Raw genomic sequence first — 93355 nt, forward strand, 5'->3', positions numbered from 1 at the left:
AAAAGCGGCTGACCACGCAGGAGAAATACGCGTTGTCGTTTATGGCACAGGAACTGCCGCCGCTGCAGGAGGGGAATATTTCCCTGGCCGGCATTTCGCTTGTCCCGCACGATGACGGTGTTCAGGTGACGGCTTTCCTGCGCAACGGCACCAACCGGCCTCTGCGCCTGGGGGAGATGCCGCTGGTCGTGTTGTTTGGGGATCAGCAGTTGTTCACCCGACAGACGTTTGACCTGGGAGAGCTGGGCGAAATTCCGCCGTTCGCGGCCAGACCGTGGACGTTTGTGTTTAAGCGGGAGTACTTCCTGCAGGTAAACGTTTTGCTCACCAACTGGAAGATTGCGTTTGAGCTGGCACAGAAAAAATTGGTGCTGCCTCAGCAGTTGGAGCTGGAAGAGTCGTGGATCAAGGCGCTGACGGACGAGCAGAAACAGTCCCTGATCGAACTGGCCAAACGGCTGCCGCCGCTAAAGGAAGGGGAAGTCAACATTCAGAGTGTACAGCTTCGCCGGGCGGAGGATGGTGCACTGCACGCGATGCTTTTGATCCGCAATGGGTCGACGCAATCGCTGTCCATCGAAAAGCTGCCGCTCGCCCTTTACGACGCGGCAGGAGACAAGGTGGCGGAAGGGCTGTTTGAACTGGGGGGGTTGACCGTCAACGCCAATACCAGCAAACCGTGGATGTTTATCTACCCCAAAGAAAGTGTGTTGAAGGATGACGCGGACTTCTCTCGCTGGAAGGTAGGCGTGCCGCAGGGGTAAAGCGGGCGTTTAATCGCTTGCGGCCATTTGACCCCGCCTGCCGAAAAGTCTTATCATAGAGAGAAGCTTCATTTGTGCTGCGGTCAGGAGAGGAGGATGCAGATGTTTTCCTTTTTTAAGAATTGGTTGAACAAGGAGCAGGGAAAAACGCGCTCCATGGAAGAGTTGAAACAAGAGATTCAGGAAGATGCGGCTGTCGATTTTGCCGAACTGAGCGAACAGGAGGCGGAGGTTGAAGCAGGGGAGCCCGTGCCGGTTGCGGAGGCCGGGAACCAGAAAGTGCGGACGGACCTGTCCCTTCACCCGGCCTGGGAGCAGCAGTTGGACAACGAGAAAAAGTACACCCTCCGTTTTCTGCAGGCACAACTGCCGGATGTGCCGGCCGGAAGCATCAGCGTGACCGGATTCAGCCTGATTCCGAATCCGGAGGGCCTTACTGTGGCAATGTTTGTCCGCAATGGTCTGGATCAACCAGTGCGGTTTAAAGACATTACCCTGGCGATCTATCTGGATGACAAGCCGTTTGCTCGTCAGCGGGTTGACCTGAGCGGAATGGGATCGATCCCGCCGCGCAGCAGCCGTCCGTGGGAAGTATTCTTTCCGGAGGGCACGTACCTGCATGAGAATTTCAGATTCTCACGCTGGAAAGTGATGATGAAGGCGCAGGCCAACCCTTACGTCTGGCCCAAACATCTCGACCTTGACCCGCAGATGGAAGCACGCATGACCGAACGGCAAAAAGACCGCCTGGAGCTCTTGAGCCATTCGCTGCCGCCGATTGAAGCCGATACCGTTGAGGCTACCGGCTTTGACATCGGCTGGACGAAAAGGGGAGAGCTGGTGGTGGCTGTACTGTTCCGCAATGGCTTGCCGGTAGACTATCGCCCGGGTAAATTGACGATCACCGTATCCGACACGGAGGGCGATGTGGTCGCAACCGGGATCATCGACGGCAGCAGCATTCGGGTCCGTCCGCGGACAAGTCGACCGTGGCTGTTTGTCTTCCCGGAAAATGCGGTGAAAAAGAAAAACGCCAGCCTGAAACGATGGATGCTGGAGGTTACCTGACCGCCCCTGCATTTGTTACCTGTATCCGCTGGTCGGGAAATGAGGAGGTTTTGACATGAGTTGGTTGCTGGAAAACTGGTTTGGCTCCAAAGAGAGCCTGGAGCAAGTGCGCGAAGATGTGCACAATCACCTGCAAAAGGAGTCTTATCTGGGCGTGTCCGGGATCGACAATCCGGAGCAGTCGTCCAATCGCATCCCGTCCAAGGAAATGGTCTTGAACCTGCACGGCCCCTGGGGCGATAAGCTGGATGAGCAGGAAGCCGAGCTGATGCAGTACATTCACGACGAGCTGCCGCCCGTGGTGCGGGACGAAGTGGGGATCTTCCCGTTCTTTACTCAGGTGACGCAGGAAGGGTACCTGGTGCTTACCTTTATCCGCAATGCCACCAGCCGCAACATGCTGTTTCAACGGCTGCCGCTGAGACTGGTCACTCCGGATGGAAAAGTCGTCGCCCGCAAAACGTTCCATCTGCTGGAGTTTGGGCCGGTCGGCGACAAGTCGAGCCGTCCGTGTGAGTTCCTGTTCCCGTGGAGCGAGTTTGAGGAGCTGCCGGATAAGGAAGTGCCGCTCACACTGGAATACAAGAAACCTGAGAAAACAGCCGAGCACCCGGAAATGCTGGGCGGAGAGCTGACCGAAGAGGAGCAGCAGCAGTACCAGGACAAGGCAGCTGCTCTGCCGGTTGAAGATGACCTGGTGGACCTGCAGGTGCTGGACATTTTGGATGGAACCAACAACGGCCTGAAGGTGGTCGTGCTGTTCCGCAACGGGCTGAACAAGCGTCTGGAATTTACGGAAGTGCCGATTATCGTGCACGACAAGGCTGGAGATGCAGTGGCCCGCGTCCACTACACGCTGGAAAACCTGAAGGTGGAAGCCAAGGGCAGCCGGATGTGGGCGTTTGAAATCCCGGCAACGTCGATCAAGAAAGAAGGCGTGAAAGCCGCTGATTGCACCGCTTTCATCCCCAAAGCCAAGCAGCAGAAAAAAGGACAGGCTGCGCCTAAAACTTCGCAGCCGAATGGCTTATTGCAATAACGAAACGTTTCAGAACCACCCCCTTTTGCCGCAGTGGCAGAAGGGGGTATTGCTGTTTGGTTGGATGACGTTCCAGGTATTGGATCAACAGGGTTGCGTTTCATCTGTTTGTTCCGCTATGCTAGATAGATAGAAATGGTAGAAAGTACAGAGAAGGGCATGTGACCCGCCACTACCTGATTCCCTGTGTTTCGCCGTCATGGGAAAAACAGGGGAGGAAGGACTGTCATTTTCATGAGGAGAGTTATCATTTTGGGGCTTGTGGTCGCCATCGGATTGGCGGCGGTGATCGCGAATGTCAGAGCCGTGTCAGCGGCCGGAATCACGTCGGACCGGTACATCAACAACCAGACCCATCTCAAGCAGATCAAGGCGGACCAGGCGTGGAAAACGGTCAACAGCAACAATTCCATCATCATCGCCGTCCTGGATACAGGGGTGGATGCCAACCATCCCGATTTGAAAGGAAATGTACTGCCGGGGATCAATCTGGTGAATCCGGGAAAGTCTGCGCATGACGACAGCGCAAACGGACACGGCACGGCGGTGGCAGGGATTATCGCGGCCAAGGGGAACAACGGCATCGGGGTGTCCGGGGTGCTGTGGAACGCCCACATCCTGCCGATCAAGGTGCTGGACAAATACGGCCAGCAGGACAATATTGACGTCATCGCCAAGGGGATAAACATGGCGCTGGACCGGGGGGCCAAGGTGATCCTCATGTCGGTCAGCAGCATGTCGTACTCCAAAGCCTTGACGGAGGCGGTTCAGCGGGCGGAAGCGAGCGGAGCGGTGCTGGTGGCGGCCAGCGGCAACGAGAGCGACCGGGTCGCCTATCCGGCTGCGTATCCGACCGTGATCGCTGTCGGGGCGGTCAAAAGCAACAACCAACCGCTGAGCGAGTCCAATTCGGGGCCGGAGTTGAATCTGGTGGCTCCCGGCATGAACGTGTACACCACCAAGCCCGGAGGCAAATACGGTACGTTGAGCGGCACGTCGGCCGCTGCTCCCCAGGTAGCCGGGGCCGCAGCGCTGGTGCTGGCCCGCCGTCCCAACATGTCGCCGTTCGATGTACGACAACTTCTATACCAGACCGCCACGGATCTGGGCGAGCGCGGCTGGGACCGGCAGACGGGCTACGGCCTGCTCAATGTCGACCGGGCCGTCCGAAGCAACCCTTCGACGGATTTTCACGAGCCGAACAACAGCATGGGACAAGCCAGTCCGTTTCCCATCGAGTCGCAGATTCGCGGACGGCTCAACCAGTCCGACACGATTGACTGGTACAAGATGGATATTCCCTACGATGGCAAAGTGACGCTGAGGGGTTCTATATCCACTTCGATATCGTCCCCCATGGCCGCCACGTTCTATTCGGAAAATCGTACGCCTGTCACGTATTACATGGGCAACGGCGATACCCTGACGGTTCCGGCCAAGGCCGGACGCATGCTGATCAAACTGGAGCGAACCGGCGGGGTCAACGCGTTTACCTACGTGCTGACCAGCTCGTTTTCGATCAACCCGGACCGCTACGAGCGAAACAACAACATGGATACGGCGCGACCCCTGGTCGGAAATCAGATCAGCGTGACCGGCAATTTTCACGAGGAAGGCGATCAGGACTGGTTTTCCTACTACGTGCGTGAGTATGGCCGGCTGAACATTACGGTTACCCCTGACACCAAGCGAATGGATCTGAACATGCGCATCGGCAAACAGGGGCAGGGATGGGAAGAGTTCGACACCTGGGACCGGGACAACCCGGTCGAGCGGGCACAAAAAGATGTGTCGCCGGGCAAGTATTACATACGCATCAGCGAATACTGGGGCAATCAGGTAAACGGGGAGTACCGGCTGGATTTGTCCTTCACGCCGGTTCGCAAGGACGTCAATGAACCAAACGATACGTATCGCCAGGCCTCTCAACTGGCCAACGGCACATTGATGACCGGCACCTTGCCGACCCATACCGATTCAGATTGGTTCCAATTTACCGTGGATTCGGAATCCTACGTCAGCGTTCGTGCGCCGTTTGTCCCCGTGTCCAAGGGGATGCGCATCGAGATCTACGGGTCCCATACCTTTAACTATGCGCTGGCTGCTACCGATCAGGTGGCCCAGTTGTCCGATCAAGGCAAGGAAGTCATCGGATTAAAGCTCAAGCCTGGGAAGTACTACATCCGATTGAGCAGTACGGTCCCGTTCAAATACGATGCCTACCGCCTCACACTGCACAAGGAGAAGCTGGTGGACGGCTATCGGGACATTGCCGGTCACTGGGCTCGCGCCGAAATCGCCCGGCTGACTCGAAAAGGGGTCGTCAAGGGTTTTGACAATGCCACGTTTCAGCCGAATCAGCAGGTGACGCGGGCACAATTTGCCACCATGCTGATCCAAGCCATGCGGGCCAAAGGGCTGCCGGTGGGGGCGTATACGGGCCGCAATCCGTTTGGCGACCTGTCCAGCTCCCATTGGGCCTACCAGCCGCTTCTAATGGCGTATAAACTGGGGATTATGCAGGGGTACCCCAACCGGACGATCAAGCCGAACCAGCCCATCTCCCGGGCGGAGATGGCCCAGATGACCGCCCGCGCCCAGAACTTGCTTTTGACCAAGCACTCAAGGTCGTCATACCGTGACGTACCGATCAGCCACTGGGCGTCTCCGGCGATCGAGGCGCTCACCTCCAGAGGTTGGCTGAAGGGCTACGGGAATCTCTTCAAGCCGCAGGGACGCGCGACCCGAGCCGAAGTAGTCGTTCTGTTGGCCAGAGTCTACAAATTGTGATCAACAATTAAAGGAGAGGACATCGAGATGAACAAAGCGACAAAAGGATTGATTGCAGCTGCAGTTGTCGGCACGGCCATTTTTACTTCCCAAGCGATGGCTGACGGCGGAAGCGCCGGCGTGCCGGGTTCTGCAGACGACCCGGTCGTGACGAAAAGCTACGTCGATCAGCAGATTCAGCGAGCGCTGGGCAGCGCAGGCGGCGGGAACAGCGGATTGACCGTGGTGGAGCTGAATCCGGGCCAGACGCTGTACGGCTTTGAAGGGACGGAATTCATCGTCCGCACCGGACAGGTGCAAGCTGTCGCCGGCAACAATGGAGACGGTCTGACCGACATTACGCAGGGGGCGGATCTCCGTGCCGGTGCACCGGTTTCCCACAATCACCTGCTCCTGATCGCCCGCTCCGACAACCGCGGATTGCGGCTGGATCCGAACTACAGCGGCGTGGCCTACATCATGGTGCGCGGCAAATACGAAATCCGCTAAGTGCATATTGACACCGAAGAGAAAAACCAGTATTCTATTATGCGAATGGATACTCTTATCCAGAGTAGGCGGAGGGACTGGCCCTATGAAGCCCGGCAACCGACTTGAGCGGTGCTAACCAGCAGAACGGAAATCTGTTCTGGCCGATAAGAGGTAAGGAACGCATCAAAACAAGCACCTTTTCCTCAAACGGAAAAGGTTTTTTTTGCATGTGCCTTCGACTGATAAGAACCTGTTTCGGCCACCACACTATTTGTATGAGTCTAAAGGAGGTCGTACACATGGCATTGCAAAAAGGTCGTCGCCTGTTCACTTCTGAATCTGTCACCGAAGGTCATCCGGATAAGATTTGTGACCAAATTTCCGACGCCATTCTGGATGCGATCCTGGCAAAGGATCCGAACGCTCGCGTTGCTTGCGAAACGTCCGTAACCACCGGTCTCGTGCTCGTGGCGGGTGAAATTACCACCAACACCTATGTGGACATTCAAAAGCTGGTGCGCGACACGATCCGCGAAATCGGTTATGATCGCGCCAAATTTGGCTTCGACGCGGACACCTGCGGCGTCATCACTGCAATCGGCGAGCAGTCTGCCGACATCGCCCTGGGGGTTGACCAGGCCCTGGAAGCGCGCGAAGGCAAAATGACCGACGAGGAAATCGAAGCGATTGGCGCTGGCGACCAAGGGTTGATGTTTGGGTTTGCCTGCAACGAAACGCCTGAACTGATGCCGCTGCCGATCAGCATGGCGCACAAGCTGGCCCGTCGTCTGACCGAGGTGCGCAAAAACGGCACGCTCAGCTATCTGCGTCCGGACGGCAAAACCCAGGTGACTGTGGAATACGACGGCGACAAGCCGGTTCGCATCGACACCATTGTCATTTCCACCCAACACGCTCCGGAAGTGACGTTGGAACAAATCAAAAAAGACCTGATGGAACACGTCATTAAGCCAATCGTTCCTGCAGAACTGCTGGATGACGAGACCAAGTATTTCATCAACCCGACCGGCCGTTTCGTGATCGGCGGTCCGCAGGGCGACGCCGGCTTGACCGGACGCAAAATCATCGTGGATACTTACGGCGGCTACGCTCGTCACGGCGGCGGCGCGTTTTCCGGCAAAGACCCGACCAAGGTGGACCGTTCCGGTGCATACGCTGCTCGTTACGTAGCGAAGAACATCGTCGCAGCAGGCCTGGCGGACAAGTGCGAAGTGCAGGTAGCGTACGCCATTGGTGTGGCACAGCCTGTGTCCATCAGCGTGGATACGTTTGGCACCGGCAAGATCGCCGAGGAGGAGCTGGTGAAGCTCATCCGCAAGCACTTTGACCTGCGCCCGGCAGGTATCATCAAACAGCTTGACCTGCGTCGTCCGATCTACAAACAGACTGCGGCATACGGTCACTTTGGGCGTAATGACCTGAATGTGCCGTGGGAGAAGACAGACAAGGCAGAAGCGCTGAAACAGGACGCTGCCGGTCTGTTGAAATAACAACCGAGTAGGGAGAGCCTAGTGCACGCACTAGGCTTTTTTTCTTGGATAGGAATGGTAATCTGGTCATAAAGGAATCCGTTCTCTGGTGTCGAATCACTATGTAGGCTTAAGGAGGGATTTTGTTGCCGAAAAGGTGGCCCTTCTTCCTTTTCATTCTGGTGTCGTTCGGTCTGGTCGTGACTGCCGGACTGCTCGGGGGTGTGCATCTTCCAAATACCTACATGCCGAAAGTGCAACATTTTCCCCCGGTTCCTACGTCTATAAGCACAAGCGGGGATGATACTGCTGCAGCGCGGGAACGAACGGTAGAAAAAGAGGATGCCGTCGTACCCAGGCAATGGTATCGAAATCGGGTGGTGGTGCTGACTTACCACCATGTGTCGAATCAATCGAACCAACGCTATGTGATTGACCCGGACCAATTTGCCCGGCATATGGCGTTTTTGCGCGAGAATGACCTGCATCCGATTTCGTTGTCGGAGTTTTTGCGTTTTGTCGACACTGGCGTGCTGTCTACCGACAACGCCGTGCTGATTACGTTTGACGATGGATACGAGAGTTACTACACGCATGCGTTTCCCGTGCTGCGGCAGTACCAGTTTCCATCCGTCAATTTTGCTATTGCAGGTCGGCTGCGGGACACCGCGGAGCGCAAGCGAGAAAATATGACGACACCGTTGACTCGCCAACAGATAAACGAAATGCTCGTTTCCGGGCTGGTGGATATCGGCTCACACACATACAGTCTGCATGAACAAGCCGCCAGCAACGAATGGGGAGAATGGGGGCCCGAGACTGCTCCCGTTTACATGGAGGATCTGCAGCGCTTGGAAAACGAGCAGGAATACCGGAACCGATTGTACGTTGACTTTACCATGTCCCGTGTCGGCCTGAGCGATCTGGTGGGCCGACCGGTGGAAACCATATCCTTGCCGTTCGGCTTTTTTAATGACATCGTTCTGCAGACCGCCCAACAAGCAGGCTACCGTTACGTGTTCAACTCCAATCCGGGAGTGGTGACACCCGGCGTCAATCCGCTTAAGATCCCGCGTTTTGACGTCGGCTCGCGCGAGATGGATACTGCCCAACTCCACCAGCTGTTTACGAAAGCGAAAAACGGATTTGAAGGAGAGCAGGAATGAACCAGGCAATCAGCATCAGCATGTTGGATGGAGTAATTAAACGAACGATTGAGACGGTGGAGGCAAGCAAGGCGCAAATCTTTGAGATTTCCGAACATGCACGCCAGCAGGGTAACACGTTAAAGCTGGAATTGCATGAATTGCGACAAGAAATTTCCAAAGTGATTCAGAAGGTGGATGCGCTGGAGCTCGCCTACCGCAAGTCGCGCAACCGGCTGGTGCTGGTGAGCCGCAACTTCCACACCTATACGGAAGAAGACATCCGCATCGCGTACGAGGAAGCGAGCCGGATCCAGGTAGAGTTGTCCATATTTCGGGAACGGGAAAACAACCTGAAGCGCAGGCGCAATGATCTGGAGCGGCAGCTTCGCAACCTGGAGGAGACGATCGAGCGGGCAGAAAAGCTTGTCACGCAGATGGGCGTTGTGCTTGGATATCTGACTGGCGACTTGAGCAAGGTCGACGAAGCACTGGAGACGGCCAAACAGCATCAGATGATGGGATTGAAAATTATTCAGGCCCAAGAGGAAGAACGGAAGCGCGTCGCGCGTGAAATTCACGACGGTCCAGCCCAATCGATGGCAAACGTGGTGCTGCGCTCGGAAATTGTAGAGAAGATGCTGAAAAATGACCGCATTCTGGAAGCGCAGATGGAACTGCACGAACTGAAAGAAATGGTCCGCATGAGTTTGGCCGATGTGAGGCGGATCATTTTTGACTTGCGGCCAATGGCGCTGGACGATTTGGGGCTGGTGCCCACGCTGCAGAAATACATTCAAACTTACGAGGAGCGAACGCAGGTTACCGTCGACTTGGTTGTGTTTGGAGTAGAGCAGCCGCTCAAAAGCTCCGTCAAAGCCGCCATCTTCCGTCTGGTACAGGAATGCCTGAACAACGTGGAAAAGCATGCGGGGGCCAACAAGGTCCAGGTGAAACTGGAGTTTTTGGAGGATGCACTGGTTCTCGTTGTCAAAGATGACGGGATCGGCTTTGATGTAGACCAGCTCACAGCCAAAGGAGGGTCTTTTGGGCTGTTGGGCATGAAGGAGCGGGCGCAACTGCTCGAAGGTACGATGGAGCTGCAGTCGTCGCCTGGAGAAGGAACGAAAGTGATGTTTCAAATACCGGTTAAATATTGAGTGCGAAATCGTACATAGGGAGGATGAACATGGAGAAAAGGCAGCAAGAAATCCGGATTGTAATTGTGGACGATCACCAATTGTTCCGTGAAGGCGTCAAACGAATTTTGGAAATGGAGAGCGACTTTCGGGTAATCGGCGAAGGCTCCGACGGGGAAGAGGCGTATCGCCTCGCTGAGGAGCACAAGCCGGATGTGATCCTGATGGACATCAACATGCCCAATGTCAACGGTGTCTCCGCCGCGGAACACGTCATTTCCGTAAGCCCGGATACCCGTGTGATCATCCTGTCCATTCATGACGACGAAGGTTACGTGTACCGTACGCTGCGTTCCGGCGCGTCCGGCTATCTGTTGAAAGAGATGGGGACGAACGATCTGGTGGAAGCCGTTCGCGTGGTGGCCGGAGGCGGCGCATATATCCATCCGAAAGTAACAGGCAAGCTGATTGAAGAATTTCGCCGCTTAAGCGAACAGGAAGGAGTGGCGGAACGGACGTTTGCGGCAGAGGATTCGGAGCCGGTCGATCCGAAGGTGATCGAGTCGCTGACCCGCCGCGAGCGCGAGGTGCTGCAGCTGATGGCAGAAGGGAAAAGCAACCGGGCCATCGGGGAGTTTTTGTTTATCAGTGAGAAGACGGTGAAAAACCACGTCAGCAGCATTTTGCAAAAGCTGAGCGTGCAAGACAGGACACAGGCTGTAGTCATTTCCATTAAAAACGGCTGGGTGAAACTGTAAAGAGGGAAGGCGGCTGCACCATATACAAGCCATCTGGCATACCTTGATTGCAAGAGGAGGTATGACCGTGATGGAAGAGTTGGTGGTGTGGCTGTTGGCGGCATATGGCTGCTCCTCTCTGCTGGTGACACTTGCAAACCGCTGGATCAGCCGCATGGCAGTGCGAGCGGACCAATCATGCGTGCATTACCGGCTGCTGCTCGGCAACTCTGAGCAGGTGCTGGAATACGCAGTCCGGCGGCTGCATGCCCGTTCGTATTGGAGCGGTACACCGATTCGCATCTCGTATGTCGATTACGGATCGACTGATGATACATGTGGGATCACGGCTGTGTTGAAACGGGCCGGCTGCCTCTGCGCCGACGAGGAGGAAGAGGTGGCCGACGCCCCGGCCGTGATCGTAGACCTTCGCCATACAGACGAGTGGGAGCGCGTGATATAACGCGCTTTTTTCTTTTGTCGTGCTGCTTCACGGTCCCGAAATATTTGCAGACAGCTGCTGTCTTTTTGCACACTGGTCTTGCAGAGACAAGGGGGACGGAGGCGGTAGTGTGCGAGAGTACCTGCTCTATGTAAAAGTGGGCGACGAGGCGGCGCACGTGTATGTGACGCCGTGTTTTACGGTGGATCAGATGTATTGGCGGGAGCGGGACGGCTGCAGGCTCCACGTCATTGGCAAAAGCCCATCGCTGGCGCTGGCCTTTTACCTGAGAGGGATGCTGAACGCGCGACTGCAGGGTCGGGATGTCGGGGAAGAGGAGATTGCCGCCATGCGGGAATGGGCGCTGGCACACGTCAGGGAAACCAACGCCTTGTACGGCCGGGAAGCCGGGGACATGCAGCCGCTCAGGGGAGAGTGGTTTTCGATTGAGGTGACCGGGGAAGACACGGAGGATTCCGATGGCCGGCAAACTGATGAGCGAGCAGATGCCGAAGGAAAGGCTCCGCCAAGTCCTGGAGCATCTCTGTCCGCCGGTGCCCTTCCCGATCTGCGCGCAGACAGTGAGCGGCTGCATCTGCTCTTGCAGGGGCGCGCTTTGCTGTTGGAAGAGCTGGACGGCTTTCTGCATCGGCGCGGCTGGACGGGAAGTCTGCGCACGGAATGCTTGCAGTGGCTGGTACTCGACGGGAAAGCGGAGTGGCGGCCGGGCATTGAGCTGTTCGTGAGACGCGACATATGGCGCCGGCGTTTGGCGATGCGGTGCGGACGCTGCGGCAGCGAGCGGGGGATCGCGCTCACGCTCTGCCACTCCTGCGGGCAGGGCTGCGCATACTGCACGACATGTTTGGACATGGGCAAAAGCAAATGCTGCACGCCGTATCTCTGCGTTCCCGGCAGACGCACCCGCTTTCGCCAGGACGGCGCGGCGGCTGCTCTCCAGTGGGAGGGGCGGTATTCGCAGATGCAGGCGGCTGCGGCGGAACGGGCCAGACGCTTCGTAGCGGCCAGCAGACCGGGGCCCGCGGCGTTTTTGATGTGGGCGGTCTGCGGAGCGGGGAAAACCGAGCTGTTGTTTCCTGCCATCCGGGAGACGCTGGCGGATGGCGGACAGGTATTGATCGCCACGCCGCGCAAGGATGTGGTGCTGGAGTTGGCCCCCCGCCTGCAGCGCGTTTTCCCGGCAGCGCGCGTGATCGCCGTTCACGGGTCCAGCCGGGAAAAATGGGAGGACGCTGACATTACTGTTGCCACCACCCACCAGGTGATGCGCTACTATCAGCGCTTTCCCCTGGTCGTTTTGGATGAGGCAGACGCGTTTCCGTACCACAACAACCCTGTCTTGTACCGGGCAGTTTCCCGCGCCGTTCAGCCCGGCGGGAAAACTCTGTATTTGAGCGCCACGCCGCCCCGCTATCTGCGAAAGCGGCTGGTCCCATCCGCCTTTCGGTTCCCGACCCACTCCGCTACTCACGTGCTGCTGCCGGGGCGGTATCACGGATATCCCCTGCCGGTGCCCAGGGTGTGCACGGTAGCTGCCCTGGACAAGCGGATGCGGCTGGGGCGTGCTGTACCGCCGCTGCTCGATGGCGTCAAGGCTTCCCTCGCGGCCGGCCGTCAGGTGTTCGTCTTTGTCCCGCGGGTGGAGGACGTTCCCCGGGTCCTGCAGTATTTGCAGGCCCGGCTGCCGGATCACGCAAACGCGCTGGCGGGCGTCCATGCCGCCGATCCGGAGCGGGAGCAGAAGGTACGCCTCTTTCGGGACAGGCGTTTTGCGGTGATGGTGACCACTACCATTCTGGAACGGGGAGTCACCATTCCGCGCAGTGACGTGATTGTCGTCGGGGCGGATGCCCCCGTTTTTGACGAGGCTTCCCTCGTCCAGATTGCCGGACGCGTGGGCCGTTCCGCTGACGCGCCGGAGGGAACCATACTGTTTATCCAGTCTCATCGTTCCACCGCCCCCTATGCTGCCATCAGGCAGATTTGCAGGATGAACCGTTTGGCGGAGCGGCTGCGGGAAAAGGAGGCGCGTTCATGCTGCGAGAGCCGTGTGTAAGCTGCGGCGGCCGGGTGACCTCGCGGGAGGAGACAGTCCGGCGCTTGTCTCTGGCCATAGCGCGCAGCGGCCGCTACCCGGCGGTCTACCGGCTGCTGGACGGACTGGGTCTGTGTGCCGATTGTCTTCGGCTCCTGCCGATCGTGGGCGAGCAGATTTGCGTCCAGTGCGGACGGGACATGGGCGGCCCAACGCTTCCCCTGCTGTCAAATCAGCAGAAGTGCGGGGACTGCGCATCTGTCGAGGAAGAACCGTTGTCCGGCAACCGTGGGCTGCTGGTCTACAACGAGTGGGGAAAAGAGATGCTCAGCCGGTTCAAATACAGAGGAGACGAACGCATGGCCGGCTTGTTTGCCGCTTTGCTGGCGCTGGCCTTTTACCGCTACTACGGATCAATTCGATTCCGGTGTGCAGCCGCTGTTCCCCTCCATGACAACCGTTTGCGGGAGCGCGGCTTCAACCAGGTGGAGCTGATGGTGCGGGGGCTGAGCAACCACATTGGCGTAGATGCTGTCCCCCTGCTGGCGCGGACGAGGCATACCCCGAAACTGAGCAGGCAGGGCGGGCGTACCGCGCGGCAGGAGAGCATGCGGGGAGCGTTTGAGTGGGTGGGTCCTGTGTCCTGTCGCAGCCGCGAGATGGAGATCACTGCGGATGGCGGCGGATCAGGTGTCCGTGTACGCGGGGATGCGTCGTACTGGCGGCAAAGAGTTGGCCCGGCATTACTTGGGCGTCTGTTCAAGGCTTCCGACGCCATTCTGCTCGTGGACGATATTTACACCACCGGCACCACGCTGCGTGCCTGCGCAAAGACAATTAGGGATCAGGTGGGGCATGGCTGCCGCGTCTATTCACTGACGGTCTTTCGGTAGCATCGAGCCTGCCTGTTTGCGACTGCCATCAAGGGCATCGACTTTAAAGGAGAAGATTTTCGTTACGGTTTTTCATATGGTTTTTCCATGCACCGCGCAGCCGGCAGCTCCGTTTTATTAATTTAAGAGACGGCCAACCCTCTCCATGTTTTTATTCTCTTCATAGCCATCTTGGAAAAAATGCGCTATGATGGAAGTACAACGGGTTGAACATCAAGAGCAAGTACGGGGAGATCAAAGGAGTTGTGCTTATGTCACTGGGCAAACTGTCTAACTGCTCACGCTGCGGTACCCTGTTTGTGCAGGTCGTTCGCGATATTTGCCCTTCATGTCATCAGGTGATAGAAAAAGAATATGAACGGTGCGCCTCTTTTCTGCGCAAGCGGGAGAACCGGGGGGCGACGATCTATCAGCTCAGTGAAGCAACCGGAGTTTCCATTAAGCAGATTACCCGATTCATCAAAGAGAGACGAATTTCGATTGCCAACAACCCCAACATGGGCTATCCCTGCGATCGATGCGGGTTTTTGATTCGCAGCGGACAGTATTGTGCCGACTGCACCAAGCATCTGCAGCGGGACATCGTGCTGGATCTCGACGTCGAGCGGCGTCTGGAAGAAGAAAAGCGGGCTCGCTTGTTAGAAGCTACATATCGAAGAAAGCAGAATCGTGACGAATAGTTTTCGCGGAAAAAACTAATCGTTTGCCGGTATTTTGCCGATGATACTACTAAAGAAGTATCATCGGTTTTCTTGTTATGATGAGGATGTGGAGCGATCCTGCTCCCAGTCTTTTATGTCTGTTTGGATTGAGAGGATGGTTTTTCAGATGCGTATTCAGGAACCGAACCGCACGGGAATGATAAATGCCTACAATAAAACGGGGCAGACGCCGGTTGGCAAAGGGCGCAAGCTGTCCATGGGCAAGGATGAAGTGAACATTTCAGCGGAAGCCCTGGAGATGCTGAAGCAGGTGGAGGACCCCGACTCTCCCGCGCGACGGGAAAAGATACAGCGCTTGAAAAAACAGGTGGAGGACGGGACGTATCGCGTTCCCAGCGACAAGCTCGCCGACAAAATCCTGTCCTTCTGGCGCAAGCTGTAAGGGACGCGTATGACGACCTCGAGGGGAAAGCTGAGGTGTCCTCATGACGAAGTGGCATGAACTCTACGAACTGCTCGACAACTTGATTCAACTGCACAAGGCGCTGTATACGCTTGCCGTACAAAAAAAGGACGTGCTGATCAAGGGTGACGTCGACGAACTGGTGGCCATCACCAAGCAGGAACAGAAACTGATCCAGGCTGTCGGCAGCGCCGAGGAAGCCCGCCAGGCTGTGGCAGCTCACTTGTTTGCTTCCCTGGGTTTCACCCGGGACAACGGCACGCTTTCTGACCTGATCAAGCTGACGACCAGCGCGGAAGAGAAGATGCGTCTGACCACGTACCGCGATGAACTGATGCGGATTGTCTCTGAACTGCGGGATGCCAACGAGCTCAATCAGCAGTTGTTGGAACAGTCCCTTTCTTTTGTCAACATGACGCTCAACCTGATCACAGATGCGCCGGAGGATGACTTTATCTACGGAAATCCGACGGCGGAGGCGTTCCGCGGAAGCCATCGCAGTTTTTTCAATACCAAAGCGTAAAAGAGGTGCAATCATGCGTTCAACATTTCATGGGTTGGAAGTGAGCAAGCGCGGGCTTATTGCCCAGCAAGCGGCATTGAATACCACCGGCCACAACATCGCCAACGCCAATACGGAAGGCTACACCCGGCAGCGCGTTAATATGGTTGCGACTACTGGCATTCCGTATGTCGGCCTGAACATGAGCAGAGAGGCCGGCTTGTTGGGTACTGGTGTGATGGTGTCAGATATCCAGCGTCTGCGTGAGGATTTTCTCGATCTCCAGTTTCGAAACGAAAACAAAATCCTTGGCTATTGGGACGAAAGGGTTGATGCCCTAGCCAAAATAGAGGCGATTTTGCAGGAGCCTTCCGAGACGGGGTTGCAAAAGGTCATGGACCAGATGTGGCAGGCGTGGCAAGATCTGTCCAAAGACCCGATCAACCCGTCTACCCGTGCTGTCGTGCGGGAGCGGTCCATTGCGGTAGCCGAAACATTTGCCAATCTGTACAGGCAGCTTCAGCAAGTCCAGCAGGACATGGATCACGTCGTCGGTGTCAAAGCGCTTGAGGTCAATTCGCTGGCCCAGCAAATCGCCGCTGTTAATAAGATGATCAACGACGTCGTGCCGCACGGGTATGTGCCAAACGACCTGTATGACCAACGGGACGTGTTGATCGACAAGCTGTCCAAGCTGGTGCCGGTAAAAGTTAGCTATGTGGAAAACGGCATGGTGGACATTCAGGTGGACGGCCGGGACTTGGTAAACGGGTATACCTCGGTTCCGGTGGCAGCGGTGAGAAATCCGCAGACCGGTCTCAATGAATTTACCATTGGCGGGGTCAGCTTCAAACCGACATCTGGCGCAATCACTGCCATATTGGAATCGCGGGACGTGCTGATTCCCGGCACGATGGAGCGTCTCGATCTCCTCGCCATTAATCTGACCAGGGAAATCAACAATGTGCACAAGTTGGGATACAGCATCAACGACATTAACGCCGGTGGCGGTTCGTCCCAAATCCCGTTCTTTGTTGACAGGATAAGTGGCGGCACTGCGGATCCGACCGGAGCTGCCAACATCGCGATCAACCCTGCCATTTTGGCCAGTCTGGATGCCATCGCCGCAGCCAGACCGGAGCCGGACGGCAGCGTAGTGGCAGGCAATAACGAAAACGCCTTGGCCATCGCTCAGATCAAATTCAAGATCATCCCTGCAGGAGCAGGTCCCACTGACTTCAAAGAAGCGACAACACTGGACGATTATTACCGGTACACCATTGGCGAACTGGGCGTAAAAGGACAGGAAGCCATCCGCAATCAGAAAAACTCGGAAACCATTGTCAACATGGTGGCGGCACAACGCGAATCGGTGTCAGGCGTCTCCATCGACGAAGAGATGTCCAATCTGGTCAAGTACCAACACGCCTACAACGCCGCAGCGCGTTCCATCACAGCTGTTGACGAAATCTTGGACAGGATCATTAACGGCATGGGCCGAGTCGGTCTGTAACGTCGTTAGGGAGGGTAACACATGGCTGTTCGCGTAACGCAAAACATGCTTAACCGCAACATGCTGCGAAATCTGTACAATTCGATGGGCAACATGGATAAACTGCAGGAACAGTTGTCGTCGGGGAAAAAGGTCTCCAAACCTTCTGATGACCCGGTGATTGTGACGAGGGGAATGTTTTACCGCTCCTCGCTGATTGAAAACGACCAGTTCGCCAAAAATACGACGGAAGCGCTCAACTGGCTGGACGCCACAGACCAGGCACTGGATGAGGTGGGGAACGTGTACAAGCGCGTTCAGGAATTGGTGGTAGCCTCCGGCAACGGCACCTTGTCCAAGGACGACTTGAAAATGATGGCCATGGAAATCGCTGAACTGAAAAACCACCTGGGCAATATAGCCAACCAGACGGTGAACGGGCGGTATATTTTTGCCGGGACCGATTCCACCAGACCGCCTTACGATACTGCGTCAGGCCAGTTTACCAACACGAACAGCTCGCTGATTAGACTGGAAATCAGCGAGAATACGTATGTGCCGATCAACATCAACGCGCAGAATGTGTTTAACAATCCGACCGGGAACAACATTTTTACCCTGCTGGACAACATTGTCACGGAGTTGAACAATGGCAACGCTGCGACGGCATACAGTGACCAATTGAAACAGCAGGCCGATTTTGTCTTGACCGAGCGGGCTGCGCTGGGGGCACGAGTCAACCGGCTGGAACTGGTGGAAGACAGGCTGTCCAAAAGCGAGGTCTCCATTACCGGGTTGATGTCCAAAAACGAGGATGCGGACATCGCCGAAGTAATCACCCAACTGAAGGCACAGGAGAATGTTCACCGGGCCGCGCTGTCTGCCGGGGCGAGGATCATCCAGCCGTCTTTGGTTGATTTTCTGCGATAATACCAAGGGGTAGACGCACATGCCCATTGCTTCCTTGCGAATGGAGAGCACGATGGCGCGGATCGGAATCTCCGTTCAAAAACCCGTGCAGGAAATTCAGCAGCCGCATGCTGACCTCCAGCTTCGACAAAGGCCGGCCATCCTGCAGATCAGACAGGACCCCGGCGAGATCACGATCGACTCCAGCCGCGCCCGATACAGTCTCGGGCTGCGAACACCGCTGCAGTTCAGCGACGACAACGCCGCTTTCGGCAAACAGCAGTGGCTGGAGGCGATCGCCCGCATCAGTCAGGAGGGGGACCAACTGCGGGCGATCGAAAACCCGCAGGACCCCATCCCTGAACAGGCGGCTGACAGGTTCGGCATTACCCCCCACACCCTTGCCGACCCCGCTCTATCCCGACGAAGGGGTGGACATTGGGTTTCGTCATGGCATTACGTTGATCAATATCCAAAAACAAGGATTTGAGAACCATACCCAAATCCGACCACCCGTGTTAAAATACACGCCGGGAAAAGCGCAGATATACATGCAGCAGTACAATCGGCTGAAGATAGAAGTCGTCGGTCTGCAGGTTGATCGGTTGATGTGAAAAGGAGAAAGGCATATGACAACTGGCCGTAAGATGGAGATTGGAAAAGTATACTTTGAAGAAGGGGTGCCAGGTTTTTCGCACCTGCAATTTTTTCAGATCGTCCAGGAAGACTCCGAAATTCCCTTTCTCCAGCTCTTGTCCATGGAAGATGAGAAGGTAGGATTTTGGATCATTGATCCCTTTCTGTTTTTCGACAACTATGAATTTGAAGTAAAAGAGCCGATCAAGCAAGCGCTGCATATTACAGACCAATCTTCCGTAACCATCTTTACCATTGTTACTCCTCGTGAAAACGGAATCACCGTCAATCTAAAAGCTCCGATTGTCGTTAATCTGGATAATCGAATGGCCAAGCAAATGATACTGGATGAGGACTACGAGGTGCGCGCTCCTCTATCCAGAAGAGAAAATCCTCCGGGAGGTAGATAACTTATGTTGGTACTATCACGGAGGAAGAATGAGTCCATCATGATTGGTGACAGTATTGAGGTTACAGTCGTGTCTGTTGACGGTGATGTCGTCAGAATTGGAATAAAGGCGCCGCGAGACATAGACGTTCACAGGAAGGAAATCTATACTGCCATCCAGGAGGAGAACAAGGAAGCCTCGCACATAAAACATGATTTGTCAGCAATGGTAAGTTTGCTTGGAAAAACGGATAAAGATAAATATGAATAATTTAAAGAAGGAGAGGCTTTGCCCTTTATGAAAAGCCTCTCTTTTTTTGTTAATTTTTTATAAAAATCGCCATTCCGGCCAGGGAGTTTACGTCTAACGTCTTCAGAAGTTCCAAACAATAGTTTAGATATCCGTTATTATGTTCTATGACTCTGCCAATTGATTGGATGCAGGTGATGACGTGAGATTCATTAAAAGAGTCCCGATAGTGACCGGCGATTCCAATTAAATGCATTTTAATAATACCGTAATGAAGAATGAGCTTCACATAATCCTCCATGCACTTATCATTGGAACCAAGCGGGAACAGATTTTTAAAGATATAATTGACAAGATAGTTTTCAAGAATATATTCGTGTTGATCTATAAAAGGTTTGTAGTAAGTGTGATAAGCAGATTGATAGCGGCTGGCAACATCCTCCAATGGGGCATCATCAGAAAATCCGATACCGGAAAGAAAGTCAGCATGACATTGCAAGTACCTTTTATGGTGCAATCCTAAAAGCAAGCGAATGTCAATGATTTTTTTCAGAAATTTGATTTGCAGGGTGGGTTCAATTGGAATTTGGTTGAGGCTATCGATTAGACTCCCTTGTTCGATCAACGTATGATAATTGTCAACCAGAGTGGGAATGGCAGTGTGCTGCTGTTCTTCGACAAGGCGGTCGACATCCTTCAAGAAAATGCCCAATAATATAAGCCGGTTAGCCAAACTGTAGCGTCGCTGTTGGATGAGGTCGATCGAAAAGATACGTAAATTCCAGAAATAGCTAGAAAGATTATAGGCCTCATTGCCGACTTTTAGGACGCCATTTAAGGCCATTTTCTTGTCTGCGTCCTCTATTATTTCGTCGAATTCCATTTTTTCAGGGTTCAACAGGGCCAGCCGCGCCGCTTCAGGACAAGACAAGGTCAAGGACTTTTCAAGCGTGCTGTTTACAATATTGGTGACACGGGGATAGGAGCTGCAAACGTTTGATAAGTATTCTTCCCCGAGCTCTAGTTGAATCTGACAAAGGCTGTCTTTGGTTAGCATAGGGCAGGAGTGGTTGTTGTCGAGTTTAATATGGGCATAGTTTTTTTCAGTAGCATTTTTTCGAGTCCTTCTGATACTTTCATTCAGTAATGTTTTTACAGAGGCGTTTTTTACCTGCTTGTACTTCAGATAGGTTCGCTTGTCGATATCTACTCGCCACCCGACACAGCAGGTATCTTCACACTCAGAGCCAATGCATGAAAACTTCCGCAAGTATTGGGGGACAAGGGTAACGTTTTTGTGTTCCTTCATGGTGCAGGCCTCCTTCTTCATCCATATGTATTGTATCGGCTAAAATAAACAAACTGCTAAGTTCAAAGATATGAAGTACGAGGAAAACATTTTTTGAAAAAACCTCTAAATCTTTTGTCGAAGCTCGCCGATAACACTAGTGTAGGGGAAATGGGCAAGCGCGCGATTGCTTCAAATCCCGTCAATTTAGAGTCACATGGATGTGACTGTCACAATCAAGGAGGAAAAAGCAGATGATTATCAACCACAACCTGTCTGCAATGAACACCCATCGCCAACTGGGCATCAACACCGGCAACCTGGCAAAGAACGTAGAGAAGCTGTCTTCCGGCTACCGCATCAACCGCGCCGCTGACGACGCTGCCGGTCTTTCCATCTCCGAGCGCATGCGTTCCCAAATCCGCGGTATGGAGCAAGCTGCACGCAACGCGCAAGACGGTATCTCCCTGGTTCAAACTGCGGAAGGCGCGCTGCAAACGGTAAACAACATCCTGGTACGCATTAAAGAGCTGACTGTTCAAGCTGCTAACGGTACCTATGACCAAACTAACGATTTGGCTCGTATCAACGAGGAAATCGCTGAACTGGCAAAAGAAGTGGATAACATCAAGACCAACACCAAGTTCAACGGAATCACGCTCCTCGATGGTTCCCAAGACATCACCCTGCAAATCGGTATCGAATCTACTCAAACACTGACGCTGACATCGGCGAGCTTTAACATTTCTAACGTTGTAACTGCTGTTCAAGGATACACTTTTGCTGACCAAGATGCAGCAAACCAAAAACTTCAAGATATTGAAGACCAGATTAACAGTGTGAGCGCAGCTCGTTCTTATCTGGGTGCCAACCAAAACCGTCTGGAAAACACCATTAACAACCTGAACATCACTGCGGAAAACCTGCAAGCTGCTGAATCCCGTATCCGCGACCTGGATATGGCGAAAGAACAAATGGCGTTCACGAAGAACAACATTCTTACTCAAGCAGCTCAAGCCATGCTGGCGCAAGCCAACCAACTGCCGCAAGGCGTTCTGCAACTGCTGCGCTAATAGAATCAAAAAAAGAGAGCAAGTATTTCTTGCTCTCTTTTTTCCTAATTGACGAAAGGAACGGGAATATGAAGCTGTCAGCTTGTGTCATTGTGAAAAACGAAGAAAAATGCCTTTCCACATGCCTGGAAAGTGTGAAAAACGTTGCATCCGAAATGATCGTTGTCGATACCGGCTCGACAGACCGGACGGTGGAAATTGCCCGACAATGTGGTGCGTCTGTCTATCATTTTGAATGGATTGATGATTTTTCTGCTGCCCGGAATTTTGCACTTTCCAAGGCAACGGGCGATTGGATCATCTTTCTGGATGCAGACGAACAGCTTGCAGCGGAGAGTGCCCCCCAACTCCATCAGGTCATAAAACAAGCACAACGTGAACAATACGACTTGATTGCCGTTATGTTAACCAATTACGATTTGTCCAACAACCAGCCTATCAGTGCCTCCCCGCAAGTACGTCTTTTTCGCAATGATCCGGATATCCGCTATGTAGGTGCTATCCATGAGCGAGTGGTAAGTGATAAAGCCCCTTTGAACGTACTGTTTGCGACTGACCGTGTTGTCGTTTATCATAGCGGGTATTCTCGTTCTACAGTGGCGGAAAAAGAAAAAAGCAAGCGAAATCTTGCCCTGCTGTTTAAAGAATGGAATCAAAATCCGAAAAGCAGCGATCTGGCCTTTTATATATCGGAGTCATATCTAATTGATCACAAATTTGAAGAAGCATTGCAATTTGGCCAAAAAGTGCTGCAGTTTAAAAATGCAACGTTATTTGGCCTGTATGAAAGAAATTACGTCAATATGATTAACTGCATGATCGCATTGGATTATCCGATCGAAAAACAATTGAAACTTATTCAGGAAGCGATTCATGCCTACCCGAATTTTCCTGACTTTTATTTTTTCCTGGGAGATGTCTATCGGAGGCAGAACCGATTCCACGATGCTGTAGAAGCGTTTTCATCCGGTATGCAGCGATTGACGGACTCGGTCACATCACAATCCAGTGCCTACTTTACCAGCACCAAGGTATTGACCGTGATGGGACAACTTCTTTATGCCGTTAACGATTTGCCGGGATGCGTTGAATGTTTTGTTAAAGCTCTTCGCCTGGACAAATACAACTATCGGGCGCTGCTTGAATTGGTGCGCGTTTTTTCTATGCATGAAAATCCGGAGAATATTTCTCCTTTCCTGTCGAGGATATATGATTACGGCAATGTAAAAGATGTGCTGCTGCTTGTAAATGTTTCCCTTGAAGCCAACAATGGGGCTCTTGCCGATTATTACATGAATTTGGTAAGGGATGATCAGAGAGAACAACTATCCTCCCACATTGCCAAGCTGCACCTTTTACTAGGTCATTATTCGGATGCATTGGTTCTCTACCGTGAACGGTACAAAAAAGAAGGCGCGACTCATGATGCGGTTCATGCTATTGCGGCAGCACTGGCTGCAGGGAGTGAAGAGGCATTGCGTGACCTTTTTCCTTCCTTGCCGCAATCGTTGCAGGCTCTCTTATTAAAAGAGTCTGCATCCATCCAAAAAGATGACCTGGTTTTATTGATGGACATATTCGTCAGGCTGAATAAATGGGAGGAGCTGCTTGGATATGCTGACCTTATTGTAGAACAGGGCGTTTTGTTGAAAACGGCTGAGATTTGCTTTCAACAAGGGGCATTTGGATTCGCGTTTGAATTGTATCAATACTATCTGGAACAACATGGGGAAATCGACGTCCAGACGCTTTGCGCCATTCTGATCAAAATGGCGGATTGTGCCATGCGCCAACAGAATTGGGAACTGGCGCTCCAGCTATTGCAGGAGGCCGAATCCGCAAATCCCCGCGAGTATTGCGTTTATGAACGGCAAATTCAACTCTATGTGAAAATGCAGGAACGGGACCGACTGATGAACGTTATCCTCAAAGCGATGAATTATTTCCCCGAATCGTCTTACCTTCGATCTTTATCTGTTAACGTAATCAATCACTAATTGTACCGAATTTACGTCGGAGGTTGATGATCGATGGGTACCCTTAGTCTCACGATGATTGTTAAAAATGAAGAGAAGAACATAAAACGATGTCTGGACAGTGTGAAAGACTTGGTCGATGAAATGATCGTAGTCGATACTGGGTCAACCGATCAGACAAAGGAGATTGCGCTGCGATGTGGAGCCAAAGTATTTGATTACGCCTGGACGGATAGTTTCGCAGATGCGCGTAACTACGCCCTGCGGCAAGCTAGCAGTGATTGGATTCTAGTCCTTGATGCGGACGAATACATGGTGAACACCTCCCGCATGTTGATAGACAACTTTATCAACTCAAAAAAAGCAATCGGAAGAATTATGATTGTGAGTAAGTACGTGCATGAATCCGAAGTCCGTTATTTGCGGCAGTGGGCATCCCGCCTGTTCCCAAGAGGTGTATATTATCAGGGAAGAATCCATGAACAGATTGTATCAGAGTTACCCCACGTCCGAACGGGGATTGAGGTGCATCATGACGGATATTATCAAACAGACAAAACGGATCGAAACCTGCCCCTCTTATTGAAAGAGTTGGAAGAGAGGCCCTATGATCCGTATCTTTTACATCACATCGCCATTAACTACAAAAATAAAAAAAATTACCAAGCTGCAGATCGGTATTTTTCGCAGGCCTATCGGAAGTTAACCCGAGAGGAAGGGTTTTATCCCACACTGGTTGTTGATTACTTGTACAACACGATCGCGAATGGGAATCTGGAAGATGGCATGGAAATTATCATGAGAGAAAGGGAGCACCTTGAAAAATTCCCTGACTTTCACTTTGTGGCAGGCTTGTTTTTCTTGGAATATGTTCAAGAAGACATTCAAGGAAGGCTTGAGATGCTCGATTGGGTAGAACAGGCTTTTCTGACCTGTCTTGAACTGGGGGAATCTGAGCGCAGTGACAGTGTTGTGGGAGTGGGAAGTTATTTGGCTGCCTATAATTTGGCTGTCGTTTATGACATTTTCGGGATGACGGATAAGGCCAAACATTACTATCAAGAGGCAGCAAAACTAAATTATCAGCCAGCCATGACCCGCCTGAAATTATTAATGTAATTCAGGGCAGCTCCCTAAATGTATCTCAATTATTGCTGGAAAGGTGCCGATACATACAGTATAGGGATGTTTAGGGGGAATTAGTGATGGAGATTAGTTCCAAGGCTCAGATTAGCATACCTATCCAAAAAAGTGCGGATTTTCCCAATTCTGTGATTGCGGGAAGTCCATCTGTGGCCGAACGGACGCATACTGTATCCAAGGAACAGCTGGTAAAGGAAATCGAAAGCCTTAACAAATTTATCCAAACAACTAGTACCCACTTGAGATTTACCTTCCATGAGGAACTGAACGAGTATTTTGTTCAAATCGTTGATGACCAAACGAATGAAGTGATTCGTGAGGTTCCTCCGAAAAAAATTCTTGATATGGTTGCAAAGATGCACGAAATGATCGGTCTGTTAATTGATGAGAAACGATAGGAGGTTTTGTTATGATAAGTCCGATTCGCCTTGGGGGAATTGCATCAGGACTTGATACAGATAAGATCGTCAGAGACCTGATGAAAGTTGAGCGGGAGCCGCTCAACAGACTGAAACGTAAAAAACAGCTGGAAGAATGGAAACGCGACAGTTATCGAGAAATGAATGCACTTCTGCTTGAACTGCAGAAGTCGCTGGACAATCTGCGCTTCGCAAGTAATCTCAATAAGAAAAAAGCTGTTTCGAATAATGATGCAGCTGTGTCTGTGACAACGAAGGGAACCCCTTCTTTGAGCAGTTATACCATTAAGGTTACTCAGTTGGCACAGCCTGCTGTTCCTCCAAGTGCAGCACTGTCCGTCGATTCGTCCATTACAGATTCCAAGACACAAATTGGAAGCGACTTTTCTTTCTCCATTTCGACCAGCAAAGGATCTTCCGCCACAATTACGGTTTCGTCAACGGATACCATCGACAGTATTATTGCCAGAGTTAATCAGACCGGCACAGGGGTTAAGGCATCCTTTTTGAACAATAAACTGGTGTTTACGTCAAGTGACGGAAGTACATTCGATATAAACGTTTCAGGAGATGGCACCGTACTTGGAATGGGTCCAGATGGAACCACCACAAACTCGACGGCCGGGCAGCCTGGAACGCCGGGAATTGTGGAAATAAACGGAGTGACACATAGTATCACAAGCAATACCTTTACGTATGACGGTATGGAAATTAACCTCAAGCAGGTAACGACCGATCCAATCGTTATTAGTGTTCGTACAGATGAAGACGCCGTATTTTCGATTATCAAAAGTTTTGTCGACAAATACAATGAGGTCATTGAAAAGATAAACAATAAAATATCCGAGAAAAAATACAAAGGGTACGAGCCGTTGCTGGACGAAGAAAAGCAGGAGCTTCCTGAAAAAACAGCTGAAAAGTTGGAGAACATGGCCAAAAGCGGCATTCTCCTTCGAGACTCGATTCTGTCTAGTGGCCTTGATGCGATGCGGTTTGCTTTGTCTAACAAACTGGAGGGGGCAGACTCAGCGTTTGACACCTTGAGTGAGATTGGTATTACCGGTTCCCCCTATGGCAAATATGCGTACATGGAAAAAGGCAAATTGTACATTGATGAGACAAAGTTGCGGAAGGCAATCAGCGAAAATGGAGAGAAAGTAATTAACCTGTTTACCCAATACAGCAGCACGAAAAATTATAATGAAACCGGATTGGCTCAACGATTGTATGACGAGATTGGTAAGACTATCAAATTGTTGACAGACAAAGCGGGAAGTTCCACAAATCCGGTTGATGACAGTGTTATTGGACGCAGTATCGACAGCATTAACAGGGACATAAATCTATGGGAAGACCGTTTACAAAAGATTGAGGATCGGTATTGGAAGAGGTTCACTGCCATGGAAAGTGCTTTGGCCAAAATGCAATCACAAAGTACGTGGTTTATGAACTTGTTTGGCGGTCAACAGTAAGAGGGGGATGCCGATGTTGCATAATGCTGCACAGACCTATCAAACGAATCAAGTAACAACAGCAACTCCGGCTGAGTTGACGCTGATGCTGTATAATGGCGCACTCAGATTCTTAAAGCAAGCAAAGTCGGCACTGGAATCAAATGATTATGAGACAGCCAACAACAGTTGTATACGGGTACAAAATATTTTGTATGAGTTGATGGATACCCTGAATGATGCCTATCCGATTTCCGAACAGTTCCGTAAGATGTACGATTATATGCTGCGGCGTCTGATTGAGGCCAACGTGAAAAAGGATATTTCTGGACTCACCGAAGTTGAAGACTTTTTTCAGCAATTTCGGGATACATGGAAGGAAGCAATGATCCTGGCCAAACGTCAAGGGTAGGATGTGATCACAATGCCCGAGCAGATAGAGATGTTGGCTAGTCAGATCCTTCAGGTGACACGAGAGTTTCATGAGGACGTGTGCCAGGAAGAATCTGATGCCACATGGGACAATTTTTTGGAGCAACGACAAGTATTAATGACGTGCATTGATGAGGCCATTTCCCAGGGCGGCCAATTAAGCATGATAGCGCGTCAGTACTTGCAGGAAGCACATAGCCTTGATCAAACCATACGCCGTTTGATTATGGAGCAGAAAGAAACGGTTCAGCAAAAACTAAATGAACTTCAACAGCACAAGTCCGCCTTTGATAAATATAACTACACTTACGGAACTACAGCTTACGGCGCATTCTTTGATGTAAAAAAATGATGATAAGGTCAGCCAGTACAACATCTGGCTGTTATTTTTTTAAGAAGAGGTTTGGTAAGAGAGTAAATATTTCTGTCTAAAATTCCGATATTACTAATGGGGTATCGATAAATGAAAATTCCGATGAAAGCGAGTCTTTCTGTGGGAAAAGCAATGGCTTCCTAGCTGTTGTTTTTTCATATATTCAGAATTTAGGAGGGAAAATATGGGGATTGTTAAGAAGAGTGTCACTTTTATGTTGGCACTGCTTCTTGTTCTTGTCGGAACCCCGCTCAAGCCTCTTCATGCAGCTGTCAATGACTACATGTCGGTCAGCAAGAGCGTAAATCCGACGTCCATCTCCACAGAACAAGAAGCGGAAGTATCTCTTAGCATCAAAGGTACGCCACCGGTAAACGTGGTACAGCCGAACGATGTTATTTTGATTATTGACAAATCGGGAAGTATGAGACCCGAGTACAACAACGGTGAGGATAAGATTACCGCTGCAAAAGAAGCAGCAAAAGGGTTTATTGACCTGATGGATTTTTCCAAACATCGTGTGGGAGTTGTTGATTTTAGTTCAACGTCAACGATCGGATCATTTCCACTGACAACCAATGCAGCAGAAGCCAAGAGTTACATTGACAAAATCTATGCAGACGGTGGTACTGCAACCGGTGCTGCCATTGACAAGGCAATTGCTCTGCTCGAGAATCATCGACCAGAGGCTCAACCGGTTATCGTAATCATGACTGACGGTGATGCTACCGAGCCTCAGGGAAATGCTTACCAGTATGCTAAAGAACGAGCGCAGGTGGCCAAAGAAGCAGGAATTATTTTCTATACCATCGCGTTGTTGAAATCTACGGATAATCCTGATACCAGTGGGCCCAACCTGCTGCTGAAAGAAATGGCAACGACGGCCGCCCATCATCATTTTGTATTAGGTTCTCAAGGATTGGAAGAAATCTACGCGGCGATCGTAAAAGAAATTGGCCTGGCCTCCGCTTATGATGTGACCGTAACCGACGTTGTGGGACCTGATTTTGAAATTGTACCTGGGTCTTACGAAAATAACATACCTAAACCGGAAGTAACGGGTAATACGTTGGTGTGGAAGTTTGCTGAACTGAAAAACGATACACTGACGTTTACCTACAAAATCAGACCAAAGGATCCGGACAAGACAGGATTTTTACCTATCACGAAGACGGGAAATGCGATTATTACCTACAAAGACTATGCCGGAGCAAACCGCAGCAAATCAATTCCCAATGTCAATCTCAAGGTAACATATCCGGCTCCAATCGTCACCTCTATCGAACCAAGCTATGGACATCCAGATGGTGGAGAAACCGTTGTCATTAAGGGTGACAAATTCAGACCAAACGCCACGGTTAAATTTGGGGATTTCAACGCATCGAACGTAATAGTCATTAGTGCCAATGAGATTACAGCGGTAACACCTCCGGGTAAGCAAGGCAGCGTAGTGGTGAAAGTCACGAATCCGGATGGTCAATATGGCACCATTGGTTACAGTTACAAAACGGACCCGATTGTCACTTCGATTGACCCCAACAATGGTCCGTTGGCTGGCGGCAATACCATTTATTTTAACGGCAAATACTTCATGAATGGCATTACCGTGACCATTGGGGGGAAACCGGCACCTGTTACGGTCTTTACCTCCTCGACCTATTTCCGGGTTACCGTACCGGAAGGGGATGTACCGGGAGCTGTCGATGTTGTTCTAACGAATCCGGATGGAACGACTGTAACGGTACCCGGGGGATATACCTATAACGCTCCGCCGGTTGAGGAAATTTCCATTTCGTACATTTCGCCAACTACCGGCGAACTTAAAGGCGGCGAGTTGGTCTTTATACAAGGAAAGAAATTTGATCCGGCAGTCAAAGTCTATTTCGGTGAGAAAGAAGCAGCTATCCACACCTACTATTCTGCCGATCGCGTTGCTGTGATTGCACCAGCGGGTGATGCAGCCGGTGTGGTCGATGTAAAAGCTGTAAATCCTGACGGTAAAGCGGCAACGTTAGAAGATGCCTATACCTATAAACCGGCACCTGTTTTGCCCAAACCGGAAATCTCTTCGATTACGCCCAACAGCGGATTGCTGGCGGGAGGAAACAAGGCAGTAATTTCAGGCAAGAATTTTCAACCTAACGCCAACGTTTTCATTGGGCCTACTAAAGCAACTGTAACGTATCTGTCTAGTTCGCAAATTAACATTGACGTCCCGGCGGCGGCTGCTCCCGGAGAAGTCGATGTCAAAGTGGTAAATCCGGACAATCAAGAGGCTGTACTCCCCCTTGGTTACACGTATTTGGAACAACTTCCTCCTGAGCCGCCTGTCATTACAAATATTAACCCCGCAAGTGGTCCGCAAGCGGGGGGAACCGACGTATACATCGATGGGAAAAACTTTGAAAACGGGTTACAGGTATACTTTGGAGGACAGGAAGCAACTATTGTTCAACATTATTCAAAGACTCGTGTCCTGGTAAAGGCGCCTGCTTCCAATGTGGCCGGACCGGTGGATGTTAAGATTGTAAATCCGAATGGCGATGAGACGGTCAAGACAGAAGGATATACGTATATTGCGCCTCCGCCTCCTGCGCCACCAAGCATTACAAAAATATATCCGGCCAGTGGTCCAATGGAGGGAGGAACAGATGTTTATATTGATGGCAAGGAGTTTGCCAGCGGATTACAAGTGTACTTTGGCGGGATCGAAGCGCCAGTAACCCAGTATTATTCCAAAACGCGCATTTTGGTCAAAGCACCGGCTTCTTCAGTCGCAGGTCCCGTGGAAGTGAAGATCGTAAATCCAAGCGGTTTGGAAGCAGTAATAGAGGATGGGTATACCTATATTGCTCCACCTCCTCCTGCACCGCCAAGCATTACGAAAATCTATCCGACCAGTGGTCCAATTGCCGGTGGAACTGACGTTTACATCGACGGTAAAGAGTTTGCCAGCGGTCTGAAGGTGTACTTCGGTGATGTTGAAGCACCTGTCACCCAATACTATTCCAAGGTTCGGGTATTGGTAAAAGCCCCAGCTTCGTCAGTGGAAGGGCCAGTAGACGTAAAAATTGTGAATCCAGATTCTCAAGAAGGCGTTCTTCCTGGAGCATTTACGTATATTGCTCCCAAGCCAGAACCGGTAGAAATCACCAAAATTTCGCCTGATGTAGGACTAACCACAGGCGGCGAATTGGTATATATCGACGGTGTCAACTTCAAAAAGGGAGCCGAAGTCAAATTTGGAGACATTCCTGTTTCTCTTGATTACTACTACAGCAGTTCCAGGGTGAGAGTTAAAGCTCCGCCTTCCAACGGTTATGTAGGTCCTGTTGACATTACGCTTACCAACCCTGATGGGCAAACGTATACGTACCCGAATGGGTATACGTATCAGGTGCCAATTCCTGTGATTACGAAGATTTATCCCGCGAATGGTCCGATGGCTGGCGGCACGGAAGTATATATTGACGGGAAAAACTTCCATCCAGACATGACTCTGACTGTTAACGGAACACCGGTCAATATCGCTACGTATTACAACAGCACCCGTTTTCGCTTTATTACGCCGAGCAGCTCGGTATACGGTCCAGTAGACGTAGTAGTAACTACACCGGATGGACAAAGTGCAACAACTACTTTCACATACGATAAACCACCGGAGCCGCAACCTCCGAAAATTACCAAGATCTATCCGACGAGCGGACCCGTCGCTGGTGGAACGCTTGTATATATTGACGGAACCGATTTTGATCCGGGAATGAAAGTCTATTTCGGCGATGTAGAGGGGGAAATTAACCATTATTATCATTCGAAGCGGTTTATCGTCAAGTCACCCCCTGCAGCTGGACCCGGTATCGTCGATATAAAAATCGTCAATCCGGACGGTAGAGAAAGTAATACGATGCCATTTGAATACAAATAAAAATTTGATATGTGGATCATAAAAGGTTGGACCAAAGCCTTCCTGGGGGCTTTGGTCCTTTTTTGTATTAAATGCAATAGATGGGACTTACGATTCAGACTCACGTTCAAAAAAATGTAGAAAAAGATGTAAAGGTGGTAAGAAAGTAACAAATGATCGTTCCGATAATTATATATATCACCATTCTGGAAGGAGTGTAAAAATGAAGCAAATGCATGAATCATTTTCAAAAAGCATCTCGGTACTCCTTGTTCTAATTTTAGTTTTTCTTTTGTCGGGTGTAGGATCTTTTCAAGTACACGCGGCAGAGGCTCCCTCGATTACTAAAATTTCCCCAACCAGCGGAAAGCTTGAGGGGGGCGAAGTAATCTACATTGACGGAAAAGACTTTGTGCAAGGTTTGAAAGTATACATGGGAGGGAAAGAAGCCCAACTTCACACCTATTACGGGCCGAATCGATTAAAGGCGCTGGCGCCGCCGGGAGATGCACCGGGAACGGTCGACGTAAAAGTGGTGAACCCGGACGGAAAAGAAGCGGTGTTGGCCAATGCTTACACCTATCAGGCACCGCCAGAGATGATACCGGCGATCACCAAGATTACCCCGACGAGCGGGAAGCTTGAGGGTGGCGAAGTGATCTACATTGACGGAAAAGACTTTGTGCAAGGTTTGAAAGTATACATGGGAGGGAAAGAAGCCCATCTTCACACCTATTACGGGCCGAATCGATTAAAGGCGCTGGCGCCGCCGGGAGATGCTCCGGGAACCGTCGACGTAAAAGTAGTAAATCCGGACGGAAAAGAAGCGGTGTTGGCCAATGCTTACACCTATCAGGCACCGCCGGAGATGATACCGGCGATCACCAAGATTACGCCAACCAGCGGAAAGCTTGAGGGTGGCGAAGTGATCTACATTGACGGAAAAGACTTTGTGCAAGGTTTGAAAGTATACATGGGAGGGAAAGAAGCCCAACTTTACACTTATTATGGTCCGAACCGAGTAAAAGTACAGGCGCCGCCGGGAGATGCTCCAGGAACCGTCGACGTAAAAGTGGTGAATCCGGACGGAAAAGAAGCGGTGTTGGCCAACGCCTACACCTATCAGGCACCGCCAGAGATGATACCAGCGATCACTGCGATTACGCCAACCAGCGGGAAACTGCAAGGAGGCGAAGTGATCTACATTGACGGAAAAGACTTTGTGCAAGGTTTGAAGGTATACATGGGAGGGAAAGAAGCCCAACTTCACACCTATTACGGGCCGAATCGATTAAAGGCGCTGGCGCCACCGGGAGATGTTCCAGGAACCGTTGACGTAAAAGTAGTAAATCCGGACGGAAAAGAAGCGGTGTTGGCCAATGCTTACACCTATCAGGCACCGCCGGAGATGATACCGGCGATCACCAAGATTACCCCGACGAGCGGGAAGCTTGAGGGTGGCGAAGTGATCTACATTGACGGAAAAGACTTTGTGCAAGGTTTGAAAGTATACATGGGAGGGAAAGAAGCCCAACTTCACACCTATTACGGGCCGAATCGATTAAAGGCGCTGGCGCCGCCGGGAGATGCTCCAGGAACCGTCGACGTAAAAGTGGTGAATCCGGATGGAAAAGAAGCGGTGTTGGCCAATGCTTACACCTACCAGGCACCGCCGGAGATGATACCAGCGATCACTGCGATTACGCCAACCAGCGGGAAACTGCAAGGAGGCGAAGTAATTTACATTGACGGAAAAGACTTTGTGCAAGGTTTGAAGGTATACATGGGAGGGAAGGAAGCCCAACTTCACACCTATTACGGTCCGAATCGATTAAAGGCGCTGGCGCCGCCGGGAGATGCTCCAGGAACCGTCGACGTAAAAGTGGTGAACCCGGACGGAAAAGAAGCAACTTTAACCGCTGCCTATACCTATTTGGCCGATCCCGCCCCACAGTTGAAAAGTGTGACACCATCCAGTGGATTGTTGACAGAGGAAAAAGAGGTATATGTACTGGGAGCATATCTGCAGCCGGATGTCAAGGTATTCTTTGGAGACACCCAGGCAGATATTCTGGCTTACTATACGGACGGTTACGTAAAAGTAAAAGCTCCTGTGGCAAATACAGAGGGTACGGTTGATATCACGGTTGTCAACCCGGATGGGCAATCCCACACACTGAAATCGGCATTTACGTATCGCAGTACGCCGGATCCAAATGACCGCGTGGACACACTTACAGATGTAGGCAAGGTTCAAATCACCAACGTCGTTTCTAAAAGCGGGGGAGGCCCGATCAACTATGGATACGGAAACAAGTGGCGTGTGGACAATTCTGTGCCGGTAACGTTTGAAGGCACTGTTACTGATCACAGCGGAAATCCGTTGCCCCATGAAAAGATGACCTTCCGTTTCCTTGGCCATCTCAATGTGGAAGGCGTCAAACAGATGGAATTCATCACAGACGACAACGGGCGCTTCGCCTTTCAAATGATCTTGCCGCCTGCGATAGGGGAGCACGTCTACTATTTGCCGCTGGCAACACATTATTACGACATTGTAAATATTGAATTCTATGAGGGCATATACGACGCTTCCCAACCATTGTTGGCCAGAAAAATAGAAAATGTAAGTGATCGTGACGTTTATCACTTCAGTCTTTCGATATATAACCCATGGTAATAAAACCCTTGAGTGAAGTGACTAACGCAATGGTAGATGGAAAAGGCTGCTGACTGTTGATCAGCGGCCTTTTCCGTGTATACAAAAAACAAGCAGGCTGACCGACAGCCTGCCATGTCCCGGGTTAAACCCGTACGTCAAGCACTCTTCCCAGCGACGGATGCGGAGCTTGTGCCGCCTGCTGGATGGTTTGCTGGGTTTTGGCAAAGTCCTCCAACATTGTGGACGCCAACGCCTGGGCGGTGGACTGCACCTGTTTCGTCAGACTGATGGCTATGGCTTGCTTCAATTGGACCATGTTCACGATCGGTCACCTTCTTCCGTACAGGTTCATGGGACAAACATGGGGAACTATTTCAGGTATCGGCATTTTGCTTGCGTCGGATTAGAAAAAAAGCATCTCGCACGTACCCATCGCTTCACTATCATTCATCAACCACGGGCGATTAACCGATACACGTAACAGAACTACTTCAACGGGATGGTGACACCTCTTGTCGACAAAACATCGCTCGCTCCTGCTGGTGGGAGCAGTCTTGCTTATGTTTGTGCACGCGATCTACCTCAACGGCAGCGCAGCCGATCTGCTGAACATGACGGCGATTGAGCTGGTGGCGCTGGCCGTGCTGATCGCCTATGCGATCAAGCGCAGGCACCTGGAACTGCGCTCCTTGATCCGGCTTCTGATGCATGGCCGGGAGGGAAACGTGGAAGAGACGATCAAACGATTCTACTACTATGCCTTGGTGCAGAAGGAACGGGGGCATCTGGCGTTGGAAAAAGAACTGGAGAACGAGCAGGATGCGTTCGTCCGCCGCGGCAGCTTGCTGGCGATTGAAGGCGTGCCGGAGGATGAACTGCGCATGATACTGGAAAACGAGCTGAAAGGGGAACAGTATCGGTACCAGCAGGCGGCGGGCTTCTTCCGATTGATCAGTCTGCTGGCGCCGGGCATGGGACTGGTGGGAACGCTTGTGGGGATGACGGGGGTGCTGAAGACGCTTTCCGACTTTACCACGACCGGGTACAGTCTCAGCTCGGCGGTGGTGGCGACGCTGTACGGGGCGCTGCTGGCCAACCTGATTGCCTTGCCGTGCTACTACCGGCTGATGGACATCCACGACCAGGAGATGTTCGAAAAGCGGCTGTACATCGAAGGGTGCGTCGGGCTACAGCGGATGGAGACGCCGCGTCTGCTGTTTGAAAAACTGAATTCGTTCCTGCCCGGGGACCGCAAGCTGGTGCTGATCAAGCAGCCGGGCAGCGTCAGAGGAACGATCGAAAGGCAGGATCGCCATGCATGACGACCGGCTGTACGACGAAAAGGAACTGGAAAAGAGCTGGCTGATCAGCTACAGCGACTTGTTTACCCTGCTGTTTGTGATCGTCGTGATCATCGCGGCGGCCCACGCGGCCAAGATCAAGGTGCAGATGGACGAAGTGGAGCGGCAGCAGGCCAGCTTGAAACAGGTGCACGAAAGCCTCGACCTGCTGAATCTGCAAAAGCTGGAGCTGGAGCGGGAGATTCACCAACTGGAAGCCAGGCGGGAAGCGTTGGCAGCTGCAGTGGAGGGGAAGAGCGCGGAAGAGAGCCCTCCCCGCCCGGATGCGACGTCAGCGGCAGCCGATGCGGCCAAGCGTGACATGGAGCGCATCCGTACGCAGCTCGCCTCCGCGCTGCGGGGGAAGCAAGTCGATTTCACAGAGACCGGGGACGGGCTGCGAGTGCGCCTGCCGGAAACGAGCTTGTTCGGCCGCGGCTCCGCCGAGCTGAGGGACGAGGGAAGACAAATGGTGGACGTCGTGGCCCAAGTCTTGCGCCACTATTCGTACCGCGTCCGGATTGAAAGCTGCACGGACGATCTCCCTGTCGCCTCAAGCCCGTACCGCTCCGACTGGGAGCTGTCTTCGGCGCGGGCGCTTGCCGTGATGCGTGAACTGGTGGAGACCCACGATCTGCCGGCCTCCCGCTTTTCCGTGGCGGGGTGGGAGGAACTCGCCGCGCAGGTGGACACGACCGACACAGGGAACGGCTCTCGCAACCGCGGCGTGGATTTGCTCATCCTGGTCGAAAAGGAATAACAGTTCAAATTTTTCTGTCAATAAAAATGCTTTTTTCGGAAGGATTCCCGTATAGTCAGAGAGAACTATCTCTGACAGGAATCCTTTTTTCATTTTTCGGATTTCTTAAAAAACGAACCTCGTTTTTCCTGTCCCAGGCACCGAGGGCAGCAGGGACGCGGGGCGGGGGGAGTTATTCCCAGCTTGTGCACAACCGTCTGTGGATAATGTGGACAACTTTGTGGAGAACGCGAAGTGACCGTTATCTCGGTGTGGACAGCGCTGGGGAAAAACAAGGCAGAGAGATACAGACGAGGGGGTTATTCAAACATGAGACGCGGAAGCAAATGGTTGTTGTCGTTGATGCTGACGGTTGGGGTCGGTCTCTTGGTAACTGCCTGTGGTGCGGGTGACAAGCAGGCTGCAAGCGGTAGCAGTTCCTCGGGGGGCGGCGGTGCGTCGGAAAAAGTGTATGTGGTCGGTACCGACGCAGCGTATCCGCCGTTTCAAATGATGGAGGCGGACAAGATTAGCGGTCACGACATTGACGTGATGAATGCCATCGCGGAAGCCGCCGGATTCAAGATCGAATGGAAAAACACAGGATGGGACCCGCTCTTTGACGGACTGGACAGGGGGACCGTGGACATCGGGATTTCGTCGATCACGATTCGCGAAGACCGCAAACAAAAGTACGATTTTTCTGAACCCTATTTTGAAGCCAACCAGCTGATTCTCGTGCCGGAGAACTCTCCGGTTACCAAGCTGGCCGACCTGAAAGGCAAGAAGATCGGCGTGCAGGCGGCGACGACGGGCGAATTTGTCGTGCAAAAGGCGTTCGGAAACACCTATGAAGGGCTGAAAGGCTACGACGACATGCCGTCCGCGATCGACGACTTTTACAACGGACGGGTCGACGCCGTAGTGGGCGACGACGGCATGATCAAGTACTACGTCAAGAAATTCAAGGACAAGAAGTTCAAGATGATCAAGGACGATTCCTTTGAAAAAGAGTATTACGGCATCATTGTGAAAAAGGGCAATACAGAGCTGTTGAACAAGATCAACGAGGGCCTGAAAAAGATTAAGGAAAACGGAAAATTGCAGGAAATCTACAACCAGTACTTCGGTAACGAGTAAACAGCGCAACCGGCCGGGTACGTCGTCCACTGGCGTACCCGTTGCTGTTTCCATCCGGCGGAACGCATCATGTGAAAGGAGGAATCCCTCTGGATTGGAGTGTCATCTACGAGTACCGGGAGCTGTTTCTGCGCGGGATCGTGAACACCATCCTGCTCACCACCGTCGCGACGGTGGTCGGGACCTTGCTGGGACTGTTTCTCTGTCTGGGGAAGCTGTCGAAAAACAAGCTGCTGCGCATTCCCAGTGCGGTTTACGTGGAGGTGTTTCGCGGCACACCGATGCTGGTGCAGATCCTGTTGATCCACTTTGCCGTCATTCCTTCAATCTGGGAAGCCTTTTTCCGGGAGAAAGCAGCCCGGAAGCGATCTACTCCGGCTTTATCGCCCTGTCTCTGAACGCCGCCGCCTATATCGCGGAAATTTTCCGCGCGGGCATTCAGTCCATTGATCCGGGGCAGATGGAAGCGGCCCGTTCGCTCGGCATGACCAAGGGCATGGCAATGCGGCTGATCATCATTCCGCAAGCGTTTACCCGCATGCTGCCGGCGCTGGGCAACGAGTTTATCGCCCTGTTGAAGGATTCTTCGCTGACGGCGGTCATCGCCACCCCGGAGCTCAACTACGCGGCGATGAACGTGGCCAAAAACACTTTTGAGCGGTATCCCCCGTACCTGACAGAGGCGGCTGTGTACCTGGTGCTCACCCTGTTCCTGTCGCGGGTCGTCGTGAGGGGACTGGAGAAGAAATATTCCCCCAAATAAGGGGGAATTTGACTCTGGTCTCTCCGGGTGATATAGTCATTCACAAGGGATGGCCAATCCCAAGTTTTTACAACAGAAAGGGTTGTTTTATTCGATGCATGGCAAGGTAAAGTGGTTCAACGCAGAAAAGGGGTACGGATTTATTGAGCGGGAGGACGGCGGCGACGTATTCGTGCATTACACGGCGATCCAAGCTGACGGTTTCCGGACGCTGGAAGAAGGCGAATCCGTCGAGTTTGACATCGTTGACGGCGACCGCGGCCCGCAGGCGGCTAACGTTGTGAAGCGCTAATCGCCAATTGCAAACGCTTACCTGACGGGAAAGCGAATCCCCCTGGTTCAAGGACAGGGGGATTATTTATTGTTACGCGATAATGGACTGTATGTGCAGGGTGCGGTGCTGCCGCAGATCGAGATAGTCGTCGCCGCGGCGGACCAGCGGGCGCATCGGTTCGTCCTTCTTATTAGAAATTGTTGGAAGAAAACTTTGTCGGGGTTTGTCGTAATGTAAAAGATTTGTAAAGGTTTTTTGAAGCCGGCAGGGAGGATTTTATCGATGTGTACGGAATAAACATAGGTAAAGACGGAAGGAGGTTGGAACCATGAAATTTAATATTCGTGGAGAAAACATGGAAGTCACCGCAGCACTTCGTGAGTATGTGGTAAAGAAAGTCGGCCGTCTTGAAAAATACTTTGAAACTCCGCAGCCTGCTGAAGCGCAAGTCACCTTGAGGGTACTGCGGAACGAAGCCACCATCGAGGTAACCATTCCGCTGGGCGGAGTGATTATCCGGGCGGAAGAAACCCATGAAGACATGTACGCTGCCATCGACCTGGTGGCCGAAAAGCTGGAACGTCAAATCCGTAAACATAAAACCAAACTGATGCGTAAGCTGCGCGTTGATACCAATAATAAAGCCCTCCTTCGTGATAATGAATCCATCGCTGTCTTGACTGAGGACGAAGAAGATGACGTGGAGATCGACATCGTTCGCACCAAACGGTTTGATTTGAAACCGATGGATGCGTATGAAGCGGTCCTGCAAATGGATATGCTGGGTCACAACTTTTTCGTCTTTCAAAACAGTGAGACCAATAACGTCAACGTGGTGTACCGCCGCAACGACGGACGCTACGGGCTGATCGAGCCGAAATGACGAGACAAAAAATAAACTCCAAGGGGAGTTGCTTTCTTCTGGCAACTCCCCTTTACTTGTATCCACATGTTGTAATTTGATAAAATAGCTTTTTAGAGAACATAAATAGTAGAAATTCTTTTTTCGCTAGGAACGTGTGGGAGAAGACTCCCCTGCAGGGACCTGGAGATGGCTGCACAAGAAAGGTAGTTGGAAGTAGCTTTGCCATTAGGAAGGGGTGTCCTTATGTTAGGACTCGTAAAGAAGATATTTGGCGACAGCAACGAACGCGAAATCAAAAAGATGTTTAAACGCGTGGAAAAGATCAACGCGCTGGAACCGAGCATTTCGGCGTTGACCGACGAGCAACTGCGGGAGAAGACGACGGAGTTCAAAAACCGCCTGGCTCAAGGAGAGACGCTGGACGATATACTCAACGAAGCGTTTGCCGTGGTGCGTGAGGCCTCCAAGCGCGTTCTCGGCATGCGCCATTTTGACGTACAGTTGATCGGCGGTATGGTGCTGCAGGAAGGCCGCATCGCCGAGATGAAGACCGGTGAAGGGAAGACGCTCGTGGCGACGCTGGCGACGTACCTGAACGCGCTCCTGGGCAAGGGCGTGCACGTGGTTACCGTCAACGAATACCTGGCGGAGCGCGATGCGACCATCATGGGCAAGCTGTACAACTTCCTCGGTTTGTCCGTCGGTTTGAACAAGGCCGGGATGAGCGCCGAGGAAAAACGGGCCGCCTACAACTGCGACATCACGTACGGCACCAACAATGAATTCGGCTTTGACTACCTGCGTGACAACATGGTGCTCTACAAGGAACAAATGGTGCAGCGCCCTCTGTTCTTTGCCATCATCGACGAGGTGGACAGCATCCTCATCGACGAAGCGCGGACGCCGCTGATCATCTCCGGGGCGGCCAACCGTTCCACGGAGCTGTACTACATCTGTGCTCATTTTGTAAAGCGGCTGGAGCCGGAAAAGGACTTCACCGTTGATGAAAAGCTGAAAATCGTCACCCTGACCGACGAGGGTGTGGCCAAGGTGGAGCAGGCGTTCAACATCGAGAACCTGTACGACACCGCCCACATGACCCTGAACCACCATATCAACATTGCGCTCAAAGCGCAAGTCCTGTTCAAACGGGACGTGGATTACGTGGTGCAGGACGGCGAAGTGGTGATCGTCGACGAATTCACCGGCCGTCTGATGGTGGGCCGCCGCTACAGCGATGGTCTGCACCAGGCGATCGAGGCGAAGGAAGGACTGCGCGTCCAGAGCGAAAGCATGACGCTGGCGACGATCACGCTGCAAAACTACTTCCGGATGTACGAGAAGCTGTCCGGCATGACCGGTACGGCCAAGACAGAGGAAGAAGAGTTCAAGAAAATTTACGGTCTGGACGTCGTGGTAATTCCGACCAACAAGCCGGTCATCCGCAAAGACCTGCCCGACCTGATCTACAAAACGGAAGCGGCCAAGTACCGCGCCGTCGTCAACGACATCGTCGAGCGGCACAAGAAGGGGCAGCCCGTGCTTGTCGGGACCATCTCGATCGAAAACTCGGAGCGCCTTTCGCAAATGCTGAAGCAAAAAGGCGTGCCGCACAACGTCCTGAACGCCAAGCACCACGCTCGCGAGGCGGAGATCGTCGCCCGTGCCGGCCAGTACGGTGCTGTCACCATCGCCACCAACATGGCGGGCCGCGGTACCGACATCCAGTTGGGTGAAGGCGTGGCGGAGCTGGGCGGCCTGCACATCATCGGCACCGAGCGGCATGAGAGCCGTCGGATTGACAACCAGTTGCGCGGCCGTGCCGGTCGTCAGGGGGACCCGGGTTCCTCCCAGTTCTTCCTCTCCCTGCAGGATGAGCTGATGCGCCGCTTTGGTGCGGACAACATCATGAACATGATGGAACGCCTCGGCATGGAGGAAGACATGCCGATCGAGAGCCGTCTGGTGACGCGTGCCGTCGAGTCCGCCCAGAAACGGGTGGAGGGGGCCAACTTCGACGCGCGGAAAGTGGTGCTCCAGTACGACGACGTGATGAACCAGCAGCGCGCCGTCATCTACAAGCAGCGCCGCGAGATCCTGGAGCAGGACAATCTGGACGAAGTTGTGCTCAAGATGATTTACAGCGTCGTCGACCGCAACGTGGAGGCCTACTGCCCGCAGGAAGAGGTGCCCGAAGACTGGAACCTGCAAGGACTGGTTGAAGTGGCCAACAACACCTTCCTGCACAACGAGACGATTACTGTCTCCATGCTGAAGGGCAAAGAGGCCGAGGAAATTGCCGAGCTGTTGAAAGAAGAAGTGGCGAAGCAGTTTGAGAAGCGCAAAGCGGAAATCGGCGAGTTGATGAACGAGTTTGAGAAAGTGGTCGTGCTGCGTGCCGTGGACAGCAAGTGGATGGACCACATCGACGCGATGGAGCAGCTGCGTCAGGGCATTCACCTGCGCGCGTACGGCCAAAACGATCCGCTGCGCGAGTACCAGTTTGAAGGATACCAGATGTTCCAGAACATGATTGCCGCCATCGAGGAAGAAGTGGCGATGTACATCATGAAGGCGGAGGTCAGCCAAAATCTGGAGCGTCAGGAAGTGGTGCGCGGCCAGGCGGTCGATCCGGCCCAGCTGCAAACGTCCGGTCCATCGGAGCGCCCCGCGAGTGAGGCGGAACCGAAAAACCGCGCCCAGCGCCGCGCGGAAGAACAGGAGCGCCGCCGCCAGATGAAGCGAGGCCATTAAAAACCTATAAAGTACGCAGCTTGCAAAACTGCTCTTCCCGTGTCGGGAGGAGCAGTTTTTTTCTCCCCGTCTCCCTTAGGCTAGACAGCATTCGCCCGTTTTTGGTGCGACTGGCGGAAGAGACTTGGCGGTTTTGTCTAACACTGGAAAAAGGCATCGAACGATTCTCGTGGAAAAACCAGGCAAAATGAATACAATCGTAAGTACACCAACTTGCACTGGAAATCAATCACACGAGAGGCGGGGGAATGAACCATGAGAACGTCGAGTAACGTGATGGGCATACAAGCAAAATTAATGTTGGAGCGTATTGCGGCCACGCTGGATGCGGTACAGGCAGGTCACCAGCAGAAACCGGCCTATTTGCTTGCCGACCGGCCGATACATATGGACAAGCCGGAACCCGACGAGGGCGAGAGAGAGCTGGAGGTGGTGTTTGCCGCGAGGGACGTCGTCTATCTCGATGAAAGGCTGACGCGAGAAATTCCCGAGCCCAATTGGTCAAAAGCGGCGCCGGCCGGATGCGTCATACCGGACGGAGCGGGTGTCGCCCGAATCGGGACGCACGACCGACACAGCGGTGCAGCGGGGAGTGAGGTTGCAGGAAGACAAGCGCCACAGGCGGAACTCCACCAGGAAGCAGCGGCCAGGTGGGCGGTGCCGTTCATTGGAGAAGTGCTCGTACAGGCATATGCAGGGGACATGGGAAACACACCGCAGGACATCCGATCGGCACCCTCCCCACCTGCGTCTGAGCCGCTAACGCTGTGCTGATGCTTCTGCTGTGCCCGAATCGATGCTGTCCGGTTGCGAATCCGCCAATTTGCGGTACAATGTAACATAGCACAAGGAAGAGAAGGTGATTCGCACATGGCATTGATCGATATTGCGGACGTCAAGCAAGAGATGTCCAGCATGGCTAAGCGATTAGCGGATATCAGGGGGTCTCTTTGACCTCCCTGCGAAACAGGAACGTATCGGCGAACTGGAAGAGCGGATGCTCGCTCCCGACTTCTGGGATAACAACGAGGCCGCACAAAAAACCATCAGCGAATTGAATGCGCTCAAAGGCCTGGTGGAAACCATGGCCAAACTGGACGCCCAGTACGAGGACCTGCAGGTAATGCTGGAACTGGTCATCGAAGAAGGCGACGAATCGATGATCCAGGACTTGTACGAGAGTGTCCAGGCGCTGAAAAAAGAATTTGAGAGCTTTGAGCTGGAGCTGCTGCTCAGCGACCAATACGACAAGAACAACGCGATTCTGGAACTGCACCCGGGCGCGGGCGGCACCGAGTCCCAGGATTGGGCGTCGATGCTGCTGCGCATGTACACCCGCTGGGCGGAGTCCAAAGGGTTCAAGGTGGAGACGCTGGACTACCTGCCGGGCGACGAGGCCGGCATCAAGAGCGTCACCCTGCTGATCAAGGGGCACAACGCCTACGGTTACCTGAAATCGGAAAAAGGGGTGCACCGCCTCGTGCGGATTTCCCCGTTTGACGCCTCGGGCCGACGCCACACCTCGTTTGTCTCCTGCAACGTGCTGCCGGAGATTGAAGAAGACACCGATGTGGAGATTCGTTCCGAGGACTTGAAAATCGATACCTACCGCTCCAGCGGCGCCGGCGGTCAGCACATCAACACGACTGATTCCGCCGTTCGCATCACGCACCTGCCGACGGGGATCGTCGTCACCTGCCAGTCGGAGCGTTCCCAGATCAAAAACCGGGAACGAGCGATGAAAATGCTGGCAGCCCGTCTGTTTGAGCTGAAGCGGGAAGAGCAGGAAAAAACGCTGCAGGCCATCCAGGGCGAGCAGAAAGACATCGCCTGGGGAAGCCAGATCCGTTCGTACGTCTTCCACCCGTACAGCCTGGTGAAAGACCACCGCACCAACGTGGAGGTCGGCAATGTACAGGCGGTAATGGACGGGGAGATTGATCCGTTTATCGACGCCTATCTGCGTTCGCAAATCAAGCGATAGGCGGCAAGCGGCGGTATGCTAATCAATAACGGACTGTCCGGTACGGCGGTAATCGGTTCTGCCGTCGCAAACACGGATGAATCCTAGAAAACACAGGCTCTCGCTGATCTCTCCTCGTTTGACCACAAGGTCTAGGCGACGGAGCATCGGCGAGAGCCTGATTTGTGTCTGGGGCAGTTGGACGAAACGATCGAATCAGTTGTCGAAATTGTGCTATACTTCCAGTAACATACTGTTTGTCAAAGGAGAGGACGTCATGCTGTACGTTGCCATACTGACGATTGTTGACCAGGAATTGAACACCAAGTTTCGCCCGGCCCACCTGAGCTACCTCAATGACCTGTACAAGCAGGGGAAAGTGGTCATGGCCGGACCGTTTACGGACAAGCGAGGCGGAATGGTCATCTACAAAGCGGAATCACCCGAGGAAGCGCGCCTTCTGGCAGAAGCCGATCCGGTCGTGAAGGAGGGCGCCCGAACGCTGGAACTGCGGGAGTGGAGCCCGCTGGAATTTCCGCTGACCTAGACGGATTCTCCGGAGCGGAAGAATGATTTGTTTCGAGCGGAGGAATACTTAGCGAAGAATACTCATACAAAGGAGGGAACAGCATGAAGCGTTTCCCGTTTGCCATCCTTTTCATCGCGCTCGTATTCTTCGCAGGTGCCTGTGCTTCTGGCGGCAATCAAGCAGAACCGCCCGCCGGGCAGCAACCCGATACGGAATCACCCGCTCCATCGGGCAATTACGATGCTGCGGCAGCTGAAACGTTGTATAAAAACAACTGTGCAAGCTGCCACGGTCAAAATCTTGAGGGGGCAGTCGGCCCCAACCTGACACAGGTAGGCGGCAAATACACCCGGGAACAAATCCTGGAAATCCTCAAGAACGGGAAGGGCGGCATGCCAGGCGGACTGGTCAAGAACGATGATGCTGAAAACGTCGCGTCCTGGCTGGCCGACAAGAAATAGCAGGTACGTAAAGCGTCCGGCAAATCGCCGGGCGTTTTCTTTTTTGACAACGGATACAAGGAGCGTCGGCTGCGGGGCAGAAGGCGGAAGCTGCAAGCAGGGGCTTGATTTTTGGGGAGAAGGGTTGCCATCCGATTGAATTTTTATTATGATTCATGTATAAAAATGCAAAAGAGGGAGAGAACCATGATTCGGGTCGGGATTGTCGGGGCGACCGGTTACAGCGGGGTGGAGTTGATCCGTCTGCTTGCCGGCCATCCCCACGTGCAGGTGGCTAATCTGTATTCCAGTTCGGCGGAGGGAGAAGCGCTGGACAGCGTTCTTCCCCATGTGCAGCATGTTTCCTTGCCCCAGCTGTCGGCGATAGACGCGGAGCAAATGAGCGCCGCAAACGACGTGGTGTTTCTGGCCACGCCGGCCGGCGTCAGCGCGGAACTGTCGCCGGAACTGCTCAAGCGCGGCGCCAGGGTGATCGATTTGTCGGGCGATTTTCGCCTGGAGAGCGGGGAGGTGTACCGGCAGTGGTACAAACGAGAGCCCGCTCCCGGTGAGTGGCTGGATCGGGCGGTGTACGGCCTGGCGGAGTGGAACGCGGCGCAGGTGGCCGGCGCACAGTTGGTGGCCAATCCGGGCTGCTATCCGACGGCGGCGCTCTTGGCGCTGATTCCGTTGGCACAAAGCGGCTGGGTCAACCCCCGCAGTTGGATTGTAGATGCCAAGTCAGGGGTGTCGGGAGCAGGTCGCGGCGTCTCCCTGGGCGTTCATTTCAGCGAGATCAACGACAGCATTCATGCGTACAAGGTGGCCCAGCATCAGCACACGCCGGAGATTGAACAAGAGTTGAGCAAAAAGGGCGGCGTGGAGCATGTGGTCCAGTTTACGCCCCATCTGGTGCCGATGACGCGGGGAATACTCGTCACTGCCTACGGCCAGTTGGAGCGGGCGGTGACAACAGACGAGGTGCATCAGCTCTACCGGTCGGCGTATGAAGGCAAGCCATTTGTAAGGCTGCGAAAACCGGGGAGCCATCCGCGGACCAAAGAGGTGTACGGTTCGAACTATTGCGATATCTCCGTCCATGTGGATGAGCGGACGGGGCGGGTCATCGTGCTTTCCGTGATCGACAACATGGTCAAAGGAGCGGCAGGTCAGGCAGTCCAAAACATGAACCTGATGTTCGGCTGGCCGGAGGCGACAGGATTGCCGCTGGTGCCGCTGTTTCCGTAGAGGAGGATGTGACATGCAAGACGCAGTGGTCATCAAGTGCGGAGGCAGCACCATGGATCAGCTGCCCGACGCGTTTTTCCAGGCGATCGCCGAACTGCAGCAGGCCGGACGGCAGATTGTGATCGTGCACGGCGGCGGTCCGGCAATCAACGGCATGCTGGAGAAACTGTCCATTACGCCCGCGTTTGTGGACGGATTGCGCGTCACCTGCGAAGAGACGCTGCAGGTGGTGGAGATGGTATTGTGCGGACAGATCAACAAGCGGCTGGTTCGCAGGCTGACGCAGGCGGGAGCCAGGGCGTGGGGCGTCAGCGGGATTGACGGCGCAATGCTGACGGCAGAGCGGACGGCAAAACCGCTTGGCCAGGTCGGCGAGGTGAAAGGGGTGGACACATCCATTCCGACCGCCATCCTCCAACGCGGCTACGTGCCGGTGATTGCGCCGCTGGCCGTAAGCGCAGACGGCGCGGAGACGTACAACGTAAATGCAGACGTGGCGGCGGGGGCGATCGCTGCCGCCCTGGCGGCGGAGCGTCTGGTAATGGTGACCGACGTGCCGGGCATCCTGCGCCCCGGTCAGGACGGCACCAAGACGCTGGTGGCACAGACGGACGCGGAAGAGATCGGCCAGATGATTGCCGACGGGGTGATTACCGGCGGGATGATTCCGAAAGTACAGGCCGCGCTGGACGCCCTCTCGCAAGGCGTGCCCCGGGTCGTCATCTGCCGGGGAACGGCGGAGGAATTGCGGTCGGTATGCGCCGGGCAATCGGCGGGAACCGTGATCCAGGCAGGCGTCCCCAAAGGCGCGTAATGTGGACACCGCGTACAGCACTCCCCCCTATCAAGGAGCGTAAACAAGGAGGCATTGTAACATGAGCACAATGGCTGCCCCTATGCATTTGATGAATACTTATTCAAAATGGCCGATCCGGCTGGTCAAGGGAGAGGGAAACCGCGTTTGGGACGATCAGGGCAACGAGTATCTCGACTTTGTCTCGGGAATCGCCGTCACCTCGCTGGGACACGTACACCCCAAAGTGACGAAACGGCTGCACGAACAGCTGGACACGTTGTGGCACTGCTCCAATCTGATGCACGTTCCCCAGCAGGAGGTGCTGGCACAGAAGCTGTGCGGCCTGTCCGGCCTCGACCGCGCGTTTTTCTGCAACAGCGGCGCGGAAGCCAACGAGGGAATGATCAAGCTGGCCCGGCGTTACGCCCAAAAAGTGCAAGGCACCGGACGATATGAGATCATTACGTTTCAGCAGTCGTTCCACGGGCGAACGCTGGCTACCCTGACAGCCACGGGGCAGGACAAGGTGAAAGACGGATTCGGCCCCCTGCCGGACGGGTTTGTCACCGTGCCCTACAACGATTTGGAAGCGGTGCGCGCCGCCGTTACGGAGAAGACCTGCGCCATCATGCTCGAACTGGTGCAGGGGGAAGGGGGCGTACATCCGGCAGAGGAGCCGTTTGTAAAGGGATTGCGCCAACTGTGCGACGAACACGGTCTGCTGCTGCTGATCGATGAAATCCAGACCGGCATTGGACGCACGGGCACCTGGTTTGCCTTCCAGCAGTACGGGATCAAGCCGGACGTGATCTCGCTGGCCAAAGCGCTGGGCAATGGGTTCCCGATCGGCGCGGTGGTGGCGACCGAAGCGGCGGCCGAGGCGTTTGCCCCCGGCACCCACGGCACCACATTTGGCGGCAACCCGCTGGCGATGACCGCTGCCATCGCCACGCTGGAGACGATGGAAGAGGAGCACGTGCTGAACCGCGTAGGCATCCTGCATCGGCAGCTGGTAAGCGGACTGGAAAAATTGCGGGCAGAATATCCGGGCAAAGTATTGGCCGTGCGCGGCAAAGGACTGCTCTTGGGCGTGGAAGTGACGGTGCCGGCGTCGTCCATCGTCGATTACGCCCGGGAAAAAGGCGTACTCGTCCTGCTGGCCGGTCCTCAGGTCGTCCGCCTGCTGCCCTCGTTTGTCACAACTGAGGAAGAAGTGAACCGGGTGATCGAGGTGATCGGCGAGGCGATGGAGAACTTGTAAGAAAAAAGCGCTCCAATGCCGGGGACACGGCCGACAGGGAAAGGCAGTGTGAGCGGAACGGCAGTGTGACCCGGCTTGGCCGCTGATGCAGGGGAATCGGGCACATCCATGCAGCGAGTCGGAACGCGGCTTTCAGATCCCGTTGAAAAAACTCGTTGCATTTTTATAATTCAAAATGTATATTAATACATGACGTTGCATAAATTTTCGTGAGAGAGTGCCCTTTGGAGAGGAGTGGCTTTCATAGATGAATGGAGAGAGAAAAGGGTTGGGCCCGGGATATTTGACACTGGAGAGCGGAGAAGTATTTGCCGGGACGCTGTACGGCGCTCCGCTCACAGGATATGGCGAAGTGGTTTTTCATACAGGGATGACGGGATACCAGGAAGTGATGACCGATCCGTCCTTTGCGGGGCAGATCGTCACCTTTACGTATCCGCTGATCGGTAATTACGGGATAAACGACACCGATTACGAAGCGGCAAAGCCCGCCCTGGCGGGAATGGTCGTCAGCGAGCTGTGCAGTGCGCCGAGCCACTACCAATCCCGCCGCACGCTGTCGGAAGCTGCGGAGGCGTTTGGCTTCCCGATCCTGGCCGGGATCGATACGCGGACGATCACCAAGCGGGTGCGTCAGTCGGGTCCGCTGTACGGTGCGATTGCTGACCGGCCGTTGAGCGTGGAGGAGGTGGCGGCGCTTGGCTCCGCGCATCGGAAAAAATCGCTGGTCGCCGACGTCTCCAGCCGTCACATTCAGCGCTACCCCGGCAATCAGGAACACGTGGTGATCATCGATCTGGGCATGAAACAGTCGATTTTGGAATCGCTGTTGGAACTGGGCTGCCGCGTGACGGTTGTGCCGTTTGACACCCCGTTTTCACAGATTCAGGCGCTGCAGCCGGACGGCCTGCTCTTTTCCAACGGGCCCGGCGACCCGGCCGACCTGCTCGCCTACTGCGGCGAGTGGCGGAAGGCGGCGGAACAGTATCCGACGCTGGGCATCTGCCTGGGACACCAGGTGCTGGCGCTGATGTTTGGCGCCAAGACGGAAAAGCTGACTTACGGACACCGGGGGAGCAATCATCCGGTCAAGGAACTGGCCACCGGGAAAGTCTACATGACCTCGCAAAACCACGGGTACGTGGTGAGGGAAGAAACCCTGGACAAACGGCTGTTGACCGTGACGTACCGCAATGTCAACGACCGGTCGGTGGAAGGGCTGAGCCACACCTCTCTGCCGATCATGAGCGTACAGTTTCACCCGGAAGCGCATCCGGGTCCAAACGACACAACGCACGTTTTTTACCAATTCCTGCAGTCGATGCGCGTAGTGGGAGCGAAGAGATATGCCTAAATTGCCGCACATTCACAAAGTATTGGTCATCGGGTCGGGGCCGATTGTCATCGGCCAGGCGGCGGAATTTGACTACGCCGGGGCGCAGGCCTGCCTCTCGTTGAAAGAAGCCGGGGTGCAGGTCGTGTTGGTGAACAACAACCCGGCCACGATCATGACGGACGAACACGTAGCTGACAAAGTGTATCTGGAGCCGCTCACGGTAGAGTCCCTGACGGCGATCATCGCCAAAGAGCGGCCCGACGGTCTCCTGCCCACCCTGGGCGGTCAGACAGGGCTCAATCTGGCGGTCGCCCTGGCCGAAGCGGGAGTGCTCGCCCAATACGGGGTGGAACTGTTGGGCACGCCGCTGTCCGCCATCCAGAACGGGGAAGACCGGGAGCTGTTCAAGCAGTTGATGAAGCAAATCGGCGAACCGGTGCCTGAGAGCACGACCGTGGAGTCGGTGGAAGCGGCCGTCGCGTTTGCCGATTCAATCGGGTATCCGGTCATCGTGCGCCCCGCCTATACACTGGGGGGCGCCGGGGGCGGCATCGCCGAAGACGAACAGTCACTGCGCACGGTGGCGGCTCAAGGCATCGCTGCCAGCCCGATCGGCCAGGTGCTGATCGAGCGCAGCGTCAAGGGCTGGAAGGAAATCGAGTATGAAGTGATGCGGGACGCGAACGATACCTGCATCATCGTTTGTAACATGGAAAATCTGGACCCGGTGGGCATCCACACGGGGGACAGCATCGTCGTCGCCCCGTCGCAGACGCTGACCGACCGGCAGTACCAGATGCTGCGCAGCGTCTCCACCAAGGTCATCCGCGCGCTGGGTGTAGTCGGCGGCTGCAACATCCAGTTTGCGCTTGATCCGAAGTCGGATCGCTACTATCTGATCGAAGTGAACCCGCGGGTGAGCCGCTCCAGCGCGCTGGCTTCCAAAGCGACGGGCTATCCGATCGCCCGGATCGCCGCCAAGCTGGCGCTGGGCTACAACCTGGACGAAGTGCTCAACCCGATTACCGGTTACACATACGCCAGCTTTGAGCCGACGCTGGATTACGTCGTGGTGAAAATTCCTCGCTGGCCGTTTGACAAATTCCCGCTGGCCGACCGTCAGTTGGGCACGCAGATGAAGGCGACCGGCGAAGTGATGTCGATTGCCCGCAACCTGGAAGCGGCGTTGCTCAAGGCGGTCCGCTCGCTGGAGCAGGGCTGCACCCACCTCGTCCGTCCGGAGCTGGCTGCATGCAGCCGGGACGAGCTGGCGGGGCTGCTGCGGGATGCGACCGATGTCCGCCTGTTTGCACTGGCTGAGGCGATCCGCCAAGGGTTCAGCGAGGACGAATTGCACGCCCTGACTGGCATCGATCCGTTTTTCCTGCGCAGCGTGGGCCGGATCGTGGCGCTGGAGCAGCAGTTGGCCCAGAGCGATACGCTGGCCCCCGAGCTGCTGGCGGAAGCAAAGCGGCGCGGATTTGCGGACGAGACGATTGCCGCCCTGATCGGACGCACGACGGCCGAAGTCAAAGCGCTGCGGGATCAGGCCGGCATCCGGCCGTCGTACAAGATCGTGGACACCTGCGCGGCCGAGTTTGACGCGCAGACGCCGTACTATTACTCCGATTGGCAGGGGGACGACGAAGTAGAGGAGCTGACCGGGCGCAAAGTGCTGGTGCTCGGCTCCGGCCCGATCCGCATCGGACAGGGGATCGAGTTTGACTACTGCTCCGTTCACGCGGCCAAGGCGCTCCAGGCCAAGGGCATCGCCGCTGTCGTCGTCAACAACAACCCGGAGACGGTCAGCACCGATTACGAGACGGCCAACCATCTGTATTTTGAGCCGCTGCACGTGGAGGACGTGCTGCACGTGGCGGAGTGTGAGGGTGTGGATGGCGTCATGGTCCAGTTCGGCGGCCAGACGGCGATCAACCTGGCGGCCAAGCTGGCTGCGGCCGGCCTGACCGTGCTCGGCACGTCGCTGGATGCGATCGAACGGGCGGAGGATCGTGAACGGTTCTACGCGATGCTGCGCAAGCTGGAGATACCGCACATCCCGGGCAAAGGGGTGTCTTCCCTGGAGGAAGCGGCGGAGGTGGCGGCAACGATCGGCTATCCGGTGCTGCTGCGCCCGTCCTACGTGATCGGCGGTCAGGGCATGGTGGTCGCCCATAACGTCGAGGAGCTGTCGGCCACGATCGCGGAGTGGCTCAACCACCCTGACAGCCAGGTCTTTTTCCCGCTCCTGGTGGACAAATTCGTTCCCGGCCGGGAAGCAGAAGTGGACGCTGTGTGCGATGGCGAGTCCGTGCTCATCCCAGGCATTTTTCAGCATGTGGAGAAGGCGGGCATCCACTCGGGCGACAGCGTGGCGCTTTTCCCGGCGCCGGATCTGTCCGATAGTGTCAAACAGACGATCGCACGGTACACAGAGGCGATCGCCCGCGAGATGGGGGCGGTCGGTCTGATCAACATTCAGTTCGTGATTCACGACGAGACGGTCTACGTCCTGGAAGTAAACCCGCGCGCGTCGCGGACCGTGCCGATTACCAGCAAAGTGACCGGCATCCCCATGGTGGAGCTGGCCGTGCGCGCCCAACTGGGTGAAAAACTGGCCGGCATGGGCTATGGGACAGGGCTGCTGCCGGACATTCCGTTCGCCGTCGTCAAGGCACCCGTCTTTTCCACCGTGAAATTGAGCGGCGTCGATCCGGCCCTGGGACCGGAGATGAAATCGACCGGGGAAGTGCTGGGGCTGGGCCGTTCCTTCCCGGAAGCGGCGCGCAAGGCGTTCGCCTTTAAAGACAGCGTGCACCGCCCGTGGCAAAGGGGGCAGATCTGCTTCCTCTCCCTGGCCGATGCCGATAAGACGGACGGCGTGCTGCCCGTCATTCGGAAGCTGCAGGAACAGGGCGCAGTCTGGGCGGCCACAGCGGGAACGGCAGCCTGGCTGGGGGCAATCGGCTTTACCGTTACGCACGTGGTCGCGGACGAACAGGATCTGGCCGCGCTGCTGCAGAGGGAAGTCGTAGCTTTTTCGCTCATCACTGCCACCAAGGGGAACCGGCGGGGACGCAGCGGCTTTACCCTGCGGAGCCGGCTGGTCCAGCAGGGAGTTCCGCTGTTTACTGCTGTAGAGACGTTTGCGCTGTACGTGGAATCCATTACGGAGAATAGAGGTGAAGGGCATGCAGCCTGTGAAGATATTGGGTCACTTTGCAAGCGAGCAATTGGCCAGTTGTAAAGGAAAAGATTTGCTTCGCGTCGATGAATTTAGCGCAGAAGAGTTGACCTGGCTCCTGCAGTTTGCCGCCGAGCTCAAACAGCGGCAAAAAAGCGGTCAGCCGTATCAACCGCTCAATGGGAAGACACTGGGGATGATTTTCGACAAATCGTCGACGCGCACCCGCGTTTCCTTTGAAGTAGGCATGTACCAATTGGGTGGCATGAGCATGTTTTTGAGCGGCAAGGAACTGCAGCTCGGACGCGGCGAGCCGATCAGCGATACGGCCAAGGTGATGTCCCGCTACGTCGACGCCATCATGATCCGCACGTTTTCCCACACAAGGGTGGAGGAGCTGGCCGAACACGCCAGCATTCCGATCATCAACGGCCTGACCGACCAGTTCCATCCGTGTCAGGCGCTGGCCGACATGCTGACGATCTGGGAGCACAAGGGAACACTGCAGGGCGTCAAACTGGCCTATGTGGGCGATGGCAACAACGTCGCCAACTCGCTCGTGCTGGCGGCAGCACTGCTGGGTCTGGACGTGCGCGTCGCCACGCCGCCGGGCTACGAGATGGACGGAGCCATCGTGAACAAGGCTGTCGCGTACGCACAGGCCAGCGGCGGCCAGGTGGTCGTCACGCACGATCCCGTCGAAGCGGTGCACGGCGCCGACGTCATCTACACGGATGTGTGGACCAGCATGGGCTTTGAAGCGGAAAACGAGCAGCGCCTCAAGGATTTTGCATCCTATCAGGTAAACGAGCAGCTTGTCCAACACGCCGATCCCGCTTACCTGTTCATGCACTGCCTGCCTGCGCACCGCGGAGAAGAAGTGTCGTCCGGCGTGATTGACGGTCCCCACTCCGTCATCTTTGACCAGGCGGAAAATCGTCTCCACGCGCAGAAGGCAGTCTTGGCAACCTTGTTGTAATGTTGTCAGAGAGTAATAGGAATTTCTTACCAGCAGGAAATTGAAGCTAATAGACTATGAATCTATCATTGCCGAAATTTGTCATCAACGTGTAAAATATAGGTAGGAAGCGCGATGAGGTACAGACTGTATTTGGTCGCTTGGTCTGTACGGAGCCAGTAGCGAATCCGCCCTCTTTTCGAACGGAAAGAGGAAAGCCGGGCACAGGCTGTATGTGGTCGCTTGGCCTGTGTCTTCCCAAGTAGCGAAACCAGCTTTCTCCACTATGGAAAAGGGGGGAATGGGAATGAAAAAATGGTTCGTTGCTGTCCTGCTGGTAGCCGGTATTGTTGCTGCAACTTCTGCAAACTGGACGTCTTGGTAATAGACATAATAGCGTTGTTCGCGGAAAAACACCGCTTTTTAGTGGTGTTTTTTCACTGTGTTGGGAGGGGCTTACATGCTTGATGTCGTCGCTCTTTCTTTTGCGATTGGATTTTTCCGAGGCGGCCGGATAAAAGAGTTGCCAAAGTTTGCAGCATTGTGGAGTCTCATTGCCAGTATTGGATTGCAAATCATGTCACAGTTTGTTCCCCAGTGGTCGGGGTGGCTGGTCAGCATATCCTATGTGTTTGTGCTGTATTTCTTCTTTAGTAACCGTCAGCATGAGGATATGCGTGTATTCATGATTGGCTGGTTGTTAAACGCGTTGGTCATTTGGGCGAACATGGGGAAAATGCCGGTTGATCTGGAGCAGGCGCAGCGATTGTCTTACCCCATTGATGCGCTGGTGAATGGGACAGACTTCAAACACATTGCGTTAACTGTGGATACAAACCTGCCTTTTCTAGCGGACACCATCTACAAGCCTCTCATTATTCCTCGAGTGATCAGCATCGGTGATCTGTTCATCATGTTGGGAGCCTTCTTATTAGTGCAGCGACTTATGAGTAAGCCGGTATCTTTAATAAGGCTGAGAGAAGGAAAAAATTATGCAGGTAAACACTCAAGGTGATAAACTGTTGCAGCGTCTGATTATCCATGCAGTTTTTCCTGCGGTAGTTATTTTCATGGTCTTGTTGGCGCTGCCGTATTGGGAGCCAAAAAGCCACTTGCCTGTTTTGGTTGCTTTTACACTGCTTACCATTATCTGTTCGTTTGCTCCGTTCCGGACGCCTGATGCGACGTTAACGCTTAATAATGCCGTGATCCTGTCGGGCCTTTTACTGTGGGGAGAATGGGTAGCCGTTTGGTCTTGTTTGCTGGAGGTTATCATCCTTGGGTTCTTGTTTCGATCTTCCGTTGCTCGTACAATGGCCAACGCGGGTCAAATGCTGTCGACGGTCTGGATTGTTGGCTGGGTGCATACCTGCTTGCAAGCACTTCATGTTCCTTGGGCGATTTCCGACCTGTTGCTGATCCTTGCATATTGGCTTGTAAACACTCTGCTATGTGCCATTTTGATCGCTTTCTACAGCGGTGTTCTCTGGACGACTGCTGTGAAAAACATGTTGACACGCGGTTCCGCTACCTACATTATGCTTTTGATAATAGGGGGTATGGGAGCAAGACTGGTTGATCACTACGGAGTACTTGCACTCATCCCTTTGGTAGCGGCTTTTGTCATTATTAGTATCGTCTTACGGCAATATTATGAAAGCATTCACAAACTCGCTCAAAAAATGGACGAGATCAAATCCTTCAATCACAAGTTCCTCACCGCCATGGCTGCTTCCATCGATGCCCGTGACCATTACACGAGCGGCCATTCCCAGCGGGTGGCTCACTGGGGACGGGAGATTGCCCGGGCGATCGGGCTGTCGGAGGAGAAGGCGGCGGAGGTGTATTTTGGCGGGATTTTGCACGACATCGGCAAAATCGGCATTGAGGATCAGATTCTCAACAAACGTGGAAAATTAACACCGGAGGAGTACGACAAGATCAAGCAGCACACGGTGATTGGATATGATATCATCCTGCAGGCGGGCATGTTTCACGAACTGCTGCCGGCCATCCGTTCGCACCATGAGCGAATCGACGGCAAGGGTTATCCGGACGGATTGGCTGGCGAAGAGATTCCGCTGATGGCCCGCATTCTGGCCATCTCTGACGCCTTCGACGCGATGGTGGCGGACAGGCCGTACCGCAAAGGACTGCCGGTGGAGGAGGCCCTGCAGGAGATCAGCCGCGGGGCGGGGACGCAGTTCGACGCCGAACTGGCCTATCATTTCATTCGCATCATCAGGGAGTTGCCCCGCGATGAATTGGAAACGATTATACGGCAGAACGCGCAGCCGCAGCGGCATCTGCAGGAGGTGGCCCGATAGGGTAGCCTCCTGTTTACTTTTTCATCAGCAAGGCCCCGGTGCTCGGACGAGACGGGGATTTTGCTGTTCACATGCCGGTCATTTGTGGAAAAATATCAACCAATGCTTGTCATTTTACCTGGACTGGGACATACTGGAATCGAATTGCAGCTTTTTGTGAGGTGATGGCGCTTGATTCCTACGTACAAGGATGCGGACATTATTCTGAAATTGTATGATCAGTTTGAATCGGAACGGCTGCGGGCCGCGAGACAGTGGTTCGACACCTCGCTGGCGGAAGAGGGGCTGGATTACGACGCGTTTTTGCGCCACTTTCCGCGCGGCAGCGAAGGCTATAACCACTTTGTGACGCTGTACGGCTTTTTTGAGATGGTAGGTGTGCTGCATAAAAACGGCCTCGTTCATCCCGACCTGCTGTTTGACATGTGGTTTATCAACGGCTTTTACCGCCGGATGTATCCGATTTTCGTCGGATGGAGGGCGCAGGGCGACATTCACGTGGCGGAAAATTTTGAACGGCTGGCCCTGGCCGAATTGAAGTGGATCGGCACGCACAAAGGAAAAGAATACGTTCCCGAGGTACCTTACGCCCGCAAGTAAGGAAGCGCCGGACAACCATCAGGGTGGTCCGGCTTTTTGCATGGCAGAACAGCTTTACGCCCACGCAGCCTGATGCAGGTAAGCAGGTAATAGGCAGTGAAAAGGACAGCATAGAAAAGTGGTTGTATTTTTATAAGTTAGTTTGTATAATTACTCATGAACAAATTTTCACACAGGGAGAGGGAACGATGGCTAGAGAGAAAATCGTATTGGCCTATTCGGGCGGTTTAGATACATCGGTAGCAATCAAGTGGCTGCAGGAAACGTACAACTACGACGTGATCGCAGTCGCGCTGGACGTGGGTGAGGGCAAGGACCTGGAGTTCGTGCAGAAAAAGGCGCTGCAGGTGGGGGCGCTGAAATCGATCGTGGTGGATGCAAAGGATGCGTTCGCCCAGGAGTACGTGCTGCCGGCACTGCAAGCGAACGCCATGTACGAAGGGAAGTATCCGCTGGTGTCAGCGCTGTCCCGTTACCTGATCTCCCGCGTGCTGGTGGAGATCGCGGAAAAAGAGGGAGCGGTGGCGGTCGCCCACGGCTGCACCGGGAAAGGGAACGACCAGGTGCGCTTCGACGTGTCGTTTACGGCATTGAACCCCAATCTGAAAATCGTCGCGCCCGTTCGCGAATGGGGATGGTCCCGCGACGAAGAGATCGAGTACGCGAAAAAGCACAACATTCCGATTCCGATCGATCTGGACAATCCGTACAGCATCGACCAAAACCTCTGGGGCAGAAGCTGCGAGTGCGGCATTCTGGAAGATCCCTGGGCGGCCCCGCCAGAGGGTGCGTACGAGCTGACCAAATCGATCGCTGATGCTCCGGACCAGCCGGAGGAGATTGAGATCACCTTTGTCAAAGGCGTGCCGACCGCGCTGAACGGGGAAGAGCTGCCGCTGGCCGAGCTGATTCTGAAGCTGAACAAAATCGCCGGCAACCACGGCGTCGGCCGAATCGACCACGTGGAAAACCGCCTGGTCGGCATCAAGTCCCGCGAAGTGTACGAAACGCCGGCGGCAACCACACTGATTCTGGCGCACCGCGAGTTGGAGTTTTTGACGCAGCCGCGCGAAGTAGCCCAGTTTAAGCCGATCATCGAGCAAAAGATGGCCCAGGTGATCTACGAAGGTCTCTGGTATTCGCCGATCCGCAGCGCGCTGCAGGCGTTTATCGAGGAAACACAGCAGTATGTTACCGGTGTCGTGCGCGTCAAGCTGCACAAGGGACACGCCATCGTCGTCGGACGCAAATCGACGTCGTCGCTCTACAGCCACGAGTTGGCCACCTATGCGGCGGGCGATCAGTTTGACCACAAGGCGGCACTTGGCTTCATCAAGCTGTGGGGCCTGCCGACCAAGGTGTACGCCCAGGTGAATGAAGGCGTGCTCCGCGAAAATGCGAAAACGGCAATTAAGATCTTGGACGAAAAGGATGCGATCGTGCAATGAAACTCTGGGGAGGACGCTTCACGAAGCCGACGAACCAGCTCGTGGAGGAATATACCGCTTCCATTACCTTCGACAAGCAGATGTGGCGGCAAGACATCGTCGGCAGCCTGGCACACGTGGCGATGCTGGGCAAGTGCGGCATCCTGCCGATGGAGGAAGTCAGACAAATCATCGCCGGTCTGAAAAAGGTAAAGGAGAAGATCGAGCGGGGACAGGTGCAGTTTCTCGTCGAGCACGAGGATGTGCACATGAACATCGAAAAGCTGCTGATCGAGGAAATCGGCCCGGTGGGGGGCAAACTGCACACGGGGCGCAGCCGCAATGACCAGGTGGCGCTCGACATGCACCTCTATCTGCGGGAGAAGCTGATGGAGATCATCCAGCTGGCCACGTACCTGCAGGAGGCACTGCTGGAACAGGCCAACCGCCATCTCGACACGGTCATGCCCGGCTACACTCATCTGCAGCGGGCCCAGCCAGTCCTGTTCGGCTACCATCTGATGGCGTACGTCTCGATGCTGCAGCGCGACATCGAGCGGATGCGCGACTGCTGGAAACGGGTCAACATCCTGCCGCTCGGCGCTGGCGCCCTGGCCGGCACGACATTCCCGATCGACCGGACGTTTGTAGCCGAATTGCTTCAGTTTGACGGCATCTACCTGAACAGCATGGACGCTGTCAGCGACCGGGACTTCATCGTCGAATTTCTGGCGGACGCTTCCCTCCTGATGGCCCATCTCTCGCGCCTCTGCGAAGAATTGGTCATGTGGAGCAGCCAGGAGTTTTCGTTTGTGGAACTGGATGACGCGTTTTGCACCGGCTCCAGCATCATGCCGCAGAAGAAAAATCCCGACGTGGCCGAGCTGGTGCGCGGCAAAACCGGACGCGTCTACGGGAACTTAATCGGCCTGTTGACCGTGCTGAAAGGGCTGCCGCTCGCCTACAACAAAGACATGCAGGAAGACAAGGAAGGCATGTTTGACACGGTGGCAACGCTGCACGGGGCGCTCGCCCTGTTGACGCCGATGATCCAGACGATGCAGGTGAAAGCTGACCGGATGCGCCAGGCAGTGACGCAGGACTTTTCCAACGCCACCGATCTGGCCGACTACCTGGTTCGCCAAGGCATGCCGTTCCGTCAGGCGCATGAAGTGGTGGGCCGCACGGTGCTCTACTGCATTGAGCATCAAAAATACCTGCTGGACCTGAGCCTGGATGAGTTTCGGCAGTTCTCCGAGGCAATCGGGGAGGACGTGTACGAGGCGCTGGCCGTGGAAACGGTCGTCAATGCGCGCAACGTGCTGGGCGGCACCGCCCGCAGCCAGGTGGAGGCGCAGATCGCCGCGTATCGCAGCCTGCTGGCTGAGACGCACGCGTGGGTGGAGAAAAACAGCCAAAAAGTGATGATTGAATCGCTGATTGACGTCGGTTCGCCGGTGTGAGCAGGATTGCGCGGGAGTGGGAGGACGTCCTGTACCTTGACGCTCACCTGATCGCCAAGACGGGCCGGCAACGGTGGACTTCGGCCATAATCGGTCTTGCCGGCCGGCAGCGACAGATTCGTGCCAGCCGATCGGCAGCCACAGACAAAAAGAAAACGGATAGAAGCTTTGATGGGGCTCCTATCCGTTTTTTTTGTTTGTTCTGACGTTACAGGCACATCCGCAAAATGGCGGCCACGTCGTCGCTGGTCAGCTTTTTGAAACGGCCGATCGGGCCGAACGGCGTTGCTTTTTCCGCCATCAGCTCCAGATGTTCGTCGCCGATCTGGTAGTCGGCCAGACGGGTCGGGGCTCCGATGCGGGCGAAGAACGCTTCTGTGGCGGCGATGCCCTCCAGCGCCACTTCGTCGTCCGTCTTGCCGGACGGGTCGACGCCCCATACTTCCACGGCGAAGCGCTTGAAGCGCTCCACGTTTTCGCGGTAGACGTAGCGCATCCATTTCGGGAAAATGATGGCCAGTCCGCCGCCGTGCGGGATGTCGTAGACGGCGCTCACCGCGTGCTCGATGGAGTGGGTGGCCCAGTCCGTCTCCACGCCGACCGGCAGGGTGCCGTTCAGGGCCATCGTGCCGCAGTAGAGAATGGTGGCCCGAGCGTCGTAGTCTTCCGGATTGGCCAGCACCCGTTCGGCGTATTCGATTACAGTTTTCATAATCGACTCGGCAAAGCGGGTCTGCAGCGGAATCTCCTGCGTGTGGGTGAAATACTGTTCAAACACGTGCGACAACATGTCGCAGATTCCGTATACCGTTTGGTCGCGGGGGACGCTGAAGGTATTCTCCGGATCGAGGATGGAGAAGGTGGGGAAGGTTGTGCCAGCGCCAAATTTTTCTTTCGTCTCCCAGTTGGTGACGACGCTGCCCCGGTTCATCTCCGAGCCGGTCGCTGCCAGCGTCAGTACGGTGCCCAGCGGCAGTGCTGCCTGTGGTTGGGCTTTGCGAGTGTAGAAGTCCCAGACGTCTCCCTCGTACGGCACGCCAACCGCGATTGCTTTGGAGGCGTCAATCACGCTGCCGCCGCCCACCGCGAGAATCCAGTCCACCCGTTCGCGGCGGCACAGTTCAATCCCTTTCTTCACTGTGGACAGCCGCGGGTTGGGCTCCACGCCGGGCAGTTCGTGGATGGTGCAGCCCGCCGCCTGCAGCAGGGCGATGACCTTGTCGTACAGGCCGTTACGCTTGATGCTGCCGCCGCCGTAGACCAGAAGGACGGTGGAGCCGAGTTGGGCGGCTTTTTCCTTCAGCTTTTCCAGCTGCCCGCGTCCAAAGATCAATTCGGTGGGATTATGATAGACAAAATTGTCCATGGAAAACGTCTCCTTTCCGAGCGGATTCCCTTATATTGTAGACCATCATCGTAGATGGAACCAGTTTGCAAGTGCAGGGCCGAATCTGTCGGATTGGTGCCAAAGTTTTTGGAAATCGACAGGAAATGAGAGATTTTGTGGATTCCCACATCGAAATCGGGTGGTATAATAGGAGAGATAGCGGTCGCCGCTGTGTTTTGGCACCAAGCGTCAGCGGACGACGGATCCGTGCGAGCTTTGTCGGAAAGAGAAACATAGAGAAACAATCAACCAACAGATACATGGATGGATGCGGACTGATTTTGTACTACATAACAAGGAACTGACAAGGTAGGATGTGATTGGCTTGATCGAGATGTTTGACGTGTGGAAGACCTACCCCAACGGGACCAATGCGTTGAAAGGGATCAATGTTCGCATCGAAAAGGGCGAATTTGTCTACGTGGTGGGACCGAGCGGTGCAGGTAAGTCCACGTTTATCAAATTGATGTACCGGGAAGAAAAACCGACCAAGGGCCAGATTTTCCTGGGCGGTTTTAATGTCAGCCGGATCAAGGAGCGGCAGATTCCCATGGTGCGCCGCAGCATCGGCGTGGTGTTTCAGGATTTCAAACTGCTGCCGACGCTCAGCGTCTACGAGAACGTGGCGTTTGCCATGGAAGTGATCGAGACGCCCCCCAAGCAAATCAGGCCGCGGGTGATGGATGTGCTGGGCCTGGTCAAATTGAAGCACAAGGCCAAAATGCTGCCGAACGAACTGTCCGGCGGCGAACAGCAGCGCGTCGCTCTGGCGCGGGCGCTGGTCAACAATCCAGGGATCATCATTGCCGATGAGCCGACAGGCAACCTGGACCCGGACACCTCCTGGGAGATCATGAATCTGTTTGAAGAGATCAACCAGCGCGGCACCACAGTGGTCATGGCTACGCATAACCGCGAAATTGTCAACACGATGAGAAAACGGGTAATTGCCATTGAAGCGGGACAGATTGTCCGTGACGAGCAGAGAGGGGAATACGGTTATGAAGATTAGAACGCTGGGACGCCACGTCCGCGAAGGGGTTAAAAACCTCGGTCGGAACGGCTGGATGACGTTCGCTTCGATCAGTGCCGTGACCATTACCCTGCTGATTCTCGGCGTCTTTCTCATTCTGGCAATGAACGTCAACCATCTGGCCCAAACAGTGGAAAAGCAGGTGGAGATTCGCGTCTTTTTGGATACGCTGGCCACTCCGGAAAACGTCAAGGAAGTGGAACAAAACATTCGCGCGATTCCCAAAGTGGAATCAGTTGTGTTTATTCCCAAAGCCGAGGGGCTCAAGCAGCTAAAGGAGAGCATGGGCGAGAAGGCGTACCTGTTTGACGGACTGGAAAAGGAAAACCCGCTCCCCGACTCGTACGTCGTCAAGACCAAACTGCCGCAGGACACCGCCGACGTGGCCGGGCAGATCAAAAAGCTGGAGTTCGTCGAAAGCGTCAACTACGGCCAAGGCACAGTCGAAAAGCTGTTTGCCGCTACCAGTACGATTCGTAACGTGGGCATCGCCTTTATCGTCGGTCTGGGCTTTACCGCGATGTTTTTGATTGCCAACACGATCAAGTTGACCATCGTGGCCCGCCGACGGGAGATTGAGATCATGAAGCTGGTGGGCGCGACCAACTGGTTTATCCGCTGGCCGTTTTTTGTCGAAGGTCTGCTGATGGGACTGCTGGGTGCGCTGATCCCGATCGTGCTGCTCACCGTCAGCTACTACTATTTGCTGGACGCCGTCTACGGCAGCATGCCGGCTGTCCAACTCTTCAAACTGCTGCCGTTGTTCCCGCTCGCCTACCAGGTGGCGCTAATCCTGGCCGCCATTGGCGCGTTTATCGGCATTTGGGGCAGCCTCGTGTCTGTCCGCCGCTTCCTGCGCATCTAGGGCGTGTGAAAAGAGACAACACATTTCACTAGGGAGGAGTACCATGAGGAAGAAGAAGATTCTGCTATCACTCTTGGTGACGGGCCTGTTGAGTGCGGCAGCCGTACCGGCGACCGTGGGCCTGGCAGCGAGTAAGGCATCCCTAGACAAGATCAACCAGGAATTGAATGAGATCAAGAAAAAGAAAAAAGCACAGCAAAACCAGGTAAAAGCGATCGAAGGGGAGATTTCGTCGCTTCAGCGCAAGCAGGCTGACCTGGAGAATGAGCTGATGCACATCGACCTGAAGCGCAACGAGACGCAAAAAAAGCTGAACAAGCTGGAAAAGCAGATGGAAGAGACCAAGGTAAAGGCGGCCGAGGCGCAGGATCAGTTGGATGAGGCGAAGGAGCGCGTGGCCAAACGTGATGCCCTGCTCAAGACGCGCGTCAAATCCATGTACGAACGCGGCAACGTCTCGTATCTGGACGTGCTGCTCGGCGCCTCCGACTTCGGCGATTTCCTCACCCGGATGCAGGGGCTCAGGCTGATTGCCGAACAGGACACCCGCATTCTGGAGGACAATATCCGCGACAAGGAAACCATCGAAAAGAAAAAGAAAGAGATCGACCATCAACTGGCCGTCTACGCTGACATGTACGAAGAGGCGGAGAGGCTCAAGGCTGAACTGGACAAGCAGTACAAGCGGAGCGTCGCGGTCAAGGCAGAGCTGAAAAAGAAAGAAAGCGAGCTCCACGAAATTCTCGAAGAAGAGGAACAAAGCCTGCTCGCCCTGATGAAGCAGGAAGAGGCCAAAATGGCGGAACGGCTGCGCGCCATGACTTCCAGCGGCAGCGGCTACAAGGGCGGACGCCTGGCGCTGCCGATCGATGACGGACTGTTCCGCTTCTCGTCCGGTTTCGGCGTGCGCAGCGACCCGTTCACCGGCCGTTCGGCGGGACATAACGGCGTGGATATGGCCGCGCCCAAAGGGACGCCGATCAAGGCGGCAGCACCCGGCATCGTAATGTTTGCCGGTTATGCCCGCGGGTTCGGCAACACGGTGATGATCAAGCACAACAATGAGCTGACCACGCTCTACGGCCACATCATGGAAGGCGGTATCCTGGTGTCGGTGGGACAACGAGTCGAAACCGGTCAGGTGATTGCCAAAGTCGGCTCCACGGGACGCTCCACCGGCAACCATCTGCACTTTACCGTCTATCGCAATGACGTTGCCGTTGACCCGATGCCGTATCTCAGATAACCATACGCGTTCTCGCAGAAACGGGAAGCACGGAAAGAAGGAATCACGGTCACTTTCCGGGCTTCCCGATTGTTCAATCGGCTGCTGTTTGCGGTGGGGTACCGCCTGACGCTCATCCCTTTTCTCCTCCCCACACAGTCGGTGATTGGAAGTTTCCGTCAACTCTCTGCCGCCCCCTGCGCGTGTGGTACAATGAGAGAGGTGTGCCATTATACCGCAGTTTTTCGCCGGCTTATGCAGGAGGAAGGCGGCCGCAGACAGCAACAGATGAGCAAGCGCAACGGAACAAGCAGGAGAACAGGCTTTGCGGCCATAAAATTTAAAGAAGAAAAGTTTGCTGTTTCTTGCATCAATCAACCAAGAAGCGGCCAGACTGGCAGATATGAACAGGGTGAATGGGTCAGCGGTCCGAGAAAACGCATAATCGGGCAGACGTCTTCATTTGTTCGGTACGTAAGCAGCTGTCGACCTTGCTCCCCTGCATGCGGTAACGGTTTTTCGGCAAATATTGCCATGCGCAGTTGCATACACTAGCTGCATACCTTTTCTTACGGGAGCACAAAGGATGGTGTCGTGACGATGAAATGGAATGGACGTTCCGTGCTTGCGCTTGTGCTTGTCTCCATGGTCGCCAGCAGTTTTCTCACCATGGGTCTGATGAAAAACTGGTCTGGCGGGAGCAGCAACGGGACGATAACTGCTTCGGCAAGCTCGCTGTTCAGAGGCAGCCAGGAGTATCCGCAAGAGTTTAAAAAGCTGCTGGAAGCCTATTCGGCCATCAAGCAGGAGTACATTGAAAACGTGTCAACCGGCCAACTGGTCGAAGGGGCGATCAGCGGCATGGTCGGTTCGCTGAAAGATCCGTACAGCGACTACATGGACCCCGCGACAGCGGAAGAGTTCAACTCGACGCTTCACTCCACCTTTCAGGGAATCGGGACGGAAGTGACGATGCAAAACGGACGCGTGACCGTCGTCTCCCCGTTCAAAAATTCCCCGGCGGAAAAGGCGGGGCTTAAGCCAAACGACCAGATTATCAGCGTCAACGGCGAGTCGCTGGAAGGGTTGGACCTGCATCAGGCGGTCACCAAAATCCGCGGGCCCAAAGGCACCAAAGCAGTGCTCAAGATCATGCGGCCGGGCGTGCCGGAGCCGCTGACCATCGTCTGCATTCGGGACGACATCCCGATTGAGACGGTCACCAGTCAGATCATTGAGAAGAACGGGGTCAAGATCGGCGTAATCAGCCTGACCCAATTCTCCAGCGATACGGCGGACCACTTCAAGGAACAACTGGCCGACCTGGAGAAAAAGGGGATCGGCGGCCTGGTCATCGACGTGCGCGGCAACCCCGGCGGGTATCTGCTGGCCGTCAAAGAGATCGGCGAAGTGCTCATCCCGAATCGGGGCAAGATTGTCCAGATCGAATACGGATCGAACAGCAAGGAGAAGGAAGAATACTTCTCCAAGGCCGACGAGGCCAAACCATATCCGATCGCCGTACTGATCAACGCAGGCAGCGCCAGTGCTTCCGAGATTCTTGCCAGCGCGATGCGCGAGAGCGGCGGCTATAAACTGATCGGGGAGAAGTCGTTTGGCAAAGGCACGGTGCAAAGCACGATGGAGATGGCGGACAAGAGCCAGCTCAAGCTGACCATCGCCAAGTGGCTGACACCCAAAGGCAACTGGATTCACGAAAAGGGCATCGAACCGGACGTGAAGGTCTCCCAGCCTGACTACTTCAACGCCACCCAACTGCCGACGGACAAGGTGCTGGCCCGCGACATGGCCGGCAGCGACGTGAAAAACCTGCAGTTGATTCTCAGCGGCCTGAAGCTGTCGCCGGGCCGAAACGACGGCTATTTCGACGAAAAGACAGAGCAGGCGGTGAAGCAGTTCCAGGCGGCGCACAAACTGCCGGTCACCGGCAAGGTGGATGCGGCGACGCGAACGGCTCTGGAGGACAGCCTGCGGGAAGAAATCAGAAAGCCGGACAACGACCTCCAGCTGCAAAAGGCGCTGGACGTCGTCAGCCGCGATGCGAAGGCAAAATAATCCAGCCCAGCCAGGCAGGGAATCCCTTGCCAGTCGTAGAAATGGTAACCACGGCAGAGAAAGCCGTGGTTCCTTTTTTGCGACAGAGGTGAGGCAATTGGCATTACATGGCGATCTCCTATCGATTGCATACGGGTTTGGGCAGTTTTTTCTCCACCCGTTTTTCTATCTGTTTCTGTTCGTCATTTACCTGCACTATCGCAAGCAGATGAACCTGGAACGGCAGTTGTTTGCCGTGCGCATCCAGACGCCCTTTCTCCAGACGATGCGTTCCCTGGGCATGGGAGCAGCGGGAGGGCTGCTGGTCTCCCTGTTGGCCGTGGGGCTGGGTATCGTGGTCCAGGTGCAGGACCTCTGGCTGCTGTGGGGGCTGGCGCTGCTGCTCGCCCTGATTCGACTGCGCTTTCTGTGTTTTGCCTACGCAGCCGGCTTGCTGACCCTGCTCCATATGATTGTCCAGGTGGCTCCGGGGGCGGTGGACATCCCGGTGATCGGCCCGGTGTGGAATGCGATCGGACAGGCAAAGCCGCTGCCGCTTCTGGCGCTGGTCGCCGTGATGCATCTGATCGAAGCCATGCTCGTCAGCTGGAATGGGGGACGGGACGCCTCGCCCCTGTTTGTCGAAGGAAAGCGGGGGCGGATTGTGGGCGCGTACCTGCTGCATTCGTTTTGGCTGACACCGCTGGCCCTGTTTGTGCAGGTGGAGCCGGGCAGTCTGAGCGGAGCGCTTTATCCGGGCTGGCCGTTCTTTTCGCCCGAGATCGCATCGTACGGCCTCCTGCTGCTGCCGACAGTGACGGGTTACTCCGACTGGACGCAGACGCAGACGCCGGAAGGGAAGGCGCGTCAAATCGCCAGGCAGTTGGCGCTGTACGCGGTGGGGCTGCTCGGACTGGCTGCGCTGGCCGTCTTGTGGGCTCCATTGACGCTGCTGGCCGCGCTGTTTGCCCTCCTGGGGCATGAAGGACTGTTCCTGTTGAGCCAATGGCAGGAACGGCAGCGGGCGCCGTATTTTGTTCCTTCGTCCCGAGGGGTCAAGGTGATGGCGGTCATACCGGGAACGCCGGCGGAAGAGATCGGCATTCGGCCGGGAGAGGTCATCGTCAAGGTAAACGGGCTAAACGTTCGCGACAAAGAGGACCTGTACCCGGCGCTGCAGGTGAATCCGGCTTTTTGCAAAATGGAGGTGCTCACGCGCGACGGTGAGATCAAGTTTGTGCAGTGCGCCGTCTACGCGGGCAACCACCACCAGCTCGGCATCATCGTCGTTCCCGACGCCTCTACCCGGGTGTACGTGGACATGCAGCGGGTCGGCGTGGTGGAGTTGATCAAACAAAAATTGGAAAAGTTACATATTGGTGCGTAACCTGCCGCCTGAACCCGTACCCTGCCGCTTACGCGCGGCCGTCCGGGTTTCGGGCGGTTTTTTATTGCCGGCGGGCTTGACAGACCGCAACGAATCAACCGTTTTTTGCGTCAAATGGGTGTGAACTGGAAAGAGAGAAAGGATGAACCAGATGGGAGCATATCGAAAGTATGCGGCGGTGTTCTGGACAGGGGCGCTTACGGCGGCAAGCCTGCTTGTTTCGCAAATGGCGGCGGCCACCCCTCTTTCGAAGCCGCATGCAGATGTTGCGCCGCATGCAGAGTCTGCACAGACGCAGAAGGCACCCGATCCCATCCCCGCGCCGGTCTCCAAAGGCATACAGCATCTGGTCAGGCTCGTTCCGGAGCTGGCCAGCCGCGTTGTCGTCTACTCCGGACCTGTCGACGGACCCGGCATCAGCGGCGATAGGGTCACGTTTGGGATCCGTGGCGATGCGGAGGAGAGCAGGGACTGGGCCGTTTTTCATCCGCAGACGGGCGATCTGCTGAGCCTGGAGATTGCGCCGGAGCAGCCCAATACGGGACCCGCGCTTGAAGATCAGCAGGTGATCGAAAAGGCATCGGCATTTTTGTCCCGCTTGCATCCGAACGGTTTGTCGTACCGTCCCCGCAGCGTGACGCGCCAGGGCGAACTCAGGACGATCCGTTTCGTTCGCACCATCCACGACATCCCGCTTGATGATGGCTACGATTGCTTCGTCACGGCAGACAAGTCCGGCCGGATTGTCGGGTTTCGCACCTTTGACGGCGCCCTTTATCAAGAATGGAGCCCGGCATCGTTTCCTTCCGCGCAGCGGGCGATGTCACCCGAGACAGCCAAGCAGCGCTACGTCCAGAGTCATCCGCTGGAACTCGTCTATCTGCTGCCGAGTCAATCCGACAGCCGCACACCGGTCGAGGCCCGGCTGGTCTACGCGATCAGGGATGGCGTGGTGCACGGCCAGCACTCCGGCAGCGCGCTGGATGCCGTGAAGGGGAGCCGACTGGCAGCATCCCGTCAACAAGCAGAGGTTCGCGCGCTGACCGTGACGGGAACAGGCGAAGCATGGACAGCGCGGACAGAAGCGGAAGCGCACGCACTGGTCAAGCGGGCACTGGGGGCGGATGTGCAAAAGCTGCCGGTGACTATCTATACGGACATGCTGGACAACGGTGAGCAGCACCGCTTTTTTATCTGGGGGTTTTTTGAAGAGGGCGTGGGCGACCGGGACAAGGTATATGCCCTGGGCCAGTTTCCCAGCGGTCTGAGTCCGGCATTGCGCACCCACGTCCTGCTGAAGACGGACGCCGCAACAGGCCGGCTCATCAACGTCGTGCTGGACGATGGACTGCACGGGGGGCCCCCAACGGACAAAAAGCGGGATTGGGCGGCTGCCACCGCCCTGCTGGAGCGCTTGCTGCCCGCTGGTACGCACAAGCTGCGCGTACAGGATACGGGAGGGGAAAACTGGACCACGATCACAGCCGATCCGATCGTCAATGGCATTCCCGTCGTTTGGGAGGACGAAATGGAGGAAGAGGGGGCGTACACCATTTCCGTCAATCCGCTGGACGGTTCGATCAAGCAAGTGTGGCTCGCTCAACCAGACTGGGCCGACGTCCGCTATCCCTCGCCCGCAGCGGCTGTCTCTGAACAGCAGGCGGTGTCGGCCCTGCTCGATGCGTACCCGCTGGAACTGGTGTACGTCCGCGGTGATTGGCTGCATACGGAAGGGCAGACCTGGCAGCTTGCCTATGATCTCTCGTTCCGGCAGTCGCGTTCCTACTGCTATTGCGGCGTGAAACCGAAGGTGGACCTGACCGTTTATGTGGATGGACATACCGGGAGCGTCGTCGTCCGTGAATGAAACGGGCCAGCGAAAGTCAAACAGCCGCACCAGCCTGTTCGGCCGGTACGGCTGTTTTTTTGTCTTGTGTGAGGGGAGGCACCCGGATTATGGCGCGGTGGCCTCGAACCCGACAATTTGACTCAGCTTCACTTTTTTGTCGCCTTCCAGGACGAACTCCACGACGCCGTTCTTCATGCTGACCGCTTTGATTACGCCGGTGTTCTCGGTGGTGGACGTGGTGCCGTCCGGGTTGGTGGACGTCTCGGTGTAGGTGATCGTGTAGCCGATCATCTGCGCGTACTGGAGCGTGTTGTTCATCGGCAGATTGTCCGGCTTCACCGACATGCCGACCACGTCTTCCAGCTTGATGGTCTTGCCGTTGTCCAACTGGAATTCCACTTTGCCGTTTTTCATCGCAAAGCCGACAATCACGCCGTCCTTGATCTCTTCAATGGTGGTGATGTCGTCTGTCGTATCCGGATTGCCGTCCCTGTCCACCTGCCGCGTCTCCTTGTAGGAGATCTGCTTGCCGATCATGTCCGCGTACTTCAGACTGTTGTCCAGTTCGGCTCCGGTCAAGCCTTTGGACTCCAGGCCCTTCACCCATTCGCGCGGGATTGGTGTCTGTTCGCCCGCGATCCGGAAGTAGATTTTGCCGTTATCCATGGAGACCGATTCGATGACGCCCGACTTTTTCTCGTGGATCACTTCGCCGGTCAGCTCGTCCACCAGCTGCAAATCGTAGGTGGCTGTCTTTCCGATCAGGCCCTCATACTCGCGCAGGGTGAGCATGCTGTTGTTGGACTGCTCCATCAGGTTGGCCATTTTCGTGATTTTTTCCACCATGGTCATCATGCTGGTCTGCTGGATAAATTGCGTGTTGTCCATCGGAGAGAGCGGGTCCTGGTTTTTCAACTGCTCCAGCAGCAGTTTCATAAAGGCGTTCTGGTCCATCTCGGTGGTAAACTCTTTTTTGCCTTTGTAGCTCCAACTGGGCTGTATGTATGGATTGTTGTTAACGCTTCCTGTACCTGCCATGACGATCCTCCCTGACATGTCGGGTGTGTCGCTTACACATACGTAGAGACTCATTATCAGTATCGGCAGAAGCTGACTGCGGGTGAAGACAAACATTTGTTCGAATTTCCGCTTATTTTTTGAACGATTGTGCTATAATGGGAAATGACATGTGACAAGGAGATGAACGAGGGAATGGACCGTTTTGAATTGGTATCGGAGTATCAGCCGTCCGGTGACCAGCCAACCGCCATTGCCCAACTGGTGGAGGGCGTAAAAGCGGGCAAGCGTCACCAGACGCTGCTGGGGGCGACCGGTACGGGAAAAACCTATACGGCGGCGCAGGTGATCGCCCAGGTGAACAAACCGACGCTGGTGATCGCCCACAATAAGACCTTGGCGGCACAGTTGTGCGCCGAGTTCAAGGAGTTTTTCCCCCATAACGCCGTCGAATACTTCGTCAGCTACTACGACTACTACCAACCGGAAGCGTACATTCCCCAAACAGATACCTATATTGAAAAAGACTCCAGCATCAACGACGAGATCGACAAGCTGCGCCACTCGGCCACCAGCGCCTTGTTCGAGCGGCGGGACGTGATCATCGTCGCGTCCGTCTCGTGCATTTACGGGTTGGGTTCTCCGGAAGAGTACCGGGAGCTTGTGCTGTCGCTGCGCGTCGGGATGGAGAAAAGCCGGGACGAGGTGCTGCACCGGCTGGTGGACATCCAGTACGACCGCAACGACATCAACTTCGTCCGCGGGACCTTCCGCGTCCGCGGCGACGTCGTGGAGATTTTCCCCGCGTCCCACGGCGAACATGCGATCCGCGTGGAGTTTTTCGGAGACGAAATCGAACGGATCACGGAGATTGACGTGGTGACCGGAGAGATTATCGGCCAGCGCGACCACGTCGCCATCTTTCCGGCATCCCACTACGTGACCCGCGACGAGAAAATGAAGCGGGCCATCCAGAGCATTGGAGCGGAGCTGGAAGAGCGGCTGGCCGAACTGCGCGCCGCAGGCAAGCTGCTGGAGGCGCAGCGCCTGGAGCAGCGCACCCGCTACGACATGGAAATGCTGGCGGAGATGGGCTTCTGCTCCGGCATCGAAAACTACTCCCGCCACCTGACGGGGCTGCCGCCGGGACATCCGCCATACACGCTGCTCGACTATTTCCCCAAGGACTTCCTCGTCATCATCGACGAGTCGCACATGACCCTGCCGCAGATTCGCGGGATGTACAACGGGGACCGGGCGCGCAAGGACGTCCTGGTCGAACACGGCTTCCGTCTGCCGTCGGCGCGGGACAACCGTCCGCTCACCTTCGAAGAGTTTGAGTCAAAGGTGAATCAGGCCATCTACATTTCTGCCACGCCTGGCCCGTATGAGCTGGAGCACTGCCCGGTCCTGGTGCAGCAGGTGATTCGTCCCACCGGCCTGGTTGACCCGACCATTTCCGTGCGGCCGATCAAGGGGCAGATCGACGACCTGATCGGCGAGATCCGGGCCACGATCGCCAAGGATGAGCGCGTGCTGGTCACGACGCTGACGAAAAAGATGGCCGAGGACTTAACCGACTATCTGAAGGAAATCGGGATCAAAGTGCGCTACCTGCACTCCGACATCAAGACGATCGAGCGGATGCAGATATTGCGCTCCCTGCGACTTGGGGAATTTGACGTGCTGATCGGGATCAACCTCCTGCGGGAGGGGCTTGACCTTCCCGAAGTGTCGCTGGTGGCGATTCTCGACGCGGACAAGGAAGGCTTCCTCCGCAACGAACGCTCGCTGATCCAGACGATCGGCCGGGCGGCCCGCAACGCCGAGGGACGCGTCATCATGTACGCCGACCGGATCACCGACTCCATGGCGGCAGCCATCCGGGAGACGGAGCGGCGCCGTTCCATCCAGATCGCGTACAATGAAAAGCACGGCATTACGCCGCAGACCGTGAAGAAAGCCATCCGCGAAGTGATCGAAGCGACGCGGGTGGCAGAAGAAAAAGCGGAATACCTGCCGCATGCAGACTTCAAGAAGATGCCGAAGAAAGACCGCCTGGCCGTGATTGAACGGATGGAAGAAGAAATGAAGGAAGCAGCACGAAATCTGATGTTTGAACGCGCGGCCGAACTGCGAGACTTGATACTGGAGCTGAAGGCAGAGCTCTAAGAAAAGAGGTATGTACATGCCATTGGAAAACATCGTAGTAAAAGGCGCTCGCGCCCACAACCTAAAAAATATCGACGTCGTCATCCCCCGGGACAAGTTCGTCGTACTGACGGGACTCTCCGGTTCCGGGAAGTCGTCGCTTGCGTTTGACACGATTTACGCCGAAGGTCAGCGGCGCTACGTGGAATCCCTCTCTGCGTACGCCCGCCAGTTCCTCGGACAGATGGACAAACCGGACGTGGACTCAATCGAAGGGCTGTCCCCGGCCATCTCCATCGACCAGAAGACGACCAGCCGCAACCCGCGCTCCACAGTGGGCACCGTGACGGAAATCTACGATTATCTGCGGCTGCTGTATGCCCGCGTGGGGCGGGCGATTTGTCCGGAACACGGAATTGAGATCAAGTCGCAGACGATCGAGCAGATGGTGGACCGGGTGATGGAGTATCCGGAACGCACCCGTCTGCAGATTCTCGCCCCGATGGTGCAGGGGCGGAAAGGAGAGCATGCCAAGCTCCTGGAGGACATCCGCAAGCAGGGATTTGTCCGTGTACGGGTGGACGGGGAGATTCGTGACCTGTCCGAAGAGATCAAGCTGGAGAAAAACAAAAAGCACAACATCGAGGTCGTTGTCGACCGGATCGTGGTCAAGCCCGACGTACAGGCCCGGCTGGCCGACTCGCTGGAGACAGCGCTGCGCCTGGCGGACGGCAAGGTAATCGTCGACGTGATCGAGCAGGAAGAGCTCCTGTTCAGCGAAAAGCATGCATGCCCCGTGTGCGGCTTTTCCATCGGAGAGCTTGAGCCGCGCATGTTTTCATTCAACAGCCCGTTTGGAGCCTGCCCGGAGTGTGACGGGCTGGGCGTCAAGCTGGAAGTGGACCCGGACCTGGTCGTGCCGGACGTGACCAAGACGCTGGCCGAGGGCGCCATTGAAGCGTGGGAGCCGAAGTCGTCCACCTACTATCAGCAGCTGCTGGAATCCGCCTGCCGCCACTTTGGCATCAGCATGGACATTCCGTACGAGGAATTGCCCGACGAGCATCGGCAAATCCTGATGTACGGCAGCCAGGGGGAAAAAATCCAGTTCCGCTACGAAAACGAGTTTGGCCAGGTGCGGGAAGCAACGATCGCCTTTGAAGGGGTCATCCCCAACCTGCAGCGGCGCCACCTGGAGACCAGCTCCGACCACATCCGCGAGCAGATTGAGGGCTATATGAGCCAGAAGTCCTGCCCTGTCTGCAAAGGGCATCGGCTGCGGCCGGAGAGCCTGGCGGTGCGCGTCGGCGGCAAAAGCATATCCGAGCTGACCGACCTGTCGATTACGGAGGCGTACCAGTACATCGAAAACCTGGAGCTGAGTGAAAAAGAGGCCAAGATCGCCAACCTGATTATCAAGGAGATCAAGTCCCGGCTCAGCTTTTTGATCGACGTGGGACTGGATTACCTGACGCTCAGCCGGGCGGCGGGGTCGCTTTCCGGCGGAGAGGCGCAGCGCATTCGCCTGGCGACCCAGATCGGCTCCAGCCTGATGGGTGTGCTCTACATCCTGGACGAGCCGAGCATCGGTCTGCATCAGCGGGACAACGCCCGCTTGATCCGGACGCTGGAGCACATGACCAAGCTGGGCAACACGCTGATTGTGGTGGAGCACGACGAAGACACGATGCTCGCCTGCGATTACATTATCGACATCGGCCCTGGGGCGGGGATTCACGGCGGCCAAGTGGTCGCTGCCGGCACGCCGGAAGAAGTGATGAATGACCCCAACTCGCTGACAGGCGCCTACCTGAGCGGGCGCAAGTTCATCGCGGTGCCGCTGGAGCGCCGCAAGCCCAACGGCAAGTGGCTGACGGTGGAAGGAGCCAAGGAAAACAACCTGAAAAATATCTCCGTGAAAATTCCGCTGGGAATGTTTGTTGCGGTGACAGGCGTCTCCGGCTCGGGAAAAAGCACGCTGGTCAACGAGATCCTGCACAAGGCGCTGGCACGCGAGCTCAACGGGGCCAAGGCGAAGCCGGGCGAACATCGACGCATCACCGGTCTGGAACACCTGGACAAGGTAATTGACATCGACCAGTCGCCGATCGGCCGCACGCCGCGCTCCAACCCGGCCACCTACACCGGGGTGTTTGACGACATCCGCGACTTGTTCGCCTCCACCAACGAGGCAAAGGTGCGCGGCTACAAAAAGGGACGGTTCAGCTTTAACGTCAAGGGCGGCCGCTGTGAAGCGTGCAGCGGCGACGGGATCATCAAGATTGAGATGCACTTTCTGCCTGATGTGTACGTGCCGTGCGAGGTGTGCCACGGCAAGCGGTACAACCGCGAGACGCTGGAAGTGAAGTACAAGGGCAAGAGCATCGCTGACGTGTTGGAGATGACGATCGAGGACGCGTTGGAGTTTTTCCGCAACCAGCCGCGGATTGAGCGCAAGCTGCAAACGCTGGTGGACGTGGGGCTTGGCTACATGAAGCTGGGACAGCCGGCCACGACGCTCTCCGGCGGGGAAGCGCAGCGCGTCAAGCTGGCGTCGGAACTCTATCGCCGCAGTTCCGGACGGACGCTGTACATTCTCGACGAACCGACGACCGGGCTGCATACGGACGACATCGACCGGCTGCTGAAAGTGCTGCAGCGGCTGGTGGAGAATGGCGATACCGTGCTTGTGATCGAACACAACCTGGACGTGATCAAGACGGTGGATTACATTATCGACCTGGGGCCGGAGGGCGGCACGCGCGGCGGTCAGATCGTCGCCACGGGGACGCCGGAGGAAGTGGCGGAAGTGCCGGAATCGTACACGGGTCAGTTCCTCAAGCCGATCCTGGAGCGGGACCGCGCCCGGACGCTGGCCAAGCTGGAGCAGTTGGTTACCAAATAAGAGCGGTGCAGTCCGGGCGGAACTGGATCGCATGAACCAAAGGGGCGAGGAGAGCATGGAGTACGCGGCAGAGGCGTTGGCTTCGCTGCCGCCGCGGCTGGTGGAAACGGCGCGGCGCTATTTTGACGGACAGGACCCGGCCCACGACTGGCAGCACAATCTGCGGGTGGTCGCCCTGTGCGAGCGAATCGGACGGGAGGAAGGAGCGGACATGACCGTCCTTCGTCTCGCCGCGCTCCTGCACGACATTGGCCGTGCCGAGGAGAAGCGGACCGGAGAGTGCCACGCGGAAATCAGCGCGCGTGAAGCAGCTGTACTGTTGCGCGACGAAGGGATGGACGAGGGTGTGATTGCCCGCATCCAGAGCGCGATTCTCGCTCACCGCTATCGCAAGGACAGACCGCCAGTGACGAGGGAAGAGCAGATTTTGTTTGATGCCGACAAACTGGATTCCATCGGTGCGATCGGCGTGGCTCGAGCATTTGCTTATTCCGGGGTAATCGGTCAGCCGATCCATTCCGACGACCCTGACCAGCACACACCGGCAAAGGAATTCGAGTGGAAGTTGAGCCGCTTGAAGGACAAGCTGATGACACCGGCTGCCCGGCGGATTGCCGAAGAGCGGCACCGCTTCATGGTGCAATTTTTTGAGCGATGGGAGCAGGAATTGCGCGGGAAGCGGTGAACAACGGACAGCCGGTCCGTAGATGCTTTCTCAACCTGCGAACAAGATAACGCGAATGAAAAAACAGGTCCACTCGTGCAGCGAGTGGACCTGCTTCTGTATATGAACTATACCAGTTTTTCTCGTTGTTCCGGGGGAAGCGGTTCATAAAAGACGCCAACTTTCAGAATGCCAGCAAGATTCAGTGCTGACAGGGAAGCAAAAAAACCACACGTCAGCTTTACGAGTTTCTTCATCACTACCACCCTTTCAAAATGGTTGTTTCCAGGCGGGCTACCAACCGGAATGCTACCGGATGGAGCAACAAGGACTGAAGAAATACAGCCAGTGTGTAGGTCATTGCTAGTCTATAGGATAATTCTACCAGTACGAACGATATAATGCAAGCGCATCCCAGCAGACTGAATGCAACTTTTCTGCTTGTTTGCTTAACGCTTGGCTGATAGTTGACGTAGCTGTGCGCAGCGGGTGCGTGTCGATAGTAGATGACAAACGCCGTGCCAAACCCGAGCAGGATCAGCGCATAGGCCGCTGGTAGGGGGAGCAGCGGGAAGTGTTTGACCAGATAGCCGCCCCCCAGCATTATCAGCAGGCCGACGATCAGGCATGTCCACGGATTTTTCAAGTGGACGCCCCCGGTAATCACGCGATGCAGGAAAAGAACCAGGGAAAAACACAGGGTTTCCAGGAAGATTCCCAACAGCCAGGCTGCGAGCAGCAGCACGGCGGCATTGATCAGATTGAGCAGAAAAATCTCGATGCCGTGGGAAATTTGGCCCGCCGTATAAGGCGAACCTTCCATGGTCAGGCGTTTGGCGATGCGATTGGATACGTTTCGGGTCCAACCCATCAGCACCCCTCCTTGATTTATCTGGAGAGAAAGGAAATGCGGAAACTGGTCACGCCATTCTCAGACTTCACTGCAATCTTGCCGCCGTAGCGTTCGGTCACTGATTTGACCACCGCCAGACCGACTCCGCCCTCACCGTCCTTTTTCGTGGTATAGCCCAGTTGAAAGATTTCCTGCAGTTTTTCTTTTGGGATTGTCGGACCGCTGTTTTCGATGTACAGGTATTGTTCCCGTTTGGTCTGCCCCCACTCGAAATGTATGTAACGATCCTCCTCCAACTCGTGGGAGGTGGCCCGAATGGCATTGTCAAACAGATTGCCCAGGATCTTGATCAAGTCGTAGGTCTTGATAAACGAAAACTGACCGGAGCCGGAGATGGTAATGGTACACGAGATCCGCTCGGCCAGACAGACTGCCATTTTGGACTGAAGCAGGGAACAGACTGCGGGATTTTTGATGCCTTTCAGCACCTGAACGCTCGCCTCCGCCGCCTGTTCGATGGAGACGGTCTCCTTCAGGATGTGCTGTACATATTCGCGAGCGTGATCGAACAATCCTTCTTTGATAAAACCGTTGATCGCCGTGTAATGGTTGAGTGAATCGTGTTTGAGCGAACGGATGGCCGTCAGCAGGTCGTTTATGTTTTGCAAATAGGGCGTTTCCGTCTCTTCTTCCACACGGTTGATCGTCAAATTGATATAAATTCGGAACAAAATCACGATGACGATAAAAAAGGCCAAAATAAAAAGCTGAAAGACCAATTGAAATTGGGGCGTGTAAAATTGGAAGAGCGGCGAGTTGTTGTCCCGGATGAAAAAGGACGTATTCATAAACAGGATCAGCAAAAACTCGACGCTGCCCATCAGAATCAGCATGAACAGGTAGCGGTTGTGCCGATGTCGGGGGATGAGCCGTCCCAGGTCTACTTTTAGCACGCGCATGATACTGCAAAACAGGAACAGGACGAGCAAATAGAGTAAACTGCCGACGTACTGCAACCACTTTCCTTCCAGGATGTCGATCCAGTAGATTTGTTGACTGTTAAAGATCAAGATGAGAACAAATTCCGCCACGATCGTGCTGCCCAAGGCGATCGTCGCCATCGCTACGGACGGCAGCAGCTTCGTGTGGTAAACAACACGCAGCAAGAGAATGAAAAAAAGAAACATCAACAAGATTTTCGGTTGATACGCGACCTGCAACAAGCCCAGCATTTCGCCGAGAGCGGAAAACGGCATGCTGAATAACAAGGCTTTTTTCCAATCTTCGAAGACAGAGCGATTGAAGATGGCAAAACCTATGGCCAGCAATAGGAAGGCTTCGGGTACGTCAATAAGTACGAATCGCAAGAGGAACTCCAAGGTCTTGCCTCCTTTCAATCTTGACCAGGGTATGTAACTGAATGTATTGCTTCTATAATAATATATATAACACGCCAGAGCGGCATCATTTCTATCTTATGAAATAAGTCGAAAAATGTAAATGATCGGACAATTCCGTCTTCGGTCAAGAGTTGTCGTGTCGGCGGCGGTTTCGCTACAATGAACTTACAAGAACAGGACGAGGATTTGCCCAAGGGGGATCAAACGTGCGCAAGACTAAAGTGAGTCATCTCGCAGAGCATTTCCAAATGAAAGTATTAAGCGGTGAGGAGGGGCTGGGCCGGGAGATTACCGTGACGGATTTAAGCCGGCCGGGACTGCAACTCGCCGGCTACTATTCCTATTACGCGGACGAGCGGATCCAACTCCTCGGCTTGACGGAAATCAATTTTTTTCAGACGTTGAGCCGGGAAGAACGGCTGGAACGGATGCGCTTTTTGATGCAGGAGCGGACACCCTGTTTTTGTGTGACGCGCAACCAGCCGGTCCCGGAAGAAGTGCTGATGGTCTCCAACGAACGCGGCGTTCCCGTGCTGCAATCCCCGCTGGCGACGACCACTCTGGTCGGAAAAGTGACCAATTACCTGGAAAACCGGCTGGCGCCGACGACGACAATCCATGGCGTGCTCACCGATATTTACGGGGTGGGCGTGCTGATTATCGGTTCCAGCGGGATTGGCAAAAGCGAGGCGGCGCTGGAGCTGGTGAAGCGGGGGCACCGCTTGGTGGCGGATGACGCCGTGGAGATTCGCCAGACCCAGGGCGGCCAACTGGTCGGCAGTGCCCCCGAGCTGATTCAGCATCTGCTGGAGATCCGCGGGGTCGGGATCATCAACGTGATGACGATGTTTGGTGCCGGGGCTGTGCGCAATGTCAAGAACATTGCCATGGTGGTCCAGCTGGAACTGTGGGAACCGCACAAGCAGTACGAGCGGTTGGGACTGGATGAGGAAAAGATCAAGATCATGGACACGGAAATCCCGATCATCACCGTGCCTGTCCGCCCTGGACGCAACCTGGCCGTCATCATCGAGGTGGCGGCGATGAATTTCCGTTTGAAGCGGATGGGCTACAATGCTGCCGTCCACTTTTCCAAGAAGCAGTCTGACATGATCCTGGAAGACAGCGATTCCGACTTGTAGAAGGCGAGGCAAAAGGACAAGCAGATGAGACAGACCAGGCGTTTTCCCGTCCACGGGGCCAACTCGTTGTGGCAGTTGTATCGGACTGTGAGTTTTTGGAAAGTGGTCAAAAACTTTCTCGTGATTCAGGTTGCCCGCTATACGCCGTTTCTCTCCTGGAAAAACTGGCTCTATCGGACCTTTTTGCGCATGGAGGTGGGGGAGCAAACAGCTGTGGCCCTGATGGTGATGATGGACATCATGTTTCCTGAGCTGATCAAAATCGGCCGCAACTGTGTCATCGGCTATAACACCACGATCCTTGCCCACGAATACCTGGTGGATGAATACCGGCTGGGCGAAGTGCGCATCGGTGACCGCGTGCTGGTGGGAGCCAACTCCACCATTCTGCCGGGCGTGACGATCGGCGATGGAGCAATTGTCGCCGCAGGTACCGTCGTGCACAAGGACGTTCCCCCCGGTGCGTTTGTCGGCGGCAATCCGATGCAGATCATTCGGGAAGCAAGCACCGATCGGCCGGAGTAGTCGCGGAATAATTGTTTTGTCTGAAGCCCCGAACGCTGTGTCGTGAACAGAGCGTCCGGGGCTTTTTGTGCTGTTTTTTTCGGAAGATGCGCACGTTGCGGGGTAAGATGACTGAATTGCTTGATAATTCCTGTTGCGGTTGACGGTCAGGGGGTTCCGTGATAATCTTCTACATAACACTTTAGTTTGCTACCATATTAGCAGAGTAAAGCAAAATCGGTGTGGAGGGAAGAGCGATGACAAAGCCGTTGGGATTTGAAAAACCGCTGGGGATGCGGGACATACTGCCGGAATCACTGGCGAGACAACGGCATTTGGAGCGGGCGCTGCGGCAGTGCATTGAACGGTGGGGATACCGGGAGATCGTCACCCCGTCGCTGGAATATTTCGACACAGTGGGGATGGCGAGCGCGACGCTGACCGATCGGATGTTTCGGCTGCTGGACAAACAGGGCCACACGGTCGTGCTGCGGCCGGACATGACGACGCCGATTGCCCGCGTCGTGTCTTCCTTGTACAAGGACGTGCCGCTGCCGATTCGCCTGTACTACCAGACGAACGTATTTCGCGCCCAGGAAAAGGAAGCGGGCCGCAACGCGGAGTTTTTCCAGACGGGCATCGAACTGGTCGGAGACGGGAGCGTGGACGCTGACGCGGAGGCGATTGCCCTCGCCGTGTTCTGTATGCGTGCGGCCGGGGTGGAGACGTTCCGGATCGCAATCGGCCATGTTGATTTTGTCGAGGGACTGCTGGAGGAGACGGTGCCGGACGAGACGGTGCGCGACCAGTTCCGCCGGTTCCTGTACGAACGGGATTTTGTCGGATTCCGGCAGTTGGCCGACGAATTGGACATCGCGGCGGAAGACCGTCGCCGCCTGCATGCGCTGCTGCGGCTGCGCGGGGGCAAAGGCAAGATTGACGAAGCCCGCGAGCTGACGACAAACGGCAAAGCGCGCCGGGCGGTCGAGAATATCTCGGCACTGTGGGAGGCGTTGGAGGCGTACGGCGTGACCGATGCGCTGCTGCTTGATTTCAACCTGATCAGCAATCTGGACTACTACACGGGTGTCGTGTTTGAGGGATATGCTGCCGATCTGGGCTCGCCGCTGGTGGGAGGCGGCCGCTACGACCATCTGCTGGCCCAGTTTGGACGACCTGCGCCGGCGACCGGGTTTGCCATTAAAATGGACCGGCTGATGCAGGTGACGTCGCTGGCCCCGTCGCCGGAACAGCCGCCTGTGCTGCTCTGCTACACGGAAGGACGGCGCAAGGACGGGCTTGCCGAGGCGCAGCGGCTGCGTCAGGAGGGGCGGGTCGTCGTGACGCGGTTGGTGCGCGACCAGGCGGAGGCGGCGTTGTGCCGGGAGCAGGCCGACGGCGAGTTTATCTGCCTTACGGAACAGGGGGAGTAGGAGATGAGTTTTTCCGACAATGCGCAAAAATTGACGATTGCCATGCCGAAAGGGCGGATCTTTGAGGAAGCGGTTCACTTTTTGCAGCAGGCCGGCTTGCAGGTGACGGGGGAACTGCAGGATTCCCGCAAACTGATCATCCCGGTCGAAAACACCAGTCTGGAGTTTATCCTGGCCAAGCCGACAGATGTGCCCACCTACGTGGAATACGGCGTGGCCGATGTCGGGGTGGTGGGCAAAGACGTGCTGCTGGAAGAGGAGCGGGACGTGTACGAACTGCTTAATTTGCGCATTGGCCGCTGCCGCATGGTGGTGGCCGGCCTGCCCGGCTGGAGACAGACGGAGGCGCCCCGCGTTGCCACCAAGTACCCGCGTATCGCCTCCCGCTATTTTCGCGAGCAGGGGCAGCAGGTCGAGGTGATCAAGCTGAACGGTTCCGTCGAACTGGCCCCGCTGATCGGGTTGGCGGACAGGATCGTGGACATCGTCTCCACTGGCCGGACACTGAAAGAAAACGGGCTGGTGGAACTGGAACACATCTGCGACATTACCACTCGTCTGATCGCCAACCGGGCCAGCTACCGGATGAAGAGCGAGGCCGTGGACGACATCGCGCAAAAATTCTGGGAGGCGATCCCCCGCTAAAGCCCCCCAACGACAGGAAAGGAGAGGTAACCGGCAATGATGCGAATTGTGCAAGCCAATCAGTTCGACGCGAAACGATCGGTGGAAGCGGGAACACGCGAACAGCTGGAAGCGGTGCGGACCATTTTGGCCGATGTACGGGAGCGGGGAGACGAGGCTGTCCGGGCGTATACGGAGCAGTTTGATAAGGTCCGGCTGGAGAACTTTCGGGTAAGCGAGGCGGAATTCGCCGAGGCGGAGGCGTTGGTGGCCCCTGCGGTGAAAGCTGCGTTGACGGAAGCGGCGGCCAACATCCGCGATTTTCACCAGCGGCAGGTGCGCCAGTCGTGGTTTACCGCCAAGGAAAGCGGCACCGTGCTGGGGCAGATTGTCCGGCCGCTGAAGCGCGTCGGTCTGTACGTACCCGGCGGAACAGCCGCCTATCCGTCCAGCGTGCTGATGAACGCCATTCCCGCCAAGATCGCCGGCGTCCCGGAAGTGGTCATCGTCACTCCGCCGGGAGCGGATGGCCGGATCAATCCGGCGATTCTGGTCGCTGCCAGTATCGCCGGCGTACACGAAATCTACAAGGTGGGCGGCGCGCAGGCGATCGCTGCGCTTACCTACGGCACCGCGCAAATCAAGCCGGTGGACAAAATCGTCGGGCCGGGAAACATTTTTGTGGCGCTGGCGAAACGGGAGGTGTTTGGCCTGGTCAGCATCGACATGGTGGCCGGCCCGAGCGAGATCGTCGTATTGGCTGACGAGACGGCCAACCCGCGTTACGTGGCTGCTGACCTGCTGTCCCAGGCAGAGCACGATCCAATGGCGGCCGCCGTGCTGGTGACGCCGTCCCGCACGCTGGCAGAAGCAGTGGCGCAGGAAGTGGAGCGCCAGCTGGCCGAGCTGCCCCGCCGTCACATCGCCGAAGCGGCGCTGCGCGATTATGGCGCCATTTTGCTGGTGAACGATCTGGACGAGGGCTTTGCGGTGGTGAACCGGCTCGCCCCCGAGCACCTGGAGATGTTGATCGACAACCCGTTTGACCAGTTGGGCAAGGTGGAAAACGCCGGGGCTATTTTCCTCGGACCGTACAGCTCGGAGCCGGTCGGGGACTATTTTGCCGGCACCAACCACGTCATCCCCACCAACGGCACGGCCCGTTTCTCCTCACCGCTGTCGGTGGACGACTTTGTGAAAAAATCGAGCGTGGTGTCCTACAGCAAACGGGACCTGCGCGAGCACGGCCATAAAATCGTCACCCTCGCGGAACAGGAAGGGCTGGCCGCTCACGCACGGGCCATTCTGGAGCGGCTCAACGACTTTACCAAAGAAAAGCAGGAGCGTGACCAATCATGAGTGAAAACAGACGGGCGGCGCAGATCGCGCGCACGACCAACGAAACGGACATCGCCCTTTCCTTTGCCGTTGACGGCACGGGAGAAAGCAGACAGGATTCCGGCGTGCCGTTTCTCGACCACATGCTGGACCTGTTTACCCGCCACGGTCACTTTGATCTGACCGTGAAGGCAAAAGGTGACATCGAGATCGACTACCACCACACCGTCGAAGACATCGGCATCTGCCTCGGCCAGGCGCTGCGCGAAGCGTTGGGCGACAAAAAGGGCATCAAGCGCTACGGCAACGCCTTCGTGCCGATGGATGACGCGCTGGCGCAGGTGGTCATCGACATCAGCAACCGGCCGCACCTGGAGTACCGGGCGGCGTACCCGTCGCCTGTGGTCGGGCAGTTTCCCACCGAGCTGGTGCACGAGTTTCTCTGGAAGTTCGCCCTGGAGGCGCGCATCAACCTGCACGTCATTTTGCACTACGGCCACAATACGCACCACATGATTGAAGCCATTTTCAAAGCGCTCGGCCGCGCCCTGGACGAAGCGACGACGATCGATCCGCGCGTCAAAGGCGTACCGTCCACCAAAGGGGTTTTGTGACGATGATCGGCATTATCGACTACGGCATGGGCAATTTGTACAGCTTGAGCAAAGCGCTGGAACGGCTTGGGTACGCCTATGAGTTTGTCTCCCGCCCGGAGCGGCTGAACGACTTTGCCGGCGTAATCCTGCCGGGGGTGGGAGCGTTTGGCGACGCGATGACCAACATCCGCCGGCTTGGACTGGAGGAGGGCATTCGCACGTACGCGGCGTCCGGTCGGCCGGTTCTCGGCATCTGCCTTGGCATGCAGCTGTTGTTTGAAAAAAGCGAAGAGCACGGCACGCACGCCGGTCTCTCTCTGTTGGGCGGGGAGGCCGTCCGTTTTCGCGGCGACTACAAGGTGCCGCACATGGGCTGGAACCAGCTGCAGGTAAAGCAGGAGCATCCCCTCCTGGAAGGCGTGAACAGCGGGGATTACGTCTACTTCGTGCACTCCTACCACGTGCGGGTGAGCGATCCGGCTGTGCTGTTGGCGACCAGCGACTACCATCAGGACGTCACCGCCATTGTCGGGCGGGACAACGTGTTCGGCATGCAGTTTCATCCGGAAAAGAGCGGCGACACCGGCATGCGGCTGCTGCGCAACTTTGCCGGACAGTGCGAGGGGGGAAAAGCATGACATTTACAATCTACCCGGCGATTGATATTCGCGGCGGCAAATGCGTACGGCTGTTCCAGGGCGATTACGCGCAGGAGACGGTGTACGCTGATTCGCCGCTGGAGATGGCCCGCCAGTGGGTGTCTCAGGGAGCGTCCTGGCTGCACCTGGTCGACCTGGACGGGGCCAAGGCGGGGCAGCCGGTCAACGGCGAACTGATCAAGGAGATCGCACGCGCCGTGCCGGTACCGGTGCAGGTGGGCGGCGGCATCCGCACGGAAGAGCAGATTGCCGACTATCTTGAGGCGGGGGTCGCACGCGTGATTCTCGGCACGGCGGCCATTGAGGACGAGCCGTTTACACAGCGGATTTTGAGTCGGTACCAAAGCAGCGTGGCGATCGGACTGGACTGCCGCAACGGCATGGTAGCCACCCGCGGCTGGCTGACCACGACGGACGTGTCTGCGGTGGAACTGGCAAAGCGGCTCGTCTCGTACGGAGCGGAGACGTTCATCTACACGGACATCGCCCGGGACGGCACGCTGACTGGACCCAACGTGGAGGAGATCGCCGGGCTGGCGAAAGCCACCGGCAAATCGGTCATCGCTTCGGGCGGCGTAAGCGCGCTCGACGATCTGCTGACGCTCGCAGCCTGCGCGGCGGACGGCGTCTCTGGGGCGATCGTCGGCAAAGCCCTCTACACGGGCGCGTTCACCTTGGCGGAAGCGGTATCCCGGATGGAGGAGCGTGAGTAGCATGCTGGCCAAACGCATCATTCCCTGCCTGGACGTAAAAGACGGCCGCGTCGTCAAAGGCGTGCAGTTCGTCGGTCTGCGGGACGCCGGGGACCCGGTGGAGCTGGCGAAAAAGTACAGCGAAGAAGGGGCGGACGAGCTGGTTTTTCTCGACATCTCCGCTTCTCATGAAGGGCGCAAGACGATGGTGGACGTGATCGAACGGACGGCTGCCAACATCACGATTCCCTTTACCGTCGGCGGCGGGATCAACAGCGTGGAGGACATGAAGCGCATCCTGCGCGCCGGAGCCGACAAAATCTCGCTCAACACAGCAGCCGTGCTGCGGCCGGAGCTGATCCGCGAAGGGGCGACCGTGTTCGGCTCGCAGTGCATCGTGGTCGCCATCGACGCCCGGCGTGTCGGCCCTGATCGCTGGGAAGTGTACACCCACGGCGGACGCAACGCTGCGGGCCGGGACGTGATCGAATGGGCGCGGGAGGCGGAAGCGCTCGGTGCCGGCGAGATCCTGCTCACCAGCATGGACGACGACGGTGAAAAGAAAGGCTTTGGCGTGCAGCTGACACGGCTGGTCTCGGAGGCGGTCGGCATTCCGGTGATCGCGTCCGGCGGCGCGGGCGCGCGGGAGCATTTCTACGACGTGCTGACGGAGGGCAAGGCAGACGCCGCCCTGGCCGCGTCCATCTTCCACTACGAAGAGACATCGATTCAGGCGGTCAAAGAGTACCTGCTTGCGAAAGGAGTTGTCGTGCGGCCATGACCCAAACCGTTTCCTTTGAGCAACTGCTTGGGCAGCTGCGCTTTGATGAAAACGGGCTGATTCCCGCCATCGTGCAGGACGCCGTGAGCAAAGAGGTGCTGACGCTCGCCTACATGAACAAAGAGTCGCTGGCAAAGTCGCTTCAGACAGGAGAGACGTGGTTCTGGAGCCGTTCGCGGCAAGAGCTGTGGCACAAAGGAGCTACGTCCGGCCACACCCAGCGGATTATGTCCATGCGGTACGACTGTGACGGAGACGCCCTGGTCGTGCAGGTCATACCCAACGGCCCCGCCTGCCACACCGGTTCGTACACCTGCTTTGGCCAAACGATTGCGTCCGGAGGGGAAGCGGCGGAGGGGGCAGATCAGACGACTGTCCCTGACCGGTTTGCCATCCTGAACGAACTGGAGCAGCTGATTGCCTCCCGCGAGGCGGAACGGCCGGAAGGGGCGTACACCACCTATCTGTTTGAAAAGGGCGTCGACAAGATTTTGAAAAAAGTGGGCGAGGAAGCGGCGGAAGTGATCATCGCCGCCAAGAACCACAGCCACGACGAACTGCGCTACGAGGCGGCCGACCTGATCTACCATCTGCTGGTTCTCTTGCGGGAGCAAAAGCTGCCGCTGGACGACGTGCTGGCCGAACTGCGAAGAAGACGTTGACGCCACATCACCACTCCCTTTGCCGGGGAGTGGTCAGACTGAAGACAAACGGTTCATTGAGTAAGCGTCCACAAAAAATGATTCCCAGGCCGAAAGGCCTGCCCATTCATCAACCGAAGCGAAAAGACAATCTGCATCGCATGGCGGGATGGGCCAAGCGCGCTCCTTTGACGACCTGCTCAGCGGAAAAACGAAGACGCGGGACTCAACAGGGGACACAAGTCTCACTTCCTTGAAATACCCAGATGTTTGTCCCCTGCCCGCGTCTCGTTTTGGAGCGGACTTCATCCGCTTCTGTGCTGGGCGTCAAGCGAGCGAGCGGGCCCGATCTCCCATGGCCGCGGACTTTGTCTACACGCCGACCACTCCCTTTGCCGGGGAGTGGTTTTTTGCTAGAATGAAAACATCCTCCGAATGGAAAGGTGTGGTGATCATGCAGCATATCGGAAATATCGCAAATGGATTTGCAAACGCTTTCGCAAAACATCTTTTCAAAAGGCGGGGGGCCAATTGATCAAAGGAGAGCGAGTGGAACTGCGGCCGGTCACGGAAGCGGACCTGGTGCGGCAGTTTGAATGGCGAAACGACGAGGAAGTGGCCAAGTGGGCGGCCGGATCGGAGGCGGTCGAGTACAGCAACCTGCTGCTGGAATCGCTGCGGGCGATGTATGCAGAGGCCGTGCGCAGCACACTTCCGTCTGATAATTTGCGCGGGTGCGTATTTTCTGTCTACACTCTGGACGGCGTGCATATCGGCATTTTTTTCGGCAAACGCAAACGGCCGGACAGATCCACGGAAACGAACGACAGGATCGATAGATCGGACAGGCGTCGGACTTGGCGGATGAGATGACAAACAACGGACCGATCAAGCACCTGCACGAAGGACACCTACAGGAGAACACGCCGCTGCGATGGGGGCTTCTGCCAGGCAGGGGCCTTTTTCGATTGGCGGCCGTGGAAACGACGACGCGACGGAAGGAGGACAGCACTGTGAACCGACGATGGTGGGCCATCGCCCTGCTGGCTGTGCTCTGGCTGTACCCCGCGAATGCGTCAGCCGGAGACGTGCTGAGGGTCGTCTTTGACAAGGAGCTGCCTCCGTTTTCCTACACGGACGAACACGGCGACGTCTCCGGATTTAACATCGAGTTGATCCAGGCCATCGCCGAGCAAAACGGCTTTGAGCTGGAGTTCGTGCCGCTGGAGTGGGAGGATGCTGTCTCCTACCTGCTGCACGGCAAAGCGGATGTCCTGCTGGGGATGAAATACACCAGCCGGTACGATCAGGTCGTCGACTTCAGCGAATCGTTTTTCACCATGTCGGAGGTGCTGCTGGTTCCAAAGGACGACAACGAGATCTACACCCTGAACCACTTGAAGGACAAGGTGGTGGCGGTGCAGCGGGGGAATACCGGCATGGATCTGGTGCAGGACATCCGCAGAGTGAAGCTGCTCGTCTCCTTCAACCAGCGGGACGCCCTGGACAATCTGATGCGGGGGAGAGCCGACGCGTTTATCGGAAACCGCTGGACCGCCGCCTACTTTCTCGACAAGGCGGGCAGAAGCGACGACTTTGAGATGCGTTCCGGTCTGATCAACCCGACCGACTACGCCTTCGCCGTGCGGGAGGGCAACTACGCGCTGCTGGACAAGCTGAACAAAGGACTGAACCAGCTGTATCGGGACGGCACCTATACGCGGTTGTACAGCCAGTACTTCGAACCGTATTCGTTGCATGTCACCGACTGGTGGCGAAAACTGGTCATCGCCCTGGTGATCGCGATGGCGATCGTGGTTGTGACGCTGGTGACCATTTTTACCTGGAACAAACGGCTGCAGCAGGAAGTGCGGCGGCAGACGGCTGCACTGGCCGACTTGCTGGCGTTTCAACGCAAGGTGCTGGACAACACGGAGAGCGCCATCCTCTCGCTGGACGTGAGCGGCCACGTGACGCTGGTCAATCAGGTGGCCCGCGGGATGCTGTCCCTGTCCGACAGCGTGTTGGGCCGCCACATCTCCTCCCTCTTACCGCAATTGCCGTTGGAGGCGCCGCTGGAGCAGTTACCCCCTCGTCAGTACGAAGGGGAGTTTCAGTGGGAGCCCGGCTCCATCCGCGTCTTTCACTACTACATGGCGCCGTTTGTCAACGCCTCCCATGAGCACGTGGGCTGGATCGTCAGCTTGCAGGACCGAACGGAGCAGAAGCGGCTGCAGGCCCAACTGGTCGCGCAGGAAAAGATGCGGGCGCTCGGCCAGTTGGTGGCAGGCATCGCCCACGAACTGCGCAATCCGCTGACCGCGATCAAGACATTTGTCGAGCTGCTTCCCAAAAAGCTGGACGACGAGCGCTTCCGGGCGGAACTGCTGCGGTACGTGCCGGAAGAAATGGAGCGGATGAACCGCATTTTGGAGGACCTGCTGGACTACTCCCGTGCCAAACCGCTGCAAATGCAAAACGTCGATCTGCGGGAGTTGGTCGGCTCCGTACTGGGCCTGTTTGCCAGACGGTTGGAGCGCGAGCAGGTGGAGGTGGTCGTGGACGTGCCTGGCGAACTGGTGATCCGGGCCGACCGGGCTCGCGTGAAGCAGGTGCTGATCAACCTGGTGATGAATGCGCTGGAAGCGATGGCATCCAGTCCCCGCAAGCACTTGACCATCCGCGCTGACAGCAGGGCGGGCGGCGTGGAACTGGCAGTGGGCGACACCGGGGAAGGAATGGACACGGAGGAGCTGTCCCGCCTGTTCCAGCCGTTTTATACGACCAAAGCCCAGGGAATCGGCCTGGGGCTCTACCTGAGCGACAGGCTTATGCAGGAGCACGGCGGCCGGATCGAGGCAAGCAGTGCGAAGGGAAAGGGAACCACGTTTACGCTGTGGTTTGAACGACAGGAAAAGGAGGAGAGCCATGCCCAACTTGCTCATCGTGGATGATGAACCGGCCATCTGCGCCTCGCTGTCGTTTGCGCTGGAAGACGACTACACGGTCTGGACAGCCGGAGACGAGCCGAGCGCGCTGGCCGTCGTCCGGCAGGAAGCGATCGACTGCGTCCTGCTGGATTTGAACCTGGGGCACACGTCCGGTTTGGATTTGCTCGCCAAGCTGAAAAGCGTCAAACCGGATGTAACCGTGATCATAATGACGGCGTACGGCACGATCGAATCTTCCGTCGCCGCCATGAAGGCTGGTGCCTACCACTACCTGACCAAGCCGCTGCACCTGGACGAGGTCAGGCTGCTGTTGAACAAGGCGCTGGAATATCAACATCTACACCGACAGGTAAAGGTGCTGAGCGAAGCGGTCAAACAGCAGCAGTCGTATGCCGGGATCATCGGCAAAAGCCAGCCGATGCTGAAGCTCTACCAGTTGATCGAAAAAGTGAAGGATATCACCTCCAGCATCCTGATCACCGGTGAAAGCGGAACGGGCAAGGAACTGGTGGCCCGGGCCATCCACTTCCAGGGCATACGCAGCCACGCGCCGTTTTCGGTGGTCAACTGCGCCGCCATTCCGGAGCAGCTCCTGGAAAGCGAGCTGTTCGGCTACGAGAAGGGAGCCTTTACCGGAGCGTTTCAGCGCAAAGCCGGATTGTTTGAGCGCTCACACGGCGGCACGGTGTTTCTCGACGAGATCGGGGAAATGCCGCTTGCCCTGCAGGCCAAGCTGCTGCGCGTCATTCAGGAGCGAACGGTGACGCCGCTCGGCGGTTTCGAGGCAAAAGAGGTGGACATTCGCATTATCGCCGCCACCAACCGCAATCTGGAGGAGGAAGTGGCCCGGGGAGCGTTTCGCGAAGACCTGTTTTACCGTCTCAACGTCATTCCCATCCGCACTCCGGCGCTGCGGGAGCGGCGCGAGGACATCCCGCTTTTGATCGAGCACTTTCTCGACCTGTACGCCGTCCATTTGGGCAAGGGGAAAAAAGTGTGCAGCCCGGAGGCGCTCAAACGGTTGTACGCCTATTCGTATCCGGGCAATGTGCGGGAACTGGCCAACATCGTCGAGTACGCGGTCGCCCTTTCGCAGGGGGAGATCATCACGACAGAAGACCTGCCGTTTTCTGTCAGTGAGCGGCCATCAGGCAGCCGGACGGTCCCTGCCGGACAAGAGGGCGTCCTGATCCCGGCCGGCATGTCTCTGGAGGAGGCGGAGCGGCGGATCATTTTATACACCCTGGAGCAAAACGGCGGCCACCGGAAAAAGACGGCGGATCAGTTGGGCATCAGCGAGCGGGGGCTGCGGCAAAAACTGAAACAGTACCTGGAATCGGAGGCAACCTCGTAATTTATCAGAAAACCGGAAAATTTGGCGAACCGGCAAAAAATTCCGCATGGACGGGATTTTTTTGCCGGTTTTTTATAGGCGGCGGCAGGAAAACGGCAAAATTTCGCCGTGTTTCGGCATGAGTGTCGGTTGGCACGCCATTTGCTTTTTAAAAGAAATTGTAAACGGTTGCAAAACGCGTAAGGGGGAATATTCGTGTTGAAAAAAATGCTGAACATTTTGTCTTCCACGCTGCTGGTGCTCTCCGTGGCGGCCTGCAGCAGCCCATCTTCGCCTGCGCCGGGAGGAGACAATGCATCCGGCGGCGGTTCCGAGCAGAAGTTTTTGACCATCGCCACCGGCGGAAGCTCCGGTCCGTACTATACGCTCGGCGGTGCGATGGCCAAGATTTACAAGGACAAGCTGGGCTACAACGCCTCTGTCCAATCCACCGGCGCATCCGTGGAAAACATCAACCTGTTGAAGACCAAAAAAGCGGACATGGCGTTTGTCATGTCAGACGTAGCATCGTTTGCCTACAATGGCCAGGAAAACTTCAAGGATGCCGGCGCCATCAAGGACCTGAAGGCCATGGCCGGCCTGTATCTCAACTACGTGCAGATCGTCACGCTGAAAGACCGCAACATCAAATCCGTGGCTGACCTGAAAGGCAAGCGCGTCGGCGTGGGTGCTCCCAACTCCGGGGTGGAGGTAAACGCGCGGATGGTGCTGGCCGGGCACGGCCTCACTTACAACGACATCAAGGCGGACTACCTCTCGTACGCCGAGGCGGTCGAGCAGTTGAAGAACAACACGATTGATGCCGCCTTCGTTACATCCGGGCTGCCGAACTCCACGGTGATCGACCTGATGACCACCAAGGACGTGGAGATCGTGCCGATCAACAAGGAAGACGTGGAGAAAATGGCGCAGCAGTTCCCGTTCTTCGTGTCGGCGGAAATTCCGGCGGGCCTGTACAAGAACGACCAGCCGGTGCCGACCGCTGCAATTCGCAACCTGATGCTGGTGCGCAGCGACTTGTCTGACGATCAGGTGTACAAGCTGACCAAGACGTTCTTTGAAAACCTCGACACGCTGAAGGGCGCCCACAGTGCGGCCAAGGAGATCGAACCGAAGGAAGCGGGCAGCAATCTGGTGGTGCCGCTCCATCCGGGGGCCGAAAAATACTTCAAGGAGATTGGCGCACTCAACTAATCCCGATAATGTTGTGAACCGATTCGCCAGGGAGCAGGGAGGGATGACGGCATGAAGAGATGGGCGATGCGCGTGTTCCTCCTCGTTGTGGGGCTCGTCCTGACAGGGCCCCACCCCTTTTTGCTGCTGAAGGACTTTCATCGGCAGGACATCATCGGAGCGGTACCGCTCGGGATGGACGACCGCTTTGAAATCGAATGGGTTCATTCGGTGGAGCTGACCCCGTGGCGGGAAACGTACCGTGTCCATGGTCTGCGCGGCATGGAGCTGGCCGAAACCTCGTTTCAATCGTTTGGAGCGGGCGTTCCGGCCGCGTTTGCCGACGCGGTTGTCGCAGTCCGCGACGGATGGATCACGGTATCCGGTTTGCACGAACAGCGGGATCGTGTCCTGTATGTCATCTCACGGAAAGATTACAAGCTGACTGCAGGAGGCCAACAGTGGAACTTGGCGGACGTATTGCCGCTGGGTACGTCGTTGGAACTGTCCGTCAGGTGGTTTCCGTGGTGGTACCGGTATTTATACAGCTTGAAGCAGAAAGGAAGTGACGTGTAGGTGAGCACGCAGGCAAACATGCCCAGCCAGGAGGAAATCCGCTTGAACGAGAGCAAGGCCCAGGCTGTCCTGGAGGAGTACGACATGGAAGCACGCTACCGCGTGTTTGAGAAAAAGTGGCTGCGTCTCCTGGTCTCCGGCGTGGCGATCGCTTTTGCCCTGTATCACTTGTACGCCGCGTACGCGATTCCGTTTGTGACCTTGAAGCATCGGTCGCTGCATGTGGCCATTGTGTTATGCCTTATTTTTTTGTTGTATCCAGGCCGAAAAAAGGCGTCCCGCAAACATCTGTCGCTGCTGGATGCGGTGTTTGCCGTAGTGTCGCTGGGCACGGCCGGCTATATTTTTATCTATTACCTGGACATCGTCAACCGCGGAGGGATTCCATCTGCGCTTGACGTGACCTTTGCCACGATCACTTGTCTGTTGGTGCTGGAAGCGTCCCGCCGCGTGGCCGGTTGGGAGCTGACGGCGATGGCCGCCATTTTTGTCGCGTACGCCTATCTTGGTCCGTACCTGCCGGGCGAATTTGGTCACCGGGGGTATACGCTGAGCGATATTTTCAACTACATGTACGTGACGACGGAAGGGATTTTTGGCGACGCCATCTCGGTATCCGCGTCGTTTATCATTTTG

The 93355-nt window shown here is 55.6% G+C and carries 82 protein-coding genes, 1 pseudogene and 1 riboswitch (2 of these 84 cut by a window edge); of the genes and pseudogenes, 77 read left to right on the plus strand and 6 right to left on the minus strand.

The annotated features are described in order from the left end of the window. The 21 genes from Q7F15_RS02005 to csrA all read left to right on the plus strand — a co-directional run. Positions 1-764: the 3' portion of an accessory Sec system S-layer assembly protein gene (locus Q7F15_RS02005; protein WP_171564165.1), read on the plus strand. The gene continues 187 nt to the left of window position 1, outside the view; 764 of the gene's 951 nt are visible here — the last part of the coding sequence; its start codon lies beyond the left edge, outside the window; the stop codon is at positions 762-764. Positions 765-866: 102 nt separating this feature from the next. Then, positions 867-1832: an SLAP domain-containing protein gene (locus tag Q7F15_RS02010; protein ID WP_304415025.1), complete on the plus strand. Its 966-nt coding sequence runs from the start codon at positions 867-869 to the stop codon at positions 1830-1832. 55 nt (positions 1833-1887) lie between these two features. After that, positions 1888-2871 carry an SLAP domain-containing protein gene (locus tag Q7F15_RS02015; RefSeq protein WP_230077479.1) on the plus strand — a complete coding sequence of 328 codons (984 nt, stop codon included), beginning with the start codon at positions 1888-1890 and terminating at the stop codon, positions 2869-2871. 234 nt (positions 2872-3105) lie between these two features. Continuing rightward, positions 3106-5661: a S8 family peptidase gene (locus Q7F15_RS02020; protein WP_304415026.1), complete on the plus strand. Its 2556-nt coding sequence runs from the start codon at positions 3106-3108 to the stop codon at positions 5659-5661. A 27-nt stretch (positions 5662-5688) separates the two neighbouring features. Then, complete coding sequence (locus Q7F15_RS02025) at positions 5689-6150, plus strand: hypothetical protein (protein ID WP_171564169.1); 462 nt, start codon at positions 5689-5691, stop codon at positions 6148-6150. A gap of 52 nt (positions 6151-6202) precedes the next feature. After that, a riboswitch (SAM riboswitch) is annotated at positions 6203-6303 on the plus strand. A 134-nt stretch (positions 6304-6437) separates the two neighbouring features. Beyond that, positions 6438-7643, plus strand: coding sequence for a methionine adenosyltransferase (gene metK / locus Q7F15_RS02030; RefSeq protein ID WP_171564204.1), 1206 nt, complete (start codon positions 6438-6440; stop codon positions 7641-7643). Positions 7644-7768: 125 nt separating this feature from the next. After that, a complete protein-coding gene (locus Q7F15_RS02035; RefSeq protein WP_249179184.1) occupies positions 7769-8788 on the plus strand; it encodes a polysaccharide deacetylase family protein in 1020 nt (339 codons plus the stop codon). Then, on the plus strand, positions 8785-9927 hold the full coding sequence (locus Q7F15_RS02040; protein ID WP_171564170.1) for a sensor histidine kinase: 1143 nt from the start codon (positions 8785-8787) through the stop codon (positions 9925-9927). The genes Q7F15_RS02035 and Q7F15_RS02040 overlap by 4 nt, the downstream gene beginning before the upstream one ends. A gap of 29 nt (positions 9928-9956) precedes the next feature. Then, positions 9957-10664, plus strand: a complete 708-nt coding sequence (locus tag Q7F15_RS02045; RefSeq protein WP_171564171.1) for a response regulator — start codon at positions 9957-9959, stop codon at positions 10662-10664. A gap of 70 nt (positions 10665-10734) precedes the next feature. Continuing rightward, positions 10735-11106: a glycosyltransferase family 2 protein gene (locus Q7F15_RS02050; protein ID WP_171564206.1), complete on the plus strand. Its 372-nt coding sequence runs from the start codon at positions 10735-10737 to the stop codon at positions 11104-11106. 109 nt (positions 11107-11215) lie between these two features. Beyond that, positions 11216-13162, plus strand: a complete 1947-nt coding sequence (locus tag Q7F15_RS02055) for a DEAD/DEAH box helicase (protein WP_230077477.1) — start codon at positions 11216-11218, stop codon at positions 13160-13162. Further along, complete coding sequence (locus Q7F15_RS02060) at positions 13141-14034, plus strand: ComF family protein (protein ID WP_212133449.1); 894 nt, start codon at positions 13141-13143, stop codon at positions 14032-14034. The genes Q7F15_RS02055 and Q7F15_RS02060 overlap by 22 nt, the downstream gene beginning before the upstream one ends. Before the next feature lie 251 nt (positions 14035-14285). Further along, complete coding sequence (locus Q7F15_RS02065; RefSeq protein WP_212133467.1) at positions 14286-14714, plus strand: TIGR03826 family flagellar region protein; 429 nt, start codon at positions 14286-14288, stop codon at positions 14712-14714. Between the two features lie 148 nt (positions 14715-14862). Continuing rightward, entirely contained in the window at positions 14863-15138 is a 276-nt protein-coding gene (gene flgM / locus Q7F15_RS02070; RefSeq protein ID WP_212133447.1) for a flagellar biosynthesis anti-sigma factor FlgM, read from the plus strand. A 43-nt stretch (positions 15139-15181) separates the two neighbouring features. Next, the gene (locus Q7F15_RS02075) at positions 15182-15682 is read left to right on the plus strand and encodes a flagellar protein FlgN (protein WP_171564175.1); all 501 of its coding nucleotides are present in this window, start codon (positions 15182-15184) and stop codon (positions 15680-15682) included. Between the two features lie 13 nt (positions 15683-15695). Next, positions 15696-17174 (plus strand): flagellar hook-associated protein FlgK, encoded by a 1479-nt coding sequence (gene flgK, locus Q7F15_RS02080; protein WP_212133445.1) that lies wholly within the window; start codon positions 15696-15698, stop codon positions 17172-17174. 21 nt (positions 17175-17195) lie between these two features. Beyond that, positions 17196-18083, plus strand: a complete 888-nt coding sequence (flgL, locus tag Q7F15_RS02085; protein ID WP_230077474.1) for a flagellar hook-associated protein FlgL — start codon at positions 17196-17198, stop codon at positions 18081-18083. A gap of 19 nt (positions 18084-18102) precedes the next feature. Continuing rightward, entirely contained in the window at positions 18103-18552 is a 450-nt protein-coding gene (locus Q7F15_RS02090) for a DUF6470 family protein (protein ID WP_304415027.1), read from the plus strand. Further along, entirely contained in the window at positions 18494-18676 is a 183-nt protein-coding gene (locus Q7F15_RS20535) for a DUF6470 family protein (protein WP_368509249.1), read from the plus strand. The genes Q7F15_RS02090 and Q7F15_RS20535 overlap by 59 nt, the downstream gene beginning before the upstream one ends. 15 nt (positions 18677-18691) lie before the next feature. Further along, complete coding sequence (locus tag Q7F15_RS02095; protein ID WP_304415028.1) at positions 18692-19108, plus strand: flagellar assembly protein FliW; 417 nt, start codon at positions 18692-18694, stop codon at positions 19106-19108. A 3-nt stretch (positions 19109-19111) separates the two neighbouring features. Further along, positions 19112-19357: a carbon storage regulator CsrA gene (csrA, locus tag Q7F15_RS02100; RefSeq protein ID WP_304415029.1), complete on the plus strand. Its 246-nt coding sequence runs from the start codon at positions 19112-19114 to the stop codon at positions 19355-19357. Between the two features lie 49 nt (positions 19358-19406). Here the strand turns inward: csrA and fliB are convergent, their stop codons facing one another. Then, positions 19407-20645, minus strand: a complete 1239-nt coding sequence (gene fliB, locus Q7F15_RS02105; RefSeq protein WP_304415030.1) for a flagellin lysine-N-methylase — start codon at positions 20643-20645, stop codon at positions 19407-19409. A gap of 233 nt (positions 20646-20878) precedes the next feature. Between fliB and Q7F15_RS02110 the strand changes: the two genes are divergently transcribed. The 9 genes from Q7F15_RS02110 (at position 20879) to Q7F15_RS02150 (ending at position 34075) form a co-directional block, all read left to right on the plus strand. Beyond that, entirely contained in the window at positions 20879-21697 is an 819-nt protein-coding gene (locus tag Q7F15_RS02110; RefSeq protein ID WP_304415031.1) for a flagellin N-terminal helical domain-containing protein, read from the plus strand. Between the two features lie 68 nt (positions 21698-21765). Next, a complete protein-coding gene (locus Q7F15_RS02115) occupies positions 21766-23694 on the plus strand; it encodes a TPR domain-containing glycosyltransferase (protein ID WP_304415032.1) in 1929 nt (642 codons plus the stop codon). Between the two features lie 33 nt (positions 23695-23727). Next, positions 23728-24792 (plus strand): glycosyltransferase family 2 protein, encoded by a 1065-nt coding sequence (locus tag Q7F15_RS02120; RefSeq protein WP_304415033.1) that lies wholly within the window; start codon positions 23728-23730, stop codon positions 24790-24792. An 86-nt stretch (positions 24793-24878) separates the two neighbouring features. Further along, positions 24879-25214, plus strand: coding sequence for a flagellar protein FlaG (gene flaG / locus Q7F15_RS02125; protein ID WP_212133431.1), 336 nt, complete (start codon positions 24879-24881; stop codon positions 25212-25214). An 11-nt stretch (positions 25215-25225) separates the two neighbouring features. Then, positions 25226-26707 carry a flagellar hook-associated protein 2 gene (locus Q7F15_RS02130; protein ID WP_212133429.1) on the plus strand — a complete coding sequence of 494 codons (1482 nt, stop codon included), beginning with the start codon at positions 25226-25228 and terminating at the stop codon, positions 26705-26707. A 13-nt stretch (positions 26708-26720) separates the two neighbouring features. Next, entirely contained in the window at positions 26721-27098 is a 378-nt protein-coding gene (fliS, locus tag Q7F15_RS02135; protein ID WP_212133427.1) for a flagellar export chaperone FliS, read from the plus strand. A gap of 12 nt (positions 27099-27110) precedes the next feature. Then, positions 27111-27470 carry a flagellar protein FliT gene (fliT, locus tag Q7F15_RS02140; protein ID WP_212133425.1) on the plus strand — a complete coding sequence of 120 codons (360 nt, stop codon included), beginning with the start codon at positions 27111-27113 and terminating at the stop codon, positions 27468-27470. Between the two features lie 205 nt (positions 27471-27675). Further along, positions 27676-31416, plus strand: a complete 3741-nt coding sequence (locus tag Q7F15_RS02145; RefSeq protein ID WP_304415034.1) for an IPT/TIG domain-containing protein — start codon at positions 27676-27678, stop codon at positions 31414-31416. A 202-nt stretch (positions 31417-31618) separates the two neighbouring features. Beyond that, complete coding sequence (locus Q7F15_RS02150; protein ID WP_304415035.1) at positions 31619-34075, plus strand: IPT/TIG domain-containing protein; 2457 nt, start codon at positions 31619-31621, stop codon at positions 34073-34075. Positions 34076-34199: 124 nt separating this feature from the next. Here the strand turns inward: Q7F15_RS02150 and Q7F15_RS02155 are convergent, their stop codons facing one another. Beyond that, a complete protein-coding gene (locus Q7F15_RS02155; protein WP_438286237.1) occupies positions 34200-34373 on the minus strand; it encodes a putative motility protein in 174 nt (57 codons plus the stop codon). Between the two features lie 196 nt (positions 34374-34569). On the opposite strand from Q7F15_RS02155, the gene Q7F15_RS02160 reads away from it, so the two are divergent. From Q7F15_RS02160 to argH, 22 genes and pseudogenes are all read left to right on the plus strand, one after another. Continuing rightward, positions 34570-35379 (plus strand): motility protein A, encoded by an 810-nt coding sequence (locus Q7F15_RS02160; protein WP_171567262.1) that lies wholly within the window; start codon positions 34570-34572, stop codon positions 35377-35379. Continuing rightward, on the plus strand, positions 35372-36157 hold the full coding sequence (locus Q7F15_RS02165) for an OmpA/MotB family protein (RefSeq protein ID WP_304415036.1): 786 nt from the start codon (positions 35372-35374) through the stop codon (positions 36155-36157). The genes Q7F15_RS02160 and Q7F15_RS02165 overlap by 8 nt, the downstream gene beginning before the upstream one ends. A gap of 309 nt (positions 36158-36466) precedes the next feature. Next, positions 36467-37276, plus strand: a complete 810-nt coding sequence (locus tag Q7F15_RS02170; protein WP_212133379.1) for a basic amino acid ABC transporter substrate-binding protein — start codon at positions 36467-36469, stop codon at positions 37274-37276. Between the two features lie 89 nt (positions 37277-37365). Further along, positions 37366-38039 (plus strand): annotated as a pseudogene (locus Q7F15_RS02175) (amino acid ABC transporter permease). Positions 38040-38133: 94 nt separating this feature from the next. Then, positions 38134-38331 carry a cold shock domain-containing protein gene (locus Q7F15_RS02180; protein ID WP_171567265.1) on the plus strand — a complete coding sequence of 66 codons (198 nt, stop codon included), beginning with the start codon at positions 38134-38136 and terminating at the stop codon, positions 38329-38331. A gap of 310 nt (positions 38332-38641) precedes the next feature. Beyond that, positions 38642-39196 (plus strand): ribosome hibernation-promoting factor, HPF/YfiA family, encoded by a 555-nt coding sequence (gene hpf, locus Q7F15_RS02185; RefSeq protein ID WP_171567266.1) that lies wholly within the window; start codon positions 38642-38644, stop codon positions 39194-39196. 225 nt (positions 39197-39421) lie between these two features. Further along, positions 39422-41932: an accessory Sec system translocase SecA2 gene (gene secA2, locus Q7F15_RS02190; protein ID WP_171567267.1), complete on the plus strand. Its 2511-nt coding sequence runs from the start codon at positions 39422-39424 to the stop codon at positions 41930-41932. A gap of 255 nt (positions 41933-42187) precedes the next feature. Further along, complete coding sequence (locus Q7F15_RS02195; protein ID WP_171567268.1) at positions 42188-42706, plus strand: hypothetical protein; 519 nt, start codon at positions 42188-42190, stop codon at positions 42704-42706. Between the two features lie 96 nt (positions 42707-42802). Further along, positions 42803-43916, plus strand: a protein-coding gene (gene prfB / locus Q7F15_RS02200) for a peptide chain release factor 2 (RefSeq protein WP_212133381.1) whose coding sequence is annotated in 2 segments (ribosomal slippage) — positions 42803-42883 and positions 42885-43916 — 1113 coding nt in all. Because the reading frame shifts where the segments join, the coding sequence is not laid out codon by codon here. 256 nt (positions 43917-44172) lie between these two features. After that, on the plus strand, positions 44173-44442 hold the full coding sequence (locus Q7F15_RS02205) for a YciI family protein (protein ID WP_171567270.1): 270 nt from the start codon (positions 44173-44175) through the stop codon (positions 44440-44442). A gap of 83 nt (positions 44443-44525) precedes the next feature. Then, complete coding sequence (gene cccB, locus Q7F15_RS02210) at positions 44526-44885, plus strand: cytochrome c551 (protein ID WP_171567271.1); 360 nt, start codon at positions 44526-44528, stop codon at positions 44883-44885. Between the two features lie 186 nt (positions 44886-45071). After that, complete coding sequence (gene argC, locus Q7F15_RS02215) at positions 45072-46112, plus strand: N-acetyl-gamma-glutamyl-phosphate reductase (protein ID WP_171567272.1); 1041 nt, start codon at positions 45072-45074, stop codon at positions 46110-46112. A 13-nt stretch (positions 46113-46125) separates the two neighbouring features. Continuing rightward, the gene (gene argB / locus Q7F15_RS02220; protein ID WP_212133382.1) at positions 46126-46926 is read left to right on the plus strand and encodes an acetylglutamate kinase; all 801 of its coding nucleotides are present in this window, start codon (positions 46126-46128) and stop codon (positions 46924-46926) included. Between the two features lie 61 nt (positions 46927-46987). After that, positions 46988-48169, plus strand: coding sequence for an aspartate aminotransferase family protein (locus tag Q7F15_RS02225; protein ID WP_304415037.1), 1182 nt, complete (start codon positions 46988-46990; stop codon positions 48167-48169). A gap of 247 nt (positions 48170-48416) precedes the next feature. Continuing rightward, a complete protein-coding gene (locus Q7F15_RS02230; RefSeq protein ID WP_304415038.1) occupies positions 48417-49523 on the plus strand; it encodes a carbamoyl phosphate synthase small subunit in 1107 nt (368 codons plus the stop codon). Then, complete coding sequence (gene carB / locus Q7F15_RS02235; protein ID WP_212133384.1) at positions 49516-52752, plus strand: carbamoyl-phosphate synthase (glutamine-hydrolyzing) large subunit; 3237 nt, start codon at positions 49516-49518, stop codon at positions 52750-52752. Before Q7F15_RS02230 ends, carB begins: the two co-directional genes overlap by 8 nt. After that, positions 52697-53668, plus strand: coding sequence for an ornithine carbamoyltransferase (gene argF, locus Q7F15_RS02240; protein WP_304415039.1), 972 nt, complete (start codon positions 52697-52699; stop codon positions 53666-53668). Before carB ends, argF begins: the two co-directional genes overlap by 56 nt. 439 nt (positions 53669-54107) lie before the next feature. Further along, positions 54108-54662, plus strand: coding sequence for a DUF5317 domain-containing protein (locus tag Q7F15_RS02245; RefSeq protein WP_171567278.1), 555 nt, complete (start codon positions 54108-54110; stop codon positions 54660-54662). 544 nt (positions 54663-55206) lie between these two features. Beyond that, the gene (locus Q7F15_RS02250; RefSeq protein WP_230077460.1) at positions 55207-55974 is read left to right on the plus strand and encodes an HD-GYP domain-containing protein; all 768 of its coding nucleotides are present in this window, start codon (positions 55207-55209) and stop codon (positions 55972-55974) included. A gap of 171 nt (positions 55975-56145) precedes the next feature. Further along, positions 56146-56574 carry a DUF4760 domain-containing protein gene (locus tag Q7F15_RS02255; protein ID WP_171567280.1) on the plus strand — a complete coding sequence of 143 codons (429 nt, stop codon included), beginning with the start codon at positions 56146-56148 and terminating at the stop codon, positions 56572-56574. A gap of 188 nt (positions 56575-56762) precedes the next feature. Beyond that, entirely contained in the window at positions 56763-58022 is a 1260-nt protein-coding gene (locus Q7F15_RS02260; protein ID WP_171567281.1) for an argininosuccinate synthase, read from the plus strand. After that, entirely contained in the window at positions 58019-59464 is a 1446-nt protein-coding gene (gene argH, locus Q7F15_RS02265; RefSeq protein WP_212133390.1) for an argininosuccinate lyase, read from the plus strand. The genes Q7F15_RS02260 and argH overlap by 4 nt, the downstream gene beginning before the upstream one ends. A 208-nt stretch (positions 59465-59672) precedes the next feature. Here the strand turns inward: argH and Q7F15_RS02270 are convergent, their stop codons facing one another. After that, entirely contained in the window at positions 59673-60830 is a 1158-nt protein-coding gene (locus Q7F15_RS02270; RefSeq protein WP_171567283.1) for an iron-containing alcohol dehydrogenase, read from the minus strand. 346 nt (positions 60831-61176) lie between these two features. On the opposite strand from Q7F15_RS02270, the gene ftsE reads away from it, so the two are divergent. From ftsE to Q7F15_RS02300, 6 genes are all read left to right on the plus strand, one after another. After that, a complete protein-coding gene (ftsE, locus tag Q7F15_RS02275; protein WP_171567284.1) occupies positions 61177-61863 on the plus strand; it encodes a cell division ATP-binding protein FtsE in 687 nt (228 codons plus the stop codon). Continuing rightward, positions 61853-62749, plus strand: coding sequence for a permease-like cell division protein FtsX (gene ftsX / locus Q7F15_RS02280; protein WP_171567285.1), 897 nt, complete (start codon positions 61853-61855; stop codon positions 62747-62749). The genes ftsE and ftsX overlap by 11 nt, the downstream gene beginning before the upstream one ends. A 43-nt stretch (positions 62750-62792) precedes the next feature. Further along, entirely contained in the window at positions 62793-63995 is a 1203-nt protein-coding gene (locus Q7F15_RS02285; RefSeq protein ID WP_212133398.1) for a murein hydrolase activator EnvC family protein, read from the plus strand. 579 nt (positions 63996-64574) lie between these two features. After that, positions 64575-66050 carry a S41 family peptidase gene (locus tag Q7F15_RS02290; RefSeq protein ID WP_230077457.1) on the plus strand — a complete coding sequence of 492 codons (1476 nt, stop codon included), beginning with the start codon at positions 64575-64577 and terminating at the stop codon, positions 66048-66050. Positions 66051-66147: 97 nt separating this feature from the next. After that, a complete protein-coding gene (locus tag Q7F15_RS02295; protein WP_304415040.1) occupies positions 66148-67416 on the plus strand; it encodes a PDZ domain-containing protein in 1269 nt (422 codons plus the stop codon). Positions 67417-67567: 151 nt separating this feature from the next. Continuing rightward, positions 67568-69283 (plus strand): YcdB/YcdC domain-containing protein, encoded by a 1716-nt coding sequence (locus tag Q7F15_RS02300; RefSeq protein ID WP_304415041.1) that lies wholly within the window; start codon positions 67568-67570, stop codon positions 69281-69283. Positions 69284-69370: 87 nt separating this feature from the next. On the opposite strand, the gene Q7F15_RS02305 is transcribed toward Q7F15_RS02300, so the two are convergent. Continuing rightward, positions 69371-70303 (minus strand): flagellar hook assembly protein FlgD, encoded by a 933-nt coding sequence (locus tag Q7F15_RS02305; protein ID WP_171567290.1) that lies wholly within the window; start codon positions 70301-70303, stop codon positions 69371-69373. Between the two features lie 174 nt (positions 70304-70477). Here Q7F15_RS02305 and uvrB point away from each other — a divergent pair, with 174 nt between their 5' ends. Genes uvrB through Q7F15_RS02320 form a run of 3 tightly spaced genes read left to right on the plus strand, consistent with a single transcriptional unit; the run spans position 70478 to position 76023 of the window. Beyond that, on the plus strand, positions 70478-72454 hold the full coding sequence (uvrB, locus tag Q7F15_RS02310) for an excinuclease ABC subunit UvrB (protein WP_171567291.1): 1977 nt from the start codon (positions 70478-70480) through the stop codon (positions 72452-72454). 16 nt (positions 72455-72470) lie between these two features. Next, a complete protein-coding gene (gene uvrA, locus Q7F15_RS02315) occupies positions 72471-75338 on the plus strand; it encodes an excinuclease ABC subunit UvrA (protein ID WP_171567292.1) in 2868 nt (955 codons plus the stop codon). Between the two features lie 31 nt (positions 75339-75369). Then, positions 75370-76023: an HD domain-containing protein gene (locus tag Q7F15_RS02320; RefSeq protein WP_376717864.1), complete on the plus strand. Its 654-nt coding sequence runs from the start codon at positions 75370-75372 to the stop codon at positions 76021-76023. Between the two features lie 238 nt (positions 76024-76261). Here Q7F15_RS02320 and Q7F15_RS02325 read toward each other — a convergent pair whose 3' ends face one another. Together Q7F15_RS02325 and Q7F15_RS02330 are read right to left on the minus strand one after the other, a co-directional pair. Then, entirely contained in the window at positions 76262-76873 is a 612-nt protein-coding gene (locus tag Q7F15_RS02325; RefSeq protein ID WP_171567293.1) for an accessory gene regulator ArgB-like protein, read from the minus strand. 17 nt (positions 76874-76890) lie between these two features. Beyond that, positions 76891-78234 carry a sensor histidine kinase gene (locus Q7F15_RS02330; RefSeq protein ID WP_171567294.1) on the minus strand — a complete coding sequence of 448 codons (1344 nt, stop codon included), beginning with the start codon at positions 78232-78234 and terminating at the stop codon, positions 76891-76893. 227 nt (positions 78235-78461) lie between these two features. Between Q7F15_RS02330 and hprK the strand changes: the two genes are divergently transcribed. The 16 genes from hprK to Q7F15_RS02410 all read left to right on the plus strand — a co-directional run. Next, positions 78462-79397, plus strand: a complete 936-nt coding sequence (gene hprK, locus Q7F15_RS02335; RefSeq protein WP_171567295.1) for an HPr(Ser) kinase/phosphatase — start codon at positions 78462-78464, stop codon at positions 79395-79397. A gap of 24 nt (positions 79398-79421) precedes the next feature. Then, the gene (locus tag Q7F15_RS02340) at positions 79422-79922 is read left to right on the plus strand and encodes an acyltransferase (protein WP_304415042.1); all 501 of its coding nucleotides are present in this window, start codon (positions 79422-79424) and stop codon (positions 79920-79922) included. A gap of 236 nt (positions 79923-80158) precedes the next feature. Further along, positions 80159-81334, plus strand: a complete 1176-nt coding sequence (locus Q7F15_RS02345; protein ID WP_171567297.1) for an ATP phosphoribosyltransferase regulatory subunit — start codon at positions 80159-80161, stop codon at positions 81332-81334. A 3-nt stretch (positions 81335-81337) separates the two neighbouring features. Then, the gene (hisG, locus tag Q7F15_RS02350) at positions 81338-81979 is read left to right on the plus strand and encodes an ATP phosphoribosyltransferase (RefSeq protein WP_171567298.1); all 642 of its coding nucleotides are present in this window, start codon (positions 81338-81340) and stop codon (positions 81977-81979) included. Between the two features lie 39 nt (positions 81980-82018). Continuing rightward, positions 82019-83317 carry a histidinol dehydrogenase gene (gene hisD / locus Q7F15_RS02355; protein WP_304415513.1) on the plus strand — a complete coding sequence of 433 codons (1299 nt, stop codon included), beginning with the start codon at positions 82019-82021 and terminating at the stop codon, positions 83315-83317. Next, positions 83314-83910, plus strand: a complete 597-nt coding sequence (hisB, locus tag Q7F15_RS02360) for an imidazoleglycerol-phosphate dehydratase HisB (protein ID WP_171567299.1) — start codon at positions 83314-83316, stop codon at positions 83908-83910. The genes hisD and hisB overlap by 4 nt, the downstream gene beginning before the upstream one ends. Before the next feature lie 2 nt (positions 83911-83912). Further along, positions 83913-84530 carry an imidazole glycerol phosphate synthase subunit HisH gene (gene hisH, locus Q7F15_RS02365; RefSeq protein WP_171567300.1) on the plus strand — a complete coding sequence of 206 codons (618 nt, stop codon included), beginning with the start codon at positions 83913-83915 and terminating at the stop codon, positions 84528-84530. After that, positions 84527-85264 (plus strand): 1-(5-phosphoribosyl)-5-[(5-phosphoribosylamino)methylideneamino]imidazole-4-carboxamide isomerase, encoded by a 738-nt coding sequence (gene hisA, locus Q7F15_RS02370; protein ID WP_304415043.1) that lies wholly within the window; start codon positions 84527-84529, stop codon positions 85262-85264. Before hisH ends, hisA begins: the two co-directional genes overlap by 4 nt. Before the next feature lies 1 nt (position 85265). After that, complete coding sequence (hisF, locus tag Q7F15_RS02375; RefSeq protein WP_171567302.1) at positions 85266-86024, plus strand: imidazole glycerol phosphate synthase subunit HisF; 759 nt, start codon at positions 85266-85268, stop codon at positions 86022-86024. Continuing rightward, complete coding sequence (gene hisIE / locus Q7F15_RS02380) at positions 86021-86686, plus strand: bifunctional phosphoribosyl-AMP cyclohydrolase/phosphoribosyl-ATP diphosphatase HisIE (protein ID WP_304415044.1); 666 nt, start codon at positions 86021-86023, stop codon at positions 86684-86686. The genes hisF and hisIE overlap by 4 nt, the downstream gene beginning before the upstream one ends. A gap of 510 nt (positions 86687-87196) precedes the next feature. Beyond that, positions 87197-87538, plus strand: coding sequence for a GNAT family N-acetyltransferase (locus Q7F15_RS02385; RefSeq protein WP_304415045.1), 342 nt, complete (start codon positions 87197-87199; stop codon positions 87536-87538). Between the two features lie 140 nt (positions 87539-87678). Beyond that, positions 87679-89619 carry a transporter substrate-binding domain-containing protein gene (locus Q7F15_RS02390; protein ID WP_304415046.1) on the plus strand — a complete coding sequence of 647 codons (1941 nt, stop codon included), beginning with the start codon at positions 87679-87681 and terminating at the stop codon, positions 89617-89619. Next, positions 89594-90970: a sigma-54-dependent transcriptional regulator gene (locus tag Q7F15_RS02395; protein WP_171567306.1), complete on the plus strand. Its 1377-nt coding sequence runs from the start codon at positions 89594-89596 to the stop codon at positions 90968-90970. The genes Q7F15_RS02390 and Q7F15_RS02395 overlap by 26 nt, the downstream gene beginning before the upstream one ends. 195 nt (positions 90971-91165) lie before the next feature. Beyond that, positions 91166-92164 carry a TAXI family TRAP transporter solute-binding subunit gene (locus tag Q7F15_RS02400; RefSeq protein WP_438286231.1) on the plus strand — a complete coding sequence of 333 codons (999 nt, stop codon included), beginning with the start codon at positions 91166-91168 and terminating at the stop codon, positions 92162-92164. A 51-nt stretch (positions 92165-92215) separates the two neighbouring features. After that, complete coding sequence (locus tag Q7F15_RS02405; RefSeq protein WP_171567307.1) at positions 92216-92719, plus strand: DUF1850 domain-containing protein; 504 nt, start codon at positions 92216-92218, stop codon at positions 92717-92719. Then, on the plus strand, positions 92720-93355 hold the 5' end (the start) of the coding sequence (locus Q7F15_RS02410; protein WP_230077449.1) for a TRAP transporter permease. 1332 nt of this gene lie beyond the right edge of the window; the window shows 636 of its 1968 coding nt (coding positions 1-636); it begins with the start codon at positions 92720-92722; the stop codon falls past the right edge of the window. It abuts the gene before it with no gap.

This window comes from Brevibacillus aydinogluensis, assembly GCF_961514395.1.
Lineage (GTDB): Bacteria > Bacillota > Bacilli > Brevibacillales > Brevibacillaceae > Brevibacillus > Brevibacillus aydinogluensis.

Coding starts and splice junctions, on each gene's coding strand:
- Q7F15_RS02020 (WP_304415026.1), top strand. CDS start 3,106: ATGAGGAGAGTTATCATTTTGGGGCTTGTGGTCGCCATCGGATTGGCG.
- Q7F15_RS02340 (WP_304415042.1), top strand. CDS start 79,422: ATGAGACAGACCAGGCGTTTTCCCGTCCACGGGGCCAACTCGTTGTGG.
- hisF (WP_171567302.1), top strand. CDS start 85,266: ATGCTGGCCAAACGCATCATTCCCTGCCTGGACGTAAAAGACGGCCGC.
- hpf (WP_171567266.1), top strand. CDS start 38,642: ATGAAATTTAATATTCGTGGAGAAAACATGGAAGTCACCGCAGCACTT.
- argB (WP_212133382.1), top strand. CDS start 46,126: ATGCAAGACGCAGTGGTCATCAAGTGCGGAGGCAGCACCATGGATCAG.
- argH (WP_212133390.1), top strand. CDS start 58,019: ATGAAACTCTGGGGAGGACGCTTCACGAAGCCGACGAACCAGCTCGTG.
- Q7F15_RS02250 (WP_230077460.1), top strand. CDS start 55,207: ATGGGAGCAAGACTGGTTGATCACTACGGAGTACTTGCACTCATCCCT.
- Q7F15_RS02145 (WP_304415034.1), top strand. CDS start 27,676: ATGGGGATTGTTAAGAAGAGTGTCACTTTTATGTTGGCACTGCTTCTT.
- Q7F15_RS02225 (WP_304415037.1), top strand. CDS start 46,988: ATGAGCACAATGGCTGCCCCTATGCATTTGATGAATACTTATTCAAAA.
- hisH (WP_171567300.1), top strand. CDS start 83,913: ATGATCGGCATTATCGACTACGGCATGGGCAATTTGTACAGCTTGAGC.
- Q7F15_RS02110 (WP_304415031.1), top strand. CDS start 20,879: ATGATTATCAACCACAACCTGTCTGCAATGAACACCCATCGCCAACTG.
- Q7F15_RS02290 (WP_230077457.1), top strand. CDS start 64,575: ATGAAATGGAATGGACGTTCCGTGCTTGCGCTTGTGCTTGTCTCCATG.
- Q7F15_RS02305 (WP_171567290.1), bottom strand. CDS start 70,303: ATGGCAGGTACAGGAAGCGTTAACAACAATCCATACATACAGCCCAGT.
- fliB (WP_304415030.1), bottom strand. CDS start 20,645: ATGAAGGAACACAAAAACGTTACCCTTGTCCCCCAATACTTGCGGAAG.
- flgM (WP_212133447.1), top strand. CDS start 14,863: ATGCGTATTCAGGAACCGAACCGCACGGGAATGATAAATGCCTACAAT.
- csrA (WP_304415029.1), top strand. CDS start 19,112: ATGTTGGTACTATCACGGAGGAAGAATGAGTCCATCATGATTGGTGAC.
- Q7F15_RS02180 (WP_171567265.1), top strand. CDS start 38,134: ATGCATGGCAAGGTAAAGTGGTTCAACGCAGAAAAGGGGTACGGATTT.
- Q7F15_RS02095 (WP_304415028.1), top strand. CDS start 18,692: ATGACAACTGGCCGTAAGATGGAGATTGGAAAAGTATACTTTGAAGAA.
- Q7F15_RS02075 (WP_171564175.1), top strand. CDS start 15,182: ATGACGAAGTGGCATGAACTCTACGAACTGCTCGACAACTTGATTCAA.
- Q7F15_RS02060 (WP_212133449.1), top strand. CDS start 13,141: ATGCTGCGAGAGCCGTGTGTAAGCTGCGGCGGCCGGGTGACCTCGCGG.
- Q7F15_RS02045 (WP_171564171.1), top strand. CDS start 9,957: ATGGAGAAAAGGCAGCAAGAAATCCGGATTGTAATTGTGGACGATCAC.
- Q7F15_RS02010 (WP_304415025.1), top strand. CDS start 867: ATGTTTTCCTTTTTTAAGAATTGGTTGAACAAGGAGCAGGGAAAAACG.
- hisA (WP_304415043.1), top strand. CDS start 84,527: ATGACATTTACAATCTACCCGGCGATTGATATTCGCGGCGGCAAATGC.
- Q7F15_RS02065 (WP_212133467.1), top strand. CDS start 14,286: ATGTCACTGGGCAAACTGTCTAACTGCTCACGCTGCGGTACCCTGTTT.
- Q7F15_RS02040 (WP_171564170.1), top strand. CDS start 8,785: ATGAACCAGGCAATCAGCATCAGCATGTTGGATGGAGTAATTAAACGA.
- Q7F15_RS02320 (WP_376717864.1), top strand. CDS start 75,370: ATGAACCAAAGGGGCGAGGAGAGCATGGAGTACGCGGCAGAGGCGTTG.
- fliT (WP_212133425.1), top strand. CDS start 27,111: ATGCCCGAGCAGATAGAGATGTTGGCTAGTCAGATCCTTCAGGTGACA.
- Q7F15_RS02015 (WP_230077479.1), top strand. CDS start 1,888: ATGAGTTGGTTGCTGGAAAACTGGTTTGGCTCCAAAGAGAGCCTGGAG.
- Q7F15_RS02115 (WP_304415032.1), top strand. CDS start 21,766: ATGAAGCTGTCAGCTTGTGTCATTGTGAAAAACGAAGAAAAATGCCTT.
- Q7F15_RS02270 (WP_171567283.1), bottom strand. CDS start 60,830: ATGGACAATTTTGTCTATCATAATCCCACCGAATTGATCTTTGGACGC.
- Q7F15_RS02230 (WP_304415038.1), top strand. CDS start 48,417: ATGAATGGAGAGAGAAAAGGGTTGGGCCCGGGATATTTGACACTGGAG.
- hisIE (WP_304415044.1), top strand. CDS start 86,021: ATGACCCAAACCGTTTCCTTTGAGCAACTGCTTGGGCAGCTGCGCTTT.
- Q7F15_RS02395 (WP_171567306.1), top strand. CDS start 89,594: ATGCCCAACTTGCTCATCGTGGATGATGAACCGGCCATCTGCGCCTCG.
- Q7F15_RS02155 (WP_438286237.1), bottom strand. CDS start 34,373: ATGGTCCAATTGAAGCAAGCCATAGCCATCAGTCTGACGAAACAGGTG.
- Q7F15_RS02130 (WP_212133429.1), top strand. CDS start 25,226: ATGATAAGTCCGATTCGCCTTGGGGGAATTGCATCAGGACTTGATACA.
- Q7F15_RS02170 (WP_212133379.1), top strand. CDS start 36,467: ATGAGACGCGGAAGCAAATGGTTGTTGTCGTTGATGCTGACGGTTGGG.
- Q7F15_RS02260 (WP_171567281.1), top strand. CDS start 56,763: ATGGCTAGAGAGAAAATCGTATTGGCCTATTCGGGCGGTTTAGATACA.
- Q7F15_RS02285 (WP_212133398.1), top strand. CDS start 62,793: ATGAGGAAGAAGAAGATTCTGCTATCACTCTTGGTGACGGGCCTGTTG.
- hisD (WP_304415513.1), top strand. CDS start 82,019: ATGCGAATTGTGCAAGCCAATCAGTTCGACGCGAAACGATCGGTGGAA.
- cccB (WP_171567271.1), top strand. CDS start 44,526: ATGAAGCGTTTCCCGTTTGCCATCCTTTTCATCGCGCTCGTATTCTTC.
- secA2 (WP_171567267.1), top strand. CDS start 39,422: ATGTTAGGACTCGTAAAGAAGATATTTGGCGACAGCAACGAACGCGAA.
- Q7F15_RS02205 (WP_171567270.1), top strand. CDS start 44,173: ATGCTGTACGTTGCCATACTGACGATTGTTGACCAGGAATTGAACACC.
- Q7F15_RS02050 (WP_171564206.1), top strand. CDS start 10,735: ATGGAAGAGTTGGTGGTGTGGCTGTTGGCGGCATATGGCTGCTCCTCT.
- hisG (WP_171567298.1), top strand. CDS start 81,338: ATGAGTTTTTCCGACAATGCGCAAAAATTGACGATTGCCATGCCGAAA.
- uvrA (WP_171567292.1), top strand. CDS start 72,471: ATGCCATTGGAAAACATCGTAGTAAAAGGCGCTCGCGCCCACAACCTA.
- Q7F15_RS02165 (WP_304415036.1), top strand. CDS start 35,372: ATGCATGACGACCGGCTGTACGACGAAAAGGAACTGGAAAAGAGCTGG.
- Q7F15_RS02245 (WP_171567278.1), top strand. CDS start 54,108: ATGCTTGATGTCGTCGCTCTTTCTTTTGCGATTGGATTTTTCCGAGGC.
- uvrB (WP_171567291.1), top strand. CDS start 70,478: ATGGACCGTTTTGAATTGGTATCGGAGTATCAGCCGTCCGGTGACCAG.
- argC (WP_171567272.1), top strand. CDS start 45,072: ATGATTCGGGTCGGGATTGTCGGGGCGACCGGTTACAGCGGGGTGGAG.
- Q7F15_RS02120 (WP_304415033.1), top strand. CDS start 23,728: ATGGGTACCCTTAGTCTCACGATGATTGTTAAAAATGAAGAGAAGAAC.
- Q7F15_RS02405 (WP_171567307.1), top strand. CDS start 92,216: ATGAAGAGATGGGCGATGCGCGTGTTCCTCCTCGTTGTGGGGCTCGTC.
- Q7F15_RS02090 (WP_304415027.1), top strand. CDS start 18,103: ATGCCCATTGCTTCCTTGCGAATGGAGAGCACGATGGCGCGGATCGGA.
- Q7F15_RS02325 (WP_171567293.1), bottom strand. CDS start 76,873: ATGGGTTGGACCCGAAACGTATCCAATCGCATCGCCAAACGCCTGACC.
- Q7F15_RS02025 (WP_171564169.1), top strand. CDS start 5,689: ATGAACAAAGCGACAAAAGGATTGATTGCAGCTGCAGTTGTCGGCACG.
- Q7F15_RS02195 (WP_171567268.1), top strand. CDS start 42,188: ATGAGAACGTCGAGTAACGTGATGGGCATACAAGCAAAATTAATGTTG.
- carB (WP_212133384.1), top strand. CDS start 49,516: ATGCCTAAATTGCCGCACATTCACAAAGTATTGGTCATCGGGTCGGGG.
- flgL (WP_230077474.1), top strand. CDS start 17,196: ATGGCTGTTCGCGTAACGCAAAACATGCTTAACCGCAACATGCTGCGA.
- Q7F15_RS02300 (WP_304415041.1), top strand. CDS start 67,568: ATGGGAGCATATCGAAAGTATGCGGCGGTGTTCTGGACAGGGGCGCTT.
- argF (WP_304415039.1), top strand. CDS start 52,697: ATGCAGCCTGTGAAGATATTGGGTCACTTTGCAAGCGAGCAATTGGCC.
- flgK (WP_212133445.1), top strand. CDS start 15,696: ATGCGTTCAACATTTCATGGGTTGGAAGTGAGCAAGCGCGGGCTTATT.
- hisB (WP_171567299.1), top strand. CDS start 83,314: ATGAGTGAAAACAGACGGGCGGCGCAGATCGCGCGCACGACCAACGAA.
- Q7F15_RS02345 (WP_171567297.1), top strand. CDS start 80,159: ATGACAAAGCCGTTGGGATTTGAAAAACCGCTGGGGATGCGGGACATA.
- Q7F15_RS02150 (WP_304415035.1), top strand. CDS start 31,619: ATGAAGCAAATGCATGAATCATTTTCAAAAAGCATCTCGGTACTCCTT.
- fliS (WP_212133427.1), top strand. CDS start 26,721: ATGTTGCATAATGCTGCACAGACCTATCAAACGAATCAAGTAACAACA.
- ftsX (WP_171567285.1), top strand. CDS start 61,853: ATGAAGATTAGAACGCTGGGACGCCACGTCCGCGAAGGGGTTAAAAAC.
- flaG (WP_212133431.1), top strand. CDS start 24,879: ATGGAGATTAGTTCCAAGGCTCAGATTAGCATACCTATCCAAAAAAGT.